Source organism: Amycolatopsis sp. NPDC003865, from assembly GCF_053605345.1.
Genome location: NZ_JBSGJA010000003.1, coordinates 1 through 109,064, shown reverse-complemented (window position 1 = coordinate 109,064; position 109,064 = coordinate 1). Strand labels below are relative to the sequence as shown.

117 protein-coding genes, 3 tRNA genes and 1 pseudogene (1 of these 121 running past the window's edge) are annotated in these 109,064 nt (G+C 71.2%); 62 read left to right on the top strand and 59 right to left on the bottom strand.

Features of this window, described 5'->3' with window-relative positions; genetic code table 11:
- Both ACWEVP_RS09045 and ACWEVP_RS09040 read left to right on the top strand, forming a co-directional pair.
- On the top strand, nt 1–930 hold the end of the coding sequence (locus ACWEVP_RS09045; RefSeq protein ID WP_452062064.1) for an FAD-dependent oxidoreductase. The gene continues 1,074 nt to the left of window position 1, outside the view; 930 of the gene's 2,004 nt are visible here — the last part of the coding sequence; its start codon lies beyond the left edge, outside the window; it ends in the stop codon at nt 928–930.
- A 50-nt stretch (nt 931–980) separates the two neighbouring features.
- Nucleotides 981–1,934 (top strand): prephenate dehydrogenase, encoded by a 954-nt coding sequence (locus ACWEVP_RS09040; protein ID WP_452062471.1) that lies wholly within the window; start codon nt 981–983, stop codon nt 1,932–1,934.
- Here the strand turns inward: ACWEVP_RS09040 and ACWEVP_RS09035 are convergent, their stop codons facing one another.
- Entirely contained in the window at nt 1,935–2,138 is a 204-nt protein-coding gene (locus ACWEVP_RS09035) for an antitoxin (protein WP_452062063.1), read from the bottom strand.
- A 23-nt stretch (nt 2,139–2,161) separates the two neighbouring features.
- Complete coding sequence (locus ACWEVP_RS09030; protein WP_452062062.1) at nt 2,162–4,129, bottom strand: FUSC family protein; 1,968 nt, start codon at nt 4,127–4,129, stop codon at nt 2,162–2,164.
- Nucleotides 4,130–4,197: 68 nt separating this feature from the next.
- Here ACWEVP_RS09030 and ACWEVP_RS09025 point away from each other — a divergent pair, with 68 nt between their 5' ends.
- Nucleotides 4,198–4,635 (top strand): SRPBCC family protein, encoded by a 438-nt coding sequence (locus tag ACWEVP_RS09025; RefSeq protein ID WP_452062061.1) that lies wholly within the window; start codon nt 4,198–4,200, stop codon nt 4,633–4,635.
- 119 nt (nt 4,636–4,754) lie between these two features.
- Complete coding sequence (locus tag ACWEVP_RS09020; protein ID WP_452062470.1) at nt 4,755–5,501, top strand: polysaccharide deacetylase family protein; 747 nt, start codon at nt 4,755–4,757, stop codon at nt 5,499–5,501.
- On the opposite strand, the gene ACWEVP_RS09015 is transcribed toward ACWEVP_RS09020, so the two are convergent.
- From ACWEVP_RS09015 to ACWEVP_RS09000, 4 genes are all read right to left on the bottom strand, one after another.
- On the bottom strand, nt 5,498–5,971 hold the full coding sequence (locus ACWEVP_RS09015) for a carboxypeptidase regulatory-like domain-containing protein (RefSeq protein WP_452062060.1): 474 nt from the start codon (nt 5,969–5,971) through the stop codon (nt 5,498–5,500). The genes ACWEVP_RS09020 and ACWEVP_RS09015 overlap by 4 nt on opposite strands.
- Nucleotides 5,968–6,573, bottom strand: a complete 606-nt coding sequence (locus tag ACWEVP_RS09010) for an RNA polymerase sigma factor (protein WP_452062059.1) — start codon at nt 6,571–6,573, stop codon at nt 5,968–5,970. Before ACWEVP_RS09010 ends, ACWEVP_RS09015 begins: the two co-directional genes overlap by 4 nt.
- 392 nt (nt 6,574–6,965) lie before the next feature.
- Nucleotides 6,966–7,661, bottom strand: coding sequence for an SGNH/GDSL hydrolase family protein (locus ACWEVP_RS09005; RefSeq protein ID WP_452062058.1), 696 nt, complete (start codon nt 7,659–7,661; stop codon nt 6,966–6,968).
- A gap of 63 nt (nt 7,662–7,724) precedes the next feature.
- On the bottom strand, nt 7,725–8,333 hold the full coding sequence (locus ACWEVP_RS09000) for an NAD(P)-dependent oxidoreductase (RefSeq protein ID WP_452062057.1): 609 nt from the start codon (nt 8,331–8,333) through the stop codon (nt 7,725–7,727).
- 82 nt (nt 8,334–8,415) lie between these two features.
- Here ACWEVP_RS09000 and ACWEVP_RS08995 point away from each other — a divergent pair, with 82 nt between their 5' ends.
- Nucleotides 8,416–8,979, top strand: a complete 564-nt coding sequence (locus tag ACWEVP_RS08995) for a TetR/AcrR family transcriptional regulator (protein ID WP_452062056.1) — start codon at nt 8,416–8,418, stop codon at nt 8,977–8,979.
- On the opposite strand, the gene ACWEVP_RS08990 is transcribed toward ACWEVP_RS08995, so the two are convergent.
- On the bottom strand, nt 8,976–9,464 hold the full coding sequence (locus tag ACWEVP_RS08990) for a GbsR/MarR family transcriptional regulator (protein WP_452062055.1): 489 nt from the start codon (nt 9,462–9,464) through the stop codon (nt 8,976–8,978). The genes ACWEVP_RS08995 and ACWEVP_RS08990 overlap by 4 nt on opposite strands.
- Nucleotides 9,465–9,557: 93 nt before the next feature.
- Here ACWEVP_RS08990 and ACWEVP_RS08985 point away from each other — a divergent pair, with 93 nt between their 5' ends.
- Nucleotides 9,558–10,454, top strand: a complete 897-nt coding sequence (locus tag ACWEVP_RS08985) for an ATP-binding cassette domain-containing protein (RefSeq protein WP_452062054.1) — start codon at nt 9,558–9,560, stop codon at nt 10,452–10,454.
- A complete protein-coding gene (locus ACWEVP_RS08980) occupies nt 10,451–12,088 on the top strand; it encodes an ABC transporter permease (RefSeq protein ID WP_452062053.1) in 1,638 nt (545 codons plus the stop codon). Before ACWEVP_RS08985 ends, ACWEVP_RS08980 begins: the two co-directional genes overlap by 4 nt.
- Here the strand turns inward: ACWEVP_RS08980 and ACWEVP_RS08975 are convergent.
- Together ACWEVP_RS08975 and ACWEVP_RS08970 are read right to left on the bottom strand one after the other, a co-directional pair.
- Complete coding sequence (locus ACWEVP_RS08975) at nt 12,085–12,555, bottom strand: hypothetical protein (RefSeq protein ID WP_452062052.1); 471 nt, start codon at nt 12,553–12,555, stop codon at nt 12,085–12,087. The two genes, ACWEVP_RS08980 and ACWEVP_RS08975, sit on opposite strands and share 4 nt — an antisense overlap.
- 39 nt (nt 12,556–12,594) lie before the next feature.
- Entirely contained in the window at nt 12,595–12,921 is a 327-nt protein-coding gene (locus ACWEVP_RS08970) for a hypothetical protein (protein ID WP_452062051.1), read from the bottom strand.
- Nucleotides 12,922–13,047: 126 nt separating this feature from the next.
- On the opposite strand from ACWEVP_RS08970, the gene ACWEVP_RS08965 reads away from it, so the two are divergent.
- Together ACWEVP_RS08965 and ACWEVP_RS08960 are read left to right on the top strand one after the other, a co-directional pair.
- Complete coding sequence (locus ACWEVP_RS08965; RefSeq protein ID WP_452062050.1) at nt 13,048–14,280, top strand: MFS transporter; 1,233 nt, start codon at nt 13,048–13,050, stop codon at nt 14,278–14,280.
- 9 nt (nt 14,281–14,289) lie between these two features.
- On the top strand, nt 14,290–15,606 hold the full coding sequence (locus tag ACWEVP_RS08960) for a LuxR C-terminal-related transcriptional regulator (protein WP_452062049.1): 1,317 nt from the start codon (nt 14,290–14,292) through the stop codon (nt 15,604–15,606).
- Here ACWEVP_RS08960 and ACWEVP_RS08955 read toward each other — a convergent pair.
- Nucleotides 15,580–16,140, bottom strand: coding sequence for a TetR/AcrR family transcriptional regulator (locus tag ACWEVP_RS08955; protein ID WP_452062048.1), 561 nt, complete (start codon nt 16,138–16,140; stop codon nt 15,580–15,582). The genes ACWEVP_RS08960 and ACWEVP_RS08955 overlap by 27 nt on opposite strands.
- 96 nt (nt 16,141–16,236) lie before the next feature.
- Between ACWEVP_RS08955 and ACWEVP_RS08950 the strand changes: the two genes are divergently transcribed.
- The gene (locus ACWEVP_RS08950) at nt 16,237–16,668 is read left to right on the top strand and encodes a nuclear transport factor 2 family protein (RefSeq protein ID WP_452062047.1); all 432 of its coding nucleotides are present in this window, start codon (nt 16,237–16,239) and stop codon (nt 16,666–16,668) included.
- Here ACWEVP_RS08950 and ACWEVP_RS08945 read toward each other — a convergent pair.
- From ACWEVP_RS08945 to ACWEVP_RS08935, 3 genes are all read right to left on the bottom strand, one after another.
- Nucleotides 16,631–17,419 (bottom strand): metal-dependent hydrolase, encoded by a 789-nt coding sequence (locus tag ACWEVP_RS08945; protein ID WP_452062469.1) that lies wholly within the window; start codon nt 17,417–17,419, stop codon nt 16,631–16,633. The two genes, ACWEVP_RS08950 and ACWEVP_RS08945, sit on opposite strands and share 38 nt — an antisense overlap.
- A 58-nt stretch (nt 17,420–17,477) precedes the next feature.
- The gene (locus ACWEVP_RS08940) at nt 17,478–17,831 is read right to left on the bottom strand and encodes an STAS domain-containing protein (RefSeq protein ID WP_086862300.1); all 354 of its coding nucleotides are present in this window, start codon (nt 17,829–17,831) and stop codon (nt 17,478–17,480) included.
- A gap of 206 nt (nt 17,832–18,037) precedes the next feature.
- The gene (locus ACWEVP_RS08935; RefSeq protein WP_400901330.1) at nt 18,038–18,346 is read right to left on the bottom strand and encodes a WhiB family transcriptional regulator; all 309 of its coding nucleotides are present in this window, start codon (nt 18,344–18,346) and stop codon (nt 18,038–18,040) included.
- A gap of 162 nt (nt 18,347–18,508) precedes the next feature.
- Here ACWEVP_RS08935 and ACWEVP_RS08930 point away from each other — a divergent pair, with 162 nt between their 5' ends.
- From ACWEVP_RS08930 to ACWEVP_RS08920, 3 genes are all read left to right on the top strand, one after another.
- A complete protein-coding gene (locus ACWEVP_RS08930) occupies nt 18,509–18,925 on the top strand; it encodes an anti-sigma factor (protein WP_452062046.1) in 417 nt (138 codons plus the stop codon).
- A complete protein-coding gene (locus ACWEVP_RS08925) occupies nt 18,922–19,695 on the top strand; it encodes a SigB/SigF/SigG family RNA polymerase sigma factor (RefSeq protein ID WP_452062045.1) in 774 nt (257 codons plus the stop codon). The genes ACWEVP_RS08930 and ACWEVP_RS08925 overlap by 4 nt, the downstream gene beginning before the upstream one ends.
- Before the next feature lie 62 nt (nt 19,696–19,757).
- Nucleotides 19,758–20,177, top strand: a complete 420-nt coding sequence (locus ACWEVP_RS08920) for an ATP-binding protein (protein WP_452062044.1) — start codon at nt 19,758–19,760, stop codon at nt 20,175–20,177.
- Here ACWEVP_RS08920 and ACWEVP_RS08915 read toward each other — a convergent pair whose 3' ends face one another.
- On the bottom strand, nt 20,178–20,669 hold the full coding sequence (locus ACWEVP_RS08915) for a MarR family winged helix-turn-helix transcriptional regulator (protein ID WP_452062043.1): 492 nt from the start codon (nt 20,667–20,669) through the stop codon (nt 20,178–20,180). It lies immediately after the preceding gene.
- 33 nt (nt 20,670–20,702) lie between these two features.
- Between ACWEVP_RS08915 and ACWEVP_RS08910 the strand changes: the two genes are divergently transcribed.
- The 3 genes from ACWEVP_RS08910 to ACWEVP_RS08900 are packed head-to-tail and all read left to right on the top strand — an operon-like array spanning nt 20,703 to nt 22,882.
- On the top strand, nt 20,703–21,680 hold the full coding sequence (locus ACWEVP_RS08910) for an aldo/keto reductase (RefSeq protein ID WP_452062042.1): 978 nt from the start codon (nt 20,703–20,705) through the stop codon (nt 21,678–21,680).
- An 18-nt stretch (nt 21,681–21,698) separates the two neighbouring features.
- Nucleotides 21,699–22,337, top strand: a complete 639-nt coding sequence (locus ACWEVP_RS08905) for a nitroreductase family protein (protein WP_452062041.1) — start codon at nt 21,699–21,701, stop codon at nt 22,335–22,337.
- Entirely contained in the window at nt 22,334–22,882 is a 549-nt protein-coding gene (locus ACWEVP_RS08900; RefSeq protein WP_452062040.1) for an SMI1/KNR4 family protein, read from the top strand. Before ACWEVP_RS08905 ends, ACWEVP_RS08900 begins: the two co-directional genes overlap by 4 nt.
- Before the next feature lie 69 nt (nt 22,883–22,951).
- Here ACWEVP_RS08900 and ACWEVP_RS08895 read toward each other — a convergent pair whose 3' ends face one another.
- The 3 genes from ACWEVP_RS08895 to ACWEVP_RS08885 form a co-directional block, all read right to left on the bottom strand.
- Complete coding sequence (locus tag ACWEVP_RS08895; RefSeq protein ID WP_452062039.1) at nt 22,952–23,695, bottom strand: 3D domain-containing protein; 744 nt, start codon at nt 23,693–23,695, stop codon at nt 22,952–22,954.
- Between the two features lie 141 nt (nt 23,696–23,836).
- Nucleotides 23,837–24,478: an alpha/beta fold hydrolase gene (locus tag ACWEVP_RS08890; protein ID WP_452062038.1), complete on the bottom strand. Its 642-nt coding sequence runs from the start codon at nt 24,476–24,478 to the stop codon at nt 23,837–23,839.
- 10 nt (nt 24,479–24,488) lie between these two features.
- Nucleotides 24,489–25,169: an HNH endonuclease family protein gene (locus tag ACWEVP_RS08885; protein WP_452062037.1), complete on the bottom strand. Its 681-nt coding sequence runs from the start codon at nt 25,167–25,169 to the stop codon at nt 24,489–24,491.
- Nucleotides 25,170–25,347: 178 nt separating this feature from the next.
- Between ACWEVP_RS08885 and ACWEVP_RS08880 the strand changes: the two genes are divergently transcribed.
- The 17 genes from ACWEVP_RS08880 to hypB all read left to right on the top strand — a co-directional run bounded on the left by ACWEVP_RS08880 (nt 25,348) and on the right by hypB (nt 37,823).
- Nucleotides 25,348–26,391, top strand: a complete 1,044-nt coding sequence (locus tag ACWEVP_RS08880; RefSeq protein ID WP_452062036.1) for an SEL1-like repeat protein — start codon at nt 25,348–25,350, stop codon at nt 26,389–26,391.
- Nucleotides 26,392–26,469: 78 nt separating this feature from the next.
- Nucleotides 26,470–27,090, top strand: a complete 621-nt coding sequence (locus ACWEVP_RS08875; protein ID WP_452062035.1) for a D-sedoheptulose-7-phosphate isomerase — start codon at nt 26,470–26,472, stop codon at nt 27,088–27,090.
- A gap of 47 nt (nt 27,091–27,137) precedes the next feature.
- Nucleotides 27,138–27,323 (top strand): HypC/HybG/HupF family hydrogenase formation chaperone, encoded by a 186-nt coding sequence (locus ACWEVP_RS08870; RefSeq protein WP_452062468.1) that lies wholly within the window; start codon nt 27,138–27,140, stop codon nt 27,321–27,323.
- A gap of 17 nt (nt 27,324–27,340) precedes the next feature.
- The gene (locus ACWEVP_RS08865; protein ID WP_452062034.1) at nt 27,341–28,027 is read left to right on the top strand and encodes a D-sedoheptulose-7-phosphate isomerase; all 687 of its coding nucleotides are present in this window, start codon (nt 27,341–27,343) and stop codon (nt 28,025–28,027) included.
- Nucleotides 28,024–29,079: an NADH-quinone oxidoreductase subunit B family protein gene (locus ACWEVP_RS08860; protein WP_452062033.1), complete on the top strand. Its 1,056-nt coding sequence runs from the start codon at nt 28,024–28,026 to the stop codon at nt 29,077–29,079. The genes ACWEVP_RS08865 and ACWEVP_RS08860 overlap by 4 nt, the downstream gene beginning before the upstream one ends.
- Nucleotides 29,076–30,848 (top strand): nickel-dependent hydrogenase large subunit, encoded by a 1,773-nt coding sequence (locus ACWEVP_RS08855; protein WP_452062032.1) that lies wholly within the window; start codon nt 29,076–29,078, stop codon nt 30,846–30,848. Before ACWEVP_RS08860 ends, ACWEVP_RS08855 begins: the two co-directional genes overlap by 4 nt.
- On the top strand, nt 30,845–31,360 hold the full coding sequence (locus ACWEVP_RS08850) for a NifU family protein (RefSeq protein WP_452062031.1): 516 nt from the start codon (nt 30,845–30,847) through the stop codon (nt 31,358–31,360). Before ACWEVP_RS08855 ends, ACWEVP_RS08850 begins: the two co-directional genes overlap by 4 nt.
- A complete protein-coding gene (locus ACWEVP_RS08845; protein WP_452062030.1) occupies nt 31,357–31,962 on the top strand; it encodes a DUF5947 family protein in 606 nt (201 codons plus the stop codon). Before ACWEVP_RS08850 ends, ACWEVP_RS08845 begins: the two co-directional genes overlap by 4 nt.
- On the top strand, nt 31,955–32,584 hold the full coding sequence (locus ACWEVP_RS08840; RefSeq protein WP_452062029.1) for a DUF6084 family protein: 630 nt from the start codon (nt 31,955–31,957) through the stop codon (nt 32,582–32,584). Before ACWEVP_RS08845 ends, ACWEVP_RS08840 begins: the two co-directional genes overlap by 8 nt.
- Nucleotides 32,581–33,714, top strand: a complete 1,134-nt coding sequence (locus ACWEVP_RS08835) for a hypothetical protein (protein ID WP_452062028.1) — start codon at nt 32,581–32,583, stop codon at nt 33,712–33,714. The genes ACWEVP_RS08840 and ACWEVP_RS08835 overlap by 4 nt, the downstream gene beginning before the upstream one ends.
- The gene (locus tag ACWEVP_RS08830; protein WP_452062027.1) at nt 33,711–34,208 is read left to right on the top strand and encodes a hydrogenase maturation protease; all 498 of its coding nucleotides are present in this window, start codon (nt 33,711–33,713) and stop codon (nt 34,206–34,208) included. Before ACWEVP_RS08835 ends, ACWEVP_RS08830 begins: the two co-directional genes overlap by 4 nt.
- A 1-nt stretch (nt 34,209) precedes the next feature.
- Nucleotides 34,210–34,314: a DUF6893 family small protein gene (locus tag ACWEVP_RS08825; protein ID WP_452062026.1), complete on the top strand. Its 105-nt coding sequence runs from the start codon at nt 34,210–34,212 to the stop codon at nt 34,312–34,314.
- 4 nt (nt 34,315–34,318) lie between these two features.
- Complete coding sequence (locus ACWEVP_RS08820; RefSeq protein WP_452062025.1) at nt 34,319–34,591, top strand: HypC/HybG/HupF family hydrogenase formation chaperone; 273 nt, start codon at nt 34,319–34,321, stop codon at nt 34,589–34,591.
- Nucleotides 34,592–34,599: 8 nt separating this feature from the next.
- On the top strand, nt 34,600–35,727 hold the full coding sequence (gene hypD, locus ACWEVP_RS08815) for a hydrogenase formation protein HypD (protein WP_452062024.1): 1,128 nt from the start codon (nt 34,600–34,602) through the stop codon (nt 35,725–35,727).
- Nucleotides 35,724–36,800, top strand: coding sequence for a hydrogenase expression/formation protein HypE (gene hypE, locus ACWEVP_RS08810; RefSeq protein ID WP_452062023.1), 1,077 nt, complete (start codon nt 35,724–35,726; stop codon nt 36,798–36,800). Before hypD ends, hypE begins: the two co-directional genes overlap by 4 nt.
- Nucleotides 36,800–37,135 carry a hydrogenase maturation nickel metallochaperone HypA/HybF gene (locus ACWEVP_RS08805; RefSeq protein WP_452062022.1) on the top strand — a complete coding sequence of 112 codons (336 nt, stop codon included), beginning with the start codon at nt 36,800–36,802 and terminating at the stop codon, nt 37,133–37,135. Before hypE ends, ACWEVP_RS08805 begins: the two co-directional genes overlap by 1 nt.
- Nucleotides 37,128–37,823, top strand: a complete 696-nt coding sequence (gene hypB / locus ACWEVP_RS08800; protein ID WP_452062021.1) for a hydrogenase nickel incorporation protein HypB — start codon at nt 37,128–37,130, stop codon at nt 37,821–37,823. Before ACWEVP_RS08805 ends, hypB begins: the two co-directional genes overlap by 8 nt.
- On the opposite strand, the gene hypF is transcribed toward hypB, so the two are convergent.
- Nucleotides 37,780–39,933 (bottom strand): carbamoyltransferase HypF, encoded by a 2,154-nt coding sequence (hypF, locus tag ACWEVP_RS08795; RefSeq protein WP_452062467.1) that lies wholly within the window; start codon nt 39,931–39,933, stop codon nt 37,780–37,782. The genes hypB and hypF overlap by 44 nt on opposite strands.
- 155 nt (nt 39,934–40,088) lie before the next feature.
- Here hypF and ACWEVP_RS08790 point away from each other — a divergent pair, with 155 nt between their 5' ends.
- The 3 genes from ACWEVP_RS08790 to ACWEVP_RS08780 are packed head-to-tail and all read left to right on the top strand — an operon-like array spanning nt 40,089 to nt 46,638.
- On the top strand, nt 40,089–41,993 hold the full coding sequence (locus ACWEVP_RS08790) for a hypothetical protein (RefSeq protein ID WP_452062020.1): 1,905 nt from the start codon (nt 40,089–40,091) through the stop codon (nt 41,991–41,993).
- On the top strand, nt 41,993–44,806 hold the full coding sequence (locus ACWEVP_RS08785) for an ATP-binding protein (protein WP_452062019.1): 2,814 nt from the start codon (nt 41,993–41,995) through the stop codon (nt 44,804–44,806). The genes ACWEVP_RS08790 and ACWEVP_RS08785 overlap by 1 nt, the downstream gene beginning before the upstream one ends.
- The gene (locus ACWEVP_RS08780; protein WP_452062018.1) at nt 44,803–46,638 is read left to right on the top strand and encodes a hypothetical protein; all 1,836 of its coding nucleotides are present in this window, start codon (nt 44,803–44,805) and stop codon (nt 46,636–46,638) included. The genes ACWEVP_RS08785 and ACWEVP_RS08780 overlap by 4 nt, the downstream gene beginning before the upstream one ends.
- Here ACWEVP_RS08780 and ACWEVP_RS08775 read toward each other — a convergent pair.
- A complete protein-coding gene (locus ACWEVP_RS08775) occupies nt 46,635–47,552 on the bottom strand; it encodes a LysR family transcriptional regulator (protein WP_452062017.1) in 918 nt (305 codons plus the stop codon). The two genes, ACWEVP_RS08780 and ACWEVP_RS08775, sit on opposite strands and share 4 nt — an antisense overlap.
- An 87-nt stretch (nt 47,553–47,639) precedes the next feature.
- Here ACWEVP_RS08775 and ACWEVP_RS08770 point away from each other — a divergent pair, with 87 nt between their 5' ends.
- From ACWEVP_RS08770 to ACWEVP_RS08760, 3 genes are all read left to right on the top strand, one after another.
- Nucleotides 47,640–48,941 (top strand): aspartate aminotransferase family protein, encoded by a 1,302-nt coding sequence (locus tag ACWEVP_RS08770; RefSeq protein ID WP_452062016.1) that lies wholly within the window; start codon nt 47,640–47,642, stop codon nt 48,939–48,941.
- A 73-nt stretch (nt 48,942–49,014) separates the two neighbouring features.
- Nucleotides 49,015–49,584, top strand: a complete 570-nt coding sequence (locus tag ACWEVP_RS08765) for a hypothetical protein (RefSeq protein ID WP_452062015.1) — start codon at nt 49,015–49,017, stop codon at nt 49,582–49,584.
- Nucleotides 49,581–49,784 (top strand): DUF6186 family protein, encoded by a 204-nt coding sequence (locus tag ACWEVP_RS08760; RefSeq protein WP_452062014.1) that lies wholly within the window; start codon nt 49,581–49,583, stop codon nt 49,782–49,784. The genes ACWEVP_RS08765 and ACWEVP_RS08760 overlap by 4 nt, the downstream gene beginning before the upstream one ends.
- A gap of 57 nt (nt 49,785–49,841) precedes the next feature.
- Here the strand turns inward: ACWEVP_RS08760 and ACWEVP_RS08755 are convergent, their stop codons facing one another.
- The 8 genes from ACWEVP_RS08755 to ACWEVP_RS08720 all read right to left on the bottom strand — a co-directional run bounded on the left by ACWEVP_RS08755 (nt 49,842) and on the right by ACWEVP_RS08720 (nt 59,318).
- On the bottom strand, nt 49,842–51,191 hold the full coding sequence (locus ACWEVP_RS08755; RefSeq protein WP_452062013.1) for a cellulose binding domain-containing protein: 1,350 nt from the start codon (nt 51,189–51,191) through the stop codon (nt 49,842–49,844).
- Complete coding sequence (locus ACWEVP_RS08750; protein ID WP_452062012.1) at nt 51,188–52,816, bottom strand: glycosyl hydrolase family 18 protein; 1,629 nt, start codon at nt 52,814–52,816, stop codon at nt 51,188–51,190. The genes ACWEVP_RS08755 and ACWEVP_RS08750 overlap by 4 nt, the downstream gene beginning before the upstream one ends.
- 204 nt (nt 52,817–53,020) lie before the next feature.
- On the bottom strand, nt 53,021–54,460 hold the full coding sequence (locus ACWEVP_RS08745; RefSeq protein ID WP_452062011.1) for a T3SS effector HopA1 family protein: 1,440 nt from the start codon (nt 54,458–54,460) through the stop codon (nt 53,021–53,023).
- 201 nt (nt 54,461–54,661) lie between these two features.
- A tRNA-Arg gene (locus ACWEVP_RS08740) sits at nt 54,662–54,735 on the bottom strand.
- Between the two features lie 46 nt (nt 54,736–54,781).
- Nucleotides 54,782–54,871, bottom strand: a tRNA-Ser gene (locus tag ACWEVP_RS08735).
- Nucleotides 54,872–54,936: 65 nt separating this feature from the next.
- On the bottom strand, nt 54,937–56,652 hold the full coding sequence (locus tag ACWEVP_RS08730; RefSeq protein ID WP_452062010.1) for a phosphatidylglycerol lysyltransferase domain-containing protein: 1,716 nt from the start codon (nt 56,650–56,652) through the stop codon (nt 54,937–54,939).
- Nucleotides 56,653–56,689: 37 nt separating this feature from the next.
- On the bottom strand, nt 56,690–58,669 hold the full coding sequence (locus tag ACWEVP_RS08725) for an acetoacetate--CoA ligase (RefSeq protein WP_452062009.1): 1,980 nt from the start codon (nt 58,667–58,669) through the stop codon (nt 56,690–56,692).
- A 19-nt stretch (nt 58,670–58,688) separates the two neighbouring features.
- Entirely contained in the window at nt 58,689–59,318 is a 630-nt protein-coding gene (locus ACWEVP_RS08720) for a dienelactone hydrolase family protein (RefSeq protein WP_452062008.1), read from the bottom strand.
- 146 nt (nt 59,319–59,464) lie between these two features.
- Here ACWEVP_RS08720 and hisC point away from each other — a divergent pair, with 146 nt between their 5' ends.
- Nucleotides 59,465–60,520 (top strand): histidinol-phosphate transaminase, encoded by a 1,056-nt coding sequence (hisC, locus tag ACWEVP_RS08715; protein ID WP_452062007.1) that lies wholly within the window; start codon nt 59,465–59,467, stop codon nt 60,518–60,520.
- Here the strand turns inward: hisC and ACWEVP_RS08710 are convergent.
- The 3 genes from ACWEVP_RS08710 to ACWEVP_RS08700 form a co-directional block, all read right to left on the bottom strand.
- Complete coding sequence (locus ACWEVP_RS08710) at nt 60,510–61,283, bottom strand: sulfite exporter TauE/SafE family protein (RefSeq protein WP_452062006.1); 774 nt, start codon at nt 61,281–61,283, stop codon at nt 60,510–60,512. The genes hisC and ACWEVP_RS08710 overlap by 11 nt on opposite strands.
- A 69-nt stretch (nt 61,284–61,352) precedes the next feature.
- Nucleotides 61,353–61,538: a VOC family protein gene (locus tag ACWEVP_RS08705; RefSeq protein ID WP_452062466.1), complete on the bottom strand. Its 186-nt coding sequence runs from the start codon at nt 61,536–61,538 to the stop codon at nt 61,353–61,355.
- The gene (locus ACWEVP_RS08700; protein ID WP_452062465.1) at nt 61,538–62,182 is read right to left on the bottom strand and encodes a GNAT family N-acetyltransferase; all 645 of its coding nucleotides are present in this window, start codon (nt 62,180–62,182) and stop codon (nt 61,538–61,540) included. Before ACWEVP_RS08700 ends, ACWEVP_RS08705 begins: the two co-directional genes overlap by 1 nt.
- Nucleotides 62,183–62,226: 44 nt before the next feature.
- On the opposite strand from ACWEVP_RS08700, the gene ACWEVP_RS08695 reads away from it, so the two are divergent.
- Entirely contained in the window at nt 62,227–62,910 is a 684-nt protein-coding gene (locus ACWEVP_RS08695; protein ID WP_452062005.1) for a FadR/GntR family transcriptional regulator, read from the top strand.
- A gap of 60 nt (nt 62,911–62,970) precedes the next feature.
- Nucleotides 62,971–64,470, top strand: coding sequence for an adenylate/guanylate cyclase domain-containing protein (locus ACWEVP_RS08690; RefSeq protein WP_452062004.1), 1,500 nt, complete (start codon nt 62,971–62,973; stop codon nt 64,468–64,470).
- Here the strand turns inward: ACWEVP_RS08690 and ACWEVP_RS08685 are convergent.
- Nucleotides 64,458–65,447 (bottom strand): beta-ketoacyl-ACP synthase III, encoded by a 990-nt coding sequence (locus tag ACWEVP_RS08685; RefSeq protein WP_452062003.1) that lies wholly within the window; start codon nt 65,445–65,447, stop codon nt 64,458–64,460. The two genes, ACWEVP_RS08690 and ACWEVP_RS08685, sit on opposite strands and share 13 nt — an antisense overlap.
- Nucleotides 65,448–65,660: 213 nt before the next feature.
- Between ACWEVP_RS08685 and ACWEVP_RS08680 the strand changes: the two genes are divergently transcribed.
- Both ACWEVP_RS08680 and ACWEVP_RS08675 read left to right on the top strand, forming a co-directional pair.
- Entirely contained in the window at nt 65,661–66,134 is a 474-nt protein-coding gene (locus ACWEVP_RS08680) for an Lrp/AsnC family transcriptional regulator (protein ID WP_452062002.1), read from the top strand.
- Between the two features lie 486 nt (nt 66,135–66,620).
- Nucleotides 66,621–67,025 (top strand): SsgA family sporulation/cell division regulator, encoded by a 405-nt coding sequence (locus ACWEVP_RS08675; RefSeq protein WP_400901415.1) that lies wholly within the window; start codon nt 66,621–66,623, stop codon nt 67,023–67,025.
- Nucleotides 67,026–67,120: 95 nt separating this feature from the next.
- On the opposite strand, the gene ACWEVP_RS08670 is transcribed toward ACWEVP_RS08675, so the two are convergent.
- Nucleotides 67,121–68,224 (bottom strand): S1 family peptidase, encoded by a 1,104-nt coding sequence (locus tag ACWEVP_RS08670; RefSeq protein ID WP_452062001.1) that lies wholly within the window; start codon nt 68,222–68,224, stop codon nt 67,121–67,123.
- A 446-nt stretch (nt 68,225–68,670) separates the two neighbouring features.
- On the opposite strand from ACWEVP_RS08670, the gene ACWEVP_RS08665 reads away from it, so the two are divergent.
- Nucleotides 68,671–71,580 carry an ATP-binding protein gene (locus tag ACWEVP_RS08665; RefSeq protein WP_452062000.1) on the top strand — a complete coding sequence of 970 codons (2,910 nt, stop codon included), beginning with the start codon at nt 68,671–68,673 and terminating at the stop codon, nt 71,578–71,580.
- 91 nt (nt 71,581–71,671) lie between these two features.
- Nucleotides 71,672–72,280: a hypothetical protein gene (locus ACWEVP_RS08660; RefSeq protein ID WP_452062464.1), complete on the top strand. Its 609-nt coding sequence runs from the start codon at nt 71,672–71,674 to the stop codon at nt 72,278–72,280.
- 1 nt (nt 72,281) lies between these two features.
- On the opposite strand, the gene ACWEVP_RS08655 is transcribed toward ACWEVP_RS08660, so the two are convergent.
- The 4 genes from ACWEVP_RS08655 to ACWEVP_RS08640 form a co-directional block, all read right to left on the bottom strand.
- Complete coding sequence (locus tag ACWEVP_RS08655) at nt 72,282–72,992, bottom strand: G1 family glutamic endopeptidase (RefSeq protein ID WP_452061999.1); 711 nt, start codon at nt 72,990–72,992, stop codon at nt 72,282–72,284.
- 192 nt (nt 72,993–73,184) lie between these two features.
- Nucleotides 73,185–74,234 (bottom strand): ABC transporter substrate-binding protein, encoded by a 1,050-nt coding sequence (locus tag ACWEVP_RS08650; protein WP_452061998.1) that lies wholly within the window; start codon nt 74,232–74,234, stop codon nt 73,185–73,187.
- A gap of 13 nt (nt 74,235–74,247) precedes the next feature.
- Nucleotides 74,248–75,135 (bottom strand): ABC transporter permease, encoded by an 888-nt coding sequence (locus tag ACWEVP_RS08645; RefSeq protein WP_452061997.1) that lies wholly within the window; start codon nt 75,133–75,135, stop codon nt 74,248–74,250.
- Nucleotides 75,125–75,931 carry an ABC transporter ATP-binding protein gene (locus ACWEVP_RS08640; RefSeq protein ID WP_125305920.1) on the bottom strand — a complete coding sequence of 269 codons (807 nt, stop codon included), beginning with the start codon at nt 75,929–75,931 and terminating at the stop codon, nt 75,125–75,127. Before ACWEVP_RS08640 ends, ACWEVP_RS08645 begins: the two co-directional genes overlap by 11 nt.
- A gap of 192 nt (nt 75,932–76,123) precedes the next feature.
- Between ACWEVP_RS08640 and ACWEVP_RS08635 the strand changes: the two genes are divergently transcribed.
- Both ACWEVP_RS08635 and ACWEVP_RS08630 read left to right on the top strand, forming a co-directional pair.
- Nucleotides 76,124–77,707: an ATP-binding protein gene (locus ACWEVP_RS08635; protein WP_452062463.1), complete on the top strand. Its 1,584-nt coding sequence runs from the start codon at nt 76,124–76,126 to the stop codon at nt 77,705–77,707.
- Nucleotides 77,704–78,363 carry a response regulator gene (locus ACWEVP_RS08630; RefSeq protein ID WP_400901429.1) on the top strand — a complete coding sequence of 220 codons (660 nt, stop codon included), beginning with the start codon at nt 77,704–77,706 and terminating at the stop codon, nt 78,361–78,363. Before ACWEVP_RS08635 ends, ACWEVP_RS08630 begins: the two co-directional genes overlap by 4 nt.
- A 2-nt stretch (nt 78,364–78,365) precedes the next feature.
- On the opposite strand, the gene ACWEVP_RS08625 is transcribed toward ACWEVP_RS08630, so the two are convergent.
- The gene (locus ACWEVP_RS08625) at nt 78,366–78,995 is read right to left on the bottom strand and encodes a hypothetical protein (RefSeq protein WP_452061996.1); all 630 of its coding nucleotides are present in this window, start codon (nt 78,993–78,995) and stop codon (nt 78,366–78,368) included.
- 90 nt (nt 78,996–79,085) lie between these two features.
- Nucleotides 79,086–79,904 (bottom strand): SDR family oxidoreductase, encoded by an 819-nt coding sequence (locus tag ACWEVP_RS08620; protein WP_452061995.1) that lies wholly within the window; start codon nt 79,902–79,904, stop codon nt 79,086–79,088.
- A 133-nt stretch (nt 79,905–80,037) separates the two neighbouring features.
- Between ACWEVP_RS08620 and ACWEVP_RS08615 the strand changes: the two genes are divergently transcribed.
- Together ACWEVP_RS08615 and ACWEVP_RS08610 are read left to right on the top strand one after the other, a co-directional pair.
- Nucleotides 80,038–80,841, top strand: coding sequence for a trypsin-like serine peptidase (locus ACWEVP_RS08615; RefSeq protein WP_452061994.1), 804 nt, complete (start codon nt 80,038–80,040; stop codon nt 80,839–80,841).
- 7 nt (nt 80,842–80,848) lie between these two features.
- Nucleotides 80,849–81,073 (top strand): RNA-binding S4 domain-containing protein, encoded by a 225-nt coding sequence (locus tag ACWEVP_RS08610; protein WP_400865349.1) that lies wholly within the window; start codon nt 80,849–80,851, stop codon nt 81,071–81,073.
- Here the strand turns inward: ACWEVP_RS08610 and ACWEVP_RS08605 are convergent.
- Nucleotides 81,070–82,011, bottom strand: a complete 942-nt coding sequence (locus tag ACWEVP_RS08605) for an Ldh family oxidoreductase (protein ID WP_452061993.1) — start codon at nt 82,009–82,011, stop codon at nt 81,070–81,072. The genes ACWEVP_RS08610 and ACWEVP_RS08605 overlap by 4 nt on opposite strands.
- A gap of 102 nt (nt 82,012–82,113) precedes the next feature.
- Here ACWEVP_RS08605 and ACWEVP_RS08600 point away from each other — a divergent pair, with 102 nt between their 5' ends.
- The 3 genes from ACWEVP_RS08600 to ACWEVP_RS08590 all read left to right on the top strand — a co-directional run bounded on the left by ACWEVP_RS08600 (nt 82,114) and on the right by ACWEVP_RS08590 (nt 83,562).
- Nucleotides 82,114–82,395: a DUF2277 domain-containing protein gene (locus tag ACWEVP_RS08600; protein ID WP_452061992.1), complete on the top strand. Its 282-nt coding sequence runs from the start codon at nt 82,114–82,116 to the stop codon at nt 82,393–82,395.
- A gap of 30 nt (nt 82,396–82,425) precedes the next feature.
- The gene (locus ACWEVP_RS08595; RefSeq protein WP_452061991.1) at nt 82,426–83,265 is read left to right on the top strand and encodes a patatin-like phospholipase family protein; all 840 of its coding nucleotides are present in this window, start codon (nt 82,426–82,428) and stop codon (nt 83,263–83,265) included.
- A gap of 210 nt (nt 83,266–83,475) precedes the next feature.
- Nucleotides 83,476–83,562: transfer RNA gene (locus ACWEVP_RS08590), tRNA-Ser, on the top strand.
- 36 nt (nt 83,563–83,598) lie between these two features.
- Here the strand turns inward: ACWEVP_RS08590 and ACWEVP_RS08585 are convergent.
- Nucleotides 83,599–84,072: a MarR family winged helix-turn-helix transcriptional regulator gene (locus ACWEVP_RS08585; RefSeq protein WP_452061990.1), complete on the bottom strand. Its 474-nt coding sequence runs from the start codon at nt 84,070–84,072 to the stop codon at nt 83,599–83,601.
- Between the two features lie 509 nt (nt 84,073–84,581).
- On the opposite strand from ACWEVP_RS08585, the gene ypfJ reads away from it, so the two are divergent.
- Nucleotides 84,582–85,511 (top strand): KPN_02809 family neutral zinc metallopeptidase, encoded by a 930-nt coding sequence (gene ypfJ / locus ACWEVP_RS08580; protein WP_452061989.1) that lies wholly within the window; start codon nt 84,582–84,584, stop codon nt 85,509–85,511.
- 49 nt (nt 85,512–85,560) lie between these two features.
- On the opposite strand, the gene ACWEVP_RS08575 is transcribed toward ypfJ, so the two are convergent.
- A complete protein-coding gene (locus ACWEVP_RS08575; RefSeq protein WP_452061988.1) occupies nt 85,561–87,099 on the bottom strand; it encodes a M28 family metallopeptidase in 1,539 nt (512 codons plus the stop codon).
- An 82-nt stretch (nt 87,100–87,181) separates the two neighbouring features.
- Here ACWEVP_RS08575 and ACWEVP_RS08570 point away from each other — a divergent pair, with 82 nt between their 5' ends.
- Nucleotides 87,182–88,159, top strand: coding sequence for an NAD(P)H-quinone oxidoreductase (locus tag ACWEVP_RS08570; RefSeq protein WP_452061987.1), 978 nt, complete (start codon nt 87,182–87,184; stop codon nt 88,157–88,159).
- On the opposite strand, the gene ACWEVP_RS08565 is transcribed toward ACWEVP_RS08570, so the two are convergent.
- Complete coding sequence (locus ACWEVP_RS08565; protein WP_452061986.1) at nt 88,156–89,355, bottom strand: cysteine desulfurase-like protein; 1,200 nt, start codon at nt 89,353–89,355, stop codon at nt 88,156–88,158. The two genes, ACWEVP_RS08570 and ACWEVP_RS08565, sit on opposite strands and share 4 nt — an antisense overlap.
- Before the next feature lie 134 nt (nt 89,356–89,489).
- On the opposite strand from ACWEVP_RS08565, the gene ACWEVP_RS08560 reads away from it, so the two are divergent.
- The gene (locus tag ACWEVP_RS08560) at nt 89,490–90,062 is read left to right on the top strand and encodes a bacterial proteasome activator family protein (RefSeq protein ID WP_452061985.1); all 573 of its coding nucleotides are present in this window, start codon (nt 89,490–89,492) and stop codon (nt 90,060–90,062) included.
- 48 nt (nt 90,063–90,110) lie between these two features.
- On the opposite strand, the gene ACWEVP_RS08555 is transcribed toward ACWEVP_RS08560, so the two are convergent.
- Genes ACWEVP_RS08555 through ACWEVP_RS08545 form a run of 3 tightly spaced genes read right to left on the bottom strand, consistent with a single transcriptional unit; the run spans nt 90,111 to nt 92,972 of the window.
- On the bottom strand, nt 90,111–91,253 hold the full coding sequence (locus ACWEVP_RS08555; RefSeq protein ID WP_452061984.1) for an epoxide hydrolase family protein: 1,143 nt from the start codon (nt 91,251–91,253) through the stop codon (nt 90,111–90,113).
- Nucleotides 91,254–91,269: 16 nt separating this feature from the next.
- The gene (locus ACWEVP_RS08550; RefSeq protein WP_452061983.1) at nt 91,270–92,229 is read right to left on the bottom strand and encodes a PseG/SpsG family protein; all 960 of its coding nucleotides are present in this window, start codon (nt 92,227–92,229) and stop codon (nt 91,270–91,272) included.
- Complete coding sequence (locus ACWEVP_RS08545) at nt 92,226–92,972, bottom strand: cytidylyltransferase domain-containing protein (RefSeq protein WP_452061982.1); 747 nt, start codon at nt 92,970–92,972, stop codon at nt 92,226–92,228. The genes ACWEVP_RS08550 and ACWEVP_RS08545 overlap by 4 nt, the downstream gene beginning before the upstream one ends.
- A gap of 41 nt (nt 92,973–93,013) precedes the next feature.
- On the opposite strand from ACWEVP_RS08545, the gene pseB reads away from it, so the two are divergent.
- Nucleotides 93,014–93,997, top strand: coding sequence for a UDP-N-acetylglucosamine 4,6-dehydratase (inverting) (gene pseB / locus ACWEVP_RS08540; RefSeq protein ID WP_086682183.1), 984 nt, complete (start codon nt 93,014–93,016; stop codon nt 93,995–93,997).
- Nucleotides 93,990–95,120: a DegT/DnrJ/EryC1/StrS family aminotransferase gene (locus tag ACWEVP_RS08535; protein ID WP_452061981.1), complete on the top strand. Its 1,131-nt coding sequence runs from the start codon at nt 93,990–93,992 to the stop codon at nt 95,118–95,120. Before pseB ends, ACWEVP_RS08535 begins: the two co-directional genes overlap by 8 nt.
- Here the strand turns inward: ACWEVP_RS08535 and pseI are convergent.
- From pseI to ACWEVP_RS08515, 4 genes are read right to left on the bottom strand one after another with little or no spacing between them, the layout of a single operon-like run.
- A complete protein-coding gene (pseI, locus tag ACWEVP_RS08530) occupies nt 95,117–96,166 on the bottom strand; it encodes a pseudaminic acid synthase (protein ID WP_452061980.1) in 1,050 nt (349 codons plus the stop codon). The genes ACWEVP_RS08535 and pseI overlap by 4 nt on opposite strands.
- Nucleotides 96,167–96,192: 26 nt before the next feature.
- Complete coding sequence (locus ACWEVP_RS08525; RefSeq protein ID WP_452061979.1) at nt 96,193–96,645, bottom strand: N-acetyltransferase family protein; 453 nt, start codon at nt 96,643–96,645, stop codon at nt 96,193–96,195.
- Between the two features lies 1 nt (nt 96,646).
- Nucleotides 96,647–97,081, bottom strand: coding sequence for a hypothetical protein (locus ACWEVP_RS08520; RefSeq protein ID WP_452061978.1), 435 nt, complete (start codon nt 97,079–97,081; stop codon nt 96,647–96,649).
- Between the two features lie 32 nt (nt 97,082–97,113).
- Entirely contained in the window at nt 97,114–97,740 is a 627-nt protein-coding gene (locus ACWEVP_RS08515; RefSeq protein WP_086864295.1) for a glycosyltransferase family 29 protein, read from the bottom strand.
- A 144-nt stretch (nt 97,741–97,884) separates the two neighbouring features.
- Here ACWEVP_RS08515 and wzm point away from each other — a divergent pair, with 144 nt between their 5' ends.
- Genes wzm through glfT1 form a run of 3 tightly spaced genes read left to right on the top strand, consistent with a single transcriptional unit; the run spans nt 97,885 to nt 100,568 of the window.
- On the top strand, nt 97,885–98,838 hold the full coding sequence (gene wzm / locus ACWEVP_RS08510) for a galactan export ABC transporter permease subunit Wzm/RfbD (protein ID WP_452061977.1): 954 nt from the start codon (nt 97,885–97,887) through the stop codon (nt 98,836–98,838).
- Nucleotides 98,839–98,844: 6 nt separating this feature from the next.
- The gene (wzt, locus tag ACWEVP_RS08505; RefSeq protein ID WP_452061976.1) at nt 98,845–99,660 is read left to right on the top strand and encodes a galactan export ABC transporter ATP-binding subunit Wzt/RfbE; all 816 of its coding nucleotides are present in this window, start codon (nt 98,845–98,847) and stop codon (nt 99,658–99,660) included.
- Nucleotides 99,660–100,568: a galactofuranosyltransferase GlfT1 gene (gene glfT1, locus ACWEVP_RS08500; protein ID WP_452061975.1), complete on the top strand. Its 909-nt coding sequence runs from the start codon at nt 99,660–99,662 to the stop codon at nt 100,566–100,568. Before wzt ends, glfT1 begins: the two co-directional genes overlap by 1 nt.
- Here the strand turns inward: glfT1 and ACWEVP_RS08495 are convergent.
- The 9 genes from ACWEVP_RS08495 to ACWEVP_RS08455 all read right to left on the bottom strand — a co-directional run bounded on the left by ACWEVP_RS08495 (nt 100,562) and on the right by ACWEVP_RS08455 (nt 108,095).
- A complete protein-coding gene (locus tag ACWEVP_RS08495; RefSeq protein ID WP_452061974.1) occupies nt 100,562–101,530 on the bottom strand; it encodes a hypothetical protein in 969 nt (322 codons plus the stop codon). The genes glfT1 and ACWEVP_RS08495 overlap by 7 nt on opposite strands.
- Nucleotides 101,527–101,898 carry a hypothetical protein gene (locus ACWEVP_RS08490; protein WP_452061973.1) on the bottom strand — a complete coding sequence of 124 codons (372 nt, stop codon included), beginning with the start codon at nt 101,896–101,898 and terminating at the stop codon, nt 101,527–101,529. The genes ACWEVP_RS08495 and ACWEVP_RS08490 overlap by 4 nt, the downstream gene beginning before the upstream one ends.
- Before the next feature lie 22 nt (nt 101,899–101,920).
- Nucleotides 101,921–103,261, bottom strand: a complete 1,341-nt coding sequence (locus tag ACWEVP_RS08485; protein WP_452061972.1) for a hypothetical protein — start codon at nt 103,259–103,261, stop codon at nt 101,921–101,923.
- Between the two features lies 1 nt (nt 103,262).
- Nucleotides 103,263–104,069, bottom strand: coding sequence for a WXG100 family type VII secretion target (locus tag ACWEVP_RS08480; RefSeq protein WP_452061971.1), 807 nt, complete (start codon nt 104,067–104,069; stop codon nt 103,263–103,265).
- An 8-nt stretch (nt 104,070–104,077) separates the two neighbouring features.
- Nucleotides 104,078–104,587 carry a YbaB/EbfC family nucleoid-associated protein gene (locus tag ACWEVP_RS08475; protein ID WP_452061970.1) on the bottom strand — a complete coding sequence of 170 codons (510 nt, stop codon included), beginning with the start codon at nt 104,585–104,587 and terminating at the stop codon, nt 104,078–104,080.
- 105 nt (nt 104,588–104,692) lie between these two features.
- Nucleotides 104,693–106,171, bottom strand: coding sequence for a hypothetical protein (locus tag ACWEVP_RS08470; RefSeq protein WP_452061969.1), 1,479 nt, complete (start codon nt 106,169–106,171; stop codon nt 104,693–104,695).
- Between the two features lie 10 nt (nt 106,172–106,181).
- Complete coding sequence (locus ACWEVP_RS08465) at nt 106,182–106,763, bottom strand: DUF3558 family protein (RefSeq protein ID WP_452061968.1); 582 nt, start codon at nt 106,761–106,763, stop codon at nt 106,182–106,184.
- 4 nt (nt 106,764–106,767) lie between these two features.
- Nucleotides 106,768–107,196, bottom strand: coding sequence for a hypothetical protein (locus tag ACWEVP_RS08460; protein WP_452061967.1), 429 nt, complete (start codon nt 107,194–107,196; stop codon nt 106,768–106,770).
- A 131-nt stretch (nt 107,197–107,327) separates the two neighbouring features.
- Nucleotides 107,328–108,095 carry an ESX secretion-associated protein EspG gene (locus tag ACWEVP_RS08455; protein ID WP_452061966.1) on the bottom strand — a complete coding sequence of 256 codons (768 nt, stop codon included), beginning with the start codon at nt 108,093–108,095 and terminating at the stop codon, nt 107,328–107,330.
- A 99-nt stretch (nt 108,096–108,194) separates the two neighbouring features.
- Here ACWEVP_RS08455 and ACWEVP_RS08450 point away from each other — a divergent pair, with 99 nt between their 5' ends.
- Nucleotides 108,195–108,440 carry a hypothetical protein gene (locus tag ACWEVP_RS08450; RefSeq protein WP_372667765.1) on the top strand — a complete coding sequence of 82 codons (246 nt, stop codon included), beginning with the start codon at nt 108,195–108,197 and terminating at the stop codon, nt 108,438–108,440.
- Nucleotides 108,441–108,492: 52 nt separating this feature from the next.
- Here ACWEVP_RS08450 and ACWEVP_RS08445 read toward each other — a convergent pair.
- Nucleotides 108,493–109,064, bottom strand: a pseudogene (locus ACWEVP_RS08445) (glycosyltransferase); the annotation flags it as partial.

The following is a 109,064-nucleotide window of genomic DNA, read 5'->3' as shown; positions in this document are numbered from 1 at the left end:
CCGCGCGCGGGCCACGAAACCACGCTGACGCTGGCGCCGACGCGGCGGGCGAAGCACGTCGCCGTCGTCGGCGCGGGTCCCGCCGGGCTGTCCGCGGCGACCGCGCTCGCCGAACGCGGGCACGAGGTCGAGCTGTTCGAAGCCGACGACGAGATCGGCGGCCAGTTCGGCATCGCGCGGAAGATCCCCGGCAAGGAGGAGTTCGCCGAAACGATCCGCTACTACCAGCGGCGCCTCGAAGTCACCGGCGTGAAACTGCACCTCGGGACGCGGGCGAAGGCCGAAGACCTCACCGGCTTCGACGAGGTCGTGCTCGCCACCGGCGTCGCGCCGCGCGTGCTGTCGCTGCTCGGCATCGACCACCCCAAGGTGCTGTCCTACGTCGACGTCGTGAAGCACGGCAAGCCGGTCGGCGAGCGGGTCGCCGTCATCGGGGCGGGCGGGATCGGCGTCGACGTCAGCGAGTTCCTGACGCACACCGGTTCGCCGGCCCTCGACGCGTGGATGGCCGAGTGGGGCGTAACCGATCCGGAGCGGGCGGCGGGCGGGCTCACCGAGCGGAAGCCCGAGCCGTCGCCGCGGCAGGTCTACCTGCTGCAGCGCAAGAAGTCCGGGATCGGTTCCGGGCTCGGCAAGACGTCGGGCTGGGTGCACCGGGCCGCGCTCAAGGCGAAGAAGGTCGAGCAGCTCACCGGCGTGACCTACGAGAAGATCGACGACGCCGGCTTGCACATCACCGTCGACGGCGCGCCGCGGCTCCTCGAGGTCGACACGGTCGTCGTCTGCGCCGGTCAGGAACCCGTGCGCGACCTCGTCGGCGCGCTGCCCGACGGCCTGCCGGTGCACCTGGTCGGCGGGGCCGACATCGCCGCGGAACTCGACGCGAAACGCGCCATCGACCAGGGAACGAGGCTCGCCGCCGCGCTGTAGCCCTTAATGCGTCCGGCCCTGGCAGGATGGGCCCCGTGCGAGACGTATGCGTGATCGGGCTCGGGCTGATCGGCGGGTCGCTGCTGCGCGCGGCGGCCGCCAGCGGCCGCACGGCGTTCGGCGCCGCAGTCTCCGAAGTGGACGCCGACGCGGCCAGCAGAGCGGGTTACGACGTCACGACGGACGTCGAAGCCGCGCTGCACCGGGCCGCCGCCGACGACGCGATGGTCGTGCTGGCCGTGCCGCTGCCCGCCGTCGAAGACCTGCTGCGCCTGGTCTCCCAGCACGCGTCGCACTGCCTGCTCACCGACGTGACCAGCGTGAAAGCGCCGGTACTGGACGCGGTCCGCCGCCGCGTGCCGTACACGCGGTACGTCGGCGGGCACCCGATGGCCGGGACGTCGAGCTCGGGCTGGCTGGCCGGGGACGCCGCGCTGTTCCAGGGCGCGGCCTGGGTCGTCGCCGTCGAGGAGGACACCGACCTCGAAGCGTGGGCCGAGGTCGCCGGGTTCGTGCTGGACGTCGGGGCGCACGTCGTCCCGCTGCCCGCGGAGTCGCACGACGAAGCCGTCGCCCGGATCTCGCACCTGCCGCACCTGCTCGCGGCCATCCTCGCCACCATCGGCGCCGAGGGCGGGCCCCTGGCCATGTCGCTGGCCGCCGGGTCCTACCGCGACGGCACCCGGGTCGCGGGCTCGAACCCGCACCTCGTGCGCGCGATGACCGAAGGGAACCGGGACGCGCTGCTGCCGATCGTCGACGAAGCCCTCGGCCGGCTCGGCGCCGCCCGCGGCTCGCTCGCGTCGACCGGCGGGCTGGCGGCCACGATCAACGCGGGGTACGAAGGCGCGCAAGCCCTGGCCGCCAGCCTCGACGTGGACCGCGCCGGCGTCCGGATCAGCCTTTCGGCACCGGACGCGCGGCAGGGCCTGATCGCGCTCGGCGAGCGCGGCGGCCGGATCACCGGCCTTTCGGACGGGATCGCGACCGGCGAGGTCCAGTAGCTACCGCGGCGTGTCCGGCGTGTCGTCGAACTTGTTGAGGAAGTCCTTGGCCTTCTCGACGCCGGTGTCGATCTGCGAGTCGTGGCCGGAGAACTTGGACTTGGCGAAGTCCGCCGCCTTGTCGAGGCCCTCCTCGATCTTGTCGTTGTGCTCGCGCAGGGCCTCTTCGGCCTTGCCCTTCAACGCGTCGAAGTCGATTCCCATGCGGCAATTGAACAGCACGAACCTCACGTGCGCCTGTGGTAGGGCAGGAACCGCCGGACCAGCCGCAACGGTGTGCGTTCCACCAGGTCGGGCCCGCGGACGGCGTCGAACGCCGACTCCAGCTGGTCGACCACCCCGGCCAGCTGCGGGCCGTCCGGCAGCGGCACCGACCGCGGCTCGCGCTGCTCGCGGATCGCCGACGCGAGTTCGTCCAGGGCCGCGGTCAGCAGCTCGACGTCACCCGGCGCGGGCGGCGGCGCACCGCGGCCGATCGTCACGCCGACTTCGGTGACCGCGTCGGCGACGCGCTCCTGCGCGGCGATGACCGGCCACCACGCCACCGCCTGCCGTCCGTTCGCGGACGGCTCGACGACGACCTGCTGGAACGCCGTCCGCAGGTCGGCCAGCGCCCGGTAGGCGCCGCGACGGGCCCGCGACCGCGCCAGCCGCGCCTCCCCGGAAGACGCCTCGACCAGCGCGCACGAGACGTACTTCGCGACCGCGTCCAGCCCGTCGGCCAGCCGGCCGCCGACCTGCGGGCGACGGCTCCCGGGCCAGAGCAGGTAGCCGAAGACGAGCACGATCACGCAGCCCAGCACCGTGTCGACCAGCCGCGCCACCACGACGTTCCAGCTGCCGGTGTTCGCCAGGTCCATCTGCAGGATGATCAACGGCGTCACGAACGCGCTGAGGATGCCGTAGTTGCGCACCTTCCCGACCGCGACGCCGCCGGCGAAGACGGCGATCAGCGCGACCAGCAGCCAGCCGTGCCCGCCGACACCGAGCACGACCGCACCCACCCCGACGCCGACGACCGTGCCGATCCCGCGCAGCACCGCGCGGCCGAACACCGACCCGAAGTCCGGCTTGAGCACGATCCCGACGGTCAGGGTGATCCAGTACGACCGCTCCAACGGCACGAGCAGCCCGACGACCTCGGCGATCGCGACGCACAGTGTCAGCCGCAGCGCGGCGATCCAGGTCAGCGGACCGGACGCGAGCGAGCCCGCCCACGTCCGCAGGCGCCGGTACCAGGGTGTCGGCTCGCGGCGCTTGCGGTCGTCGCCCTTGCCGATCCGGACCAGCCCGGCGTAGAGCGCGGCGAGCAGCGGATCGCCCTCGTCGGCGGGCATCGGCGGCGGTTCCGGCAGCGGCTGGCTGGCCAGCACCGACGCCGACAGCGCGACGAAGTGGTCGATGACGTCCTGGGGCGGGCGGCGGCCGGCGTTGACCATCGCCACCGACGCCTCGACCGCGGGTGTCGTCGCCGAGAGTAGGTTGAGCAGCTGGCGGTAGGCGGCGTCGCGGCCGGACAGCCACGAGCGCGCGGTGAGCAGCTGGTCGTAGGCGGTGTTCATGGCCGTGGTCAGCCGGTGCCGGGCGACGCGCGAGACGGCTTCGTCGTTCGCCGAGAGCATCGCGGCCAGCTCGACGTAGACGTGCGCGACGGCGGTGCGTTCGGGGCTGGTCGCCCGGAACGTCCAGCTGGCGAGCGCGACCAGGAAGCTCCACGTCGCGCCGAGGCAGAAGAAACCGAAGAGGACCTCGACGCGCACGCCGGTCGCGTGCTGGCCGGTGCCGAGGACGCAGAACACGAACATCTGCAGCCCGGCGACCGAGGCGTTGCTGCCGGCCGCGCTGATCAGCGCGGACACCGCCGCGACCAGGACCACCGCGGGCACGGACAGCGCGGGCGTGCCGCCGGTGAGCAGCCCGACGAGGTAGCCGGCGGTCGCAGCGAGCGTCGCACCGCCGAGCCGGCGCGCGCGGTAGCGGTACGGACCGGCCGATTCGGACAGCACGGCGGGCAACGCACCCGTCGAGATCAGCGCGCCGACGGCGATGTCCCCGGCCGCGTAGGCGACCGCGAGCGGCACGGCCAGCGCGACGACCGCGCGGGCGACCATGTTCCACGGCACCGGGACCGGCTTGCTGCGCAGGAGCTGGGTCAGCCAGTGCGGCGCGGCGAGGTCGGGACGCGGCGTGCTCACGCCCCCATCTTGACCTACGCTCCACGAGACGCTTAATTATCAATCTGTCAACAACGTGGGAGGTTCCGGTGGGCCGCAAGTTCTCCTTCGAGGTCAACCGCACGAGCACGGCTCCGCCGGAGGCGTTGTTCGCGCGCGAGGCGGAGGGTCCGCGCTGGGCGGAGTGGGGAAAGCCACTCATCGTCCAGGCGCGCTGGAAGCGGCCCGGCCCCGGCGTCGGCGCGGTCCGCGAGGTCGGCCTGTGGCCGGTGCTGATCCGCGAGGAGACGGTCGAGTACGAGCCCGGCCGCAAGCACGTCTACACGTTCTTCGGCGCCAACCCGATCAAGGACTACCGCGCCGAGGTGCTCCTGACGCCCGCCGCCGACGGCGGCACGCACCTGCGGTGGACCGGGTCGTTCACCGAGCCGGTCAAGGGCAGCGGCCCGATCGTGGCCGCCGGACTGCGCGCGGCGATCCGGTTGTTCTCGGGCAAGCTCGTCAAGGCGGCCGAAACCGGGCGCTGACCTGGGTGGCCCCGGCCACACAAGATCACCGGACACAACCTCGACCCCTGCTTCAACGTCACCCATTCGTGTAGTTGCACTACGCGGAAGGGGGACTTGGCATGAAGCGCGCCGCAGCCGTGGCCGTCGCCGCGGCACTGGCCTTGACGGCCTGCTCGACGAGCGAGCCGGACCGGAAGGAGTTCGGCACCAGCCAGCCGAACCCGGCCCCGGGCGGCGGCCCCGGGACGACGACGTCGGCGCCGTACCCGTTCGGCACGGTCCAGCAGAAGGCGCCGGCCGTCGAGAACGGCCAGGTCCCGGTGGTGCGCCGGATCACCACCGACAAGCCGTACGTCTTCCTCACCATGGACGACGGCGCGGTCAAGGACCCGGACGCGCTGAAGCTGATGCAGCAGAACGGGACGCACCCGGTGCTGTTCCTGAACCAGAAGTACGTGAAGGGTCACGAGGCCTACTTCAAGCAGATCCTCGACGCGACCGGCGCGACGCTCGGCGACCACACGGTCGACCACCCGAACCTCAAGGGCAAGCCGTTCGAGTTCCAGCGCAAGGAGATCTGCGACGACGCCGACGACTTCGCGACGGAGCTCGGCGTGCGGCCGTCGCTGTTCCGGCCGCCGTTCGGCAACTACGACCAGACCACGCTGCGCGCGGCGGCCGCGTGCGGGATGCGCGTCGCGGTGCTGTGGACGGCCGCGGTCAACGACGGGCACGTCCAGTTCCAGGCCGGCGACAAGCTCAAACCGGGCGACATCGTGCTGATGCACTTCCGCAAGACCTTCAAAGAGGACTACACGGCGTTCGTCGAGCAGGCGAAGAAGGACGGGCTGACCCCCGTCCCCCTGGCCGACTTCCTCGGTTAGAGCACCACCGTCGGCGTCACGACCGTCCGGCGGCACGACACGTCCCCGAGGTGCACGAGGATCTGCGTCGTCCCGCGCGGCACGTTGTCCAGCACGAACCGGCCGCCCTCGTCGGCGGTCGTGGACGTCGTGCCGTGCTCGGCGACGCGCACCTCGACGCCGTACTGGCCGGCGGGCACCAGCCAGCCGTCGATGCGGTGCAGCTTGCCCATCTTGGTCAGGTTGATCATCACCGTCAGGTCGCTGACGGTGAAGGTGATCGTCCCGGTGCCGCCGCCGCGCACGCCGGCGAGGTTGTCCAGCCGCTCCCACCGCGCGACCTCGACGTCGAGGTCTTCGAGGGCGAGCGCGAACTGGACCCGCTGCACCAGGTCACCCGGTGGCGGGTCCAGCTCGTCGAGGAAGCGGCCGATGTCGGCCAGGATCACGTCGTCGGAAAAGGCCTCGCCCGGCGCTCCGAGGTCGTTCATCGGCTTCCCCCTTCACTGGCGAGGAGATCGCGCATCTGATCGAGGCAGCGCCCCCTGGTCGGTCCGACGCTGCCGCGTGGCATGCGCAGCGCCTCGGCGACGAGCTGGTACTCCGCGCGACCCGCGAGGACGGTCAGCCGGAGCAGTTCCTGACAGCGTTGGGGCAGCCGGACGAAGGCGCGCCAGACCCGGCGGTCGCGGTCGGCGCGGACGGCTTCGTCTTCAGGTGCCGGTTGGGTGCTCGGCATGGCCTCGGCGACTTCGTCGCTCAAGGGCACCGGCTGCATGCGGCGGCCGAAGGGGTGGGTGGCTTCGCGCCGGGTGGTCGTGATGAGCCAGGCGGCGAGGGCCTTGGGGTCGCGGAGCTTGCCGAGCTGGCTGAACAGCGCCAGCCACACGGTCTGCACGACGTCCTCGGCGACCGAGCGGTCGAGGCCGTTGGCGCGGGCGACGTGCCAGACGAGCGGGGTCAGCTCGGCGACGAGGCGGTCCATCGCCCGCCGGTCACCGTCACGGGCCGCCCGCATGCACGCGGCGTGCAGCTCGGCACCGGTCAGGCCTTCCCACGGTGGGTCTACCTCTGTGGTCTGCACGTCGGTCACGGTATCTGCCCCTCTTCGGAAAAGTCTTCGAGTCGGCAACGGCAGTATCGCGGGTCCTTCGGGGGGAAGGAGCGTGCAGGTGGATCTCGGATACATCAAGTCACTTACTTCGTCGGTCGCGCGTCGGTCACATGACGATTGCGGGAGGTACCGGCCGACGCGAGCGGGTGAACCCGCGCCGACCGGTACTCCCCTCCCTCAAGGACCCGCTCCCCAACGGGCCCCGCCGGATGTCCCCTCCCCCGAAGGGCACCCGGCCTACGGTGTCCGGTAGCCCCCTCGGCTCCCGGTCACCGTGCATTTCCGAACTCGGCACCCCCTGCCTCGTTCCCATCTCCGTGCTTGGCTGCCCCACAGGACGCAGTGGCGGCACCGCCAGATACCGGAATTCCCTACTTTTTTCGAAGATCGACGCAATGCGGCCAACTGATCACAGTGAGTGCCAGATTCCGGGCCCAGCGCGCGTATCCGGCGGGTCCCGGGTGGAAGTCGTCGGAGGCGAAGGCGGCCGGGTCGAGCAGGGCGGGGTCCATCGGCGCGTGCCGGACGCCGGGGATCCGCGCCAGCGTCGCGGCCGCCCGGTCCAGCGCGGCCGAGCGGGCGGCGAGGACGTCCCGCAGCGGCCGCGGCAGCGCCGGGAAGCGGGACATCGGCGGCACCCCGGCCAGCAGGACGTCGACCGGGCCGAGCCGCCGTCGCAGGTCGACGACCAGTGCCAGAAGATCACGGCGGTAGGCGGGGCCCGTCCGGAGCTCGATGGTGTCGTTGACGCCGAGCGCGACCACGACCAGGTCGGCCGGGCGGAGCAGCGGGACCAGCTCGCTGCGGGCGACCCGGGCGTTGGCCCCGGTCCGCCCGGCCGCCTGCCAGCGGACCGCCCGCCCGCCGCGCGCGAGCTCCCGGGCGAGGCAGCCGGTGAGCGCTTCCTCGTGGTTCGCCGCGCCGACGCCGTCCACTGTGGACTCGCCGAGCACGGCCAGCCGGAACGGCTCGCCGTCGCCCGGCACGAGCCCCTCCGTCGGTCCCGCAGCGCCCGGGAGCCGCGGGGTCTTGCGCTTGACGTACAGGGCTTGGGCCAGGATCACCATCCCGGAATTAGAACAGCGGCGCGAAGCGCCTCCGTTGAGGGCGGCGGCGGGGAGGAAGGCGGATCAGCCGTGGGCGATCGAAACCTTCGCCCTGATCAGCGTGGGGTCCGCCACGGCGTCGAGCAGGTACGCGGCGACGTCGGCGCGCCGGATCGTGAAGGTGCGGACGTTGCCGTCCAGCCGGCTCGCGACCTTGCCCGTGCGGGAGCCGTTCAGCAGCATCGGCGGGCGGACCACCGTCCAGTCCACCCCGGACGCCGTGACGACGTCCTCCATCGCGAGCATGTCGGCCCAGCCGTGCTTGAGGAAGGTGTTGAGCAGCGGCTTCACCAGGGTGCGGGTGAAGAAGCCGTCCCCTTCGGTGTGCATGCCGCTCGCGCTGACGACCAGCAGGCGCTTCGCCCCGGCCTCGAGCGCCGCGCGGGCGCCGTCCACGCAGACGGTCGTCGGCCCGCGGTCGCGGGAGCCCACCGCCGAGATGACCGCGTCGCGCCCCTCGATCGCGGCCGCCAGCTTGTCGTGGTCGTGCAGGCCGGCGACGACGACGTGGGCCGGCTGGGTCAGCCGAGCGGGGTCGCGGACGACGGCCGTGACGTCCCAGCCGCGGTCCAGTGCCTGCTTGACGACCTCGGTGCCGACGCCGCCCGTGGCGCCGAGAACGGTGATCTTCATGGTGGTCCTCCTCGGTTAGTGAACACTCACCAGGTAGGGTGAGTGTTCACTAACCACGCTGAGAACGCACTCAGGAGCCGCCATGGGAAGCCGTGCGGAGATCGTCGCCGCGGCCGCGAAAGTGATGCGCGAGCAGGGCTACGCCCACGCGACCACCAAGGTCATCGCGCGGACCGCCGGCTACTCGGAGGCGATGCTCTACAAGCACTTCCGCGACAAGACCGACCTGTTCCTGAGCGTGCTCTCCGACGAGCTGCCCGCGCTCGGCAGCACGCTGGCCGAGCTGACCGCGGATCCCGGGCGGGCACCCCTGCGGGACAACCTCGTCCGCGTCGCGCGGCTCGGCCTGGCGTTCTACGCCGACAGCTTCCCGATCGCCATCTCGATGTTCTCGTCACGCGAGCTGCTGCGCTCGCACCGGGACCGCGTGGGCGGCGCCGGACCGCGCATCCCGTTGAAGGGTGTCGAGGACTACCTGCGCGCCGAGCGGGAACTGGGCCGGATCAAGGCGGAGACCGACGTCGAGGCGGCCGCGTCCCTGCTCCTCGGCGCGTGCTTCCAGCAGGCGTTCCTGGCGACCTTCGAGGAGAGCGAGCCGGCCGAGCTGGCCGGCCGGCTCGCGGACACCCTGCTCGCCGCGCTTTAGGCGTTCTTCTCCTCGCGCAGCTTGTGCCAGCGCTCGTACATGCCGTTCAGCTCGACCAGCATGAACGACAGGAAGTCCCGCATCTCGGCGAGCCGCTTCCCCGCCGGCGAGTCCTCGCCGAGCGCGTCGATGCCGTTCTCGGCCGCGTCGCGCCACATGATGATCATGCGGTCGCGCTTGAGGAACGTGGCGTACCAGAGGTCGTCGTAGAGGCGGTAGTGGTCGCGACGCTCGCCGGGCTCGCGTTCCTTGGCCACCAGGCCGATCTGCTCGAGGAAGCGGACGGCCCCTGAAATGGCGGCCGGGCTGACCGACAGCTGCGAGGCCAGGTCGGCGGCGGTCAGCCGGCCTTCGTCGGTGGTCATCAGCGCGGCGAACACCCGCGCGGCCATGCGCTGCATCCCGATCTGCGAAAGCACGAGCGCGAGGCTCTCGACGTACCGGCGGACGGCGTCTTCATCCCTCTTCGTGTCAGGCGTCGTCATCGGCCCATCCTTCCGTACCACCCCAGCAAGATCACTCCATCTAGACATTTTCTTAACTTCACAACTTTGTGAAACCAGTGTAGCTTCCGAAGCATGGAAAACGCCATCGCGATCTCCGGCCTCCACAAGTCTTTCGGCCGGACGAAGGCCCTGGACGGCCTTGATCTGCAGGTACCTACTGGGGAAGTACACGGGTTCCTCGGCCCGAACGGCGCCGGGAAGTCCACCACCGTCCGGGTCCTGCTCGGACTGCTCCACGCGGACTCCGGGAACGTCCGGCTGCTCGGCGGCGACCCCTGGAAGGACGCGGCGAGCCTGCACCGCCGCCTGGCCTACGTGCCCGGCGACGTCAACCTCTGGCCCAACCTCTCCGGCGGCGAGGTGATCGACCTGCTCGGCCGCCTGCGCGGCGGGCTCGACGAGAAGCGCCGCGCCGACCTCATCGAGCGGTTCGACCTCGACCCGAAGAAGAAGGGGCGGACGTACTCGAAGGGCAACCGGCAGAAGGTCGCCATCGTCGCGGCGCTCGCGTCGCGGGTCGACCTGCTGATCCTCGACGAGCCGACGTCCGGCCTCGACCCGCTGATGGAGGCGACGTTCCAGTACGCCATCCAGGAGGAGCGCGAACAGGGCCGGACCGTGCTGCTGTCCAGCCACATCCTCGCCGAGGTCGAGGCGCTGTGCGACAAGGTCAGCATCATCCGCAACGGCAAGACGGTCGAATCCGGCACCCTCGCCGAGCTGCGCCACCTCACCCGGACGTCGATCACCGCCGAGCTGGCCGGGCCGCCCAACGGGCTCACGAAGCTGGCGAACATCCACGACCTCAAGGTCGAGGGCAACCGCGTCCGCTTCGACGTCGAAACGCGCTCGCTCGACGAAGCCCTCCGCCGGCTCACCGAAGTCGGTGTCCGGAGCCTGGTCAGCCAGCCGCCGACGCTGGAAGAGCTCTTCCTGCGGCACTACACCACCGAGGCGAGCGCGAAATGACGGCGACGCTCTCCCGCGCCGAAGCCGAGGTCGCGCCCGCCCACGAACTGGCGGGCACCTGGCACCTCACCCGGCTCGCGCTGCGCCGCGACCGCGTGGTCCTGCCGATCTGGATCGTGCTGCTGAGCATCGTCCCGGCGAGCACGGTCAACACGTTCACGCAGTTCTACCCGACGGTCGCCGACCGGCTGGCCCTGCAGGCCGGCGCGAACACCAACCCGTCGTACGCCCTGCTGTACGGGCCACCGTTCGACCTGACCACCGCCGGCGGGTTCATCGCCTGGCGCATGTGCGGGTTCCTGGCCCTGCTCACCGGGCTCATGGTGGTCTTCACGGTCACCCGGCACACCCGCGCGGAGGAGGACACCGGCCGCGCGGAGCTGCTCGCGTCCGCGGTCGTCGGCCGGTACGCGGCGCTGACGTCGGCGCTGCTGGTGGCCGGCGGCGCGAGCGTGCTGATCGGGATCGTGCAGGCGGTCAGCATGGTCGGCGCCGGCCTGCCCGCCGCCGGTTCGGTCGCCTTCGGCGCGGCGGAAGCCCTGACCGGGCTGGTGTTCACCGCCGTCGCGGCGGTCGCCGTCCAGCTCGCCGAGTACTCCCGCACGGCCAACGGGATCGGCACCGCCGTCGTCGGCGCCGCGTTCCTGCTGCGCGGCGCCGGGGATTCCACTGTGGACGCTCGCTGGCTGTCGTGGCTGTCGCCGATCGGCTGGGTGCAGCAGGTCCGCGCGTTCGCCGGCGAACGCTGGTGGGTGCTCGCGCTGCCGGTGGTGTTCGCGCTGGTCGTCGGCGCGGCCGGGTACTGGCTGCTCCCCCGCCGTGACGTCGGCGTCGGCATCCTGCCGCCGCGGCCGGGACCGGCCCGGGCGGCGGCGAGCCTGCGGTCGCCGCTGGCGCTGGCCTGGCGGCTGCACCGCGGTCCGCTGCTCGGCTGGACGATCGGCACGGCCGTGGTCGGCGCGGTGTTCGGCTCGATCGCCAGCGGCATCGGCGACCTCGTCGGGTCGAGCCCGCAGGCGCAGCAGATCTTCGAACGGCTCGGCGGCAGCCACGCGCTGACGCAGGCGTTCCTGGCCGCGATGGCCGGGATGTTCGCCATGGTCGCGGCGCTGTACGGGGTCCAAGCCGTGCTGCGGATGCGCGGCGAGGAGACGGCGATCCGGCTCGAGCCGGTGCTGGCCACGAGCGTCGGCAAGCTGCGCTGGGCAGGCGGCCACCTGGTGTTCGCCTTCCTCGGGACGGCGTTGCTGCTGCTCGCCGGCGGGTTGTTCATGGGGCTGGCCAACGGGTTGCGCACCGGCGACGTCGGCGGCTCGGTCGGCGACGCGCTCGCCGGGATGCTCGTCCAGCTGCCGGCGGCCTGGGTGGTCGTGGCGCTGGCGGTGGCGATCTTCGGGCTGCTGCCGGGGTTCTCGGCCGCCGCGTGGGCGGTCGGCGCGCTGGCGCTGCTGCTGAGCCTGTTCGGCCCGGTCGTCAACCTGCCGCAGGCCGTGCTCGACGTGTCGCCGTTCCAGCACCCGCCGAAGATCCCCGGCCAGGAGTTCGTCGCGACACCACTGGTCTGGCTGCTGGCGATCGTGGTGGTGGCGCTGGTGGCAGGCCTGGTGGGCTGGCGCCGCCGGGACGTCGGCTAACGCGGTTTCAGCTCGTGGCCGGGACCGGCCACGAGCTGGGCCTGCGGCCCGCCCTGCCCGCAGGCGGGGCCGCCCGGGTGCAGGAAGCCGGGCGTGACGGTGACGGTGTGCGGGCGGCCGTCGTCGAACCGGACGGTCACCTTGACCGGCTCGGCGGGCAGGCCGGGGATGTCGGCGAAGCCCTGCAGCCCGCCGGTCGGGACCATCGAGGCGCCGCAGGCGGCGTCGGGGCCGGTCCCGGTGCAGGACGTGGCGCCGGCGGCCGTCTCCGGCTGGAGGTCGACGGGGCGCGTGACGCACTGGTCGCCCCAGCAGGCGTCGAGCGAGGCGCGCGTGACACCGGCGGGATCCGGGACGGTGAGACCGATCCCGACCCGGGTGCCGATGTCCGGGCAGGCCACCCCGCCGCCGCCAGCCTGGCCGCAGCCGGCGACGAGGAGCACCGCGATCCACGGAATCCTTCGCATGCGGTCTGGACGGAGTTCCGGGCGCGCGGGTTGCACGGGTCAGTCACGCCACCCGCTGGTCAGCGGCAGAGCGGGCGAGGTTTCCGTGGTGGAAGTGGCCGTGGCCGGCGGCGTCACGGTCACTTCGACGACGCTCGTGGTGGTGGTCGGCGGCGAAGTCTCCACCGAGGTGACGGTGGACGGCGGCACGGACGCGGTCACCGTGACGGGCACGGCGGAGACGGTGGTGGGCGGCGGGGTGGTCGGGAGATCGGCGGGCTTGGGCGCCGCCCGGCCGGCGATGAGCAGCGCGGCGACCAGCAGTCCGGCGGAGAACCCCGCCAGCCCGGTGACCGCGGCGGAGCCCCAGGTAGGTCGGCCGTTCATCCGGGCACCCCCTCGCCACAAAAGCGCAGGTACGAGGACTTACTCGCGTTGATCTTACTTGGTGTTACAGAACGTGCACCTTGAGTCTGCTTGACTCAACTTTGCTGAGCGTGCCAAGTTGGCTACATGGGGGCACTGGGGAACCGCGACTTCCGCCGGCTGTGGGCCGCCGACCTGGTGAGCCAGCTCGGGAGCCGGGTCGACGTGCTGGCGGTGCCGCTGCTCGCGGTCACCGCGCTCGGCGCGTCGGTCTTCGAGGTGTCGCTACTGCGGACCGCGGAGAGCCTGCCGTACCTGGTGCTCGGCCTGCAGGTCGGCGCGTGGTGCGACCGGATGCGCCACCGCCCGGTGCTGATCGCCGCCGACGTCGGCCGCGCGGTGCTGATCGCGTCCATCCCGGTCGCCGCGCTGTTCGGCGTGCTCGGGTTGGCCCACCTGCTGGTCGTGGTGCTCGGGGTCGGGCTGCTGGGCGTGTTCTTCGACATCGCGCACCAGACCTACGTCCCGCGGCTGGTCACGCGCGAAGAGCTGCCGGACGCGAACTCCCGGCTCCAGACGAACCTGTCGATGGCCGCGGTCGCCGGCCCCGGCCTGGCCGGGCTGGTCGTCCAGGCGCTCGGCAACGCCGCGGCGCTGGCCGTCGACGCCGTCAGCTACCTGTGGTCGGCGCTGTGGCTGCGCCGGATCGAAACCCCCGACGTCCGGCCCGAACCCCGGCCGCGGCGGCTGCTGCGCGAGATCGGCGACGGTCTCCGCGTCGTCCGCGCCGACCGGATCCTGCTCGCGATCAGCGTGCACGGTGCCGTGTCCAGCTTCTTCCAGTCGGTGCACCTGGCCATCGTCGTCGTGTTCCTGGCCCGTGACGTCGGCCTTTCGCCGTGGGCGATCGGGCTGCTCGGCACGGTGACGCTGACCGGCGCGCTCACCGCCGGGCTCACCGCGCGGCGGATCGGCGCGCGGCTCGGGGGCGCGCGGGCGCTCTGGGGCGCGGCGGTGCTGTACGGCCTGGCCTACCAGCTCTACCCGTTCACCGAGCCCGGCTGGGGGCTCGCCTGCTACGTCGTCGCCGGGTTCTTCACCAGCTTCGGCGTCATCGTGCTGAACGTCTTCGGCATGAGCTTCCAGCAGGCCGTCGCGCCGCCGGAGCTGCTGGGCCGGGTCAACTCGATCACGCACACGCTGGTCTTCGGCGCCGTTCCGCTCGGCAGCCTGCTCGGTGGCGCGCTGGCGAGCGCGTTCGGGATGCGGGTGACGCTGCACATCGCGGCGGCCGGGGTGCTGGCGTCGGCGGCGATCCTGCTCTGGTCGCCCCTGCGGCGGCTGCGGGACCTGAACGACGTCTCAGCCGGCCACCCCTAGCTTCGAGGCATGGACGAAACCGCGCGGGCCCACGGCCTCTGCGAAGCCGCCCATTCCGCGTGGAAGGCCGGTGATCCCGCGCGGGCCCGCCGGCTGCTCGAAGTCATGGCCGCGCAGGTGCGCGAGCCCGTCGCCCGGCCGTTCACCGGGCGGCTGCGCGGGCTCATCGAGCTCTACAGCGGCAACCTCGCCGCCGCGCAGGAGCACCTGGTCACCGTGGCCGGGCAGACCGATCCCAGTCACGCCGCCCGGGCGCTGTTCCTCGCCATCGACGCCGCGCACCACCGCGACCGCTGGGAGGACGTCGTCGCGCTGGCCCGGCGGATCACCGCGCTGCCGTGCGAACCCGGCTTCCACGTCCTGGCCGAGCTGCTCGTCGGCGACGGCGAGACGCCGGACCCGTGGCGGATCGTCGACGTCGTGCCGGACACGCTCACCGAGCGGCACGCGCACCGCTGGCTCGTCACGATGGCGATCAGCCGCCGCGGCCCGCACCGGCAGGCCACGCGGGAGTTCGGCCTCGTCGCCGCACAACGCCTGCGCGCCAACGGGATTCTCGCGCTCTACGCGGTCCTGCTGGTGTGGCTGGCCGAGCTCGAACTGGACCTCGGCCGCTGGGCCGACGCACGGGCGCACGCGGAGGAAGCGCTGCGGACCGCGGCCGAGCAGCGCGTGACGGTGGCCGACGCTCACGCGGTTCTGGCCCGGCTCGCGGCTCTGCGCGGCGACGGCCCCGAGTGTCGCCGGTACGCGGAACTCGCACTGCGGGAAGCGCCCGCCCAGGACAACGCGCTGGCGGCGGCCCACGCCCGGTGGGCGTTGGGCGCGCTGCACCTCTCGCGCGGCGAGCTCGCCGAAGCGGCGGAACGGCTTTCGTCGCTCGGGCACCGGGACGTGGACGCCGCGGCTGCGTTCGACCGCGCCGAAGCGCGGTCGGAGTGGGTCGCCGGACCCGGCCTGCCGTTCGAGCGGGCGCGGGGCCGGCTTCGGCTGGGCCAGCGGTTGCGGCGGGAGCGGCGGATCACCGAGGCCAAGGTCGAGCTGCGGGCCGCGTTGGAGACGTTCGAAAGCCTCGGCGCGGCGGAGTGGGCGGCCACGGCCGGCCGGGAACTGCGCGCGGCCGGGTCGTCCGCGCCGGGCCACGGGCAGCTGACCGCGCAGGAGCGTCAGGTCGCGGAGCTGGCGGCGGCCGGGCTGTCCAACCGCGAGATCGGCGCGCGGCTGTTCCTCAGCCCGCGGACCGTCGGGTACCACCTTTACAAGGTGTTCCCGAAGCTTGGTGTCGCCAGCCGGGCGCAGCTACGCGACGTCGCTCTCCCCGGCTGACGCCCGCAGCCCGTCGACGACGATCCGGACGAGGTGCGTGCTGCCCGGCGAGTACCGCTCGACGGCGAGGCAGCCGACGATGAGCGCCCGCAGGTCGTCGCCGTCGATGTCGCGGCGGACGGCACCGGCGTCCTGCGCCCGCTTCAGCAGTTCGCCGAGCGCGGAGCGGAAGTCGTCGCCCGCGCCGGCCTTGAAGGCGTGACCGCTGGTCTCGGCGAGGGCGTCGCAGATGGCCCGGTTGAGCGAGGCCTGCTTGATGACCCGGACGAAGTAGTCGAGGAAGACCTCACCGGGCTGGTCGGCCGCGGCGAGCCCGCGCGCCTCTTCGGCGAACTGCTCGATCCGCTCGAGGACGACGGCCTGGAAGAGCGCCTCCTTGCTGGGGAAGTGCCGGTAGACGGTGCCGGCGCCGACGCCGGCCAGCCGCGCGATGTCGTCGAGCGGCACGGCGAGCCCGTCGGCGGCGAACGCCTCCTCGGCGGCAGCCAGGACCTTGGCCCGGTTGCGCCGCGCGTCCGCGCGCATCTTCTCCATGTTCTTCTCCTCGTTGACAAACGGAACGCACGCTCCGTATCGTCGTAAGCGGGTGCACCGTTCCGATTCAACGCCCAGTCTTCCAGGAGAATTCCGATGCCCAGCACCGTGTCCCCGGCGCGTTCCGTCTTCGACCGCTTCCTGGCCGCTTCGGTCGAGAACCGCTGGGACGACCTCGCCGACTGCTACGCCGAAGACGTCACCCTCGAAATGCCGTTCACCCTGCCCGGCGCGCCGCGGGTGACCCACGGCCGCGAGGAGCTGCGCCGCCGGTTCCGCCGCGCCGGTGCGGCCCGGCGCATCACGAAGGCCGGCAACGTCGTCGTGCACGAAACGAAAGACCCGTCGGTGCTGGTCGCCGAGTTCGACCTCCACCAGGAAATGGGCGGCGAAAGCTTCGTCGCCACGTACGTGATGGTGATGACGATCAAGGACGGCCTGATCGCGCACACCCGCGACTACACCGACACCGCCGCGGCGGCGGAACGGGTCAAGGCGTGGTCGCCTGCTGGCTCGCCGGCGGGATGAACAGCCGCTCGAAAGTGTGCACCGACCAGTCCCACACGCCGGGCACCAGCAGCACGCCGAGCACCACGAACACCGGGAAGACCAGCCGCTTCTCGACCTTCTTGCCCGTCTTGAACCGGAGGGCCTTCGGCGGCCCCAGCTCGTACCAGGTCTCGCCCGCGATCGGGATCGGGAAGAGGAACGGGCAGCCGGACTCCGTCAGCGCGTCGCCGAGGCAGTGGGTCAGGCAGCCCGCCGCGACCGCGATGCCCAGCCAGCCCGAAATGGCTTCGAGCTCGCCGGCCCGGTCGGGCGGCGCGGTGAAGAACCACCAGGCCACCGCCGCGCCGCTCACCGGCAGCAGCCAGTCGCCCAAGGCGCCTTCGGCCAGCATCAACCCGAAGATCACGACACCGACGACCGCCCACGGGCCACCGGTTTCGGTGCCCCACGACGTCAGCGCGCCGAGGCCGGCCGCGAACAGGACCGTGTGGGACAGGTGACGGTGCTGGCCCGTCACCTTCTCGTCGCGGGGCCCCTTCGTCAGCGCGTAGAACGCCGCCGACACACGGCGTAGCAGCCACGACAACGCGCCCGTCAGCCAGCCGAGCAGCCGGGACGCGCTCGCGCCGGGGTGGTCGAGGTCGGGCAGCAGGGCGAACCCCGCCGTGGTGGCCGCGAAGACCACCGCCTGGTGCACCGAACCGGCCCCGACCGCGGGCGCCAGGGCCAAGCCCGCGCACCAGCCGGTCAGGGCGTGCGTCCGCCCCATCATCGTGCCGCCCCCAGGTCACCGCGGGAAAATCACTCCGCGGAACCGTAGCGGCCGGTCAGGCTTGGGGGTCTTCCGACACGCTCAGGTGTTCGGCAACGCCGGTGAGCTCGATCACGCGGCTCACGGCGGGACTGGGGACGACCTCGAGCTCGACATCCTGCTCGCCGGCCTGGCGTTGTGCGCGGAGCACCACGTTCAGCGCGGAGGAATCGAAGAAGGTCACCCCGGTCAGATCGGCCACGACCCGCTGCGCGCGCTTGTCCGCGATCAGCCCCGCCAGGGCCTCCTGCAGCTGCGGGCTGGTGAGCAGATCGAGCTCGCCGGTGACCACCACCCGGGGCTCCGTCGCGTCGGTGTCCAGCGTGATGCCGAACCCGGGCGGGGTGGCGTTCTGGTCGGCTGCGGGCATGCAGTTTCTCCTCGTCAGGCGCTGCTCCTGCGCCGGGTACGCGCCTGCTGTCTCAAGCGGCAACCGTGTCACCGTGCCTTCCTGAAGCTCACGCCGGCACGGTCAAAGGCAACTCCGGGGCCAACCCTAACCCAGGAAGCGACCGAGCCCGCCACGGCCGCCACCCATTCGCTCCGACTGTTCACGTGCGATCGGATCCTGCCTGGTCAGTGCGCGCTCACGGCCTTGCGCGCCGCCCTGCGCTGGCGCAGGAACAGCTGCCGCCGCTCGATCTCGCCGAGGCCGCCCCAGATGCCGTACGGCTCCTGCACGGTCATCGCGTGCTGCCGGCACTGCGCCAGCACCGGGCACGTCTGGCAGATGGCCTTGGCCCGGGACTCGCGCCGCTCGCGTGCCGAACCCCGCTCGTTGTCCGTGTGGAAGAACAGGCTGCTGTCCGCGCCGCGGCAAGAACCGCGCAGCTGCCATTCCCACTCTTCAGCAACCACGTTGGGCAGCCGGCTGACGTCAGCCATGTCGTCCCTGCCTTTCCCAGGATGAGCATCTCGACCGCTACATGCCCGCCGGTGGAGCGGATCAAACCCGGGTTTGGTTTGCTCACCCCACGGGCATCTCGCGACCGGGCGTGAAGAGGACACCGCCGACCCCTGGAGCGCGAGCCGGAGAAAGGAACAAACGTGGAGGACAACGCCCCCCTCGTCCCGGAAGGCGCGCAGGTCATCGAGGTGCGGACGGCAGCGATCCCGCACGTCGTGCCGACGCTGCGCACCATCGTGGCGGACATCGCCATGCGCCAGGACTTCGACCTCGACGCCGTCGAGGACCTCCGGATGGCGGTGGACGAAGCGTGCTCGCTGCTGCTCCCCGCCAGTTCGGACGGCAGGCTCACCTGCGTCTTCTCGTGGAACGGACCGCGCATCGAGGTCTCGGTGTCGGTGCTTTCGGACACGCCCGACCACGAAGACGACTCCGGGCTGTCGTGGCAGCTGCTGACCGCGCTCGCGACGTCGGCCGAGCGCACGGTGACCCCGGAGGACGGGCGCTACCTGTCCCGGGTCGACCTCGTCCGGGAGAGCCAGGCGGCGGACTCGTGACCGACCCCGCCGGGGGCAGCGGGGAGGACGTCGCCGCGCTGTTCACCCAACTCGCCGGGCTGCCGGCGGACTCGCCGGAGCGGGAGCGCATCCGCGACACGCTGGTGCGCACGCACCTGGAGCTCGCGCGCAACCTGGCCCGGAAGTTCCGCAACCGCGACGAGGCGATGGAGGACCTGGTCCAGATCGCCACGGTCGGGCTGATCCACGCCGTCGACCGGTTCGACCCCGAACAGGGGACGGACTTCCTGGCCTTCGCCGTCCCCACCATCTCCGGGGAGCTGCGCCACCACTTCCGCGACAACAGCTGGTCGGTGCGGGTGCCGCGGCGGCTCAAGGAGCTGAACGCGAACATCTCCGCCGCGCGCGAGGAGCTCACGGTGCAGCTCTCGCGCGCGCCGAAGCCCAGTGAGATCGCGTCGCGGCTCGGCGTGCCGATCGAGGACGTCTACGAGGGCCTTCGCGCCGGTCAGGGCCGCTACGGCGCGTCGCTGGACCACCTGCTGGAGAACGCCGCGCACACGCGGTTCGGGGCGCCGGACGCCGAGCTCGGCCAGGCCGAGCTGCGGGAGGCGCTGCGCCCGATGCTGGAGAGCCTGCCCGAGCGGGAGCGCAAGATCGTCGCGCTGCGGTTCGGGTCCGGGATGAGCCAGTCGGACATCGCGCGCCGCGTCGGGGTCTCCCAGATGCAGGTGTCGCGGTTGCTGGCCGCGACCTTGAAGAAGCTGCGTTCGGGCCTGGACGAATCCGAGCTCGCCGACGGCACCTGATTAGCCGCTCACCCGCTTGGGTACCAAGCGGACGGTACCGGAACTCACTGGGAGGGGGACCGATGACGACGTCGAGGATGCCGCAGCGCACGGCTGTCCAGGCCGCGCCGCTGGCGGTGCCCCTCCCGGACGACGTGACGGCCCCGGCCCGGGCGCGGCACGAAGTTCGCTCGGCGCTGCTCGCGGCCGGCCTGTGCGAGGCGCAGCTGGACGACGTCCTGCTGGCCACGTCCGAGCTGGTCACCAACGCCTTCGAGCACGGAGAACGCCCGCGGCGCCTCGAGCTGGCCTACGCCGACGGGCGGCTTACGCTGCGAGTGCACGACGCCGGGCAGCTGCTGCCGGAGCTGCGGGCGCCGTCGCCCGCCGAGGCCCGCAGCCGCGGGCTCGTCCTGGTCCAGGCCCTGTCCGAGGACTGGGGCTTCGAGCGCTGCCCCGGCGGCAAGTTCGTCTGGGCCGTCTTCCGCATCCCCGGCGCCTGATCAGGGCTCCAGGAGCTCCCGGGCGGCGGCGGTCTCCGCGATCCGCTGCCGGAACGGCTTGCGCTCCAGCGCCTCGACGATCGCCGCCAGCACCCCGCGCAACGGGTAGGGCAGCTCGGCTTCCAGCGCTTCCGACGCTTCGGTCGTCGCTGTCCACTCCGCCTCGATCAGCGGCAGCAGGCCGCGCGTCTTCTCGGTCAGGGACACGATGCGCCGACGCGCGTCCGCGCCCGGTTCGAGGCTGACGAGCCCGGCGCGGTTCATCTGCGCGACGGTCTGGCTGGCCGCCGAGTGCGTCACGCCGATTTCGGCGGCGAGGTCGCGGATGGCCAGCGGGCCGCGCGCGAGCAGCGCCCGCACCACCGGTGAGTACCGGGGGCGGTAGTCGGCGAGGCCGATGTCGGCGAGGAACAGCGCGACGTCGGACTCGAAGATCTCGAGCACGTGCCGCATCCGGGTCCCCAGCCCGTCCGGACCCGATGTCATGGCCATGACCGCCGATCATAGGTGTGCTTGGATCGCGGCATGGAGAACCGGAAGATCGCCCGGCTGGGCCGTGAGGTGTCCGTCGTCGGGCTCGGCTGCTGGCAGCTCGGCGCGGACTGGGGCGAAGTCGACGAAACCGACGCGCTGGCGGTGCTGAACGCGGCGGCCGACGCCGGCGTCACCTTCTTCGACACCGCGGACGTCTACGGCGACGGGCGCAGCGAACGGCTGGTGGGCCGGTTCGCCGCCGCGCGGGACGGGGTGTTCGTCGCGACGAAGATGGGCCGCCGGGTCGAGCAGGTGCCGGAGAACTACGTCGCCGCGAACTTCCGCGAGTGGAACGACCGCTCGCGCCGCAACCTCGGCGTGGACACGCTCGACCTGGTCCAGCTGCACTGCCCGCCGACGCCGGTGTACTCGTCCGACGCGGTGTACGACGCCCTGGACGAGATGGTCTCCGAGGGCCGGATCAAGGCGTACGGCGTGAGCGTCGAGACGTGTGACGAGGCGTTGACGGCGCTGGCCCGGCCGAATGTCGCTTCGGTGCAGATCATCCTCAACTGCCTGCGGCTCAAGCCCCTGGAGCGCGTGCTGCCCGTGGCGGCCGAGGCGGGCGCGGGGATCATCGCGCGCGTGCCGCTGGCGTCCGGCCTGCTGTCCGGGCGCTACACGGCGTCGACGACGTTCGCCGCCGACGACCACCGGAACTTCAACCGCCACGGCGAGGCGTTCGACGTCGGCGAGACCTTCTCGGGCGTGCCGTACGAGGTCGGGCTGGCGGCGGTCGAGCGGCTGCGCGGGCTGGTGCCCGAGGGGCAGGCGCTGGCGCAGTTCGCGCTGCGGTGGATCATCGACCAGCCGGGCGTCAGCACGGTGATCCCGGGCGCGCGCAACGCGGCGCAGGCCACGGCGAACACCGCGGCGGCCGCGTTGCCGCCGTTGTCCGAAGAGGCCTTGGCGGGCGTGCGCGAGACGTACGACGAGCTGGTCCGTCCGCTCGTGCACGACCGCTGGTAGTCCCGGCATGATGGGCCGATGATGACGCCCGAAGAGCTCCTGACGACCACCAGGACCGTCCGCAAGCGGCTCGACCTCGACCGGCCCGTGCCGCTCGACCTGGTGAAACACTGCGTGCAGGTGGCCCTGCAGGCGCCGAGCGGCTCGAACACCCAGCGCTGGCAGTGGCTGGTGGTCACCGACGCCGGCCAGCGGGCGGCGCTCGGGAGCATCTACAGCCGGGCGTGCCACGAGTACCTGGCCTCTTCGCGGGCGGCCGGGAAGCTGTTCGCGGACGACCCCGTGCGCGCCCCGGTGCAGCAGCGGGTCGGCAGCAGCGTCGAGTACCTGGCCGACCGGATGGGTGACGTGCCGGTGCTGGTGGTGCCGTGCCTGGAGACGCCGTCGGCGGAGCTGCCGTCGGGCAACCAGGCGGGGCTGTGGGCGTCGCTGCTGCCGGCGGTGTGGAGCTACATGCTGGCGGCCCGCTCGGTGACGCTGGGAACGGCGTGGACGACGCTGCACCTGGCGTACGAGCAGGAGGCGGCGGAGGTGCTGGGCCTGCCGAAGAACGTCCACCAGGCGGCCCTGATCCCGACGGCGTTCTACACGGGCGAGACGTTCAAGCCGGCCGCGCGGCAGCCCTTGGAAGAGGTCCTGCACCTCGACCGCTGGTGAGCTGGGACGGCGTCCGGGAGCGGCTGGCCGAACTGGCCGCCGCCGATCCGGGCCTCGAGCGGTTCGGCGCCGGCGAGCACGAGTACCGGCTCGGGCCTCCGGTACCGGAGGCGGATCTCGAGGAGTTCGAGACCCGGCACGGCGTGACGCTGCCGGCGGACTACCGGGACTTCCTGCTGACCGCCGGTGAGTACGGAGCCGGGCCGTACTACGGCCTCTTCAAGCTCAGCGCACCGGAGGACCGCTACGAGGACGAGTGGCGGCCCGGCTTCCTGTCGACGCCGTTCCCTCACACGAGCGCCTGGAACCGCGCCGAGCACCACCCCGTCGACAACGAAATCCCGGACGAGCTGTACGAGGACCAGCGCTGGATCACCGGTTCGCTGAAGCTGTGCCACTTCGGCTGCGGCGCGTACTTCCGGCTCGTGGTGACGGGGCCGGAGCGGGGACGGCTGTGGTTCGACGACCGGGGGTCCGACGGCGGCGTCTCCCCGGTCGGAACGGGCTTCCGCGAGTGGTACCTGGAGTGGCTGGACTCCCCGTGAAGGCCTCCTTGCCGGGGCGTTTGGGGACGTCGGCAAGGAGGCCGGCACGGCCTCGCGGCCGTCGGGGGGTCAGCGCACGGTCAGGGTGAGCCGCTGGATGCCCCAGGCGTCGGCCTGTGCGCCGGGCAGCCAGACGTCGACGATGTCGTCCTTTATCCAACTGCCGATGTCCGCCGCGTAGCACTCGCCGTAGCCGGGCACGGAGAACCGGGTGCCCCACGGGATGATCCGGGCGTCGACCGCGCAGAAACCCGGCCCGGCGTTGTAGCCCAGCGCCGTCTGCGCGACGTCGTTGTAGGACGTGACGCGGTAGTTCAGCGTGGTGCCCGCCGGGATGCGGTAGGCCGCGAGCCGGCTGGCGCCGTCGAGGCGGTACGCCGTGGAGATCTGGCCGAGCGAGCCGGGCGAGTTGTCCTCGGCCGTCATCGCGTAGAGCTGGTAGTTCGCGTTTTCGCACGGGCTCGCGTCGGTGACGGTGAGCGTCGGCTGGCCCCAGTCGCTGATCCACTGCAGGGCCTGGCCGTTGCGGAACGCGCGGTAGGCCTTCGCGCCGGTGACGCGGGCGAAGGTGAAGGTGACCTTGCCGTCCGCGCCGAGACCGCCGCTGACCGAGCCGGGCGCGGGCAGGCGGTCGGTGACGTCGACGGCGCCGACGAGCGTGCCGGGACCGTGGCCGCCGGTGACCGGGCGGTCCGGGATCGGGCCGGGGTAGAAGTGCTGGCAGGCGGGCAGCGTGGCCGCGGACGCGGCGGGGGCGACGAGCAGGCTGCCGGCGGCGAAGGCCGCCAGCGCGAGGACCCTGGCGAGACGCATGACGAGGAGACCTCCATGGTGGGGACCGGGGTGGAGGTGACGCGGTGGGAGGTGCGGGTTCGCCGCGAGACTGACGTTAAGTGGCCTGGACCACACAGTCAATAGGTCTAGACCTTTAAGTTCTCCGGTACCCCGATCGGCTCAGCCGAGGTAACTCACCAAGCGGTCGGCGATCTGCGCGGGGTGACTCAGCGGAGCGCAGTGCGGGCCGTCGACCTCGTCCGGCGTCAGGCCGAGGCGGTCCCGGGCCACCCGGCGCTGGAAGTCCGGCGTGAAGAACCGGTCGTCACGGCACAGCAGGACCCGCGTCGGAACGTCCGGGTGGGCCGGCAACGGCCACGGCTCGTCCCACTCCCCGCTCACCTGCTCGCGTCCGCGCGCCTGGCACTCCGCGGCCAGTTCCGGCGAGACGCCGTTGAAGAACTGCTCGGTCTCGCTCAGGCCCTCGGGGGCGGAAAAGCCCGTGTTGGACCACCACTGCCCCGGCGGCTCCCCCGGCGCCGGGATCATCCCGGCCAGGTAAACCAGCAGCCGCGCCCGCAGCTTCGACGCGACCAGCGGCGCCGTGAACCCGCCGTAGGAATGCCCGACGACGGCGACATCCGAAGCGTCACCCAGCTCCGCCAAGACGACGTCCACGAACGACGACAGCCCCGCCGACGGGTCGGTGATCGGCAGGTCCGGCGCGACGAAGCCGTGGCCGCGCGCCTGGAGTTCCGGGCCGAGCAGGTGGAAGTCCCACCCGCTGCCACCGCCGCCGTGGATCAGCGCGAACGTCGTCATGCCGGCCAGCTCAGCAGCGGCGCAGCATGTCCGTCAAGGCGGTCTTCTCGCCCTCGGTGATCGTCAGGCCGTAGTAGTGCTTCACCACGATCCAGTCGGTCGCGTAGGTGCACCAGAACGCCACGAGCGGCGGTTTCCACTGGTCCGGCGCCTTGTCGCTCTTCTGCTGGTTGAGGTTGTCGGTGACGGCGAACAGCTGCGGCCGGGTCAGGTCGTTGGCGAACTGCTCGCGCTTCTCGGTCGTCCACGTCTTCGCGCCGCTGGCCCAGGCCTGCCCGAGCGGGACCATGTGGTCGATGTCGAGGTCGGTCGCCTTGGTCCACGTCTCGTCGTCGTAGACACTGGTCCACGTCCCGGAGACCGCCTTGCAGTCCTTGTCGGTCTCGACGTCCTTGCCGGCCCGCTTGAGGACGACTTCGCGGGTGTCGCAGCCCGACCCCTGGCTGTCCCAGTGCGGGAACTTCTCCCGCGAGTAGCCGTCCATGCCCGTGCGGTCGGCGATCTTCAGCTCCGCGAGCTGCTTCTGCGCGTCGGCGGCGGTGGCCGGAACCGGTGCCGAGGACGTCGACGGCGGCGGGGTCGCACCGGAGCTTCTGCTCGTCGCCCAGTACCCGAAGAACGCGACCGCCAGGATCGCGACTACCAGCAGAGATCGTTGGGTCACGCTGAGCCGAAAGCCGCGGGCCGCCACGATTTTCTCCTCTCGAATTCACCTGAGCGCGGCGTAGTCTCACCCCTGCCGGCCTGGGAAAACCGCGCCGACACGACGAGCTGGCGCGAATGTGACCTCGCCCACCCACGGCTGGGGTGTCACACCGAGCCGATCATCTGCGACTACCGGAGCAGGACCCATCCGGAGGGAGCAGCCGATGCCCGGTCGGCTCAAGAAGTTCGACGAGTTCTTCCAGCGCAAAGCCGCGGAAGGCGGCAACGTCATCGCCATGGCCAGGATGGGCTCCGCCATGCGCGAGCAGGGGAACCTGGTCGAGGCCGAGTCGTGGTTCCGCAAGGCCGCGATGGGCGGCGACCGCGTCTCGATGACGTCGCTGGCGCACCTGCTCGCCGATCGCGGCGCGCAGGAAGAGGCCGAGCGCTGGTACCACGAGGCCGCGCTGGCCGGCGAGCCGCACGGGATGCTGAACCTCGCCCGCTCCTACGAGCGGCGTGGCAAGCGCGAGGACGCCCAGCACTGGTACGGCGAAGCCGCGCGCACCGGCGACCTGCCCTCCATCGCCGCGCTCGGGCACATGCTGCGCGAGCAGGGCCGGACCGAAGAGGCCGAGACGTGGCTGCGCCAGGCCGCCGACGCCGGGTTCACGACCGCGATGATCGACCTCGGCGTCGTGCTGCGCGACCGCGGTCAGGCCGCCGAAGCCTCCCGCTGGTGGCGCTCGGCCGTGCTGGCCGGCGACCTCGCCGCCACCTGCCAGCTGGGCAGGCAGGCCGAACGGCTCGGCAGGCCCGGCGACGCCGAGTCGTGGTACCGCCAGGGCGCGACCGGCGGGCACGTCGAGGCGATCGTCCGGCTCGGGCTGCTGCTGCACCGCCGCGGGGACCTCGAAGAAGCCGAGAACTGGTACCTCGACGCCGCCGAGCGCGGCGACCCGGCCGCGATGACCAACCTGGGCGTGCTGGCCCGCAACCGCGGCGACGAGGGCGAGGCCGCGGCCTGGTACCGCAAGGCCGCCGAGCACGGCAGCGTCCCGGCGCTCACCAACCTCGGGCACCTCGCCGAGCACCGCGACGACCTCGGCGAGGCCGAGCAGTGGTTCCGCCGCGCCGCCGACACCGGCGACGTCCAGGGCATGCTCAGCCTGGCGCGGATGCTGCGGTCGCGGGGAGCCGCCCATGAGGCGGAGCAGTGGCTCGCCCGTGCGGAGCACGTCCAAGACGACCGAGAGCACCATTTCTGACCGTTCGATCTATTGTGTGATCCAACTCACAGCTCTAGCCTGAATTCGGCTCACACCACTGAGCAGAGGAAGTGCCGCGTGCCGTGGTCACCGAATCACCCGGGCTCCGTCGACGCGCTGTTCGAGCGCCGCAGGGGGCCGGTGCTCGCCCTGGCCGATGACGCCAGGACGGTGGCCGAGGCGTGCCACGGCATGGCCCGGCGGTTCCACCGCGGCGGCAAGCTCGTCGTGTTCGGCAACGGCGGCCCCAGCACCGACGCCCAGCACGTGGCGGTCGAGTTCGTCCACCCGGTGATCGTCGGCAAGCGCGCGCTGCCGGCACTCTCGCTGACCGCCGACGTCGCGACGGTCACCGGCGTCGCCAGCCGCGCCGGCCTCGACGACGTCTTCGCCCACCAGCTGCGGATCATCGGCGACCCGGCCGACATCGCGCTCGGCATCTCCACCGACGGCGGGTGCGCGAACGTCCGCCGCGCCCTCGAGACCGCCCGCGACCTCGGCATGCTCACCGTCGCGCTGACCGGTGGCGACGGCGGCGCGATCGCGCGGACGCCCGGCCTCGACCACGTCCTGATCGCCCGGTCGACCGACCCGCGGGTCGTCAAGGAGGTCCACGTGACCACGTACCACGTGCTGTGGGAACTGGTGCACGTCTTCTTCGAGCAACCCGGCGTGCTGACCCCGGAGGTGGCGTCGTGAACGCCGATGGCGCCGACAGAGCGGCCGGCCCCGTCTGCCACGACGGGGTGTGCATCACCTGCTCCGACACCGCGGTCGAGGTGACCGTGGTCGAGCTCCTCGAAGACGAGCTCGCTGTCGTGGACACCGGGTCCACCCGGGAAGAGGTCAGTGTCGCGCTGGTCGAGGCCGGCGTCGGCGACCGGATCCTGGTGCACGCCGGAGAAGCCATCGCACGGTTGGCGAAGCCCTAGCCGCGGGAGAAGCCGGTATGACGCGGGAACGCCCCGTCACCGACGGTCTCGAAGCGCTGTACCCGTTCCTGTACTCGGGTGAAAGCGACCTCGACGCCGTCCTCCGCCAGGTCGAGCAGTCCACTGTGGACAAGGTGCGCGAGATCGTCGCCCTGCGCGGCGACGTCCTCGCGGCCGACCGCGACCGGCTGTTCGCGTGCGCGCAGGACATGGCGCGCGCGTTCCGCGGCGGCGGCAGGCTGCTCGCCTTCGGCAACGGCGGCAGCTCGACCGACGCCCAGGACCTCGCCAGCCTGTTCCTCAGCCCGGCGGGCGACGCGAAACCGTTGCCCGCCTTCGGGTTGACGAACGACATCGCGGTGGTGACCGCCCTGTCCAACGACATCGGGTTCGACGTCGTGTTCGCCCGGCAGATCGGCGCGTTCGGACGTCCCGGCGACATCGCCGTGGGCCTGTCCACCAGCGGGAACTCCGCGAACCTGCTGCGCGCCTTCGACGAAGCCGCCCGGCGCGGCATGGTGACCGTCGGCATCGCCGGCTACGACGGGGGCAAGATGGCCGAGCTGGACAGCATCGACCACCTCTTCGTCGTCCCGTCCCCGTCCGTGCACCGCATCCAGGAAGCCCAGACGACCCTCTACCACGCGCTGTGGGAGCTGACCCTCGGCGCGCTCGACGACCTCGCCAAGGGTGATCAGCCGTGACGCACGCTGAAGAGACCGAAGAGCAGCCCATCCACATCCTCTGGATCAACGCCGGCCTGTCCTGCGACGGCGACTCCGTCGCACTGACCGCCGCCACGCAACCGAGCATCGAGGAAATCGTCCTCGGCGCTTTGCCCGGCCTGCCCAAGATCGCGGTCCACTGGCCGCTGATCGACTTCGAATGCGGCCCCGACAAGGGGGCCGACACGTTCATCGAATGGTTCCACAAGGCCGACCGCGGCGAACTGGAGCCGTTCGTGCTGGTCGTCGAGGGCTCGATCCCGAACGAGGCGATCAAGGACGAGGGCTACTGGTGCGGGTTCGGCAACAACCCCGAGACCGGGCAGCCGATGACGACCAGCGAGTGGCTGGACCGGCTGGCGCCGAAGGCCCTCGCCGTCATGGCCGTCGGGACGTGCGCCACCTACGGCGGCATCCACGCGATGGAGGGCAACCCGACCGGCGCCATGGGCGTGCCCGACTACCTGGGCTGGGACTGGAAGTCCGGCGCCGGCATCCCGATCGTCTGCGTGCCCGGCTGCCCGACCCACCCGGACAACCTGTCCGAGACCATCACCTACCTGCTCTACCAGGCTGCCGGGCAGGCGCCGATGATCCCGCTCGACGACCACCTGCGGCCGCAGTGGCTCTTCGGCGCGACCGTGCACGAGGGCTGCGACCGCGGCGGCTACTACGAGCAGGGCGAGTTCGCGACCGAGTACGGCTCCCCGAAGTGCCTGGTGAAGCTGGGCTGCTGGGGGCCGGTCGTGAAGTGCAACGTGCCCAAGCGCGGCTGGATCAACGGCGTCGGCGGCTGCCCGAACGTCGGCGGGATCTGCATCGGCTGCACGATGCCGGGCTTCCCGGACAAGTTCATGCCGTTCATGGACGAACCACCGGGGGCGCACATGTCGTCGTTCGCCAGCAGCGCGTACGGCTCGGTGATCCGCCGGCTGCGGAAGATCACCGAGCGCAAGGCCGACACCGAACCGAAGTGGCGGCACAAGGGCGGAAAACTCGACACCGGCTACCAGGCGGGGGCGCGGTCATGACCGAGATGAAGGAGAAGACCGACCTCGTCGAGATGGCGTGGGACCCGATCACCCGGATCGTCGGCAGCCTCGGGATCTACACGAAGATCGACTGGGCGCAGAAGAAGGTCGTCGAGTGCCACAGCACGTCGTCGGTCTTCCGCGGCTACAGCATCTTCATGAAGGGCAAGGACCCGCGCGACGCGCACTTCATCACCAGCCGGATCTGCGGGATCTGCGGCGACAACCACGCGACGTGCTCGGTCTACAACCAGAACATGGCCTACGGCGTCCGACCGCCGCACCTCGGCGAGTGGATCATCAACCTGGGCGAGGCCGCCGAGTACATGTTCGACCACAACATCTTCCAGGAGAACCTGGTCGGGGTCGACTACTGCGAGAAGATGGTCGCCGAGACCAACCCCGGCGTCCTGGAGCAGGCGAACCGCACCGAGGCGCCGCACGCAGCCGACCACGGCTACCGCACCATCGGCGACATCATGCGCTCGCTGAACCCGCTGGAAGGCGAGTTCTACCGCGAAGCCCTGCAGGTGTCGCGCAGCACGCGCGAGATGTTCTGCCTGATGGAAGGCAGGCACGTCCATCCGTCCACTTTGTACCCCGGCGGCGTCGGCACGGTCGCGACCGTGCAGCTGTTCACCGACTACCTGACCCGGCTGATGCGCTACGTCGAGTTCATGAAGCGCTGCCTGCCGATGCACGACGACCTCTTCGACTTCTTCTACGAAGCCATCCCCGGCTACGAGGAGGTCGGGCGGCGGCGGATCCTGCTCGGCTGCTGGGGCAGCCTCAACGACCCCGAGCACTGCGACTTCACCTACGAGAACATGGAGGCCTGGGGCCGCAAGATGTTCGTGACGCCCGGCGTGGTCGTCGACGGCGAGCTCGTCACGACCAGCCTGCTCGACATCAACCTCGGCATCCGGATCCTGCTCGGCAGCTCGTTCTACGAGGACTGGGCCGACCAGCCGATGTTCGTCACCCACGACCCGCTGGGCAACCCGGTCGACCAGCGCCACCCGTGGAACCAGCACACCATCCCGCGCCCGGCCAAGCGCGACTTCGACGACAAGTACTCGTGGACGATGTCGCCGCGCTGGTTCGACGGCAAGGACCACCTCGCCCTCGACACCGGCGGCGGCCCGATCGCCCGCCTGTGGGTGACCGCGCTGGCCGGGCTCGTCGACACGCCGTACCTGAAGTCGACCGGCCACAGCGTCAAGATCACGCTGCCGCGCACGGCGACCAAGCCCGAGGTCGAGTTCGAGTGGAAGATCCCGCGGTGGAGCAACGCGCTGGAGCGCAACCGCGCGCGGACGTACTTCCAGGCGTACTCGGCGGCGCTCGCGCTGCACTTCGCCGACCAGGCCCTCGGCGAGGTCCGCAAGGGCAACACCAAGACGTGGGAGCCGTTCAAGGTGCCGGACGAGGGTGTGAGCTGCGGCTTCACCGAAGCGGTGCGCGGTGTGCTGTCGCACCACATGGTGATCAAGGGCGGCAAGATCGCGAACTACCACCCGTACCCGCCGACGCCGTGGAACGGCAGCGTCCGCGACAGCTTCGGCACGCCGGGGCCGTACGAGGACGCCGTGCAGAACACGCCGATCTTCGAGGAGAACAGCCAGGAGAACTTCAAGGGCATCGACATCATGCGCGCGGTCCGCAGCTTCGACCCGTGCCTGCCCTGCGGCGTCCACATGTACACCGGCAAGGGCAAGGTGCTGGAACGGCTGCACACCCCGCACGCGTTCGGCGGGGAGCTGGGATGACGGAGGTCGACCGGGTCGGCGAGCGCATCGAGCAGCTGCTGGGCGAGTTCTCCGGCGCGGACGCCGAGCTCGCCGAGGAGCTCGTCCACACGCTGCTCGAGTTCTACGGCGCCGGCCTGGCCCGGATCGTCGAGGCCGTCGACCGGCCGCTGCTCGACCGCCTCGCCGAGGACGACCACGTCCGCGGCCTGCTCGTGCTGCACGACCTGCACCCGCGGTCGACGCACGAGCGCGTCGCCGAGGCGCTCGACAAGGTCCGGCCGTACCTGGGTTCGCACGCCGGCGACGTCGAGTTCGTCGGCATCGACGACGGCGTCCTGCGGCTGCGGCTGCGGGGCAGCTGCGACGGCTGCCCGTCCTCGGCGGTCACCGCGAAGCACGCCATCGAGCGGGCGGTCCGGGAGGTGGCGCCGGAGATCTCCGACGTCGTCGTCGAGGGCGTGGCCGAAGACGCCGGCCCGGGCGGCCGTCCGCTGCTCCCGCTGGTCCCGTGTCCCGTGGAGGTCCCGTGACCGGCGGCCTGCGCAGGTTCCGCACTCCCGCACCGCGCGCCGCGCCGGGCGAGAAGTGCGAGATGTGCGCGGAACCCATCGGCCCGGAACACGGGCACGTCATCGACCTCGAATCGCGGACGATCCTGTGCACCTGCCGGGGCTGCTACCTGCTCTTCACCCACCAAGGGGCGGGCGGGAAGCGGCACCGGGCGGTGCCGCAGCGGTTCCGGCACATGCCCCGCTTCGGCCCGGGCCCGGCGCTGTGGGAGTCCGCGGGGATCCCGGTGAAGACGGCGTTCCTGTTCCGCAACTCCGTGCAGGACCGCGCCGTCGCGTTCTACCCGAGCCCGGCGGGCGCCACGGAGTCCCTGCTCCCGCTGGGCACCGGCGACGACCTGCTCGCCGCCGCCGGCGCCGCCGACGACGTCGAAGCGCTCCTGCTGAACCAGCTCGACCTCGGCTTCGAGTGCTTCCTGGTGCCGATCGACGTCTGCTACGAGCTGGTCGGGCTCGTCCGGACCACCTGGCGCGGCTTCGACGGCGGCACCGAGGCCCGCGAGGCCATCGACGGGTTCTTCACGCGCCTGCGCGAGCGCAGCGAGGTCGTGGCCGATGGCTGAGCTGAGCTTCGACTGCATCGACGTCCGGCCGCTGAAGTACGCCGCGTCCCCGACACTGGCGTTCCGGCTGCGGATCTCCGAGCTGACCGGGCAGCCCGTGCACGCGATGGTGCTGCGCGTCCAGATCCGCATCGAGCCGCAGCGCCGCCGCTACAGCGACGACGAGTCGGAACTGCTCACCCACCTCTTCGGCGAGCGCGCCCGGTGGGGCGAGACGCTCAAGCCGTTCCAGTTCACGACGGTGGCGGTGACCGTGCCCGGGTTCACCGGCGCCACCGAGGTCGACGCCGAGGTGCCGTGCACCTACGACCTCGAAGTCGCGGCGGGCAAGTACTTCCACGCCCTCGCCGAGGGCGTCGTGCCGATGGTGCTGCTGTTCAGCGGGACCGTGTTCGGCAAGGGCGGCCCGGGGTTCTGGGTCGAGCAGGTGCCGTGGCACACGCAGGCCGAGTGCCGGATGCCGGTGGCGGTCTGGGACGAGCTGATGGCCCGCTACTTCCCGGACGTCGCGTGGATCAAGCTGCCGCGGGAGTCGGTGGACGCGCTGCTCAAGTACAAGGCGCAGCACGCGATCCCGACGTGGGAAGCGGCGGTCGAGCGGCTGCTGGCGGGTGAGCCGTGAACGTCCTCGACCAGGCCCGCGCGGTCGGCGACGCCGTGCTCTACGAGGGCTACCTGCTCTACCCGTACCGCGCGTCGGCGCCGAAGAACCAGGTGCGCTGGCAGTGGGGCGTGCTGGTGCCGCCGTCGTACGCCTCCGCCGAAATCGGCGAGCACTCCTCCGCCCGCGTCGAGTGCGTCCTCGAGCCCCTCGAACGCACGATCCTGCGCGTCAAGCTGCGCTTCCTGGGGGCGCGGACGCGGCCCGGCACCGCGTGGGACGAAGGCGTCGAGCACGAGATCGACTTCGAACTGCCGCTCTCGGAACTCCCGGCCGAGAAGCCGTTCCGGCAGGCCGGGCTGTCCGGCGTCCTCACCGCCCGGGTCGACCCGCTCGACGGGCCGTTCGGCGGCGCCCGGCTGCGCGTGGAGGTGCACAACACGACGTCGTGGCCCTCCGACGGCGTCCGCGAGCACGCCCTGCGGCACGCGCTGCTCGCGGCCCACCTGGTGCTCAGCGTCGACACCGGGCACTTCCTGTCCATGCTCGACCCGCCGGAGTGGGCGAAACCGGCGGTCGAGGCGTGCCGCCAGGAACGGCTCTGGCCGGTGCTGATCGGCGACACCTCGCGCAGCACGGTGGTGCTCGCGTCGCCGATCATCCTCTACGACGACCCGGCGATCGCGCCGGAAAGTCCCGGCGACCTCTTCGACGGCACCGAGATCGACGAGATCCTGACGCTGCGCACGATGACGCTGACCGACGACGAGAAGCGCGAGGCCCGGGCCACCGACCCGCGCGCGGCGGCCATCGTCGACCGCGTCGACGCGATGCCGCCCGAACTGCTGGAGCGGCTGCACGGCGCGGTCCGGTCCGTCCGGCCGGTCCGGCCCTCGGTGGTCGTCGCCGGGATCCGCGTCGCGGAAGGGTCGCGCGTCCGGCTGCGGCCGAACCTGCGCGGGACCGACGCCCAGGACATGTTCCTCGTCGGCAAGACGGCCACCGTGCGGGTCGTGTTGTCCGATGTGGACGGTGTCTCGTACCTGGCGGTGACCCTCGACGACGACCCGGCCGCGGACCTGCAGCACGCGCACGGGCGGTACCGGTACTTCTCCCCCGACGAGATCGAGCCCTTGGAGGTGGCGGAATGAGGCCACGAGTCCTGGTCGCCGGCATCGGGAACATCTTCCTGAGCGACGACGGCTTCGGCGTGGAGGTCATCAAGGAACTGGAGCAAGCCGACCTGCCGCCCTGGGTGCAGATCGCCGACTACGGCATCGCCGGCATGCACCTCGCCTACGACCTGATGGGCGGTTACGACACGACGATCCTGCTCGACGCGACCCCGCACGGCCGGCCACCCGGCACGCTCTCGCTCATCGAGGCCGACACCGGGGACCTGGCCGCTTCGGCGGCGATCGACGCGCACGGGATGCAGCCGGACGCCGTGTTCCGCTTGCTTCGCCTGCTTGGCGGTGACGCCGGGCGGGTGTTGATCGTAGGGTGCGAACCCGCGTGTCTCGACGAAGGGATCGGACTGTCACCACGGGTCGAAGCCGCCGTTCCGGCCGCGGTGCGCGCCGTCACCGAACTGGCCTGGGGCACCAGCCCACGGCTGCCGCTGCGTGAGAAGACGGAGGTCTGAGATGAAGCGCCTGCTGTTCCTGGCCGTGCTGCTCGGCGGGGTGACCTGGCTCGCGAAGCAGCTGGAACCCGACATCCGGCGGTACCTCGAGATGAGCCGGATGTAGTGCCGTGTGCCTCGGCATCCCGGGCGAGGTCATCGAAATCAGCGAGGAGCGCCCGGACCTCGCGAAAGTCTCGGTCAGCGGCGTCAAGCGGACGATCAACATCGGCCTGCTCGAAGACGACCCGCCGGTGCCGGGCGAGTGGGTCCTCATCCACGTCGGCTTCGCACTGTCCAAAATAGACGAACAGGAGGCCGCGGCCGCCCTCGAGTTCCTCGAAAGCATCGGCAAGGCCTACGAGGACGAAATGGCCGCTCTCCTGGAATCCAGGATCGAGTAGGAGTCGTCATGCGTTTCGTCGACGAGTTCCGCGACGCCGAAAAGGCGCGGGCGCTGTCCGCCAAGATCACGGCGTTGTGCGAGCCGGGCCGCCACTACAAGTTCATGGAGGTCTGCGGCGGGCACACCCACACCATCTACAAGCACGGGCTCGAGGACTACCTGCCCGAGAGCATCACGCTGGTGCACGGGCCGGGCTGCCCGGTGTGCGTGATCCCGATGGGCCGCATCGACGACGCGATCCACATCGCCCGGCAGCCGGGCGTGCTGATGACGTCGTTCGGCGACATGATGCGCGTGCCCGGCTCCGGCGGGAACTTCTTCGACTCCAACGCCGAGGGCACCAACATCCGCATGGTCTACTCGCCGCTCGACTCGCTGAAGATCGCGCGGCAGAACCCGGACCTGCGCGTGGTGTTCATGGCCATCGGGTTCGAGACGACCACGCCGTCCACCGCGATGACGCTGCTGCGCGCGGCCGCCGAGGGCATCGGGAACTTCTCGGTGTTCGGCAACCACGTCACGATCATCCCGGCGATCAAAGCCATCCTCGACTCCCCCGACCTGCGGCTCGACGGCTTCATCGGGCCGGGGCACGTCTCGACGGTGATCGGCTGCCGGCCATACGAGTTCATCGCCCGCGACTACGGCAAGCCCGTCGTCGTCGCCGGTTTCGAGCCCCTCGACATCCTGCAGTCGATCTACATGCTGATGCTCCAGCTCTCCTCGGGGCGCTCCGAAGTGGAGAACCAGTACTCGCGGGTGGTGCCGTGGGACGGGAACATCGTCGCGTTGAAGGCCATCAACGAGGTCATGGAGCTGCGACCGTACTTCGAGTGGCGCGGCCTCGGGTTCATCACGCACTCGGCGATGGCGATCCGCGAGAAGTACGCCGCCTTCGACGCCGAGCGGCTGTTCGAAATCCCCGGCCTGCGCGTCGCCGACCCGAAGGCGTGCCAGTGCGGCGAGGTGCTCAAGGGCGTGCTGAAGCCCTGGGAGTGCAAGGTGTTCGGCACCGCGTGCACCCCGGAGACGCCGATCGGGACCTGCATGGTCTCGCCCGAAGGCGCCTGCGCGGCGTACTACAACTTCGGCCGGTTCACCCGTCAGCGCGTCCGGGAGGCGAGCCGCGCATGACCACCACCGAACGCGAGCAGCAGGTCCTGGACCGCATCGAACGGGCCCGGCGCCGGCGCGCGAAGGTGCGTGAAGAGCGCATCACGCTGTCGCACGGCGCGGGCGGCAAGTCGACGCACACGCTGATCGAGGCCGTCTTCCTCGACGCGTTCCGGAACCCGCTGCTCGAACCGCTCGAGGACTCGGCGTCGCTGGTGGTCGGCGACGCGCGCCTGGCCCTGACCACGGACTCCTACGTCGTCTCGCCGCTGTTCTTCCCCGGCGGGAACATCGGTGACCTGGCCGTGAACGGCACCGTCAACGACCTCGCCGTCTCCGGCGCGCGCCCGCTGTACCTGACCGCGGGGTTCATCCTCGAAGAAGGCTTCCCGGTCGAGGACCTGCTGAAGATCGTCGAGTCGATGAAGGACGCGGCGGTCGCGGCGGGCGTGCAGATCGTCACCGGCGACACGAAGGTCGTCCAGCGCGGCAAGGCCGACGGCGTGTACGTCAACACGGCCGGGGTCGGGGTGCTCACCCGCACGGGCCTCGGTGTGGCCACCGTGAAGCCCGGAGACGCCGTCCTCGTTTCCGGGCCGATCGGTGACCACGGCGTCACGATCATGCTGGCCCGCGGCGAGCTGGACATCGACGCCGACCTCGCTTCGGACACCGCGCCGGTGCACGACCTGGTGGCCGGGCTGCTGGCCGCGGTGCCCGGCGTGCGCGCGATGCGGGACGCGACCCGCGGCGGCGTCGCGACGATCCTCAACGAGATCGCGAAGGCCGCGGAGGTCGCCGTCGTCGTCGACGAGAAGGCCGTGCCGGTGCGCGACGAGGTCCGCGGCGCGTCCGAGCTGCTGGGCATCGACCCGCTGTACGTCGCCTGCGAAGGCCGGATCGTGGTCGTCGTGGACGGCGCTCAGGCCGCCGACGCGCTGGCCGCGTTGCGCGCGCACCCGCTCGGCGCGGACGCCGCGGTGATCGGGCGGATCACCGGCGACCCGCCCGGGATCGTGCTGCTGAACACCGCGTTCGGCGGCACCCGGATCGTGGACCTGCTGGTCGGGGACCCGTTGCCGAGGATCTGCTAGTGCACGAAATGGCGATCACGCAGTCGGTCGTCGACGCGATCGTCGCCCGGCTCGGCGAGGCGCCGGTCACCAGCGTGCAGCTGGAGATCGGGCGGTTGTCGGGCGTGGTGCCGGACAGCGTCCGGTTCTGCTTCGACGTCCTGTGCGCGGGGACGCCCTTGGCCGGCGCCCGGCTGGACATCGCCGAGCCGGCCGGCAGGGCCCGCTGCCACGACTGCGGCGCGGAGTTCGGCCTCGACGACTTCATCGTGCTGTGCCCCTGCGGCAGCGCCAACGCGGCGGTGCTGGCGGGGCGGGAACTGCGGATCACCTCGGTGGAGGTCAGCCATGTGTGACACCTGCGGCTGTTCGGACTCGGAAGTCCGGATCACCGACCACGCCCACACCGTGGTCATGGAGCAGGACATCCTCGCGAAGAACGACGAACTCGCGTCGCACAACCGTGCACACCTGCGTTCCGCCGGTGTGTTCGCGATCAACCTGATGAGCTCGCCGGGCGCGGGCAAGACGACGTTGCTGGAGCGGACGATCCGGGCCGTGGACACGCCGTGCGCGGTGATCGAGGGCGATCAGGAGACGCTGCTCGACGCCGAGCGGATCAAGGCCACAGGAGCCCCGGTCGTCCAGATCAACACCGGCGCCGGCTGCCACCTGGACGCGTCCATGCTGCACCGCGCCCTGCATTCGCTCGCGCCCGCCCCGGGTTCGACGCTGTTCATCGAGAACGTCGGCAACCTGGTCTGCCCGGCGCTGTTCGACCTCGGCGAAGCGGCGCGCGTGGTGATCCTGTCGGTGACCGAAGGGCCCGGCAAGCCGGTCAAGTACCCGCACATGTTCGCCGCGACGGACCTGGTGCTGCTGAACAAGGTCGACCTGCTGCCGTACGTGGACTTCGACGTCACCGAGTTCGAGCGGGACGTCCGGCGCGTCAACCCGTCGGCGGCCCTGCTGCGGGTCAGCGCCACCCGCGGGGACGGGCTCACCGAGTGGTACGACTGGCTACGGCGACCTGACCGAAGCTGATCCCGCCGTCGTTGGCGGGGATCCTCCGGTGGGTCAGTACGCGGAAGCCCTGGTGCTCGAGGCCTTCGACGGTCCGGTCGAGCAGCAGGACGTTCTGGAACACGCCGCCGGAGAGCGCCACCGTGCCACTGAGGTCCCGGTAGCGGTCGCAGGCCCGCACGATGGCGTCGGCCACGCCGTTGTGGAACCGGGCGGCCCGGACCGGCTTGCCGCTCGGGTCGTCGAGCAGCGCGGCGATGAGGTCCTCGCCGTGGATCTCCTCGTCGATCCGCGCGCGGTAGGCGGTCTTCTCCGCCGGGTCGGCCAGCTGTTCCAGTTCGATGGCGGCCTGGCCTTCGTAGGTGATGGTGTCCCGGACGCCGAGCAACGCGGCGGCGGCGTCGAAGAGCCGGCCGGCGCTGGACGTCAGCGGTGAGTTGAGGCCGCTGCGCTTGAGCTGCACGATGTCTTCGCGCGCCGGACGGCCCAGTTCGTCCACATAGGACGCCGCCATCCGCCACGGCTGGCGGATGGCGCTGGTGCCGCCCGGCATCGCGAGCTGTTTCAGGTGGGTGAGCCGCCGGTAGGCCGTGAGGTCGGCGAGGAGGAGCTCGCCGCCCCAGACGGTGCCGTCGGGCCCGAAACCGGTGCCGTCGAAGGCGACGCCGAGCACGGGCCCGTCCTCGCCGTTGTCGGCCAGGCAGGCGGCGATGTGGGCGTGGTGGTGCTGGACGCCGAGCACGGCGGCGTCCTGCTCGAGCGCGTACTTCGTCGAGAGGTACTCGGGGTGCAGGTCGTGCGCGACCAGCGTCGGCTCGACGGCGAAGAGGCGCTTGAAGTGCTCGATGCCCTCGGTGAACGCCGTGAACGTCTCGTAGTTCTCGAGGTCGCCGATGTGGTGGGAGACGAAGGCGTGCCGCCCTTTGGCCAGGCAGAAGGTGTTCTTGAGTTCGGCGCCGCAGCCCAGGAGGTGCTGTGCCGCGGGCTTGTGCAGCGTGACGGGCTCGGGCGCGTAGCCCCTCGAGCGCCGTTGGAGCTGCACTTCGCCGCGGGTCACGCGGACGACGGAGTCGTCGGTGCGGACGTGGATCGGCCGATCGTGGGTGAGGAAGGCGTCGGCGATGCCCTGAAGGCGGCCGAGGTCTTCGTCGCGGTACACGATGGGCTCGTCGGAGACGTTCGCGCTGGTCAGGACGATCGGCCCGGTGGTTTCCAGGAGCAGGTGGTGCACCGGCGCGTAGGGCAGCATGAGGCCGATGCGCCGGTTCCCGGGCGCGACGGCTTTGGCGAGCGCCCGGTTGGCGGGCAGCAGGACGATCGGCCGTTGCCTGCTGGTCAGCGCCCGTTCGGCGACGGCGTCGACCTCGGCGAGTTCCCGGGCCTGCGCCAAGTCCGCGACCATGACGGCGAAGGGCTTGTCCTCGCGGTGTTTCCTGGCCCGAAGCCGCTTCGCCGCTTCTTCGTGCCGCGCTCCCACGGCGAGGTGGTAGCCACCGAGGCCTTTGACCGCGACGATGGCGCCCCCTCCGAGGGCCTCGGCCGCGGCCCGGACCGGGTCGTCCGCGGACCCGAACCTCAAGGCGGGCCCGCAGGCGGGACAGCAGACGGGCTGGGCGTGGAACCGCCGGTCGGCCGGGTCCTCGTACTCCTGCTTGCAGTCCGCGCACATCGGGAAGGCCGCCATGGTGGTCTGCGGCCGGTCGTAGGGAACGCCGGTGACGATCGTGAACCGCGGGCCGCAGTTCGTGCAGTTGACGAAGGGGTACCGGAACCGCCGGTCGCCGGGGTCGCGCAGCTCCCGCAGGCAGTCGGCGCAGGTGGCGGAGTCGGCCGAGACGAGCGTGTCGGCGACACCGGGGCCCGCGCTGGCGACGATCGCGAACCCGGTGTCCCCGATCGGGGGAATTTCCCGGGTCTCGACGTGCTCGACGACGGCCAGCGGCGGCGCCTCGGCCGTCAGCGCGGCGACGAACTCCGCGACCCGCTCCGGCGGGCCTTCGGCCTCGGCGAACACACCGCGCACGTCGTTCCCGACGAACCCGGAGACGTCGATCCGCAGGCCCAGGCCGTGCACGAAGGGCCGGAACCCGACCCCCTGCACCACCCCGGCAACCCGGATCGCCACGCGCACGCGCCGGTTCACGCACCGAGTGTCCGCCCCCGGACAGGTGCCGTCCAGCGGACAGTGGCCGGATGTGGACGATCGGGGGAACAGTGTCACTTTTGTCGGCCCCCCGGGGCACAATCGTGCGGCAACCGGGCGTATGGCGGACTCCGGAGGGGCCAGTGCAGGGGCGGGACGTTGCGGTCGGCGGCACGACCGAGATGTGGGAGCGGCTGTTCGGCGCGCGCGAAACCTGGGGCTGGGAGTTCACCCCGCCCGCGCCGGTCTCCGTGAGCCCGGAGTCGGCCACCCCACCGGTCGCCGAGCAGGTGTACGCGCCACACGACTACCGGCTGCGGGAGAAGCGCAGCAAGCGCGCCTGGCTGGGGCTGCTCGGCTGGCTCGCGCTGACCGTCGTGGTGGTCGTGATGGTCGGCGGGATGATGGAGTCCGTCTCGAAGCAGGTCCCGCTGGCCGCCGAGATCACCACCAGCGTGGTGCTCGGCGTCGGCGTCCTCCTCGCGATCGTGCACTTCTTCCGGACACGGCGGCGGTTCACGGTGATGAAGCGCGGCTACGAGTCCCAGTACAACCGCGCGCTCGAGTCGTACACACAGGCGCACTTCGCGTGGCAGCAGCGGGTCGCCGAGCACGACCGGCGGGAACGCGACCGCTTCGGTTCGGCGATGCTGTGGCAGCCGGTGAAACTGGGCACCCGGCCCAACCGCGTCGACGTCTTCGGCGGGACCGAGGACGGCTGGGCGAGCCTGCTCGCCACCAGCGGCGCCGCCCAGCTGGCCGGCGGCGCGTCGATGCTGCTGCTGGACCTGACCGACATGGCCGTCGCCGACGACCTGGCGGTGGCCGCGGCCGGCAAGGGCTACGAGGTCGCCGTGCACGAGCTGCCGCGCGACCTCGGCGCGTTCGGCCTGCTCGCCGACCTCGACCCGCACGAGCTGGCCGAGGTCGTCGCCGAGGCGATGCACAACCTGAACCGCACGGCGATGGGCGCCGACCTGCGCGGCCTGCACGCCGACCTGCTCACCACCGTGGCCGAGCGGCTGACCGGTCCGGTCACGTTCAGCAAGCTCGTCGCCGGGCTGCAGGTGCTGCGCCGGGTGTACGACGCGGGCTCGGACGAAACGCTGTCGGCCGACGAGCTGCGCACGCTCAATTCCTATGTGGACACCGTCGGCAACACCGAGCAGGTGCGCAACGAGCTCATCGCGCTCGAAGGCGAGATCCGCGGGCTGGCGCGGGCCGAGCAGGCCACCGACGGCCCGCCCACCGGGTTCCGGGCGAGCTGGCCGTCGCGCGGCCTGTCCGTCGTCGCGACCCGGACCAAGATCGGACGGCACAAGCGGTTCCTCGACCACGTCGTGTTCCACCGCGCGCTGCAGGAGCTGCACTCCCGGGAGACGACCGGCCGCGAGGTGCTCGTCGTCGCGGGCGCCGACCAGATCGGGCTCGAAGCCCTGGAGTCCATGGCCCAGCAGGCCCGGCGCGCCGGCGTCCGGCTCGTCTTCCTGCTCCGGCACCTGCGCGACGACCTGCAGAAGCTGCTCGGCGGTTCCGGCAGCGTCAGCCTGCTGATGCAGCTGGGCAACGCGAACGAGGCGGCGAACGCGGCGGAGTTCATCGGCCGCGGCTTCAAGTTCGTCCTGTCGCAGCTGACCGCGGAGATGGGCAAGACGTTCACCGAAGGCAACTCGTCCAGCACCGGCGGCTCGACGGGGTCGTCCAGCAGCCGTGGTTACAGCTTCGGCGGCAGCAGCAGCTTCACCAGCGGTAGTGGCGGCAGCGGCGGCTCGTGGTCGTCCGGCTCGAACTGGAGCCGGAACTTCAGCTCGTCGACCTCGCGCGAGAGCAACTGGCAGGACACCGTCAACCAGTCGGAAGCCATTTCGCGCAGCGAAGGCGAGACGCGCGCCCGCGTGTACGAGTTCCAGGTCGAGCCGACGGCGTTGCAGTCGCTCGCGCCGACGGCGTTCGTCCTGGTCGAGGCGGGCCCGAGCGGGCGGCGGGTGGTCATGGGCGACTGCAACCCCGGCATCGTCCTGCTCGACCGGGTCGCGCTCCCCCGCTGATGTCCCCGCTCGACGGCTTCGGCTTCCACCGCCTGCTGTCGGTGCCCCGCGGCGACGACCTCGCCACGGACGCCGACCGGCCCGACGAGACCGGCGGCCGCGCCCCGGCCCAGCTGTTCGCCGCGCTCACCGCGGCCCATGCCGACCTGCGGTTCCGCGGCCCGGACGCGGCGTTCGCGGTCGCCTGGGAGCGCACGGGCGGGGCACGCGCGCTGCGTGTGCTGGTCGGCGGCCGCCCGCATTCGCCGGTCGCGCGGCCGGCCGCCGGGCCGGTGCCGATCCTGTACCCGCCGGGCAGCCTCGGCACACCGGTGCCGGCGCCGGACTGGGCCGCGCTGCCCGCGTGGACCCGGTGCACGGGCGATCACGATCCACTGTGGACACCGCAGTCCGGCTCGGACGCGCCGGGCCGCGGCGGCTTCGACGACTACGTCGCCCACCTGCCCGGCGAGTTCGTCTGGCTGGTCGTCGCCGAGCCGCTGGGCGCCGACGCCGTCGAACGCGAGCTCGTCGGCCTCGAGACGACGATCCCACGGCTGCGGCAGCGGGAGAACTCCGAGCCGGACCGGATCGCGCTGCTGCGGGCCGAAGGCCGGTACCGGGAGCTGTCGCGGGCAAAGTCCGCGGGACTGTGGACGGTGCACGTCCTGGTCGGCGGCCCGGACGAGCCGAGCACCCGCGCGGCCGCCGCGTTGCTGTGCAGCGCCAGCGACCTCGACGCGCTGCCGTACGTGCTGACGCCGGGCAGCGACTGCGTCCCGCTGGCGTCGGCGTGGAAGGGCGAGGGCGCGTTCGCGGCGACCGGCGAGTTCGTCGCGGCGATCGCACGCCCGCCGCGGCGCGAGCTGCCGGGGATCCGGCTGACCGAGCCGCCGCTGTTCGACGTCACCCCGGAGTCCGACGGCGAGATCCCGCTCGGCGCGGTCCTGGACGACGCGGACCAGCACGTGGGCGAGTTCCGCGTCGCGCTCGACACGCTCAACCGGCACACGTTCGTCGCGGGCGCCACGGGCTCGGGAAAGTCGCAGACCGTCCGGCACCTGCTGGAGGGGCTGCACACCGCGGGTGTCCCGTGGCTGGTCATCGAGCCGGCGAAGGCCGAGTACGCGGCGATGGCGGGCCGGCTCGGCCCGTCCGGCGGCGTCACGGTGATCCGGCCGGGCGACCCCGGCGCGTACCCGGCCGGGCTCAACCCCCTGGAACCGGCGGCGGGCTTCCCGCTGCAGACGCACCTGGACCTGACGCGCGCGCTGTTCATGGCGGCGTTCGACGCGGACGAGCCGTTCCCGCAGGTCCTCGCACAGGCGCTGACCCGGTGTTACACGGAGCAGGGCTGGGACCCGGTGACCGGCGAGGTCCGCGGCCGCGTCGGGCGGGTGAAGTACCCGAGCCTGGGCGACCTGCGGAAGACGGCGATCGAGGTGGTCGAGGGCATCGGCTACGGCAAGGAAGTCGCCGACAACGTCCGCGGCTTCGTCGACGTCCGCATCGGATCGTTGCGGCTGGGCACGCCCGGCCGCTTCTTCGAGGGCGGCCACCCGCTGGACGTCGCGGAGCTGCTGCGCGGCAACGTCGTGCTGGAGATCGAGGACATCGGCTCCGACATGGACAAGGCGTTCTTCATCGGCGCGGTGCTGATCCGGCTGTTCGAGCACCTGCGCGTCCACCACGTGGCCGGCTCGTCCGGGCTGAAGCACGTGCTGGTGCTGGAAGAGGCGCACCGGCTGCTGAAGCGGGCGGAGCCGGGTAGCCCGACCGAGCACGCGGTGGAGCTGTTCACGTCCCTGCTGGCGGAGATCCGCGCGTACGGCGAAGGGATCGTGGTGGCCGAGCAGATCCCGGGCAAGATCGTCCCGGACGTCATCAAGAACACGGCGTGCAAGATCCTCCACCGGCTGCCGGCCGCGGACGACCGCGAGGCGGTCGGGGCGACGATGAACCTGAGCGAGGCCCAGTCCCGCCACGTGGTGACGCTGCCACCGGGCCGGGCGGCGGTGTTCACGGACGGAATGGACCGCCCGCTGCGGCTTTCGATGCCGCTGGGTTCGGCTCGCGAGGACGCTTGTTCGGTCTCGTCGACACCGGCTCTGACGGCGCGCCGGAGTGTCGCGTGTGGACAGTCATGTCTGGCCCGGCCGTGCACTCTGCGAGAGCTGGGCGACGCGGTGTACCGCGCGGACGAGGACCCGAAGCTGGTGCTGTGGCTGGAGTTGCTGACGGTCGCGCACATCGCCGGCCGCTCGGCGCCTGCGCCGTCCGCCGACTGGATCGCGTCGCTGCACGCGAACTACGACCCACGCACGCTGGAATGCGCGGTGGCACACCGAATCCAGACCGCCGTGGACGCCCGCTACGCGGGGATCACGGAGTACAACGCGGCGGACGAGTTCATCTCCCACTTGGCCGACAGCGCCCGGCGGACGTTGGCGGGTGAGCGGGGTTGTGCGGGTCCGGAGGTCCGGTGGCAGGCGGGGAGCTACCGCTGGTACGACGTCCTGCTGGCGCTGAAGGCCGATGAACCGGACACCGGGCCGCACCCGTTGACGTCGTCGTGGGCGGACCGCGGATTGCTCCTCGAAGGTGCGACGCGCGCGGAGCAGCTGGCGGCCCTGCGCCGGCGCCCGGAGCAGTGGTCCGACGACGGGCCAACGGTCATCGGCACAACCCGGCCGACGTTGATCCTGAAGGCGGCGGCCCAGCTCAGCAACGCGAAGACGCAGACCGCCCGCGTCCAGGCGGCGACGAAGTTCCTGAACATCACGTTCCGCGCCGACCGCGTGCTGCGCTTGGACTCCGAGGGGGCCGGACGATGAACGAAACCAGCGAGGGAGCTCCGGAAGCACCGGAGCCCCCGCCGGAACCCGCGGACACGGAGTCGGACCGCCCCGAAGGCCCGGCGGAGGACGACTCGCCGGACACGGGCGACACCGCCGAGCCCGAGCCCGTGGAGAGCGACCCGCCGGACGACACCCCGGATCCGTCGTCCGACCAGGCCGACGAGGTTCCGGACGATCCCCCCGACGACGAGCCGGACCAACCGCGCGAAGACGACGCCGCGGTGGACGAGCCCGGCGCGGAGGAGCCACCGCCGCCCGAAGACCCGGACGACGTTCCGGACGATCCCCCGGACGACGAACCCGGCCCGGGCACGGAAGAAGCCCCCGACCCGGCCGAGGACCGGGCAGCCGACGACGACCCGCCGGACGACGAGCCGGACCGTCCCGACCCCGCGGACGAGCCGGATGCCGCCGAGCAGCCCGAACCGGAGCCGCCCGAGGACGACGTCGCCGACGAACGCGCCGAAGAAGCCGACCGCCGCAACGAAGACGACCTCCGCGACGACGAACAGCCGCCGGAGGACACCGACGACCGCACCGAACAGGCTGAAGACCCTGACCGCCCCGAAGACGATCGCGCCGAGGAACCCGGTCAAGCGAATCAGGAGGACACCAGCGGCGACGATCCGGACGACTTCGAGCGGGAGCGCGAACTCACCCTGCCCGGTCCGATGTGGGATGGCCCGTCGAGCACCACAGCGGCCGAATCGCGGACCGAACAGCCGGTCGTGTTCGAAGAGCCCGCGACGCTGGAGTCCGGTCCGGACACCGAGCCCGGCCGGTCACCGGAGCGAGCCGCCCGGCCCGAGGTCCCCGGTCCGCAGCAGGCTCCCCGCGAGGTGCCGGTGGTTCAGGCCCAAGAGCGGACTTCCGGCCCGTCCGAAAACGCGGACCGGGGCTCGGCGGGATCGCCCGAAGTCCGGGTCGCACCCGGCGCCGAGACGCGGACGGATTCCGGCACACGGGGTGGCGGCGACGACCCACCCGACGGCCCGGACGACCCCGGCGGACCCGGCGGACCGGAGTCACGGATCCCGGAGCTGGGGCCGAACGACTACGTGGCGGTCGTGAACGAGCGCGGAGAACTCGTGGAGAAGCAGCGCCCCGAGCCGAACGCCGCGAATTCGCCGGACAAGCCGGACCGCGACGAAACCGGCGTCGAGCGGAAAACGGAACCGGCCCTCGAACAGAAGCCGAAGGAACGGTCGTCCACGGAGCTGGCGAAGGGCGCCGAGAAGGCGGAGAAACTCACCAATGCGGTGACCGACGCCTACGGCACTCCCGGGCACACCGAGATCCACACCGGCCAGGAGGTCAGGGTCGACGCGGTGCCGGCGCCGGCGGACCACACGCTGGGCGCTTTGGCCGCCACGGCCTTCACGGCCGGCGCGATGTACGAAACCGGCCTCGACGGGCTCAAGGGCATGGTCAGTGCCTTGCGGGGAGACCAGCCTTCGATGATGCCCGAGGAACCGGCGGCACCCGAAACGGCCGAGGTTGGTTCCCCGCCCGATGACCCCGACGACCCGGACGGATCCGGCGAGTCTTCGGACGACCACGAAGCCAGGGACGAAGCCTCGGCCGAGGCCATCGAGAAGGTCGACACCGCCGCGCACGCCGCCGGGACGTTCGCCGAGTTGCTCGGCCGCGAAATGCCCCACGGTGCGGAAGCCTTCGGCGAGGTCATGCAGTCGTTCGGCGCGGCTCTCGCCGAGGCGTACAAGAACCGCGAGGGGATGCAGATCTACGTCGAGGCCAAGCTCCGGGAGGTGCGGGATCGCATCCGCGGTCAAGGGAAGAACGACTAGCTCGGCGACCGGGGACTCCACTCCGTCAGGGCCGGGAGGTCCGGCGGCTGCCGCAGCGCGTCGAGGACCACGTTCACTCCCGCCCGCAACGGTGTCCCCCGGCGCACCACCGCCGCTATCGTGCGCGTCACCGGGGAGGCCAGCTCGCGCGTCACCACCCGGTACCGGCGGTCCACCGCCAGCAGCGGCAGCAGCGCGATCGACAACCCGGCCTCGACGTGCTGCAACGTCATCAGGTAGTTGCTGAACCGGCACACCACCCGCGGCTCGAAGCCCGACTCGCGGCACAACCGCAGCGTCAGGTCCGCCATGTACGACTGCGGCATGTCCAGCGCCCACGGCGAATCCGCGTAGGCCGAGAGCGAGACGGGTCCGCGCGGCACGTCGCCGGAGGAAACCAGCACGATCGGGTCCGTCGCCAGCGGGACGATGTCGAGGTCGGGGCCCAGGGGCAGCTGGACGAAGTCGGTCGTCGTGATGATCACGTCCGCGTCGCCGCCGCGCAGGGCCGGGATGCTCTCGTGCGGCTCCAGCTCCAGCAGCTCGAGCTCCAGGTGCGGGTACGCGCCCGCCAGCCGGGTCACCGCCGGGACCGCCATCGTGTGGATCGCGCTCTGGAACGCGCCGAGCCGGACCTGGCCGACCGGCTCCTCGCCGAGGCTGCGCAGCTCCGCCTCGACCGTGTCCATGTGGTCGAGGATCGCCCGCGCGCGCCGCGCCAGCATCAGGCCCGCCGGCGTCAGCCGGACCCGGCGGCCGGTGCGTTCCAGCAGCTGGGTGCGGGTTTCCGCTTCGAGCACGGCCAGCTGCTGCGACACGCTCGACGCGCTCAAGTTCGCGTCCTGCGCCACCGCGCGGACCGTCCCCAGCGTGTCGAGCCGGCTCAGCAGCCGCAGGCGCCACGGGTTCAGCATCACCCCATTCTTGTGCGGGAGAACCGAACAAGAAAGCCGGAATCGTGAGATGGACGTGTCGCTCGGCGACGCCTTACCGTCGAACGCATGGCCGCAACCTTCTGGGACGACGCCGACCGGCACCTCGTGCGCTACGGCGGCGCCTTCACCCGCGAAATCATCGACCACGCCGAAGGCAGCTTCGTCTTCACCGAAGACGGCCGCCGCATCCTCGACTTCACCTCCGGCCAGATGAGCGCGATCCTCGGGCACTCGCACCCGGAGATCGTCGACACCGTCCGCAGGCAGGCCGCGAAGCTGGACCACCTGTTCAGCGGCATGCTGAGCCGCCCGGTCGTCGACCTCGCGCGGCGCCTCGCCGAGTCGCTGCCCGAACCGCTGGAGAAGGCACTGCTCCTGACCACCGGCGCCGAGTCCAACGAGGCGGCCATCCGGATGGCCAAGCTCGTCACCGGCAAGCACGAGATCGTCTCGTTCGCCCGGTCGTGGCACGGCATGACGCAGGCCGCGGCGAGCGCGACCTACAGCGCCGGCCGCAAGGGCTACGGGCCCGCCGCGCCCGGCAACTTCGCCATCCCCGCGCCCAACGCGTACCGCCCGGACTTCACCGACGCCGCCGGCGCGCTGGACTGGCGCCGCCAGCTCGACTTCGCGTTCGAGATGATCGACGCGCAGTCGGTCGGCAGCCTCGCCGCGTGCATCGTCGAGCCGATCTTGAGCTCCGGCGGCATCATCGAGCCGCCGCCCGGCTACTTCGCCGCGCTGCGGCAGAAGTGCCGTGAACGCGGCATGCTGCTGATCCTCGACGAGGCCCAGACCGGCCTCTGCCGCACCGGCACGTGGTACGCGTTCGAGCGCGACGGCGTCGTCCCGGACATCCTGACGCTGTCGAAGACCCTCGGCGCCGGGCTCCCCCTCGCGGCGGTGCTGACGAGCGCGGAGATCGAGCAGGCGGCCCACGACCGCGGTTTCCTGTTCTTCACCACGCACGTCTCGGACCCGCTGCCGGCGGCGGTCGGCAACACGGTCCTGGACGTCCTGCACCGCGACCGCCTCGACGAGCGCGCTCTGCAGCTCGGCTCGCTGCTGCGCCACGGCCTCGAGCAGATCGCCTACCGGCACGAAGTCGTCGGCGACATCCGCGGCCGCGGCCTGCTGGCCGGGCTGGAGCTGGTGGTGGACCGCGAAACCAAGCGCAGCTCGGACGAGCTGGGCGCCCGGGTCACCACCCGGTGCCTCGAGCTCGGGCTGCACATGAACATCGTCCAGTTGCCCGGGATGGGCGGGGTGTTCCGGATCGCGCCGCCGCTGACGGCGTCCGAAGAGGAGATCTCGCTGGGCGTTTCGATCCTCGACCAGGCGATCGGCGACGCGGTCAAGATGCTCTGAGCGCGGAATCCGCTGGCCGCGCGCCGGGTTTTTTGTTAGCAATGACAAGGACCTGTCGCGAAGGAGCTACGCCATGGCTCTCGGCTTCCGCAGTCACCCGCTCACCGTCGACCTCCCGGTCATCGCGCTCACCCTCGCGGCGATCGCGCACTGGATCCGCGGCGCACCGGCCGACGCGCTGATCTTCCTCGTCGTCACGCTGGTTCTCCTCGTCACCGAACGGCCGCACGCGGAGATCGCGGAACTCGGGGAGCCGTTCCGGGTGCCGGGGTTCGCGGTGGTCGCGGCCGGCTTGCTGGTGCTGGCCTTCGGCCGCGACAGCGTCCCGGTGGCGGTCGCGATCTCGGCGATCGGCCTGGTCGCGCTGGTCGCCGAATGGCGGGACCCGTCGCTGCCGGTGGACCGGCCGGTGCCACGCCGGGCGTGGCTGTGGTCGGCGGTCGCGCTGAGCTGGTGCGGCTGGGAACTGCTGTCGTTCGTCTACGAGCAGGCGGCGGGTGGCCTGTCGCAGACCCACCCGACGATGAGCGACCTGGTCGACCCGCTGCTGACCAGCCGGATCGTCCAGGCGCTGGCGATCACGGGCTGGCTGGCGGCGGGCCTGGCGATGCTCCGCGCGGCGGCCGCGGCGAGGCGGTCGTGAGCACGCGGGTCGTCACGGAGCTGGGGTTCGGCCTGATCGTCCTGGTCGCGATCGGGCTCGGGGTGGCGAGCCACGTGTGGCCGGAGAAGGTGCCGAAGCTGACGAGCGTCCTGGCGGTGGTGATGCGCCGGCGGAGCGCGCGGATCGCGTTCGTGCTGGCCTGGTGGTGGGTCGGCTGGCACTTCTTCGTGGGGCAGTGAGAAGGCCTCCTTGCCCACCCGGGGAGCGGGCAAGGAGGCCTTCGTTTCACGACGACGTCAGAAGCCCGCCGTCACCTTGGTGAAGTCCCAGTCGTTCTGGGCGATGCCGCTGCACGCCGACTGGACGCCGCCGCCGGGGCAGCCCCGGTCGCGGTTGACCGACCAGAACGCCAGGCGGGCGATCTTGTTCGACTTGGCCCAGTTCGTGATCTGGGTCCACGTCGACAGGTCCGTCAGCTCCTGCTGGTCGGACAGCCCGTTCATGCCCGAGATGCCCAGGTGCGCGTAGGCCGTGGCGTCGCTCCAGCCGAACGTCGACTTGAGCTTGTCCCGCAGGCCGTTCGCCGCGCTGACCGTGCTGTTGTACATGTTCGCGCCGCCGCCGAAGTCGAACGGCATGATCGTGTACACGTCCACGTTCGCGCCCAGGGCCTTCGACTGGTCGATGAGCCGGTTGCCGTAGTAGTTCGGGCCGGTCGTCGACGTGCCGAACGTCAGGATCGTCTGCACGCCCGGGTTGTTCTGCTTGACGATCTTCAGCGCGCCCAGGATGCGGTCCTGCACGGCCTCGTTCTCGAACTCGTCGGAGTTCTCGATGTCGATGTCGATCGCCTTCAGCCCGTACGCGTTGATCACCTGCTGGTAGGCACCGGCCAAGGCCGCCGACGTCGAGCAGTTCGGCCCGAGCTTGTTGCCGCTCCAGCCGCCGAACGACGGGACGACCTGGCCGCCCGCCGCCTTGATCTGCGAGATCGCGGTGGCGTCGGCGCTGCCCGACAGCGGACGGCTGCTGTCCCACGCCGGGTTGCAGCCACCGGAGGCGTTGATGAACGCCATGGTGAACCACTTGACCCCGGTCGCGTTCATCACCGTCTGCGGGTTCGGCGGGCTGCCCCAGCCCATGTACAGGTAGGGCGCGCCCCGGCCACCCGCCGGCGGCGGCGTGGTGGTCGTCGGCGGGGTCGTCGTCGTAGGAGGCGTCGTGGTCGTGGGGGGTGTGCCCCCGGCGGCGCACGAACCCCCGTTCAGCTTGCAGTTCGACGGCGCGACGTACGAGCCGGAGTACGCCACGTTGAACCCGAAGCTCGCGCTACCGCCGTTGGCGACGTTGCCGTTCCACGTGTTCTTCACCGTGACGTGCTGGCCGGACGCCGTGTAGCTGCCGTCCCACAGCGACGAGATCTTCGCGCCGCTCGGCAGGTCGAACTCGACGGTCCAGGTGGCGAGCGTCGAGCCCGAGCCGTTGGCGATCGTGTACTTGCCTTCGTACCCGGTGCCCCAGTCGGAGCCCTTGGAGAAGGTCGCGGACACCCCGCCCGCCGCGTTCGCGGGCGCGATCACGAACATCGCGCCGATCGTGGCGGCCGCGGCCGCCAGCCCGAGCGCGGGCAACCACCGGCGCCTCACGACAGGCCGTTCTTCATCGCGGTGATGAGCTCGCCGCCCGTGGTGTCACCGGTCAGCTCCCAGAAGAAGGCGCCGCCGAGACCCTGCTGCTTGGCGTAGGACATCTTGCCGCCGATGGTCGCCGGGGTGTCGTAGCTCCACCAGTTGCTGCCGCACTTGGCGTACGCGGTGCCGGCGAACGTGCCGGTCGACGGGCAGGTGTTCTTCAGGACCTTGTAGTCCTCGATGCCCTGCTCGTAGGTGCCCGGCGCGGGGCCGGTCGCGGTGCCACCCGGGGTCGACTGCGTGACGCCGGTCCAGCCGCGGCCGTAGAACCCGATGCCCAGCAACAGCTTGCTCGACGGGACGCCCTTGCTCTTCAGCTTCTGGATCGCCGCGTCGGAGTAGAAGCCCGGGGTCGGGATGCCGCTGAAGTTGGTGAGCGGCGAGTGCGGAGCCGTCGGGCCCTGCGCGGCCCACGCGCCGAAGTAGTCGTAGGTCATCACGTTGTACCAGTCGACGTACTGCGCGGCGCCACCGTAGTCGGCGACGTCGAGCTTGCCGCCGTTGCTGCCGTCCGCGGTGATGGCCGAGGTGATGAGGAACGACGAGCCGAACTTCGCCCGCAGCGCGCCCATCAGGTTCTTGTAGGCCGCGGCACCGCTGGTGTCACAGGAAAGGCCGCACGCGTTGGGGTACTCCCAGTCGATGTCGATGCCGTCCCAGATGTCCGCCCAGCGCGGGTCCTTCAGCAGGTTGTAGCAGGACTGCGCGAACGCGGCGGCGTTCTGCGAGGCCTGGCCGAAGCCACCGGAGTAGGTCCAGCCGCCGAACGACCAGATCACCTTGAGGCCCGGGTGCAGCTTCTTCAGCTTGCGCAGCTGGTTGAAGTTGCCCGCGACCGGCTGGTCCCAGGTGTCGGCGACACCGTCGACGCTGCCCGCGGCGTCGTAGGTCTTCTGGTAGTCGGCGTACGGGTCGTCGTTCGCGGTGCACTGCCCGTTCTTGACGTTGCCGAACGCGTAGTTGATGTGCGTCAGCTTGCTCGCCGAGCCGGACGTCTCGATGTTCTTGACGTGGTAGTTGCGGCCGTAGACGCCCCACTGCACGAAGTAGCCGACGTTCTTCAGCCCACCCGGCGGAGGCGGCGTGGTGGTGGTCGTCGTCGGCGGCGTGGTCGGGGTCGTGGGGGTGGTGGTCGGCTGCGTCGGGGTGGTCGGCGTGGTGGTCGGGGTGCCACCACCGGCGTCGCAGGAGCCGCCGTTCAGCTTGCAGTTCGCCGGTGCCGAGTAGGTGCCGGAGTAGGCGACGTTGAAGCCGAAGCTCGCGGTCGAGCCGTTGCCGACGTTGCCGTTCCAGGTGTTCTTGACGGTGACGTGCTGGCCGGACGCGGTGTAGCTGCCGTCCCAGAGGGACGAGATCTTCGCGCCGGACGGGAGGTCGAACTCGACCGTCCAGGCGGCCAGCGTCGAGCCGGAGCCGTTGTTGATCGTGTACTTGCCTTCGTAGCCGGTGCCCCAGTCGGAGCCCTTGGTGAAGCTGGCGCTGACGCCGCCGGCGGCGCTGGCCGGAACGGTCACGAGACCGATCGCAAGTGCGCCGACCGCGGTGAACAAACCGAGGAGGTGCCATCTCTTTCTGGACATCGCTCTCCCTTGAACCAGGTGCGGGGAACGGCGGAGCACCGCGGGGGACCGAGGCGGTGTTTTCGTACCGTTTGCGAAGACGTTACGTGGTCCAGACCAATTAGGGAAGCACAACCACGGAGAGTGGCGAACGGTGGGTGACCAGCCGAGACGTTCGCGTGTTCACTGGTCCAGTCCAGTTACGGAAAGCAGCGACCGCGCTCGTCAGGAGTGTTCCTTTTCCTTCTCTTCCCCGTCCTCGTCCCGGGTCTTCTCCCGGACCATGCCGAGCACCCGAAGGGCGCTCGGATCGGCCGGACCCTGCCGGGCCGGGTCGGCGAGGTCGATGCCCGCGCGGGCGAAGTACTCCGCGACGAGCGACTGGAACAGGTCCAGCCGGCCGCCCGCGTCCTGGATGGCCCGCACGACCAGCGTGGAGCGGTAGGTGGAGAACGAGAACGAGCCGAAGTCGATCTCGTGCCGATCCAGTTCCTCGCTGGTCATCGCCTGGGCTTGCTTCTCGGCCATGCCCACCAGGTCACTGTTGGGTGGTTCGTCGCCGACGCCGACACCGGGCAGCAGACAGCGCGTCAAGCGGGGCACCTCGTCGACGAAGTGGCCGGCGTGGCGGGACTGGTAGTCCCTGAGGGCGCCGACCACCGCCTGCTCGGCGCCGGGGTGCTCGGTCGAGAGGTAGATGACGATGACGTCCCGCACCGTCATGGCCCGCGCGTGGTCGGCGAGCTTGACCCAGATGACGCCGGGGATCGAGTCGATGTGGTCCTTGACGAACCGGTAGACGTCCGCGACGTGCCGCGGGTGCGGGTTGAGGTAGAGCCGGCTCCGCGGCGAGCCGCCCTTGTTGCCGAGCATGAGCGGGTAACCGTTGCGCGAATCGGCGGCTTGCTCCTTCGGCGTGGAACCGAGGAGGTCCTGCTCGGCGAGCGCGTCGACGTACTGGCCGGCGGACGGGACCCGCATCGCCCGCTTGGCGTCGGACTTCTTGTAGAAGTCGTCGTAGAAGTGCGCGGCGTCGATTTCCCCGCGCTGCCACTCGTGCCACATTTCCATCAGCTGACGCCGGGCGCCCTCGGGAAAACGGGCCCAGGTCGCCGGCTCTCGCTTCTTTTCCGGGGCGCGCTTGACGAGCTTTTCACGGGTCGCGTTGATGAGGTCGGCCGAAGGGGCGAAACCGCCACCCTTCGGCGGAGCAATCTCCTGCTTGCCGGGTTTCTCGGCCGGCGCCACGGTTTCGCCGTACTTCAGGTCCAGCCGCGTCCGGAGATCGGAGAGAACGTCGAGCGGCTTCCCCTCGCCGAGCGCGCGGTACAACGCCGCCAGGTACTCGTTCCGCTCCGGCAGCGGCACCTTCGAGCCGACCGGAAAGCCGCTCAGCAGGTTCCAGAGCCCGCCCTCGCTGGTGGAGAACGCCTTGATCCGCTTCTTGGCGGCGGCGGCCAGCTTCTTGTCCGCCGCCTTCAGGGCCTTGAGCCGGCTCTCGTCCCCGCCGGAAAGCCGAACCCGCTGCACGACGAGCGACGCCACGGCCGCGTTGCCGGCGAGGTGGTTGAGCCGCAGCAACCCCGCGACGTCAGGGTGGGGCGCGGGGGTGACCGGCGGCCGGCGGGACACCCGCTCGCGGTCGTCAGGCCGGTGGGCTTTCACGATGACCCGCCTCCCGTCGCCCCGGGTCCACGGTTTTCGCGTCGGCACCGAACCCGGTGATCGTTCAACGGTGGCACGGGACGAGCGAGCGGACCACCGGTGCGCGGGCAATCCCACGGGCAGCGTCGGCTGCCCTCGCACACGGGAACGAGAAAGGCCCCTCCGGCGAACCGGAGGGGCCTTTGCTGTCTCAACCAGACGTGCGCCCGAAGGGATTCGAACCCCTGACCTTCTGATCCGTAGTCAGATGCTCTATCCAGCTGAGCTACGGGCGCGTGTTCAGTTGTTCTCTAACCTAGCACCCGGCGAACCGGGTACCAGCGGAGGCTCCGGGATTTGAACCCGGGAGGGGGGGTTACCCCCAACCGCATTAGCAGTGCGGCGCCATAGACCAGACTAGGCGAAGCCTCCTGGGCCCAACGACCACTGCTCAGATAGGTTACACACCCCCGGATCACCCCCGAACGGCACCCCCCTCACGCCCGTTGCAGCAGCCTGAGCAGGCGCGGGGACCGGCCGCCGAGGCCCTCCGCCTCGAACGTCGCGATGCCCACCCGGGGTAGCTCGCGGACTCCCGGATAAACCAGGTACCGCGGCACCCAGCGGGGCTGGAACTTCGCGTTGAACTTGTACAGCGTCTCGATCTGGATCCACCGCGAAAAGAAGTGCAGGACCTTCGCCGACATGCGCGCCACCGGGCCCGCGCCGATGCGCTGGCCCTGTTCCATCAGCGCCCGGAACGCCGCGAAGTTCAGGGACACCTGCGCGACGCCGTGGCGGCGGGCCGCCAGCAGGAGCTCCGAGATCATCAGCTCGTTGACGCCGTTGTCGGCCGACCGGTCGCGGCGCATCACGTCCAGGGACAGGCCCGCCTCACCCCACGGGACGAACTGGAGCACGCCTCGCACGCGGCCGCCCTGCTCGGCCGTCACCAGGACCGAGCCCGGGTCGCCCATGCGGCCGAGCGCCATCGAGAAGCCGCGCTCGGTGTCCGTGCCGCGCCAGTTGGCCGCCAGGACCTCCAGCTCCTCCAGCTCGCCCGGGCGCAGGTCCTCCGTGCGGCGCACTAGCACCTTGTAGCCCGCACGCTTCGTGCGGGCCGCGGCCTGGCGGACGCCGCGCATGATGCGTCCGTCCAACGTGAACCCGTCGACGTCCACGACCGCCTCGTCACCGATCTCCAGGACCTCCAGGCCGAACCGGGCCCAGACCGTCGCGCCGAGCTCCGAGACGCCCATCGCCGCCGGGACCCAGCCGTTGCGCCGGCAGACCTCCAGGTACTCCTCGATCGCGCCCGGCCACGCCTCGTGGTCGCCCAGCGGATCCGCCGAGCACAGTGCCACCCCGGCGATCACGCGGTAGGTGACCGCGGCCTTGCCCGTCCGCGAGAACACCGCGAACTTGTCCCGCCGCAGCGCGAAGTAGCCGAGCGAGTCCCGCTCGCCGTGCTCGTCGAGCAGCTTGCGCAGGCGGGCGACCTCGTCGTCGGTCAGCCGCGGCGCCGGCTCGGCCGAGCGCAGCAGGAAGTACGCCGACACCAGGACCGCCGCGAGGCCGAACAGCAGCCCGACGGCCGCCGTCATGTCCTCCAGCCACATCTGGTGGAACACCGCCGGCCCGCTGGCGCCGACCAGTGCCAGCGCGGACTCCGCCAGGCGGTCCGGGAAGCTCATCGGCTCCAGCACCGCGCGCGAGGCCACCGACAGCAGGATGACGTTGATCACGAACCCGGCCAGCGCCAGCTGCAGGAACACCCGCACCGCGCGCCAGCGCCCGACCACCGGGTCCGGCTTCGCGACGAAGTAGCGCCGGCTCGCGATCAGGCCGACCAGCAGCACGACGGACACCATCCCGGCGCCGAAGACGTGCCGCAGCCCGATGTGCGACACCGTGAGCAGCACGGTCGCGCCGACCGCCAGCTGCCACGCCCGGCGCTTGCGGCGGCGCAGGCCGGCGGCCAGCAGGACCAGCAGCACGCCCGTGACCAGCGCGACCGTCGCCGCCGCGACCGTCGCCTCCTGCGGCAGCTCCAGCCACTCCGACAGGTGCCCGCGCAGGTTGCGGCGCCCGGCGGGCACCAGGACCGACACGAGCGTCATCAGTCCGGCCAGCCGGGTCACCCAGGTGATCACCGCCACGGTGGTGGCTCCCGCCACCCGCCAGGTGGTCTGCGCGCGGGTCCCCGTCACCACCCGTACAACCCGTTGTGGACGATCATGCTTCCCCCATCTACCCCCCGGCGAGCTCCACGAACGGCGTCAACGCCGCCGGGTTGGCCAGCGCGTCGCGGCTGACGGCCCGGTCGGGAGCCACACCGGCGAGGATCTTCTTCACCGGTACCTCACACTTCTTACCGTTCAAGGTACGAGGAATCTCTTGAACCACGACGAACCGATCGGGTACATGCCGCGGTGACAGCGCGCTACGGAGTTCCTTCTTCAGCCGGGGCTCGACGTCTTCGAGCGAAGCGCCGCCGGCGAGCACCACGAAGCAGATCAGCTGCCCGTCCTCGTTGCCGGCCGCCGAGGTGTCCACGACCAGGGAGTCCGCGATCTCGTCGTAGCCCTCGACGACCCGGTAGAACTCCGCCGTGCCCATCCGGACGCCGCCGCGGTTCAGCGTCGAGTCGCTGCGGCCGTAGATCACCGCCGAGCCGCGGTTGGTGACGCGGATCCAATCGCCGTGGCGCCACAAGCCCGGGTACATCTCGAAGTAGGCCTCACGCAGGCGCGAGCCGTCCGGGTCGTTCCAGAAGAACACCGGCATCGACGGCATCGGCTTCGTGATGACAAGCTCGCCGACCTCCTCGACGACGGCGTTGCCCGCCTCGTCGAACGCGTTGACCGCGGCGCCCAGCGCCGGGCAGGACAGCTCCCCCAGCCACACCGGGACGTCGGGCGCCGACGCGACGAACGCCGCGCAGAGGTCGGTGCCGCCGGAGACCGAGCAGATCTGGACGCCCTTGCCGATCTCGTTCACGATCCACCGGAAGCCTTCGACGCTCAGCGGCGCGCCGGTCGAGCCCAGGGCGCGCAACGCCGTGAGGTCGTAGCGCTCGGCGGGCTTGACGCCGGCCTTCAGGCAGCTCTGGATGAACGGCGCCGACGTCCCGAAGTACGTGACGCGGTGCTGCTCGGCCAGGTGCCAGAGCGCGTTGAGGTCGGGATGGCCGGGGCTGCCGTCGTAGAGCACGATCGTCGTGCCGACGAGCAGGCCGGAGATGAGGAAGTTCCACATCATCCAGCCGGTGGTGCTGAACCAGAAGAAGCGGTCGCCGGGCCCGAGGTCCGTCTGCAGCGCGAGGGCCTTGAGGTGTTCGAGGGTGATGCCGCCGTGGCCGTGGACGATGCCCTTCGGCAGGCCGGTGGTCCCCGACGAGTAGAGCACCCACAGCGGGTGCGCGAACTCGACCGGTTCGAACAGCAGGGGCGCGCCTTCGTGCTTCGCGAGCAGCTCGTCCCAGTCGAGGGCGCCGTCCAGCCGGCCTTCGCCGACGTAGGAGACGAGCACCGTCGCGGCCAGCGACGGCAGCTTCGCCTGCAGGTCGGTGACGGTCCCCCGGATGTCGAACTGGCGGCCGTTGTAGGCGTAGGCGTTGACCGCGAAGAGCACCTTCGGCTCGATCTGCACGAACCGGTCGGCGACCGCGCGGACGCCGAAGTCCGGCGAGCACGACGACCAGATCGCCCCGATGCTCGCCGTGGCGAGGAACGCGACCAGCGTCTGCGGGCAGTTCGGGGCCAGCGCGACGACGCGGTCGCCCTTGCCGACGCCCAGTTCGAGCAGCGCCGCCCGGGCCGCGCCGACCTGGGCGCGGAGCTCGCCGTATGTCAGGTGGTTCGCGAAGCCGTCCTCGCGGTGGAAGATCACCGCGAGCTCGTCGTCGCCCTTCGCCGCACCCGCGACGCCGGGGGTGAGCGCGTGCTCGGCGTAGTTCAGCGTGGCGCCGTCGAACCAGACCGCGTTCGGCATCTCGCCCGAGAGCACCTCGCCCGGCTGGTCGTGCCAGCGAACGCCGAGGAAGTCCGCGACCGCCGTCCAGAAGTCCGGGCCGCGCTCGACGGAGAACTCCCAGAGCGAGCGGTAGTCGTCCACCTCGACGCCGCGTTCGGCACGCAGCCACTGGCGGAAGGCTTCGATCTTGGTGTCGGCAACGTGGCTCGGCTCAGGGCGCCAGAGCACTTCGGGGGCGTCGGCGGTGTGCGTCACGTCACGACTGTAATCCCGCCTACCGTAGGTGGGCGTCGAACCAGTTCAGGGTGCGCTGCCACGCTTCGGCGGCCGCGCCGGGGTCGGCGTCGAAGCGGTGGTTCGCGCCCGGGTAGTGGACGACGTTGGTGGCGACCTTCGCCGACGCAGCCGCGTCACGCAGCCGCTCGACGTCGGCGCCGCCCGCCTCGTCGCCGGCGTCGCCGTACATGCCGAGCCACGGGCTGGTGAGCTTGCCGGCGATCTCGACCAGCGCGGGCAGTTCCGCGACCTGCTGCCCGCCGACGCTGACAGCGGCGCCCAGCCTCCGGTGCGAGGCGACGACGAGGGCCGCGGTGCCGCCCAGGTCGAAGCCCATCACGCCGAGCAGGTCGGCCTGGACGCCGCGGTCGACGAGCCAGGCGAGTGTGATGTCCGTCGCGTCGAGCAGGTCCTGCTGCGTCAGCTCCGCGTTCTCCAGGTGCGGGGTGACGGTCAGCCAGCCTTCGAGGGCGAGGCTGGCGAGCAGCAGCTTGACGCCGTCGGTGACGCCGTCCGCCTCGTGCAGGACCACCAAACCGCCGCGTAGCGACCCCTCCGGTTCCGAGAAGGTCAGGGTCAGGGCGCGGCCGTCGGTGCGCTGGTAGTCCACGGTGCTGGTCGACGTCATTGCGTCACTCAATCACTTGGAGGTGAACGGAAGGAACCCATCTAAGCAGCTCTCCCGGTCACATACCGCCTGAAGGGAGTCGCGGGGCGGCGGGCGGAAAAGATACGGTGACGGGGTTGTCCCGTTCAATCGGAGGAGCGCCGAAGATGTCGTCCGTGTCCCCTCGTGCCGACCTCGAATCGTTGCCGAAGTACATCCCCGGCCGGACGATCGAAGGCGCGATCAAGCTGGCGAGCAACGAGGTGCCCGGCGGCGCGCTGCCGAGCGTCGCGCAGGCGATCGCCGAGGCGGCGGCCGGGATCAACCGCTACCCCGACACCGGCTCGCAGGCGCTGCGCGAGCGGCTGGCGCGTGAGCTGGACGTCCCGGTGGAGAAGGTCGCCATCGGCTGCGGCTCGGTGTCGCTGTGCCAGCAGACCATCCAGGCCGCCTGCGCCCCCGGCGACGAGGTGCTCTTCGGCTGGCGGTCGTTCGAGGCCTACCCGATCGTGACGCAGGTGGCGCACGCGAAGCCGGTCATGGTCCCGATCACCGAGGGCCAGGAGCTCGACCTCGACGCGATGCTCGCGGCGATCACCGACCGGACGCGCGTGGTCTTCGTCTGCAACCCCAACAACCCGACCGGCACGGCGATCCGCCGCGCGGAGCTGGAACGGTTCCTCGACGCGGTCCCGGAGCGCGTGCTGGTGGTGCTCGACGAGGCGTACAAGGAGTTCGTCACCGACGCCGAGGTGCCCGACGGCGTCGAGTACACGCGGACGCGCTCGAACGTCATGGTGCTGCGCACGTTCTCGAAGGCGTACGGTCTCGCGGGCCTGCGCGTCGGTTACGCCGTCGCGCCGGAGCCGATCGCGGACGCGCTTCGCCAGGTGTACGTCGCCTTCTCGGTGAACATGCTGGCCCAGGTGGCCGCGCTGGCGTCGCTCGACGCCGCTGACGAGCTGCTGGCGCGCTGCCAGGAGATCGTCGCCGAACGCGGCCGGGTGCGGGACGCGCTGCTCGCGGCCGGTTACCAGGTGCCCGAGACGCAGGCGAACTTCGTGTGGCTGCCGCTGGGGGACAAGGCCGTGCCGTTCGCCGAGCACGCCCTGGACCGCAAGCTGGTGGTGCGCCCGTTCGCCGGCGACGGCGTGCGCGTGACGATCGGGACCCGCGAGGAGAACGACCTCTTCCTGGCCGCGGCGCGCGACTTCAGTCGCTGAACTGCTTGATCACCAGCTGGACGACGGCGGCGAGGCCGATCACGACGATCACGCCGCGCAGCACCGCCGGCGGCAGCTTCCGGCCGATCTTGGCGCCGAGGAAGCCGCCGGCGGTCGAGCCGACGGCCAGCCACAGCACGACGGGCCAGCTGATCGGCGCGACGAACGCGTAGATCACGCCGGCGACGACGTTCACCACGGCGGCGAGGACGTTCTTGACGCCGTTGAGCTTCTGCAGCGGTTCGGACAGCAGCATCCCCATGACCGCCATCAGCATCACGCCCTGCGCGGCGGTGAAGTAGCCGCCGTAGATGCCGATGAGGAAGATGAAGAACATCAGCAGCGGACCGGCTTTGTGCTCTTCGCCGTTCTCTTCGCGGCGCTTGGCGACCCACCGGGACACCTTGGGCTGCACGATCACGAGGATCACGGCGAGGCCGACGAGCACCGGGACGACGGCTTCGAAGGCGTCCTTCGGCAGCGACAGCAGCAGGATGGTGCCACCGATGGCGCCGAGGAACGACGCGACGGCGAACTTCGCGGTCTGCCGCCAGTAGCCGGTGAGCTCGTGCCGGTAACCCCAGGCCCCGCTGAGGGTGCCGGGCGCGAGGCCGATGGCGTTGGACGTCGTCGCGGTCACGGGCGAGTAGCCCAGCGCGACGAGGACGGGGAAGGTCACGAGGGTCCCCGACCCGACGACGGCGTTGATGGTGCCCGCCCAGATCCCGGCGACCACCACGATCACCGCGTGCCACCACGTCATGAAGCATTCACGTGCGGAGCCTAAGCATCGTGAGCCGGTCCCGCGACGCAGATGTGTCCGGTCGGACACTCACCGCGGGGTGAAGACGCAGAATTCGTTCCCTTCCGGGTCGGCCAGCACGTCCCATTCGATGTCGTCGTCCCGTTCCCGGACCACGGTCGCGCCCAACGCCAGCAGCTCGGCCTTGTCGCCGAGGACGTCCAGGTGCATGCGGTTCTTGCCGGTCTTGGGCTCCGGGACCGGGTTGAGCCAGATCAGCGGCCCGCCGCCGGCGGGATCGACGATCCTTCCGGTACGTGGGCGGGCACCACCTCGGAAGCCACCCGCCAGCCGAGCGCGTTGTAAAGACCGCGCCCGGCCTCCGAAGCCAGCAGTGCGTTCGTTCGCGCGCCGGCCGCGACACCCAGGCGGTGCATCACCACCCGGCCGAGCCCGCGCCGCCGGTGGGCGGGCTCGGTGACGATCCGGTCGAACACCGCCACCCCGCCGGCCACCGCGACCCAGCCGCGGGCCGCCGGCTCGCCCCCGGACGTCACCGACACCGACCACAGCGGCTCGGCACCGTTCACCGCCACCTCGTACGACGGCGGCACCTCGGCGGGCGGGATGCCGCCCTCGAACGTCATCAAGTACTCCGTCTCCCCCGCTTGCCACTCCGGTGTCAGGCCCGTGAGCACCGCCTCCCGTGCGCCGCACGTCTTCAGCCACGTGCCCGGCTCGGCGACCGTGCGCGACCGCGTGGCCACCGCCGACGGCGACCGCAGCAGGTAGCGGACGCGGTGGCCGGGCAGGCCGACGTCGACGCGGAAGCCGTCCGGCTCCGCGACCGGCTCCGGCACCGCCCGCGAGACCACCCAGCCCCGCACCCACGCCCCCAGGATGTCCATGCCCGCGATCATGACAGGCACCCCCGACAGTTTCCGCGAGCTGAGAGGATGGCGGCGTGGACACCGAGCAGGTCTGGAGCGCGACCGTCGACCGGCTGCGGGCGCGGATCGACTCCGGCGACCTGCCGCCCGGCAGCAGGCTGCCCGCCGAACGCGTGCTCTGCGAGGACCTCGGCATCAGCCGCGGGTCGCTGCGGCAGGCCCTGCGCGTCCTCGACTCCATCGGGTACGTCCGGATCCGCGCCGGCTCCGGCACCTACGTCCGCGAACAGCAGGAACAGCCCCTGCGGACCTGGTTCACCGAGCACGACCAGCTCGTCGAAAAGCTCTTCGACCTGCGCGCGACCGTCGAGCCGACCCTCGCCGAGCGGCTCGCCAGGCAGGCGAGCGCGAAGACCGTGAGCCGGCTCGAGGACAACGTCGCCGAGATGGCGCAGGCGGCCGAGGACGGCGACATGCTGCACGTCATCGCCGCCGACGCCGAGTTCCACCGCGTGATCGCGCAGAACGCGGGCAACGACGACGTAGCCGGGCTGCTGCGGTCGGTCCTCGCCCTGGTCGGCGAGGAGCGGCGGGCGGCGCTGCGGCTGCCGGGCCAGATCCGCAAGGCGGTCGACGACCACCGCGCGATCCTCGACGCGATCCGCCGGTCCGACCCGGCCGCGGCCCGCGAGCTGACGCTGAAGCACCTGGTCGACGCCAAGACGTACGCGCACGACTTCGCCGCGGAGGAACGCTGATCGAGAAGGTGCTCTTCACGGTACCGCTTCTGTCCAGCGCCGCGCCGTACGATCAACGCCGTGCGCAAGATCGCCGTGAAGAACTTCCGGGTCGTGTTGCGCACCAGCCTGGGCTTCGCCGGGCTCGGCGTCGGCTCCAGTGTCGCCGGTTCCGGCGTCGTCGCCCTGCTCCTGCTCCTCCAGGGCCTGCCCGGTGACGTCGGGGACCGCGGCTGGATCCTCGGCCTGACCGCCGCCGCCATCGTGGCCGGGTCGCTGCTCGCCGGGACGCTCTGGACCGCCTGGCTGCAGCGGCGCACCGCCATCTGGTTCGTGCTCGGCCGGCCGCCGTCGGAAAGCGAGGCGCGCCGGGCCCTGCGGCTGCCCGTCGACATGGCCGTCGTCAGCGGCACCCTCTGGCTCATCGGGACCGTCGTGCTCAGCGTGCTGGCCGGCGTGCTCGGCTCCGGCGAGGACGCCGTCGGCATGGCGACCGTCATCGGGCTCGGCGGCCTCACCACCGTCGGGCTCACCTACCTCGCCGCCGAATGGGTGGCGCGGCCGGTGATGACCATCGCCCTCGACGTCCTGCCGCCGCGCGGGTCGCTGCCCGTCACCGTGCTCACCCGGCTCGTCGTCACCTGGGCGCTGGCCAGCGGCGTGCCGTTCGTCGGCGTCCTGCTCGTCGCCGTCCCGCCCGACCTCGGCTCCGGCGACCACACCGCGAGCCTGATCATGCTGTCGGTCATCGGCCTCGCGGTCGGCGCCATCGGGACCGCGTTGCTGGCCAGGGCCGTCGCGGCTCCCCTGCACCGGCTGCGCGTGGCCCTCGACCGGATCGCCCGCGGCGACAACGAGGTCGCGGTCGACGTCGACGACTCCAGCGAGATCGGCCTGCTCCAGACGTCGGTCAACCAGCTCGCCGCCGGGCTGCGCGAGCAGGCGCGGATGCGCGACCTCTTCGGCAGGCACGTCGGCGCCGACGTCGCCCGGCACGCCCTCGAGTACGGCGCGTCCCTGTCCGGCGACGTCCGCGAGGTCACGGCGCTGTTCGTCGACGTCGTCGACTCGACCGCGCTCGCCTACCGCACCCCGCCGGAAGAGCTCGTGCGGAAGCTGAACCGGCTGTTCGCCGCCGTCGTCTCCGCGGTGAACGCCCGCGGCGGGCTCGTCAACAAGTTCCAGGGCGACGCCGCGCTGTGCATCTTCGGCGCTCCCACCCGGCTCTCGGACGCCCCGACCGCCGCGCTCGCCGCGGCCCGCGCGATCCGGGACGAGGTGTGCACGGACGGCGAGCTCGACCTGGGCATCGGCGTCTCCAGCGGCCCGGTGTTCGCCGGGCAGCTGGGCACCAGCAGCCGGCTCGAGTACACCGTGATCGGCGACGCCGTGAACGAGGCGGCGCGGCTGACCGAGCTGGCCAAGACCGTGCCGTCACGCATCCTCGCCAGCGACGCCGTCGTCTCGGCCGCGTTGCCGAGCGAAGGCGCCTACTGGGAGAAGCACGGCGAGCTGGAGCTGCGCGGCCGCCAAGAGGTGACACCGACCTGGACGGCCGGCCCGAAACCTCAGGACAGCTGACCCAGATCCGGCCAGCGCAGCACCGTCGAGCCCCACGTCAGGCCCGCGCCGAACGCGCTGAGCAGCACGCGGTGCCCGGGCTGGAGGGTGCCGTCGGCGCGGGCGTCGGCCAGGGCGAGCGGGATCGACGCGGCGCTGGTGTTGCCGACGCGGTCGATGTTGGCGACGACGGCGTCGGCCGGCATGCCCAGCTGCTTCGCCGTCGCCTGGAGGATCCGGATGTTCGCCTGGTGCCCGACGAAGCGGTCGACGTCGCCGACCATCCAGCCCGCGCGGTCCAGCACCGTCCGCGACGACTCGGCCATCCGCGCGCAGGCGTGCCGGAACACCGCGGTGCCCTGCATCGCGAGGAAGCGGTCGCTCGGCTGGTCGGACAGCCGTCGCCGGGCGCCGCCGGCCTCGACCCACAGCAGGTCGGCGTGCTCGCCCTCGCTGTGCAGGTCGAACGGGCCGAACGCACCGGGCTCGCCGGGCTCGCCCGCGCGCAGCAGGACCGCGCCCGCGCCGTCGCCGAAGATCGGGACGGTCGTGCGGTCCTCCGGGTCGATGAGCGTGGTGAAGGTGTCGGCGCCGATCACCAGGACGCGCTCGGCGAGGCCGCCGGCGATGAAGCCGGCCGCCGTGGCCAGCGCGTAGACGAAGCCGCTGCAGACGGCGTTGACGTCGAAGGCCGCGGCCGTGCCGAGCCCGAGCCGGGCGGCGACCTGCGGTGCGCTGGCGGGGCAGGGCTGGTCCGGGGTCGACGTCGCGAGGACGACGGCGTCGGCGGAGCCCCCGCCGAGCGCTTCGCGGCCCGCCCCGACCGCGAGGTCCACAGTGGACTCCGCCGGGCCGGCGACGCGGCGCTCCCGGATGCCGGTGCGGGTCCGGATCCACTCGTCCGTGGTGTCGAGCCGGGCGGCGATCTCGTGGTTGTCCAGGACTTTCGGCGGCAACCACGAGCCGAGGCCGGTCAGCACGGCGGCAGGTGCGGGCACGGGAGAGCCTCCCCACGCCGGCGGGTTGACGGAGCGTCCGGCTGGTCTCCCACTTCTATGGGCTACCCCCTGGTAGACCGGTCAGTTGTGTTCCAGGTCACGAAAAAAGTTGTTTCACTTTCGCCTCGGACGGAGTAGTGAGCACGGTCACGGTGGAGTGAGCCGGCAGCGAACTCGCGGCAAATCGTCGGGGGTCCCGGTTAGCCTGCTGGGGTGCAGACTCCCGACCTCGACCAGCTCGACATCGCCATCCTCGCCTGCCTCCAGGAGGACGCCCGCACGATCGCCGAGACGATCGGCGCGAAGGTCGGCCTCTCCGCCGCGGCGGTGCAACGGCGGATCAAGCGGCTGCGCGAGGCGGGCGTCATCGAGCGCGAGGTCGCGGTGCTGTCGCCGGAGGCGCTCGGGCTGAGCATGACGTTCGTGGTCATGGTCGAGCTGGAACGGGAGAACCTCACGGTCCTGGACGCGTTCCGCCGCCAGGTGCTGGCCGACGACTGCGTCCAGCAGTGCTACTACGTCACCGGCAACGCCGACTTCGTGCTCGTCGTGACGTGCCCGGACATGACGGGCTTCGAGGCGTTCACCCGGCGGATGTTCTTCGACAACCCGAACGTCCGGCACTTCACCACGAGCGTGGCGATGGACCGCGTGAAGGTCGGGCTCACCCTCCCGCTGGGGCCGTAGGCGGGGTCCAGGCTTCTCCGTCTGCTTGCGGACCACCGACGCGGGCGCGCGCATGCCGAGCCGGTTGAGCGCGTACCCCAACCGTGACGGTGTCAGTGCGATCGCGCCCTTGAGCCCGACGGCCGCCAGCGTCACCGCGTCTTCGATCGCCTGGCAGGCGCCTCCCCATCGTCGTGCCGGATCTGCTGCACGGTCCACAGTGGATCGCCGGGATCGCGATCGCCCTCGGCACCGCGACGGCCGCTCCCGCCGGCGTCCGGGCTGCTTAGCGTCAGCAAACGCGCTGACCTGGTCCGTACTGGCCCGGACCATCACCGGCAGTCGCCGGGTGAACGCAAGGGGTATGTGCCGGACGTTACACCACAATGGACGGATGCAACCGATCAAGTGAACGTGAGAGTTTCTTCGTCATGACCGTCGTGCCTGGTCATCTCCTCCTCGAACAGTTCGCGCCGCGCGAACCGCCACCGGACTCCAGGAGGGGCCATGCAGACCGACGCCGTTCACCAGAGCCAGTTCGTGGTGCTGAACGAGAGCACCACGCCCGTCCTGTCCCGCCTCTCCTACCACGCCGACGAGCCGTTCGCGGTCACCGTGGCGTTCCGGACCGAGCGCGGCCGGTGGATCGAGTGGACCTTCGCGCGGGACCTCCTGGTCGACGGCCTCGACGAGCCGGCCGGCCTCGGGGATGTCCGGATCCGCCCGGACCTGTCCGAGGACGAGGACTTCCTGACCCTGGAAATCGAGTCACCGGACGGCTATGCGTCGTTCGAGCTCGAGGTCGAGGACGTCCGCACGTTCCTCGACGCCTCCTACGAACTGGTGCCGCTCGGCGAGGAGAGCGCGCACTTCGACGTCGACGGGCTGATCGAGGAGATCAGCAACGTCTGACCCCCGACCTCCCAATCCCGCGGCGAGGACGAAGGGCGGGTTTCGAGTGCGCTGGAGGCACTCGAAACCCGCCCTTTCGCCTTCTCGAAAAGGGGTCAGCTGGTCTTCAGGGTGGTGCCGGTGCCCGACAGCGCGCCGGCGATCGGGTAGAAGTACGTCACGCTGGTGTTGCCGCCGGACAGGACGCCCTGCGCGTAGTTGCCGGCGATGAAGCCGCCGCCGGAGTCACCCGCGGCCGAGCGGACGTTGGTCGCGGTCATGCCGTTGACCGTGCCCTCCGCGTAGCGGACGCTCTGGTTCTTCGCGCCGATGGTGCCGCAGGTCCAGCCGGTGGTCGAGCCGGCCTTGCAGACCGACGAGCCGGTCGCCGCGTTCGACGAGCCGCGCACCGCGGTGCCGTTGTTCATCTGCGCGACCGGGGTCCAGTTGCTGTTGGTGCGGACCGCCGCGTAGTCGACGCCCGGGAAGCGGTAGGTGATCCAGCTGCCGAGCGACGCGCCGTTCGACCCGGTCAGCGAGCCGCCGCCGGTGAGCGCGCCGCAGTGGCCGGCGGTGACGAACCCGGTCGTGGTCGCGAAACCGACCGAGCAGCGCGACGAGCCGCCGATGTAGTAGGCGTCCCCACCGCGGATGTTGGCGTGCAGCGTCGGCTTGGAGGTCGCGTCGAGGATCGTCACCGACGACTTGTCCACACCGGACCGCGCGAGGAACGCGTCCGCGGCGGCGCGCTGGCCCTGCAGCACGGAAAGCGTGACGCGGTTGGTGGTGGAGTCCACGCCCCAGCCGGTGATCGCGTACGGCGCCGAGGCGTCGAGGGCCTTGAACCTGTCCACAGTGGAGTCGAGCTGGCGGGCGCTGAACTTCACGACCTCCGCCTCGGCCCCGGACGCCTGGATCTTGGCGACCGACGCGGCGTCCGTCGTCTGGATGTGCGCCTTGCCCGTGGCGGCGTTGTAGGTGGCGCCGCCGAAGGTGTCGCCGAGCGTCGCGGTGACGGCCTCGGTGACCTTGGTCGCGACGTCTTCGCTCTTCAGCCGCGACAGCACCTGGTCGTGGGTCAGGCCCAGGTCGCGCTGCATGGCGGGCACGATGTCCGGGTTCAGCAGGTCCTGGCCCGACGCGGGAACGGCGACCGCGACGAGCGCACTCGTCATCGTCACCGCGGCGGCAGCGGCACCGAAGAGTCTGGCGATCTTCATGCTTCTCCCTAGGTGGTTACGCGCGGCTCTGCACCGGCCACGCAGTGGTACTCCCCTGGGTGAGCGTCCCCGGAGTGGGCGTTACGGTGCAATCCGGGCGCCCGGCGAATGCGTATACGCATTCACTCCGGACGAATCCCCTGTTCCAAGCGGTCCGGACCCGGGATCGTCACCCGGTCGGACAGGTCCTTAAGTAGGGTTTCCGTGAACTACTTTCAGTAGCCAACACCCCGCCCGGAACGTGTTAAGCACCGCCGGAACGCGCGAAACGCCGAAGTTTCGCACGCGCAGTGACCCCAGACCGGCGGATCCCGCGGCAAACCGGTGACAGCGGGTAGGCGGACGTGTGACGGTGGTACCGACCACCTATTCGGTTAATGGTTTACGGAGCGTCGAGCGCTGCTTAGGCTCCGCGCACACCCCGGTAGGCGTCGAGGAGGTCGGTTATGTGGCTGACGGCTCCCCGCCCCACCACGGTGAGCGTCCGGTCCGGACCCGCCCGGCTGACCGGCCGCGACACCGAGCTCGACGCCATCGTCGACGTGCTCAAGCGGCGCCCGGCCGCCGTCCTGATCGAGGGCGAACCCGGGATGGGCCGCACCCGGCTGCTCGTGGAGATCGGGCGCCGCAAGGAGTTCGCGGGCGGCCGCGTGCTCACCGGCGCCTGCCAGCCGCTGCGGGAACCGTTTCCCTACGGGCCCGTCCTGGAAGCGCTTCGCGAGGTGGGCGACGCCCCGCTCGGGCCGCTCAGCCCGGTCGCCGGCGTGCTGCGGCCGTTGCTGCCGGAGCTCGCGGAAGCGCTTCCCCCGCGCCCCGAACCCCTGCCCGACCCGGTCGCCGAACGCCACCGCGTCTTCCGCGCGGTGCGGGAGCTCCTGCAGGCCTGCGGACCGACGCTCGTGCTGATCGACGACCTCCAGTGGGCCGACGAAGACACCCGTGACCTCATGCGGTTCCTCGCCGGCTCGATGCCGCCGGAGCTGGCGGTGGTGGCCACCTACCGGTCGGCGACGGACGTGCGGCCCGGCCCGCTCGGCGCCCCCTTCCGGACCGACCCGGCCGTCCACTCCGCGCGGGTCGCGCTCGGCGCGCTCGACGCCGCCGCCGTGCGCGCCCTCGCGGTCGAAATCCTCGAACTGCCCCGCGTCACCGACGAGTTCGCGGCGAAGCTGCACGAGTGCACCGCCGGGATCCCGTTCGTGGTCGAGGAAACCCTGCGGGCCCTGCGCGAAGCGGCCGAGCGGCTGCCGGTGGGCGAAGTCCTCTCCGACCGCATGCTGGAGAACCTCGAAGTGCCCGTGCTGCTGCGGGAAGCCGTCACCGAACGGCTGGCCGCGCTGCCCGGAGACGCCGTCCGGCTGGCGGGCGCGGCCGCGGTGCTCGGCGTCGGTGCCGAAGCCGAGGTGCTCGGCGAGCTCGCCGGCCTGTCCGGCGACGCACTCCGCACGGCGTTGCTCGCCGCGTTGTCCGGCGGCGTGCTCGGCGAAGTCGGCGACAGCAAGTACGGCTTCCGGCACCCGTTGGCGCGCAAGGCGGTCTACGACACGGTGAGCGGACCCGAACGCGCGTTGCTGCACGCGCAGGCGATCCGCGTACTCGCCGCGCAGCCGTCCCCGCCGCTGACCCTGCTGGCGCGGCACTCCCGCGCGGCCGGCCGCGTCGACCAGTGGCGGCACTACGCCGAAGCCGCCGCGGACGATGCCATCACCCGTGGCGAGACGTCCCGCGCGATCGACCTCCTGCAGTCGGTGCTCGCCGAGCCCGGCCCGGCGCAGTCCGACATCGGACGCGTCGCCGGGAAGCTGAGCCAGGTCGCGTTGCGGGGCTTCCGGCCCGACGTGATCGGCACGCTGCAGCGCGTCCTCGAAGAGGTGACGCTGCCGCCGTCGGTCCGCGGCTCGATCCGGCTGAGCCTCGGCATGCTGCAGGTCCGGACCATCGGCGGGCTCGGCCGCGGCCGGCTGGAGGTCGAGCGCGCGGTCGGCGAGCTGACCGACCGGCCCGACCTCGCCGCGCGCGGCATCACGCTGCTCGCCCAGCCGATCGACGGGCTGACGCCGTTGTCGTGGCACGAGTCCTGGCGCGCCCGCGCGGGCGAGGTGTACGAGCGGCTCGACGACCCCGAGCTGCGGCTCGCCCTGACCGCCGACCGCATCGCCGCGGCGTCGCACGTCGGCGACGGCTCCGCGTGGGCGGAGTTCGAGGCGCTGTCGGACACCGTCGGCACGGTCGCCGAGCGCGTCCAGCTGGCCCGGCTGTGGTGCAACCTCGCCGACGGCCAGTCGTGGGCGGGCCACCTCGACCGCGCGGAACGGCTGGTGACCGAGGGCGTCCGGCGCGCGACCGACGCGGGTGCGCTGTACGCGATCGGCCTGATCCAGGGCACCCGCGTCCGGCTGGACTGGGTGCGCGGGCGCTGGAGCGGGCTCGCCGAAGCCGCCGAGCAGCTGCGCGACAGCTATCCGGAACTCGGCCCGATCGTCATGGAGTCGTCGCTGGTGCTCGGCGGGCTCGCGGCCGTGCGCGGGGAGTTCGCCGCCGCGCAACGGCACTTGGCCGCGGCGAGCGTGCACGCGCCGGACCGCGGACCGATCCCGGTGGTGCTGTCGGCCGCCGGGGTGCTGATCTCGGTGCTGCTGGCGACCGACGACGTCGACGGCGCGTGCGCGGTGGCCGACACGGCGGTGGCCGCGGCCGGCCGCAAGGGCGTCTGGATCTGGGCGGCGGCGCTGGTCCCGGCGGCGGCGCAGGCGTACGCGCGGGCCGGGCGCTGGCCGGAGGCCGACAGCGTGGTCGAGGCGTTCGCGCGCGGGATTGAAGGCCGGGACGCCCCGGTCGCCGCGGCCGCGCTGGTGGCCGGCCGGGCGGTGCTGCTCGAGGCGCGCGGCAAGCACCTGGCCGCGGCGACGCTGTTCGACGAAGCAGCGTCGGGGTACGCGGCGCTGCCGATGCCCTACCCCGCGACGGCGATGCGCGAGCGAGCGGCGATGTGCCGTCTCGCGGCGGGCAACCGGGACGCGGTCGAAGAGCTGACCGCGGCGGCCGAGGCGTACGAGCAGCTCGGAGCCACCCGGGACGCCGGACGCTGCCGCCACCAGCTGCGCGAGCACGGCGCGTGGGCGCCTTCCCAACGCGGGCGGCGCGGCTACGGGAGCGAGTTGTCGCCGCGGGAACGCGAAGTCGCGCGGATGCTCGCGGAGGGACGGACGAACCGGGAGATCGCGGACGGGCTGTTCCTTTCGCCGCGCACGGTCGAACAGCACGTCGCGAAGGTGCTGCGAAAACTCGGCGCCCGCTCCCGGACGGACGTGGCGAGAAAGCTGCCCGGCGAAGTCACCACGGCACCGGCTGGCTAGCCGGACGGCGGCGTCCTACGTTGGGCGCGTGACAGAAGAGGCACTTCCCGCCTGGCGCCGGCGGACCTCCGGGGAGACGCGCTGGCCCGCGATGGGCGTCGTCGTCGCCACCCTCGTGCTGCAGGTCGTCCTGCCCGACGACATGGCGCTGCAGCCGTGGTGGCTGCTGCCCGCCGTCTCGGGGCTGCTCATCGTCGCGCTGCTGCTGGTCAACCCGGGCCGGATGTCGCACTTCAGCGCCGTCGAACGGGTCATCTCGCTGCTGCTCGTCGCCGCCGTGACCGCGGTGAACGCCGGGTCCGCCGTCACGCTCGTCTACCGCATCGCGGCCGGCACGATCGGCGACCACGCCGGCGCCGTGCTCGTCACCGGCGGGATCGTCTACTGGACGAACATCGTCGCCTTCTCGCTCTGGTACTGGGAGTTCGACCGCGGCGGCCCGGGCAGGCGGGCTGCAGGCCGGGCGGAGTTCCCCGACCTGCAGTTCCCGCAGATGGCCGACCCGGACCTGGCGCACCAGGACTGGGAACCGTCCTACCTGGACTACCTCTACTTCTCGTTCACCAACGCGGCCGCCTTCAGCCCCACCGACGTCATGCCGCTGCGGATCTGGGCGAAGATGACGATGATGCTGCAGGCCGTCGTGTCGCTGGTGCTGGCGGTGATGGTGGTCGCCTGGGCGATCAACAATCTCAAGTAGCTCAGTGCCGCGCGATGGTGAAGCTCTGGCCGTCCGAGCCGATGGCGCCCGGGATCCACGTGTAGCTGCCCCGGTCGTCGGCGTCGAGGGCGGACGGGTTCGTCGAGGCCAGGTTCGTCCCGTTGAACTTGACGCCGGTGAACTTCACGCCGCCCGAAATGCTCGGGTAGGAGTCCGTCGGCGACTCGATGATGGCTTCCGCCGACGCGTGCCTCGACGTCAGCGACTTCGTGGTGGACTTGGACCAGCCCTTGGTGGTGTCGGCCAGGTCCAGCCGGTAGGTGTTCGTGGCCGTGCGGGTCACCGTCGCGGTGATGTGGTCGCCCGCGCTGACCGACACGTTGTAGTAAACCGGCGCCGCCGGGTACATCTCGTACCAGGCCGAGTACACCGGACGACCGCTCGAGCAGTCCGTCTCGACGCCGGTCTGTTCCACTGTGGACGATCCGTCGCCGTCGATGCCGACCCACGGCGCGAACAGGTCGTTGCTGGAGTTGCAGGTCACCGAGGGTTCGGTCCAGCTCGCCGTCGCCGTGGTGAAGCTGCCGAAGCTGACGTAACCACCCCAGTTGCCACCGGCGAACTGGTGGCTGTGGAAGTGGCTGCCGTACTCGACGGCGGCGTGGGCGGTGCCGGAAACGGCGAGACCGGCGGCGGCAGCGGCAACCGCCGTGAGGACGCGGGCAGCACGCGACGAAAGGATTCTGGACATGCGGGGACTCCGTTCACCGATGGGGACCGGGAAAGCCGTGTCTCCAAGTGTTGGATCCGCGCCGAAAAGAAGGTAGCTACTTTCGCATGGTCTTGCCATTGTCCGAAAAGACCCGTAAAGGCCTCCGCGGGGGAAAGAGGCCTTTACGGGTCCATTTCGCTCACCAACCGCCCGGTCAGGTGAGCGGGGCTGCTAGCCCTGCTTCGCTGCCGCGTCGACGAATTCGGTCGTGTAGGTCTTCGACAGGTCGATCGAATCCTTCTTCGGCTGCACGTTCTTCGAGAAGCTGGAAAGCACTTCCAGGACGTTCTTCGCACCGGCGGGGTCCATCTTGCCGTCGCCGTTGAACATCCCGATGCTGTCCTTGACGGACTTGACGTACAGCGCCTTGTCGCCACCGCTGTAGGACGGCGGCATCTTCGCCGCGATCTCCTCCGGGCTGTGCTGGTCGATCCACTTCAGCGTGGCCACGAACGCGTTGGCCAGCTTCTGCACGGCGTCCTTGTTGCGGTCCACGAAGTCGCAGCTCATGTACAGCGACGACGCCGGGTACAGCCCGCCCAGCGCGGCCTTCGTGCCCTCTTCCGTCCGCAGGTCGTACAGCACCTTCGCCTTGCCGGTGTTGGTCAGCTGCGCGATCGTCGGGTCGGTCGTCATGCCGCCGTCGATGCCGCCGTTGTCCAGGCTGGCGATGAACGTCTGCCCGGCGCCGACCTTCACCGGCGTGTACTGGTCGGCCCCGACACCCGCCTTGGCCGCCAGCGCCTTCGTGAGGAAGTCGGTGGACGACCCGAGCGAGGTCACGCCCAGCTTCTTGCCCTTGAAGTCGGCCGAGCTCTTGATCGCGTCGACGTGCTTGGTGCCGACGACCTCGGCTTCACCCGGGATGTTGGCCAGCTGGACGACGCTCTTGATGCACTGGTCCTTGGCCTGCAGGTCGATCGTGTGGTCGTAGAACCCGACCACACCCTGCACCTGCCCGGCGACGAGCGCGGTCTCGGCGTTGGCGCCCGACTGCTCGCTCTGCAGTTCCACGTCGATGCCCTGCGCGGCGAAGTTGCCGAGCTGCTGGGTGAGCATGGCGGGCAGGTAGATGACCTTTTCCAGGCCACCGACCATGATCGTGACCTTGGGCTTGCCCCCCTCGCCCGTGGCAGCGACGCGGGAGTCCTGGCACGCGGTGGTCAGTCCCGCCACCACGGTCAGCGCGGTGACCGCGACGGCGATCCGGCGAATCCTCATCGATTCGGTCCTTTCAGATGACGGTCTTGTCGCTGGACGAGGACATCGAGGGCCGCCACCGCAGCAGCCGGTTCTCGAGGTTCCCGATGCCCCATTCGGCGACCAGTGCGACGACGGTGATGATGATCATGGCGGCGTAGATGCCCGCCGAGTCGAACGTGCCCTGCGCGTTCGAGATGAGGAAGCCGATGCCCGCCTTGGACCCGGCGTACTCGCCGACGACCGCGCCGATCAGCGCGAAGCCGAACGCGGTGTGCAGCGAAGAGAGGATCCAGGAGGTCGCGCTGGGCAGCACGATCGCCTTGATCACCTGCATCCGGCCGGCGCCGAGGATGCGCGCGTTGTCGATCAGGTTGCGGTCCACTTCGCGGGCACCGGTGAAGGCGTTGAAGAACACCACGAAGAACACCAGCACGACGACGGTGGCGACCTTCGACGCCAGCCCGAGGCCGAACCAGATCACGAACAGCGAGGCGAGCACGATGCGCGGAACCGCGTTGGCGGCCTTGATGAACGGCGCGAGGACATCGGCCAGGTACCGGCTGCGGCCCAGGACCACGCCGAAGATGACACCGGCGACCGCGCCGATGGCGAACCCGACCAGTGCCTCTTCGACGGTGACCCACAGCTGGTACCAGAGCGAGCCGAAGTCGGTGCCGCTGGTGACCCACTCGACCAGCCGCTGCCAGATGCGCGACGGCTTCGAGTAGAAGAACGGGTCGATCCAGAAGGTCGCGGTCAGCTCCCAGCTGCCGAGCCAGACGACCACCAGCGCCAGCCGCAGCAGCCAGGTGTTGCGCTTGCGGCGGGACGTGGCCCGCTTCGCCCTCGTCAGGATGTCCTGCTCGGTTTCCAGCACCGGCAGCGAAGTGGCCGGAGCGGCGGGGGTCTCAAGCGACATTGCTCGCTCCCTTCTCGCGGGCCTTGTCGACCTCGCTGCGCAGTGATTCCCAGATGTCCGCGTAGAGCTTGCGGAACTCCTCGGTCAGCCGGAGGTCCTCGACCTTCCGCGGCCGCTCCAGGGGGATCTCGAAGACGTCCTTCACGGTGGCCGGCGACGTGGTCAGCACGACGACCTTGTCCGCCAGGGCGATCGCCTCGTCGAGGTCGTGCGTCACGAAGATGACCGCCGCGCCCGAACCCGACCACAGCCGCAGCAGCTCGTCCTGCATCAGCGCCCGCGTCTGGACGTCCAGCGCCGAGAACGGCTCGTCCATCAGCATGATCTTCGGCTTGGTGACCAGGGTCTGGGCCAGCGCGACACGCTTGCGCATGCCGCCGGAAAGCTGGTGCGGGTAGTACTTCTCGAACCCGGCGAGCCCGACGCGGGCGATCCAGTCGACGGCCTGCGCGCGGGCTTCGGCCTTCGGGACGCCGCGGAAGCGCGGGCCGGACGCGACGTTGTCGAGCACCGAGCGCCACGGCATCACCGCGTCGGTCTGGAACATGTACCCGACACCGTCCGGAATGGACTTCACGTCCTCGCCGTTCACCCGCACCCGGCCGGCGGACGGCGGCTGCAGGCCGGAGACCAGCGAGAGCGTCGTCGACTTGCCGCACCCCGTGGGGCCGACGACGGCGACGAACTCGCCGGGCTGCACGGTCATGGTCAGATCGCGGACGGCCGTGTGCACGGAACCGGACCCGCTCGGGAACCGTTTGGTGGCTCCGGTGAGTTCGATCAGTGGGGGAACCATGGGGAGGTGACTCCTTCGTCACGTGGTGGGGCTCACGTTGGGAAGGGACGTTAAGTACGCGTGGCGCCCGCGTGAAGCTTGTCGACGTTCTCCGCGCGAGCTGTGCGTTCTGAATGTTTTGCTCATTTAGCGCACGGCGCTGACCAGGGGGTATGGTTCCGAGCCATGCCAAAGTGGGCGCTCTTCCCGCGCATGCGGTTCAGCAGGCAGGTGCTGCTGCTGCAGATCGGCGTGGTCGTGCTCGTGGTCGGGATCGGCGTCGCGCTGGTCAGCTTCCTTCTGCGCAGCACGCTCACCGAGCAGTACGGGCAACGCGCTCTGGCGATCGCGAAGTCGGTGGCGGCGGACCCGGTCGTCGTCGCGAACGCCGCCGCCAAGGTCCCCGGCGGACCGCTCGAGGAACGAGCGCTGGCCGTCACGAAAGCCAACGAAGCGCTCTTCGTCGTGATCACCGACGACCACGGCATCCGGCTCGCTCACCCGACGGAAAGCCTGATCGGGCAAAAGGTCAGCACGTCGGCGGAACGGGCGCTCGCCGGGTTCGACGAGGTCAGCGCCGTGCAAGGCGGCACCCTCGGGCTGTCGGTGCGCAGCAAGACACCGATCTGGACGGTGGACCACCGGCAGGTCGTCGGCGAGGTCAGCGTCGGCTTCGACGTGTCCGACCCGGCTGACGTGTTCACCCAGCTCCTGGTGACCACGCTGTGGTTCGCGGGCGGCGCGCTGCTGCTCGGCGCGGGCGCGTCGGCGCTGCTGAACCGGCGGCTCCGGCGCGTCACCCACGGCCTCGAACCGCACGAACTGACCGAGCTGCTCTACGAACGCGAAGCCGTGCTGCACGGGATCGGCGAAGGCGTGCTCGCCGTCGACGAGGCGAACCGCGTCTCGGTGCGCAACGACGAGGCCGAACGCCTGCTCGGCACCGAACTTCCGCTCGGCGCGGCGATGTCCGAGCTGGAACTCTCACCGCGGCTGCACAAGGCCGTCGCGGAAGGGCGGCCGGTCGACAACCTGCTCGCCGTGGCGGGAAACCGCGTGCTGGTGATCAATTCGCGCGCGGTCCGGCTGGACGACCGGGACATCGGCACCGTGCTGACCTTCCGCGACCGCACCGACCTCGACACGCTCACCCGCGAGCTCGACGGCATCCGCGCTCTTTCCGACGGCCTGCGCGCGCAGCGGCACGAGTTCGCCAACCGGCTGCACACGCTCTACGGGCTGCTCCAGCTCGGCCACCACACCGAGGCCGTCGAGTACCTGCAGACGCTGACGGACTCGCCGTCGGCACGGCCGAGCGAGCTGGGCGACGCCGTCGCCGACCCGTACCTGCAGGCGCTGCTCGTCGCGAAAACCGAGCAGGCGCAGGAAAAAGGGCTCACGCTCAAGCTCGCCGACGACACCTGGGTGCCGACGACCGTGACCGACCCGATCGCCGCGAACACCGTGATCGGCAACCTCGTCGACAACGCGCTGCACGCCGCCCGGATGGGCCCGCGGCGGCCGGCGACGGTCGAGATCAGCCTGCTGGCCGAAGGCGACACGCTGCACCTGTCCGTTGTGGACAGTGGTCCCGGCGTGCCGGAAGACCTGCGGGGGACGTTGTTCGACGAAGGCGTCTCGACGAAGATCGCGCCCGGCCACGGGCTCGGGCTGGCGCTGGCCCGCCAAGCCGCGCGCGCCCACGGTGGCGACGTCTGGCTGGCCGGTCCCGGCGACGGCGAGACGGGTGCCCTGTTCGTCGCGAAGCTGCCCGGAATGCTGACGGAGGACCGATGATCCGCACGCTCATCGTCGACGACGACTTCCGGGTCGCCGGGGTGCACGCCGGGTTCGTCGAGGAGGTCGAGGGGTTCGCGGTGGTCGGCACCGCGCACACCGCGGCCGAGGCGCGGGCGAGGGTGCGCGAGCTGGCGCCGGACCTGATCCTGCTCGACGTCTACCTGCCCGACGAGTCCGGCCTCGCGGTGCTCCCGGAGCTGCAGACCGACACCATCGTGCTGTCCGCGGCGACCGACAGCGCGTCGGTGGCCGCGGCGATCCGGGCCGGCGCGCTGAACTACCTGATCAAGCCGTTCACCACGCGCCAGCTCGCGGAACGGCTGACGTCGTACGCGCGCTTCCGCGGCCTGCTCGCCGAAGACCGCGCGCTCGGCCAGGACGACGTCGACCGCGCGTACCGGGTGCTGCACGACCAGGACCGCACGTCGGCGCCGAAGGGCCAGTCGACGGCGACGTCCCGGCTGGTCTCGGAGCAGCTGCGGCGGGCCGGGCGTCCGCTCTCGGCCGCGGAGGTCGCGGGCGAGCTGGGCATGGCGCGCGCTACGGCGCAGCGGTACCTGACGGCGCTCGCCGAGTCGGGGACGGTCCAGATGCGCCTGCGCTACGGCGCCACCGGGCGCCCGGAGCACGAGTACCGCTGGAGCGACGCCTGACGTCAGCGGCGCGTGGTCGCCGTCGTGTCCGCGCGGTACTGGTACTGCTGCATCATGCTTTCGGCCACGCCGACCCAGGACTGGACGAGGTTGGCCGACGTCGGCGCCGGCGAAGGCAGGTCGACGCGGGCTTCGTCGGTCTCCGCCTGCTTCTTCTTCGGCTGCGGTTTCGCCTGGGCCTGGACGTTCTTGGGTGCCGGTTTCGCGGGCACCGCCACGTACACGGTCGTCGGCGCGGGCGTCGCCACCGGCGCCTGCGGGGCTTGCGGCTGGGGCGCGGGTGCCTCGGCGACGGCGGGACGCGCGTCCAGCTGGGCGACGTCGGCCGGGGCCGAGCCGAACAGGCTGCCGGTGGCCAGACCGCCGGCGAGCCAGCCGGCCGCGACGAGCAGCACCGCCGCACCGCTGCCCAGCCACGTGCGGGCACGGCGCCGGATCACCACCGACTTCGGGCGCAGGTCCTGGTCGCACACCGGCGGCCGGGTGAAGATCGGCTCGGCGGCGGGCACGTCGTCGTCGGTGCGGCGGCGCCGGGGCAGGCTCGCCGCGACGATGCCGGTGCGATCCAGCAGTTCCACCGCGGTGCGGTCGCTGGACGAACGGGTCGCACTGCGCGGTGCGGTGCGAAGCATCGGGGACCTCCGGGACGGGACTGGCGGACCCCACGCATTCTGGACCATTTCGGACGACGTTGTCCGAAAGGCAACCTGAATGAGTGAAGGTCAACCGTCCATCTGTTTGAGTCCCATCCGCGCGAGGATGGCCAGCGGTCGCTGGTAGGCGGAGCCGAGCACGCGCGGAATCGCGTCGATGACGTAGGCGTCCGGGCCGATCAGGATGCGCGCGGACTTCCGTTCGATGCCGCGCAGGATCGTCTGCGCCGCCTTCTCCGGCGTCGTCTTCGCGATCCGCTCGAAGCCCTGCGCGGCCTTTTCCTGGTCGTCGGCGATGCTGCGCGCGTTGCGCACGATGTTCGTCTTGATCCCGCCGGGGTGCACGCAGCTGACCGCCACGGGGTGCCGCGCGATCAGCATTTCTTCGCGCAAGGCCTCGGTGAATCCGCGGACCGCGAACTTCGCCGCGTTGTAGGCGCTCTGCGTCGGCACGCCGACGAAGCCGAAGACGCTGGAAATGTTCACGACGTGCCCGTCGCCGGACGCGATGAGGTGCGGCAGGAACGCCTTCGTGCCGTTCACGACGCCGCCGAGGTTGATGCCCATCAGCCAGTCGAAGTCCTCGAAGGTCATCTCCTCGACGGTCGCGCCGAGCGCCACGCCCGCGTTGTTCACGACGACGTTGACGCGGCCGAACTCCTCGGCGACCTCGTCGGCGTGGGCGAGCACGGCGGCGCGGTCGGCGACGTCCAACGTGTACGCGCGGGCGTTGTCGCCGGCCAGTTTCGCGGTCTCCTCCGCGTTCGCGGCGTTGACGTCCGAGAGGGCGACCCGCGCCCCGCGGCGTGCGAACTCGAGCGAGAGCGCCCGCCCGATCCCCGAGCCCGCCCCGGTGATCACCACGACCTTGTCCGCGAACTGCTTCATCGGCCCTCCCTTGGGTGTTACTCCCGAGTTACGGATACTAGCGGCTGTGAGCTTGCTGTGGGTGTGCCGATCGTGTCGGTGCGGCGCCTTAAGGTGATGGGGTCGGTGCCCTGGCGAGTGCGACGAGGAGGCGATGCGCGTGCGGCGGCCCGCCGTCCTGCTCAGCTTCGCCGCGGTCCTGCTGCTCGGCGCGGCCTTCGTCGTGTTCGCGACCCGCCCGGCGCGGACCGCAAGCGCGACCCCGCCGGACACCGGGGTCGTCGAAGCGGCGCCGGTGTCGACGCCCGATCTGCCCGCGGGGTCCAGCCCGGCGGTCGGCGCGCTGTTCCTCGACGGCGCGCACTACTGCACCGCCAGCGTCGTCCACAGCGACCAGGGCGACGTGCTGCTGACCGCGGCCCACTGCATCCACGACGGCGAGGGCGGCGGCTACCTGACCGGCGTCACCTTCGCGCCCGGCTACCACGACGGCGTCGCGCCGTTCGGCTACTGGACGGTGTCCGACGAGCTCGTCGCGCCCGGCTGGAGCACGTCGTCGGACCCGGACCTCGACGTCGGCTTCGCCACCGCCCACCAGACCGGGGCCGCGAAGCCCCTGGAAAGCCTGGTCGGGGCGAACACCCTGGCCACGGGCACGGCGTTCGAGCAGGCCATCACGCTCACCGGCTACCCGGACGACTCCGAAGTGCCGGCCGTCTGCCAGAACACGACGAGCAAGCAGGACACCTACCAGCTGAAAGTCGACTGCGCGGGCTTCCCGACCGGGACCAGCGGCGGCCCGTGGGTCACCGCGGCGGACCCGAAGACCCACCTGGGCACGGTCGTCGGCGTCATCGGCGGCTTCGAGTACGGCGGCGACGACCCGGACACGTCGTATTCGAGCTACTTCGACACGGACGTCCAGGCCCTCTACCGGCAGACGACCGCACGGGCATGATGCGCGTATGAGCGATCCCGTCGACGTACCCATCACCGGCGAGCCCATCCGGCTCGGCCAGTTCCTCAAGCTGGCCGGCCTCGCCGAAGACGGCTCCCACGCGAAGGACCTGATCGACGCGGAGGAGGTCACGGTCAACGGCGAGGTGGAGACCCGCCGCGGCCGCCAGCTGACCGACGGCGACGTCGTGGCGGTGGGCGCGGACCGCGGCAAGGTCGTCCTGGTGTCCTAGCCGACGCTGGTCAGCGGCGGCAGGCCGATCGACGCGGCCAGCGCGTCCAGCTCGCGCCGCACCGGGCCGGGCAGCGGCACCCCCAGCGCCCGGCACTGCTCGAGGTGCTGGGCCTCCCGCCAGCCGGGGTAGCGGATCGGCGCGCCGCCCTCCCAGCCGAGCATGCTGCCGAACAGCGCGCTGGCCGCGCGGTAGAAGCCGTCGGCGCTGCGCAGCGTCGTCGGCGCGATCGCCAGCACCAGCAGGCCGGTGTCGTGTTCGTGGTCGGCGACGCCGGAGAGCACGCCGGCGAGCACCTCGACCAGCAGCGTCAGGCCGGCGGCTTCCTCGCCCGGCTTGTCCATATCGAAGACGAACTCGGGGTACGCGCCACCCGGCGCGGCCATGCCGAGCGGGTTCACCGGCTGCCCGGGTTCCCCGCCCGCGGCGAGCACCAGCCCGATCATCGCGTGCGGCAGCGCGCGGGCGGCGTGGTGCCCGGCCCGGCCGAACGGCCCGATCCCCCGCAGCGAAATCAGCCCGACGCCGAAGCGGCCGGCGCGCGCCACCGCCCGGTCCATCGCGTCGCCGACGGCCCAGAGCCCGGACGCGCGGCGGTAGTCGAGCAGCGCGGCGGCCCCCCGGTCGGCGATCATCAGCGGTTCGGCGTGCGGCACGACGAGCCCGGCTTCCAGCAGCGGCAGGTGGACGCGGGTCAGGTCGGCGACGCCGGTGTCCGGCGAGCCGGTCAGATCACCGTGGCAGAGCGCTTCCGCGGCGATGCGGGCGCGCGGTTCGGGGAAGCCGTGCGCGGCGAAGACGTGTGCCACGAGGGTGACCAGCTCGTCGGCGCGCACCCGCGGCCAGGCCTGTTCCGGGATCGGGGTTTCCGGCGCCTCTTCTTCGAGGGTGCGGGGTTCGGGGCGGGCGGAACGGAAGGGACGCGGTCTGAGAGGCACTTCCCCGACATTGCCCAAGCGCGGGTCAGGGCGTCAACGAGGTTCGCCCGGCCCTACCCGACCGTGTGATCGGGACCTCCGAAGCGTCGTACCCTGGGCGGCATGTGCCGAAACATCACCACTCTCCGGGGGCTCCAGCCCGCCGCGACGGGCGAGGAGATCGAGGCCGCCGCCCGCCAGTACGTCCGCAAGGTGACCGGCGTGCAGTCGCTGTCGGACGCGACCCGCGAGCCGTTCGAGGCGGCGGTCGCCGAGATCACGCGGATCACCGCGGAACTGCTGCAGCAGCTGCCCGAACGCCGTCAGCCACCGGCGACCGTGCCACCGCTGCGCCGTCCCGAGGTGCGGGCGCGGATCGCGGCCCAGGCGCTGAAGCGGCCGTAATTTGTCGGTCCCCGTCGCTAGGCTGCCCGCATGGGCGGACAGGCTTTGGTTTTGGGTGGCGGCGGGGTCGCCGGGATCGCGTGGACGACGGGGCTGCTCGCGGGGCTGGCCGAGCACGGCCAGGACCTGACGGGCGCGGACCTGCTCGTCGGGACGTCGGCGGGCTCGGTCGTCGCGGCGCAGGTGACGAGCGGTACCGCGCTGGACGAGCTGTACGCGCGGCAGGTGGATCCGGCGCGCCAGACCCCGGAGATCCCGGCGGAGATCGACTTCGAGAAGTTCGCGGCCGACTTCGGCGGCGCCGTCACGGGTTCGACGTCCCCGGCGGAGGTCCGCCGCGCGGTGGGCAAGCTCGCGCTGGCGGCCGAGACGGTGTCCGAAGCGGACCGTCGCGCGGTGATCGAGGCGCGCCTGCCGGTGCACGACTGGCCGGAGCAGCGCCTGGTGATCGTGGCGGTGGACGCGGAGACCGGCGAACCCCGCCGGTTCGACCGTTCGTCGGGGGTGTCGCTGGTGGACGCGGTGGCGGCGAGCTGCGCGGTGCCGGGGGTCTGGCCGGCGGTGACGATCGAGGGCAGGCGGTATGTGGACGGCGGGGTCCGGTCGGCGGAGAACGCGGACTACGCGTCGGGCCACACGCGCGTGACCGTGGTTTCGCCGTTGGGGGTGGACGCGCCGCTGCCGATGGAGAAGCCGCTGCTGGAGGTGCTGGACGACCTGCGCACGGCGGGCGCGGAGGTCACGCTGATCACCCCGGACGAGGCTTCGGTGGCGGCGATCGGCGAGAACCCGCTGGACCCGGCCAGCCGTACGCCGGCCGCGGAGGCGGGGCGAGCGCAAGGGGCGGCGTTGACGCTCAGCTGGACGTAGGCCGTCGGACCGAGGTGCTCCCGGGGGCCGGGGCTCGCGGCGGGCACGCCGGCTCCGAAGCCTGGTGGCGGCTGCGGCTTGCCGGTGGCCAATCGCTTGCTCGCCGGTTCTTCGAGCAGCCGCACCCGCCCTCTGCGAGCCCGACTGCTCCGGCGCCGGGAGCCTGCCCGGGCAGCTCCGCGAACCTCGTCGGCTACCCTCGTGGGGCGAGGTAGCGTGTCCGAGCGGCCGAAGGAACATGTCTTGAAAACATGCGAGGGGGCAACCTCTCCGTGGGTTCGAATCCCACCGCTACCGCTCCGGACCCCGGGCGCGGAGTAGCCGCGCCCGGGTTCAGCCCTCCACCTCGGACAAGTGGCCCAGCACCCGGTCGAAAGCGCCGGCGATCGTCGCTTGTTCCTCGGGGCTCAGCAGGTCGATCAGGTGCTCGCGCACCCCTTCGACGTGCGTCGGGGCCGCCTTCTCCAGCAAGGCTTTGCCCTCCTCCGTCAGCTCCGTGATGACGCCGCGCTTGTCCTCCGGGTCGCGCACGCGGCGGACCATGCCGGCTTCCTCGAGGCGGCCGACCTGGTGGGAGAGCCTGCTCTTCGTCGATCCCATCAGCACGGCCAGCTCCGACATCCGCATCCGGTAGCCGTCCTGCATCTCCAGGCAGACGAGCACCTCGTAGTCGGTCAGCGACACGTCGTGCCGCTCCGCCAGCTCGCGGTGCAGGCGCTGGCGCAGCCGCAGGGTCGCCACGATGTAGGAGCGCCACGCCGCCATCTCGGCTTCGTCCAACCAACGCACAGGCCGCTCCTCGCTCATAAGGCAGCCTAGAACGCTGATCAAGGGACCGCGCGGTCCGAGTCCGAACTGCGTGCCGGTGAAAATGTCGCCGCAACATCGCCCGAAGGTGGGGTTACGAAAAGGTTGAGACTCGGCCGGAAAAGGCGCATTCTGCTTGTCGGCGGATGGTCGGCCAGGGTAAGGCGCGGCGACGATGACGTGCCGGCCCGGCTCCCCGTCGGGAGAGGTCAGGTGGTTGCGTGGCGGGTGATCCTCGCGGTTGACCGCCGGCTGTGTCCCCGCGACCGGAACGGTTCAGAAACGGGCCGGGCGCGACTGTGAACAGCCCACTACGCGCGGGCTTCTGTGCGTTCACGCATACGGCGTCGATCGGGCCTGTATCGGGTCACGACCTCGGCAGTCGTGACGACAGCGCCTGAACGCCGGCCCCGACGCGGCCAACCGCTCGACCAAAGACAAACCTCGGTACAGGGCCTGGGTCCGGCCGTCAGCGCGACGGCCGGGCCCAGGCTCGTTAATATTCGCGGGTGAGATTCGACGACGACGCCGGCCTGGACGCCTCCGAGGTCCAGGACCTGCGCGGAAGCGGTGGAGGCGGCGGCGGGATCGGCGGCCGCGTTGCGCTCGGCGGCGGCGGGCTCGGCGTCGTCGGGCTGATCATCTACTTCGTGCTCTCCCAGCTCGGCGGCGTGAGCGTCGGCGGCGGGAACGGCCTGAGCGGCGGGCTCGGCAGCGTCGGCTCCGGCCAGCAGGTCGACAACTCCAAGCTCGCGAGCGAGTGCAAGACCGGCGCGGACGCCAACAAGAACCACGACTGCGCGATCGTCGCGATCGTCAACTCCGTCCAGGACTACTGGACGCAGCAGTTCTCCCGCTCCGGCTCGACCTACCGCAAGGCGCCGACGAACTTCTTCAACGGCGGCGTGCGCACCGGTTGCGGCAGCGCCACTTCCGACACCGGGCCGTTCTACTGCCCGGCCGACTCCGAGGTCTACATCGACCTCTCCTTCTTCGACGAGCTGAAGTCCCGCTTCGGCGCGCAGGGCGGCCTCTTCACCGAGGCCTACGTGCTCGCCCACGAGTACGGCCACCACGTCCAGAACCTGCTCGGGACGTCGAAGAAGGGCACCGGCACCGGCCCGACGTCCGGTTCGGTGCGCTTGGAACTGCAGGCCGACTGCTACGCCGGCGTCTGGGGCAACCACGCCTCGACGACGCCGACCGAAAGCGGCAAGCCGCTGATCACCGACGTCACGCAGGACGACATCAACTCGGCGCTGGACACCGCGTCCCGCATCGGCGACGACTACATCCAGCAGAACCTCGGCGGCGGCCAGGTCGACCGCTCGAAGTTCACCCACGGCACGTCCGCGCAGCGCAAGAAGTGGTTCACCACCGGCTTCCAGACCGGCGACCCGGCCCGCTGCGACACGTTCGGCACGAACAACCTGGGCTGAGACGTGAAGAAGGGGCCGTCCCGGCTGGGACGGCCCCTTCTTCACGTTCTCAGGAAGCGAGCGCGTGCGGGTCACCCGCGGCGTGCGCCGTGAGGGACCGCTGGGTCGAACGCTTCTGCGCCGTCAGCGACTTCGACTTCACCTTGCCGGGCTGGACGCCGTTGATGCTCTCGGTGCTCGTCGCGTAGACGCCGAGGGCCCAGGCGACGCCGTCCGCGTTGCGGTCCAGCGCGACCCGGTCGATGTTGCCCAGGTTGTCGCAGGCCTGGTGGTAGCACGGGTCGAACGCGATGCCCGCCGTGCCGCCCCACTTCGCCGCCTGCGCCGGCGTCTTCAGCACCTCGGCGCCGGTGTCCAGGCCGCCCGCCGGGATGCCGACGGCGATGAACTCGCCGTAGTCCGAGCGGCCGGTGAAGTCGGTGCCCTCGAGGGACACGCCCCGCGCGGCCTGCATGAAGTCGACGAACGTCTTCTCGATCTGCGCCGAGCCGTACGGGCCGGCGCCCGCGCCGACGCCGTCGGAGTTGTCGCCGTCGTAGGCGAAGTAGCCGGCGTTCGGCGAGCCGATCATGTCGAAGTTCAGGTACAGCGCGATGTCGAGCTGCTGCTCGAAGCTCAGCTGGTCGACGTAGTAGGTCGAGCCGATCAGGCCGAACTCCTCCGCGCTCCAGAAGCCGAAGCGGACGGCGTTGTTGACCTTCGGGCTGCTCCCCAGCTGCAGCGCGGTCTCGAGGAGGGTCGCCGAGCCGGTGCCGTTGTCGTTGATGCCCGGGCCCGCCGGGACGCTGTCGAGGTGCGACCCCAGCATCACGACGTTGTCCTTGCGGCCGGTCTTGGTCTCGGCGATGACGTTGTAGCTGGTCCGCGCCTCCTGGAAGGCACGCAGCTCCAGGGTCACGTTCTGGCCGCCGAGCGTGGCCAGCTGGGCCCCCGCGGCCGCCGTCACACCGCCCGTCGGGATCTTCGCGTTCTCCGGGCCCCCGAGCGTCCCGTTGAGCGCGCCGTCGGTGTTGTTGTAGACGATGGCGCCGACCGCCCCCGCGGCCGCGGCCGTCTGCTGCTTCTGCGCGAACGAGCAGCCGCCGCGCTTGATCAGCGCGATCTTGCCCGCGACGTCCGCGGTGTAGTCGGTGGCCTCGCAGCCGCTGGTGTCGTCGACCGCGACCACGGCGAGCGGCGCGGTGATGCCGCCGACGGGCGTCGAGACGGTGTACTCCATGGCGATGACCGGGACGCTCGCGCCGCCGGCGGTCAGCTTCTCGGCCAGGGTTTCGGAGTAGGTGAACGGGAACTCCTGCCGGGTCACCTGGAAGCCGGCCGCCTCGAGCTTGGTCGCGATGTATTCGGCGGACTTCTGGTGGCCCGGGGTGCTCGCCGCCCGGGTGCCGCCGTTGGTGTCGGCGATCCGCTGGAGCGCGATCAGGTGCCGGTTGACGCCGTTGACGTCGACCTTCTTGACCAGCTGCTTGGCCAGCGCGGGACCGTCGGGGACCGTCGTCGCGGCGGCGGCCGGGGTGAGGCCGAGCACCAGCGTCGCGCCGGCGGCGATGGCCACCGGCGGGAGGAATCTCTTTCGGAAGAGTGACATGGTTGCTCACCTTTGTTCCGAATGCGAGGTACGTCAATGCGTCATTCGGCGGGAGATTCCCCCACCGGGATACAGTCGACACATGTACGCGATCACCATCCGTGAACCAGGTGAACCGGAAGTTCTCGAGTGGGCGGAGGTCGCGGATCCGCGTCCGGGCCCCGGCGAGGTGCTGGTGGACGTCGCGGCCAGCGCGGTGAACCGGGCCGACCTCCTGCAGCGCCAGGGCCACTACCCGCCGCCGCCGGGCGCGAGCGAAACCCTCGGCCTCGAATGCTCCGGAACCATCGCGGAAGTCGGCGAAGGCGTCGAGGGCTGGAACGTGGGCGACGAGGTCTGCGCGCTGCTCGCGGGCGGCGGCTACGCGGAGAAGGCCGTCATCCCGGCCGGGCAGCTGCTGCCGGTGCCGGGCGAGGTCGACCTGATCGCCGCGGCCGGGCTGCCCGAGGTGGCGTGCACGGTGTGGGCGAACGTCGTGATGCACGCGAAGCTCGCCGACGGCGAGGTGCTGCTGGTGCACGGCGGCGCCGGCGGGATCGGCACGCACGCCATCCAGGTCGGCAAGGCGCTGGGCGCGACCGTCGCCGTCACCGCGGGTTCGGCCGAGCGCCTGGAAAGCTGCCGCCAGCTCGGCGCCGACCTCACGATCAACTACAAGGAAGAGGACTTCGTCGAGGTCCTCAAGAAGGAGACGGGCGGCGCGAACGTCATCCTCGACAACATGGGCGCGTCCTACCTCGGCCGCAACGTCGACGCGCTGGCCCAGGACGGGCGCCTGGTGATCATCGGCATGCAGGGCGGGGTGAAGGGCGAGCTGAACGTCGGCGCGCTGCTCGGCAAGCGCGCCGAGGTGTTCGCGGCGGGCCTGCGCTTCCGGCCGCTGGACCAGAAGGCGGCGATCGTCGCCGACGTCCGCGAGCGGCTGTGGCCGTTGGTCGCCGACGGGCTCGTCAAGCCGGTCGTGGGTCAGGTCGTGCCGATGGCCGAAGCCGCGACCGCGCACCGCATCCTGGAAGAGGGCTCGGTGTTCGGAAAGGTCCTGCTGGCCGCGAAGTCCTAACGCAGTTCCTCGAGAACCCGCACGAGCTGGTTGATTTCGAAGACGTTGGAGTAGTGGGCGAGCCCGATCCGCACGGCGCCGCCCACTTCTCCGACACCCAGCGACGCGAAGACGCCCGCCGTCCCGTCGTCGGCGAAGGCGCACAACCCCTGCGAAGCGAGGTACTCGGCGACTTCGGGCGCCTTCTTGCCGGCGACGGCGAAGGCGAGCGCGGGGATGCGGCGCATGGCGTTGCCGATGACCATGATGTGCCGCAGCGACAGCAGTTCCGTCGACAGCTGCGCGAGCAGGCCGGCGTGGTACGACTTCGCCGAGCCGAGCGAGGTGACCAGCCGCTCGCGGCGTGACCCGGTGGCGGCGTCGTCGAGGCCCGCGAGGTAGTCGATCGACGCGATCAGCCCGGCCAGCAGCGGATAGGCGTGCGGGCCGAGTTCGAGGCGGGCGGCGCCGCGCGCCATCGGGTCGAGCGAGACCGACGGGATCCGTTCGATCAGATCGGGGTCGCGGAAGACGAGCGCGCCCACCGACGGGCCGCCCCACGCCTGCGCGGACACGACCATGACGTCGGCGCCGAGCGCGTTGATGTCGAGGGGCAGGAACGGCGCGGCGTAGGTGGCGTCGACGACGACCAGCGCGCCCACGCGCTTGGCGAACTCGATGATCGTCGGCACGTCCGGCCGGGTGCCGACGGACCCGGAAGCGAGCGTGACGGCGACGGCCTTGGTGCGCGCCGACACGAGCTGCTCGTACTGCCACGCGGGCAGTTCGCACGTTTCAATGTCGATCTCGCCCCAGCGCACGACGGCCCCGACCCGCTTCGCGGCCCGCTGCCACGGCGCGAGGTTGGCCTGCTCGTCGAGCCTCGACACGACGACTTCGTCGCCGATCGTCCAGCGCTCGGCGAGGGCGTCGCAGAGCCGGCGCAGCATCACCGGCGCGCTGGGCCCGAGCACGACGGCGGCCGGGTCGGCCCCGACCAGGTCGGCCACGGCCCGGCGGGCCGCGGTCACGATGCTTTCCGCGCGCTGTGAGGCCGGAAACGCTCCGCCCGGCCCGGACACCGGGGCGCGCATCGCCGTGGAAACGGCCGAAGCGACCTGTTCCGGGACCAGCATTCCGGCGGCGCCGTCGAAGTGAATCCAGCCGTCACCCAGCGCGGGAAAGAGCCCACGGATACGAGCGACGTCGAACGCCATGGGGACACCGTACGGACGTGCGGTTTCGTCGCGCGCCCGGGGTTGGGTGGAGAGCCACCGGGAACCCCGTTTGCGGCTACGCTCGGAGACGGACACCCCCTGGGTGTCGCGGAGCGTGGCGAACGCAAGCCAGGATGGAGCACATGACCGAGCCGAACTTCACAGCCGGTGACGCTGGCCAGGAATCTTCACCCCACGTGGTGGTCGTGGGCCCGGACGGCACCCCGGTGGGCGCGGCGAAGCTGCCCGCCTCCGACGGGGAGCAGGAGTCGGTCGGGGACCTCGTCGAAGAACCGGCGAAGGTGATGCGCATCGGCACGATGATCAAGCAGCTGCTGGAGGAGGTCCGCGCGGCCCCGCTGGACGACGCGTCCCGGAACCGGGTGCGCGAGATCCACCAGACGTCGGTGAAGGAGCTGGCGGCGTCGCTGGCGCCGGAGCTCCAGGACGAGCTGGAGCGGCTGGTCCGCCCGTTCACGGACGACTCGACGCCGTCGGACGCCGAACTGCGCATCGCCCAGGCGCAGCTGGTGGGCTGGCTGGAGGGGTTGTTCAGCGGCATCCAGACGGCGCTGTTCGCCCAGCAGATGGCGGCCCGGGTCCAGCTCGAGCAGATGCGTCGGGGACTGCCGGCCGGGCCTTCGGCCGGTGGGCATGGACTCGAGGGTCACGGACCGGGGATCTCGGGCACGGGCCAGTACCTCTGACGAGGTTGTCCACAGACCGGAGGGCCTGTGGACAACCTCTGTGGACAACTAGAGGCCGCGGAAGAACTCCCGGACGTCGCCGATGAGCGCGTCCGGTTCTTCCAGCGCCGCGAAGTGGCCGCCCCTCGGGAACTCCGTCCAGCGGACGATCTTGTCCGTCCGCTCGGCCAAGGTCCGGATCGGCAGGCCGATGTCGTCCGGGAAGACCGCTACTCCCGTCGGGACCGCGTTCGACGCCGGCGGTGCTCCCCAGCCGCCCGTCAGTGCCGCGTAGAGCCGAGCCGACGAGTTCGCCGTCTCGGTGAACCAGTAGATCGACACGTCCGCCAGCAGGTCGTCGCGGTCGATGAGGTCGACTGTCGTGTTCGAGAACGACCGGAACTTCTCCGCGATCCAGGCCAGCTGCCCTGCCGGTGAGTCGTGCAGGCCGTACGCAAGCGTTTGCGGCTTGGTCGCCTGGATGATCGCGTAGCCCGTGCCCGACGCGGAGAAGGCTTGGCCTTTCTCCAGCGAGCGGCGCGCCTTCTCCAGTTCGTCGCCGGACAGGCCCTCCAGGTCCGACGGCGACCGCGGCACCGCCGAGGCCAGCATCGTCACGTGGATCCCCAGCAGCCGCTCCGGGAACTGGACCGCCAGCTCGCGCGAGATGATCGCACCCCAGTCGCCGCCGTGGGCGCCGAAGCGCTCGTAGCCCAGCATCGTCATCAGCGTGGCGAACGCGCGCGCGATCCGGTCCGGCCCCCAGTCCGGTGTCGGGGTCGGGCCGGAGAAGCCGTAGCCGGGGATCGACGGGACCACCACCGTCACCGCGTCCGCAGGATCACCGCCGTACGCGCGCGGGTCCGTGAGGGGCCCGATGACGTCCAGGAATTCGACGACCGAACCCGGCCAGCCGTGGGTCAGGAGCACCGGCGTCGCGCCCGGTTCCGGCGAGACCACGTGCAGGAAGTGCACGGTCGTCCCGTCGATCGAAGCGGTGAACTGCGGGAAGCCGTTGATCCGTTCCTCCTGCGCCCGCCAGTCGAAGCCGGTGCGCCAGTACTCGGCGAGCTCACGGACATAGTCGACGGGCGCCCCGAGCCGCCAGCCGGCGTCGGCGGGCTGGTCGGGCCAGCGCGTCTTCGCCAGGCGCTCGCGAAGATCGTCGAGGTCGGCCTGGGGAACGTCGATGCGGAACGGCGTGATCGTCATACCCCGACAGTAGGAGCTATCGCGGACAGATCCGGTCCTCGATGCGATCCAGTACCCGGTCGACCCCTCGACCGTCCACTGTGGACGAGGCCGTCGCCGACAACCGCTCCCGCAGGGCCGGGTCGGACAACAGCGAACGCAGGACCTCCGTCACCGCGGGCAGCCGGTCCGCCAGGGACTCCGCGGGGCCGAGACCGGCCGCCAGACCGAGGTCCACCGCCGCCCGGTAGCCCGGCTCCTGGTTGTCCACCAGCCGCACCGCGGCCGTCGGGACACCGAGGCAGCACAGCTCCACGAACGTCACCCCGGCCGCGCTCACCGCGACGTCCGTCGTCGCGAACAGCTCCAGCAGCGCGGGGCTCGGTGCCGCGACCCGGACCGACTGGCCCGGCCGCAAGGCGGGCAACGCAGGTTCACCGCGCACCAGCACGTCCGCCGAGAAGGGCAACTCCGTGTCGCGAAGCGCGCGAAGCAGCAACCCGACCGTCGGCGCCCACCGGTCGCCGCCGCCGAGGGCCACCGTGACGTGTGGTGGCGGCCCCGACGGCGTCCGGCGCGCAGTGCGCACGGCGTCCCGAAGCGGCGCGTACGCGATCCCCCGCAGCAGGACGTCCGAGCCGTCGTCAGGACGGGGAGAAGGCGCGAAGCCCGAGTCGACGACGATGTCCGCCGGCCGCCGCCCGAACACGTCGTCCTCGACCGAGACGAGCAGCGCGCCCAAAGCGTTGACCTCGGCCCGCAGGTCCCCGAGGCCGTAGTGGTCGACGACTACCGCGTCGAATCCCGAAGCGTCGAAGGCGACGCGCTTGACGCCCAGTTCGTCGAACCGCGAAGCGAGCCACTCCGCGTTCCCGACCTCGCCGGAGAACGCGACGGACCAGCCCCGCGCCACCGCCCGCTCGGCGTAGGCGACCATCCGCGCGACGTGCCCCGCGCCGATCGACGCCGAGGCGTCCGCGCGCAGCAGCAACCTCACGAACCGACCTTCTTCTGCTCGACGTGCGCGTTCAGCGCCACCAGGTCCGGCCGCGACCGCAGCAGCCCGACGACCGCGCGCCAGTCGCCGACGCCGTCCCCGAGTTCGGTCACCAGAGCGGACAGCAGCTCCCAGTCCTCGGCCGTGTCGAGCGTCACGCGCAGGTCGTCGGCGGCGGGGCTCACGACGACGCCGCTGCACGAATAGCGCGACGGCTGCGAGTAGATCCCCGAGGTCACGTGCTCGCGGTCCGCCCCGGTCGCGGACGAAACCTGCTCGAGGAGCACGTCGGCGCGCACCAGCTCGGCGTCGAAACCGCGCGGCAGCGTCCGGACGAGCGTCGTGCTCACGTAGTCCAGCGACGGCTGGGCCCGCCACAGCGCCGCGAGCTGGCCGATCAGCGCCGGGTCGAGCAGCGGGCAGTCGGCGGTGAGCCTGATCACGGCGTCGGCGGGGTACTCGCGCACCGCCACCGCGAACCGCTCCAGGACGTCGTCGAGCGGGCCGCGAACCACGAAAGCCCCGCAGCGGGCGGCTTCCGAAGCGACGTCGTCGTCCGAAGCGTCCGAAGAGGTCGCGACCACCACCTGGTCGACCCCGGGGGCGGCCATCGCGGCCCGGACCACCCAGCCCAGCACGCTGCGGCCGCCGAGCGGGCGCAGCACCTTGCCGGGCAGCCGGGTCGACGACGACCGGGCCTGGATGACGGCGTTGACCACGGGCGCTCCACGCATGGGTGACATGATGGCCGACGGCCACAGTCACCGAAACGCGGAGGTCAACGATGTCCGAGCTGGATGGCTCCAGCATCCTGCTCACCGGCGGGACCGGTTCCTTCGGCAAGGCGTTCATCGCGCACGCGCTCGCCGAGCTGAACCCGAGCCGGCTGGTCGTGCTCTCCCGCGACGAGCTGAAGCAGTACGAAGCCCGGCAGCTGTTCAACGACGACCCGCGCCTGCGCTGGTTCATCGGCGACATCCGCGACCGGCGCCGGCTCGAGCGCGCCATGCACGGCGTCGACTACGTCGTGCACGCCGCCGCGCTCAAGCAGGTCGACACCGGCGAGTACAACCCGTTCGAATTCGTCCAGACCAACGTCGTCGGCTCGCAGAACGTGATCGAGGCCGCGATCGACACCGGCGTCAAGAAGGTCGTCGCGCTGTCGACGGACAAGGCGTCCAGCCCGATCAACCTCTACGGCGCCACCAAGCTCTGCGCCGACCGGATGTTCATCAGCGGCAACCACTACGCGGCCGCGCACGTGACGCGGTTCTCCGTGGTCCGCTACGGCAACGTGATGGGCTCGCGCGGCAGTGTGATCCCGTTCTTCCGCAAGCTGGCCGAGCAGGGCGAGTCGCTGCCGATCACGCACAAGGACATGACCCGGTTCTGGATCACGCTCCCCCAGGCCGTGCGGTTCGTCGTCGACTCGTTCGACCAGATGCACGGCGGCGAGCTGTACGTGCCGCGGATCCCGAGCATGCGGCTGGTCGACCTCGCCCAGGCGATCGCGCCGGGCAGCGAGATGCACGAGGTCGGCATCCGCCCGGGCGAGAAGCTGCACGAGGAGATGATCGCGCCGGACGACGCGCGCCGGACGGTCCAGCTCAAGGACCGCTACGTCGTGCAGCCGCACCTCGCGGGCTGGGGCTTCCAGCCGCCGGCGGACGGCACGCCGATGCCGGAGGGCTTCGCCTACCGCTCGGACACCAACGACCTCTGGCTGAACGGCGAGGAGCTGCGCGAACTGGTCGAGCAGCATGCCTGACTTCCTCCCCTACGGGCGCCAGTCCATCAGCGACGAGGACATCCAGGCCGTCGTCGACGTGCTGCGCGGCGACTGGCTGACCACCGGACCCGCGGTCCAGCAGTTCGAGACGGACCTCGCGGCGCACACCGCCGGGACGCCCGCGGTCGCCGTCACCTCGGGCACGGCGGCGCTGCACGTCGCCTACGCGGCGGCCGGGATCAAGGCGGGTGACGAGGTCGTCGCGTCGCCGATGACGTTCGTCGCCACCGCCGCGACCGCCGCCCTGCACGGCGCGAAGGTGGTCTTCGCCGACGTCGAACCCGACACCGGCAACCTGGCCGTCGACGCAGCGGCCGCCGCGGTGACCGACCGCACGAAGGTCGTCGCCGCCGTCGACTACGCGGGCCACCCGGCCGAACTGGACGCACTCGCCAAGGTCGCCCACGACGCGGGCGCGCTGCTCCTCGAGGACGCGGCGCACTCCGTCGGCGGCTCGTGGCAGGGCCGTCCGGTGGGCTCGATCGCCGACCTGACGACGTTCTCGTTCTTCCCGACGAAGAACCTCACGACGGCCGAAGGCGGCGCCGTCGTCACCCCGGACGCGGGCCTGCTCGACCGGGCGCGCAAGTTCCGCAACCACGGCCTGGTCCGCGACCGCGCCGAGCAGCGCTACCCGGACGAGGGCGGCTGGCACCAGGAAGTGCACGAGTTCGGCCTGAACTACCGCCTGCCGGACGTCCTCTGCGCGCTGGGGTCCAGCCAGCTCACCCGGCTCGCGGAGTTCAAGAAGCGCCGCGCCGAGATCCACGCCCGCTACAACGCGGCGCTGGCCGACGTCGACGGCGTGGCGACGCCGCCGAGCCGCCCGGGCGCCGACCCCGTGTGGCACCTCTACCCGCTGCGGGTCCTCGAAGGCCGCCGGAAGGCGCTGTTCGAGCACCTGCGCGGCGTCGGCATCGGCGTCCAGGTCAACTACATCCCGGCCTACTGGCACCCGGTGTTCGAGGACCTCGGCTACCGGCGCGGCCTCTGCCCGAACGCCGAGGCGTACTACGAGCAGGAGCTGTCGCTGCCGCTGTTCCCGTCGCTGACGGACGCCGACGTCGACCGCGTGGTCGACGCCGTGCGCGCGTTCTTCTAGATCAGGTCCCAGGTCAGGGGCGTACCCTTCGCGGCGTCGACGCGGAAGGTGCGCCCCACGACCTTGGTGATCTCGGCCGGGGCCAGGCCGCCCGCGGGCCGGATCGACCGGACGTTGGCCGCGGTGACCTCGTCGCCGGCACGCACGTCCTCGACGACGTAGAGGGACCGGCGCAGGCGCAGGCCCTCCTTCTCGCTCTCGCGCGGGCCCAGCACCGGCTGCCCCAGCGCCTCCCAGGCCCGGTGCGTCTCGGTGACCAGGGCGGCCAGCTCGGCCGGCTCCAGCGAGAACTCCGAGTCGACGCCGCCGTCCGCCCGGGCGAGCGTGACGTGCTTCTCGATCGCCACCGCGCCCAGCGCGACGGCCGCGACCGGCGCCCCGATGCCCGGGGTGTGGTCGGACAGGCCCACCAGCGTCTGCGTCAGCCCCGCGAGCAGCGGCAGCCCGCGCAGGTTGCTCTCGGACGGCGACGCCGGGTAGCTAGCGGTGCAGCCGAGCACGATCAGCTGCTCGTTGCCCGCTTCGCGCGCGGTCCGCACGGCCGCGTCGATCTCGGCGACGTTCGCCATGCCGGTGGAGATGACCAGCGGCTTGCCCGTGCGAGCGCACAGCTCGACCAGCGGCAGGTCGACGATCTCCGACGACGCGATCTTGTACGCCGGCGCGCCGAGGGACTCCAGCAGCTCGACCGCGGTCGGGTCGAAGGGGCTGGAGAAGATCTCCAGACCCCGAGCGCGAGCGCGTTCGAAGAGCGGCGCGTGCCACTCCCAGGGCGTGTGCGCCTTTTCGTACAGTTTGTACAGGTTTTCCCCGCCCCACAGCTCATGCGAGGCGCCGATCCGGAACGCTGGGGTGTCGACGTCGATGGTGATCGTGTCGGGGCGGTAGGTCTGCAGCTTGACCGCCTGCGCGCCGGTCTCCGCGATGGCGTCGATGATCGACAGCGCGCGGTCGAGGTCGCCGTTGTGGTTGCCGGACATCTCGGCGATGACGAACGGCGCGTGGCCGGGGCCGATCGTGTGCGCGCCGAACCGGATGTCGTGCATGGTGCCTCCCCGGGGTGGACTGCGGGTCAGCTCAGAGTCTTGCGCAGCTGCCGGAAGCCGCTGACGGCAGGCGCGGCTTCGACGTAGCCGGCGCGTTCGAAGAGCTTCGCCGAAGCGGTGTTTTCCTGGTGCACGGCGGCCAGCACGACCCGGACGCCGAGGCGCTCCCTGGCCGCCCGTTCCCCCTCGGCGAGCACGGCGCCGGAGAGCCCGCGGCCGCGCTGCTCCGGCGCGAGGGTGATGCTGACCTCCCAGCCGTCACCGTCACGGCGGTCGAACCGGACGGTGCCGGCCGGGGCGTCGTCGTGGTCCACGACGAGCAGCAGCCGGCCGGGGTCCGCGAGCACCCCGCGCAGCCACGCGAGGTGCTCGTCCAGGGCGACCTCCGCCGTCGAGCGCGACGACTGCCGGGTCCTCGGGTCGTTGCGCCAGCCCAGCAGCAGCTCGGCGTCCGCTTCGGTGGCTTCCCTGGCGCGCAAGCTACTGGCTGACGGGCTCTTCGACCCGGTCCTCGAGGCGGCGCAGCCGGTCCTCGTAGCGGGAGATGCCCGCCAGCCGGACGCGGATCTGGGCGTGCTGGCGCTGGATCTCCTCGATCAGCGTGCGGGCCTCGGCCATCTCCGCCGAATCGGCCTTCGGCACCAGCGACATCGACTCGCGCAGCGTCTCCAGGCGGCCTTCCTGCGCGGCCACGTGCGGGATCAGCCGGTCCAGCTCCGCGCGCGTCCAGCGCAGGTCGCCGCGGGCCTGCTCGAGGCTGTGCTCGGCGTTGTCCAGCCGGCGCCGGTGGTCGGCGGTGGCGTGCTCCAGGTTGTTGACGCGCTCGGCCAGGCCGCGGGTGCGGTCGTCGACCCGGAAGTCGATGAGCCGGGCGATCCGGTCGATCAGGCCTCTGCCGAGCTTCTGCACTGCCATGGGTGGTCCTTTGCGTGGGTGGGGACGCGCGTCTAGCGCAGGAGGGTGGTGTCGCCGGTCTTGGTCCAGGAGTCCAGCAGCCGCCCCTCGGCGGCGATCTGGTGCTCCGGGCCGACGATGCAGGAGTCGCCGGCGGCGTGCTCCCACGAGGTCTGGTCCGGGTTGTCGATGAAGGAGAACCCGGTGAGCACGAGCTGCGCGGTTGGGAACGACGTCCGGGCGATCCAGGCGGCCAGCGTGCCGGTGGTCGACCACGTCGGCTCGTCGCGGGTCGGCAGGCCCAGCGCGTCCGACAGCGGCAGCACGACCTCGCGGTTCGACACCGGGACCGCGCCGAGGTCGGCGGGCCACCAGCCCGGCAGGTCCTCCGGCTCCCAGTGCATCCGGCCGGGCTCGACCAGCAGGTAGAGCCGCTTGCGGTAGTCCTGGAAGACGTACGGCGTGGCCCGGATCGCCCGGTTGAACACCACGACGTGCGTCCGCGAGCCGACGATCTCCTCACCCGGTTTGTCGACGACGAAGCCGTTGACGCGGATCACCAGGTCGCACGCGTCGATCGCCTTCGCCCGCTGGGGGTCGGGCGGGAGCGGCTGGTTTCCGACGACGGCCACCGAGCGGGGGTCGGGCCGGTCGGCGTACGCCGCGAGCAGGTTGACCATCAAGCTCGCCGCGCCGAGAGCAGCAGTCATAAGCCGAGAAAGTACCAGCACGCTGGACACACCCCGCCGCGTAGCGGGGCCTGACGTCTACCACAGGGGCGGGGTGGCCCGGCCGCCGCTCACCTCATCGGTACCCTCGTCCACGTGCATGCCACCAGCACGGTTCAGGCCGCGAACTCCCCCGTTGCCGCGTCGGCGCCGCCGACGTCGGACAGCAAGACGTTCGCGCGCGCCTTCGCCGACATCAAGGCCGGTTTCCGCGCCCGCGAGCTGTGGGGTCACCTCGGCTGGCAGGACATCAAGCAGCGCTACCGCCGCTCGGTGATCGGGCCCTTCTGGATCACCATCAGCCAGGCCGTCATCGCGCTCGGGCTCGGGCTGCTGTACTCACAGCTGTTCAACTCGCCGATCCAGGTGTTCCTGCCCTACCTGTCCACGGGTTTCATCCTGTGGGGCTTCATCAGCGGCTGCCTCGCCGAGGGCATGGAGACGTTCATCTCCAACGAGGGGCTGATCAAGCAGCTCCCGGCGCCGCTGAGCGTGTACATGCTGCGCACGGTGTGGCGGCAGTCGCTGCTGCTGGCGCACAACATGATCGTCTACGTGGCGATCCTGGCGATCTTCTTCACCGCGCTGGACAACCCGTACTCGCTGGGCGACCCGCACGGCGTCTGCCAGGCCAACCTGTTCTGCCACCCGGGTCTCAGCTGGAACATCTTCCTGGCCATCCCCGGCTTCTTCCTGCTGGCGCTGAACGCCGGCTGGGTGACGCTGCTGCTGGGCATCATCTCGACCCGCTTCCGCGACATCCCGCAGGTCATCAACTCGCTGATCCAGCTGCTGTTCTACGGCACGCCGATCGTCTGGCCGGTCGACCAGCTGCTCTCCGGCGGGACCCGCTCGGGCATCTCGTGGGTGCTGCCGATCATCCAGCTGAACCCGCTGTACCACTTCATGCAGGTGGTCCGGGCGCCGCTGATCGGGCAGTCGTTCACGCCCGGCAACTGGATCGTGGTCGGCTCCATCACCATCGTCGGCTGGGCGCTCGCGCTCGTCGCGATGCGCAACTACCGTGCCCGCGTCTCCTACTGGGTGTGACACAACATGGTCAGCATTGACGTCCAGAACGCCTTCGTCGACTTCCCGATCTTCGACGCGAAGACCCGGTCGATGAAGAAGCGGGTCCTCGGCAAGGTCGGCGGCAAGATCGGCACCGACACCAAGGTGCCGATCATCGAAGCCCTGCACGACGTGACCCTCAACCTCCGCGAAGGCGACCGGGTCGGGCTCGTCGGGCACAACGGCGCGGGCAAGTCCACGCTGCTGCGGCTGCTCGCCGGCATCTACGAGCCGACCCGGGGTTCCTCGCGGATCCAGGGGAAGATCGCGCCGGTCTTCGACCTCGGCATCGGCATGGACCCGGAGATCTCCGGCGAGGAGAACATCATCATCCGCGGCCTCTTCCTCGGCATGAGCGCCAAGGAGATGGAGAAGCGGGTCGACGACATCGCCGAGTTCACCGAGCTCGGCGACTACCTGCAGATGCCGCTGCGGACGTACTCGACGGGCATGCGCGTGCGGCTCGCGCTCGGCGTCGTCACCTCGATCGACCCCGAGATCCTGATCCTCGACGAGGGCATCGGCGCGGTCGACGCGGCGTTCCTCAACAAGGCGCGCGACCGGCTCAAGGACCTGGTCAAGCGCTCGGGCATCCTGGTGTTCGCCAGCCACGCCGACGAGTTCCTGTTCGAGCTGTGCGACTCGGCGCTGTGGATGGACGAAGGCCACATCAAGCAGCAGGGCTCGCTGCGGGACGTCCTCACCGGCTACAAGGGCCGCGACCCGTTCCAGGACATGAGCAAGGAAACGCTGCAGCGCCTGGGCATCGAACCGGTGGCGACGACGAACGGCGGGGAATGATGACCAGCGAGACCCGGCAGCTGCCCGACGGCGCGGTCGTCGGCGTGGTCGTCACGCGGCACCGGCGCGAGCTGCTCGCGGACTCGCTGAAGATCATCGCGGCCCAGACCCGGCCGGTCGACCACCTCGTCGTGGTCGACAACGGGCCGGACGACTCGGCCCGCGAAGTCGTCGAGAACTACCCGCTGCCGCACACGTACCTGCCGTCGCACCGCAACCTCGGCGGGGCGGGCGGGTTCGCGCTGGGCATGCTGCACGCGCTGTCGCTGGGCGCGGACTGGGTCTGGCTGGCCGACGACGACGGCCGCCCGGCCGACGAGAACGTGCTGGCGATCCTGCTGGAGGAAGCGGAAAAGCGGGGCCTGGCGGAGATTTCGCCGGTGGTGTCCAACATCGACGCCCCGGAGAAGCTGGCGTTCCCGCTGCGCCGCGGCCTGACGTGGAAGCGCTCGCAGTCCGAGCTGGGCGTGGACTTCCTGCCCGGCATCGCGTCCCTGATGAACGGCGCGCTCTTCCGCGCGTCCACTTTGGACGTCGTGGGCGTGCCGGACCTGCGCCTGTTCTTCCGCGGCGACGAGGTCGAGCTGCACCGCCGCCTGGCGCGGTCGGGCCTGCCGTTCGGCACGTCGCTGAAGACGAAGTACCTGCACCCGGACGGTTCGGACGAGTTCAAGCCGATGCTGGGCGGCAAGTTCCACGCGCAGGACCCGGAGAACGAGGTCAAGCGGTACTACACCTACCGCAACCGCGGCTACCTGCTGTCCCAGCCCGGGATGCGCAAGATCGGCGCGCTGGAGATCCTCCGGTTCGGGCTGTACTTCGTGGGCGTCAAGCGCGACCCGAAGGCGTTCCTGCAGTGGCTGAAGCTGGTCCGCCAGGGCCGCGCGGAGAAGTTCTACCGCTACTGAAACTGCCCTTCGAGCGGCACCGGCACGGACTCCGTCCGGACGTCGGTGAGCTCGTCGGCCGGCACGGTCTTCCGCCACACCCGGTAGTCCACTTCGGACAGTCCGAGGTCGCGCGCGGTGAGGTAGTCCTCGTCGGCCAGGTGCAGGTCGGCGGTGTCGCGCGTCCGGCCGAGGAGCTCGAAGGTGCCGCCGCGCCACCGGCACAGCGTCCGCACGAAGGTGAGTTCGTCGAGTTCGACCTGGTCGACGACCCGCATCCGGAAGCCGTAGGTCTCCCCGAAGTCGGCCGGCGCGGGGGCGCCGGGAAGCGGGTGCAGGACGACCCGCGCGGGCCCGGCGAACTCGGCGTCGAAGTCACCCCCGCGGTACCGGGCGGCGTAGCCCCGGCGGACGAGCGGCGGCAGCGGCACGGGCGGCGGGAAGAAGGCGGCCTCGCCGAAAACGTCCTTCTGGTCGGGGATCCACCCGACTTTCCGGCTGTGGTACTGCGCGAGCCGCTCTTCGGAGTTGTCGGCCCGGCGCACGAGCAGTTCGGCGCCGGCGGGGATTTCGACGAGCTGCAGGACGTATTCGGGCAGCGGGTGGTCGACACCGGGGAAGTACCCGGTCCCGAGGTACGGCGGCGGGTAGACGCGGGCTGTTCCCAGCTCGTTCGCGATTTCGCGGTCGGTCGAGCCGTAGGAGGTGCGGAACGGGAACGTGTGTCCGGCGGTGAACCGGAGGAGGTAGAGCTCGTCGAGCGGGCCCCAGCCGGGGATCTTCCCCAGGCCGTAGTTGCGGATCATCGCGGCGGTGTCGAGTTCGACGACGTCCTCGGCGCGACCGGCGAACCCCTGGATCCGGTGCGGTTCGAAGCGGCCGGGGACGATCACGTTGCCCAGGTAGAGGCCGGCCAGGCCGGGTTTGACCGGCAGCTGGACGACCGTGCTGCCGAGGAGACCGGCGGGCGCGTCAGGACTCATCGGTTTCCTTCGGTCTTGAGGTGATCGGTGCGCTCTTCACGCAGGTCGGTGACCATGTCCTTCGGCACCGTTGCCTCGAAGGTGAACTGGTCCATCCGCTGGAAGCTCACCTCTGGGTGCTCCTCCGGTTTGGCCCAGGTCTCGGCGAGCCAGTGCCCGTCGCCCCGCCCGATCACTCCGATGAAGTACGTGCCGTCTTCTTCGTTGTAGATCTCGAACTCGTGGCCGAGAAAGGTGCCGTAGGTGCGAACGGTGTACCACTCGTCGAGATCGGCGATCGGGACCAGCCGCCACGGCGTTCCATCCCGGTAAAGCTGCACGTCGGCCGGCACCCGCTCGGCAGCGGGGTGGACCTCGCCCTCGAACACCGCGTAATCGACGGGAGAAATCCTACGGAGTTGCGGCACTGGAGCCTCCTCGGCCACGTACGTCGAACCAACCCCGGCTCGGGAGGTACACCCCGGCCAAGGACTCCGTCCCGTCCGCGTGGACGAGGTACATCTCGGCCCGGCCACGGTAGTCCGCTCGCGTCTGGATCCACTCCGGCACCCCGCCGCCGGTGTAACCCGTGCCGAGGAAAGGCGGGTCCCACGGACGCGGCGCCGACTGGCCGGACAGCACTTGCATCTCATGCGCGGTCCTGGCGTCCGTTCCGCCGAAGCTGGTCTCCATCGACTTCGCGTCGCCGGGGTACCTGAGCTGATAGGCGTGCGGCGCGCCGTCTTCGATCGGTGTCCACCCGGCGCCCTTGTCGTCGAGCGCGAGCTTGTCGCGGAATTCGCCCGGGGTTCCGTACTGAGCGGTGTCGCTCCCGCGCGCGACGGAGCCGCCGACCTGCCCCGGATCAAACCTCTTGGTGTCGCCGCTGCTCAGCTCCACGTAGCTGGTCTTGTTCTGCAGCGTCGCTTCGCCCATTTCCGGCTTGACCACCTTCGTCATGATCTCGCCCGGGTTGGCCTTCAGCTCGTTGCGGACCGCCACGATCTCCGCTCGCTGGGCCGGGGTCAGGTCCGCCGTTGGCTTCAAGGTCATCGCCAGGTGCTGGTCCGGGTCGTAGCCCAGCCTGCTCGCCGCGTCGCGGATCTGGTTGTCCGTCGATGTCGGGCGCGTTTGCATCGACTCGCGCGTGTACTGGCCTCGCAGCTCGTCGTCGCTCGCGTGGTGGCCCTGGTTGTTGTGCATGCCGCCGCCGTCGTCCGGCGGGCGCGTCGGTGGCGGGTTCGAGCCTGGTGGGGGTGGGTTGCCGCTGCCGCCCGCGGTCTTTGTCGGTGGCGCGTCGACCGGCTTGCCCGCGGCCGCGATCGCGGCCGCGCTGTTCGCCTCCGTCGTCTGGTAGTGCTCGCGGACCGCCTTCGTGCGCGCTCCCGCGTCCTCGACCGCTTTGCCCGCCCGGGCCACGTGCTCCTTGGCCGCGGAGACCGTCGTGTTGAGCGTGCCGGTCATGCCCGCGCCCACCACGCCCATCGACTTCGCGCCGAAGTTCGCCCCGGCCACGGTCTGGCCGACCGCGTGGACCTTGTCCTTCGTGCGGCCGAGGTGGCCCTCCATCGTGCCGAGCGAGTCCGTGTGGACCCCGTACCCGCCGCCGTGACCGCTCGCCGGCGCGTGGGACTCGTGGGCCGGGCGCGGTTCGGTGGGGTGCGGGTTCGGCGTCTCGTGGTGCGTCGGCGACGTGTCGACGTGGTGGGGCGTGCTGGTGTGGTGCGGCGTACTCGTGTGGTGAGTAGCCATGTCACGCCTCCGTCTCGTACGGCTTCGCGGCCTGGTACGCGCCCATCGCGAGGCCGCCGACCGTGGAGAACCGGTCGAGGCCCTTCGTCAGCTTCTCCATCGCCTCCATCAGCTTGGCCAGCCGGCCGCCCTGCCGCGCGAAGCCCTCCAGGAGCTTGCTGATCTTGCCGGCGATCTTCGACGCGGTCGCCGCGGCGCGGGCCGACGCGACCCCGCAGAACGCCGCGATCGAACCGCCGAACGTGACCACCGCCGAGGCCGCCGCGATCAGCGCGTCGCGGATGAGCTCGGCGATCACCGACGAGATCAGCCCGAAGACGATGCCGCGCAGCGTGCAGACGAGCATGCCGGAGATCCCCGCGACGGCCGCGGTCCCGTCGAGCGTCTTGCCGAGCGACTCCAGCTCCTCGGCCATCTTCGTGAGGCTGTCGCGGTAGGCGTCGGCGCCCTGGCCGGTCCACTCGGCGACGCTGCGGAGGTCGTCGCGGTGCTCCTGGGCGAGGGTGTGCATCTCGGCCGCGGCGGACTTGAGCTGATCGACGTTCGCGTTGATCTCGTCGGGGTTGCCCAGGAGCGCGTCGAGCGGCTCACGCAGGAAGCTGACGTGCTCGAGCAGCCAGCCGACGCCGGCGTTGAGGATGGCCCCGAGCGGGTCGATCGCGGCGCCGACGGTGTCGACGACCGCCCCGGCCGCGCTGACGGCGACGCCGAGGACGTGTTCGCCTTCGGACTCGGAGTCCGACTTGATCGAGTCGACGAGCCCGGCGTAGGTGTCGAAGATGCCGGCACCCGAAGTCGCGGTGGTCATGGTCCCCCTCAGTCCCGGCGCATGAACGTGTTGTCCCCGAAGTCGTCATCGTCGTCACGCGGCGGCCGCGGCGGACGGCGGACCGGCGGCGGCGGCGGGGGTGCCGGGGTTTCCGGCTCGTCGTGCTGCCAGAGCCGGCGTTCCCGGACCGGCTCGGGCGCGGGCGGCTCTTCGGGCTCCTCCGGCGGCACGTAGCCGGTGACCATGTGCATCGCCTCGGAATCGCCGCCCAGCGGCGCGAACGCGGCGGCGACGTTGACCGCGGCGCCGCGCTGGGCCTTGCGCGCGAGCTTCAGGATCTCCTCCGCGAGCTTGGCGCCGGACTTGCCGGCGAGCGCGGAGTCGGTGAGCTGGAGGTCGGTCAGCGAGCCGTTCGGGGCGACGCCGACGCGAATGGAACCGTCGGGCGAGGCGACGGTCGTCCCGGCGGCCTCCAGCCCAACCCGGAACTGTTCGGCCTTCGCCTGGACGTCCGCGATCTTCGCTTCGAAGCCCGCCAGCCATTCCTCAGGTGTCATCGCTCGCCCTCCGCGGTGTCCGACGCGAGGCGAAGGCTACTGGTTCCCCGACCAGCGCAAACGAAGAACGGCCCCGGTTCCCCGGGGCCGTTTCCGTTATGTCCGTTATTCGCCGATGACGGGCGGCGCGGTGCGCATGTCGGTTCCGAAGACCTCGTCGGGGTCGCCCTCGACGAGGTAGGTCGGCCGCGAGTGCTCGGTGTCCTCGTCGCCCTCGCCCTTCTGGCCGCGGCCCATGCCGCCCGCGCCCATGCCGCCGCGCCCGGCGGCGCTGCCCGAGCCGAGACCGCCCATCCCGCGCCCGGCGGCCGCCTCGGCGGCCCCGATGCCACCCGGCCGCGCCGCCCCCGACGCGGCACCCGCACCGGTGGCGTTGCCGGCGCCCGAGCCGCCGGGACCGAAGCCGGCACCCCGGCCGGCGCCCCCGCCGACCTTGGAGTTGTAGGCCTCGTCCCCGCCGAAGTTCATCCCGCCCATCGGCATCGGGCTCATCGGCGGCATGCCGCCGAGCGACTGGTTCGGGTTCGACGCCGACCCACCGGGAACCGCGCCCGGCGTGAAGCTGGACGGCGTGGTGGTGCCGGCCGGCAACAGGCCGGCACCGGTCGTCGAGCCGGGACCGGAGATGTGGGCGGCGGGGCCGCCGAGGTTGCCGGGGATGTTGCCGGTGGTGAAGTTGTTGCTGCCGCTCGGCGTGTTCACCGAGCCGGCCCCCGGCATGTCGACGCGGCCGGGGTTGTCGATGCCGTTCTTGTCCCCGGTGCCGTTGGGATCACCGGAACCGCCCCCGGTGCTGAAGCTGGGCGGCGGCGCGAAGGCCGGCTGCTTCGACGCGGCTTCGTAGAGGTTCTTGTCGTAGGTCGACATGACGCTGGCGGCCTGGTCGTGCGCCGCCTGGCTGTCTTTTTGCTTCTGGATGGACTTGTCGACGTTGTCGGGCAGGCTGAAGGGGTTGGAGGTCGCCCAGGACTTGAACTCGTCGCCCCAAGAGAAGGGGATGGGGGCGGGCATGGAGTTCTTGGCCGTCGCGGCGGCTTGGCCCTGGTCGTAGATGGTTTCCGAGGCGAGCTTCGCGTTTTGGGAGTTGGCGTCGGACCACTTGCCGAGGCTGGTGAAGTACTGCTGCGCGTTGGTCGCCGCGCTGCCTTCCCACGTGCCCTTGGAGGCGTTGACCGCCGTGTTCATCGACGTGGCGAACTTGTCGAAGACCTGGTGGACCTTGTGGTAGGCCGTCGAGACCTCGGAAACCTGCTCGACATCGAGGTTGCTCTCGAGGAACGCCTGGAGCTGCGTGTGGTCGGTGCCCTTGTAGTCCGCGTTCGGCGCGTTCAGACCCTGGACGTATTCGACGTCGCGGCCCTTCGTGGCGTCCGCGACGTTCTTGTCGCCGAGTTCCTGGGACTGGTTCTTGGCCTTCTGCTGGGCCATCCACTGCTGGAGCGGCCCGAAGAGCCAGTTGCCGGGGTCGACACCCTCGTCGGCCTTCTGCTGCAGGTAGGCATCGCGCTCGGCGGGCGCCATGTCCTGGACTTCTTGCGGCGTCTTGTCCGGGGTCTTCGGCGGCGGGCCCTGTCGCGTCGTCATCTGGGTTCCCCTATCCCTTCGGCAGCCGCGGTTCGACGGCGGCCTTGGCCACCGCTTCGGCGATCTGGCAAGCCTCATCCGCCGAGCCGACGCCGATCACCGCGACGTCGACCCGCGACGAATCGCCCACCGGCAGCGCGAGCGTGCACCCGTCGACCGAGCCGCCGCCGGGCGCCTCCTTCGCCTGCCGCCCGTTGATGTCCTTGTCGACGACTCCGCCGCCCGTGTCGTTCACCTGCGCGACCGACGCGGTGTCGCGGACGTTGGCGCCGATCACCATGGACTTGTCGCTCGCCGAGGTGATCTTCTTCTGGTACTTACAGCTGCGCGCGCCACTGATCGTCTGGCTCTGCGGCGGGTTGAACTCGCCGTAGCTGCTGAGGTCGCTCGTCTGGATGAGCGAGCAGGCATCGGTGATCGACTGCGTTCCACCGCCGGCCGGCGACGACGAAGAGGTCTCCGGCGCCCCGGATTCGCTGGCCGAGGGTGTCTGCGCTGGTGATGCCGTGCCGCCCTGGGTACTGGTGCACCCGGCCAGAAGGGCCCCGCCGGCGACGAGCGGCAGTACGACTCGGAGGAGAAGTTTGGTCATTACCTCAGGCCTGCTTGGTCTGGAGCGCGGCAAAAGCGTCGTTCTCGGTTCCCTTGTACAAGCCCGCGGCCCTGGCGAGGGCCTCGTCGGCCTGCTGGGCGACCTGCCTGAGCTTTGCCAGGACTTCGGTGGCCGAGCCTTCGGCCTGTGAAGCGCTCTTCTGGTCGTGCGACGCGACGGTGTGCCCGTACGGGTGGTTGCCGAGCTTCGGGGCCTGATCCAGCGCCATCGTGTCGAAGCTCAGGTTCGCGAGGTCGTTGACCAGCTCGGTCAGTGCGTCACGGATCGGCTTCACGCCCTCCGGGGTGATCTTGAAGCCGCCGCCCTTGGCGGCGTCGACCAGCTTCTGGGTCTCCGCCGTGACGCCCTGGATGGCGCCGAGGTTCATGACGTCCGCGAACGAGCCGCCGCCCCCACCGTCCGCTATCAACATCGCAGCTCCACCCCGAATCACTCAGCCCGTGCGTGTGCACCCGGAAGTCTACTAGCCGGGTACTCCGCGCAACGGCTGTTCACCGATCTTCACTTTTGGACGTCGGAAGCCCACCACCGGTTCCCGGCGGCTCAGAACTGCCCCTCGAGCTGCGCGTACAGCTGCTGGGCCAGCCGGGCGTTGTCGGCCGGGGCGTACGTGATCCAGCGCTGGCCGTCCGCCGCTGCCCGGGACGACATCAGCCAGCGGCCCGAGTCCGTGTCGAACCAGGCCAGCGGGGGGAACGTCCCTCCGCGGGTCTGGGCCGTGAACTGGCCCACGCGCTTCTTCGGCTCCTGGAACACCCGCTCGATCATGCGGAGCTGGGGGCCGCCGCTGCCGCCGCCCGAGGAACGGGGGCCGCTCACCCCCGCGAACGGGTCGTACGCGTCGTCGCGGCGCTGGTGGCGGGGCTGCTGCGCCGGGCGGGAGATCGTCACCGACTGGCCGGGGGCCGCCGGGGTCAGCGGGAGGAGGTCGACGATCGCCGGGACGATGCCCGTCGGGCGGACCTCCTCGAAGACGATCAGGTTCTCCTCCTGCTTGGCGAGCACCGCGAACTGGCCGTCGGAGGCGACGCGGGCGAACAGGTGGCGGTCACCCAGCTCGGCGGCCGCGTTGATCGCCACGCTGCCGCGGACGAACGTCGCCAGCGCCAGCTCCGCGTCCGCGTCGAGGCGGCCGCGGCTCCACAGCCCGCGGCCGTTCAGGTCGCGGACGACGGCATCGCGGATCATCGCGCGCTGCTCGACCGTCGTGCCCACGTGCGGGACCTCGAACGGCGTCGGCGCGCGGCCGAGGCCGAGCTGCTCCAGCAGGATGTCCACCGCTGCCAGTGACAGCGAGAACGAGTGCGGCATCGTTTGCGTCCCCCGTTTCGTCGGCCCCACGGTAGACCACGGCTCCGCCCTCAGCGAACCCGCTTGCCCAGGCAAGATCGCCGCTGGTCCGATGGACGCATGGCCGATCCGAAACCCGCACTCGTGCTGCACCTCGCCACCGGCGGGGAGCCGCTGCTGTTCGCTCTGACGACCGAAGAATCCGGCAAGCTGGCGGGGAAACTCGCCCAGCTCGTGCAGGCCGGCGCGGTCGAAACCGTCACCACCAAGGACCACTCGGCGGTCGCGATCAACTTCGCCCACGTCGCCGCCGCGTACGTCGACGACCTCACCCGGAAGAGCACCGTGTTCGGCATGCACGGCTGACACGGCGAAGGCCGCCTCACGACTCGGCGTGAGACGGCCTTCGACCGGGAGCTCAGAGCTTGTACAGGCGCTTCCAGTTCTCGCGCGAGGTCAGCTCCGGCATGGCGCGCTTGTACTGCTCCTGCACCGCCGCGCCTTCCTTGCGCAGCCGCTGGACCACCTTCGCGCCGCGCTTGGCCAGGTCGAACATCTTGACCTTGTCGTACGACCGGACGCGGACGCCTTCCTGGTTCGCGTCCGTCACGACCGCCGTGTCGAACAGCGCGATGTGCCACCAGTTCGCCTCGTCGATCGGCACCGCGCCGAGGCCGAAGCGGCTGCGGCCGAGCACGCGGTCGAGGATCCGCTTGATCAGCACCAGGCGCTGCATGCTGGGCCGCGGCGCGCTGTTGATGATGCCGATGTCGTTGGAGGCGATGCCGGGGACGTCGGTGGCCTTGTGGCGCTTGGTTTCGGGGTAGGCGTCGCGGATGCGGCGGATCTCCTGCATCGCCTCGACACCGCCGTCACGCAGGATCTCCGGGCCCTCGAGGAAGTCTTCGACGGCTTTGATCAGCGTGGCGGACAGGCCGTACTGCATGCCCAGCAGGTAGCGCACCAGCTGCGCGAGCAGGACCCGGGAGA

Coding starts and splice junctions, on each gene's coding strand:
- ACWEVP_RS09035 (WP_452062063.1), bottom strand. CDS start 2,138: ATGGGAATCGACTTCGACGCGTTGAAGGGCAAGGCCGAAGAGGCCCTG.
- ACWEVP_RS09015 (WP_452062060.1), bottom strand. CDS start 5,971: ATGAACGACCTCGGAGCGCCGGGCGAGGCCTTTTCCGACGACGTGATC.
- ACWEVP_RS09005 (WP_452062058.1), bottom strand. CDS start 7,661: ATGGTGATCCTGGCCCAAGCCCTGTACGTCAAGCGCAAGACCCCGCGG.
- ACWEVP_RS09000 (WP_452062057.1), bottom strand. CDS start 8,333: ATGAAGATCACCGTTCTCGGCGCCACGGGCGGCGTCGGCACCGAGGTC.
- ACWEVP_RS08995 (WP_452062056.1), top strand. CDS start 8,416: ATGGGAAGCCGTGCGGAGATCGTCGCCGCGGCCGCGAAAGTGATGCGC.
- ACWEVP_RS08990 (WP_452062055.1), bottom strand. CDS start 9,464: ATGACGACGCCTGACACGAAGAGGGATGAAGACGCCGTCCGCCGGTAC.
- ACWEVP_RS08985 (WP_452062054.1), top strand. CDS start 9,558: ATGGAAAACGCCATCGCGATCTCCGGCCTCCACAAGTCTTTCGGCCGG.
- ACWEVP_RS08980 (WP_452062053.1), top strand. CDS start 10,451: ATGACGGCGACGCTCTCCCGCGCCGAAGCCGAGGTCGCGCCCGCCCAC.
- ACWEVP_RS08975 (WP_452062052.1), bottom strand. CDS start 12,555: ATGCGAAGGATTCCGTGGATCGCGGTGCTCCTCGTCGCCGGCTGCGGC.
- ACWEVP_RS08970 (WP_452062051.1), bottom strand. CDS start 12,921: ATGAACGGCCGACCTACCTGGGGCTCCGCCGCGGTCACCGGGCTGGCG.
- ACWEVP_RS08965 (WP_452062050.1), top strand. CDS start 13,048: ATGGGGGCACTGGGGAACCGCGACTTCCGCCGGCTGTGGGCCGCCGAC.
- ACWEVP_RS08960 (WP_452062049.1), top strand. CDS start 14,290: ATGGACGAAACCGCGCGGGCCCACGGCCTCTGCGAAGCCGCCCATTCC.
- ACWEVP_RS08955 (WP_452062048.1), bottom strand. CDS start 16,140: ATGGAGAAGATGCGCGCGGACGCGCGGCGCAACCGGGCCAAGGTCCTG.
- ACWEVP_RS08950 (WP_452062047.1), top strand. CDS start 16,237: ATGCCCAGCACCGTGTCCCCGGCGCGTTCCGTCTTCGACCGCTTCCTG.
- ACWEVP_RS08945 (WP_452062469.1), bottom strand. CDS start 17,419: ATGGGGCGGACGCACGCCCTGACCGGCTGGTGCGCGGGCTTGGCCCTG.
- ACWEVP_RS08940 (WP_086862300.1), bottom strand. CDS start 17,831: ATGCCCGCAGCCGACCAGAACGCCACCCCGCCCGGGTTCGGCATCACG.
- ACWEVP_RS08935 (WP_400901330.1), bottom strand. CDS start 18,346: ATGGCTGACGTCAGCCGGCTGCCCAACGTGGTTGCTGAAGAGTGGGAA.
- ACWEVP_RS08920 (WP_452062044.1), top strand. CDS start 19,758: ATGACGACGTCGAGGATGCCGCAGCGCACGGCTGTCCAGGCCGCGCCG.
- ACWEVP_RS08915 (WP_452062043.1), bottom strand. CDS start 20,669: ATGGCCATGACATCGGGTCCGGACGGGCTGGGGACCCGGATGCGGCAC.
- ACWEVP_RS08910 (WP_452062042.1), top strand. CDS start 20,703: ATGGAGAACCGGAAGATCGCCCGGCTGGGCCGTGAGGTGTCCGTCGTC.
- ACWEVP_RS08905 (WP_452062041.1), top strand. CDS start 21,699: ATGATGACGCCCGAAGAGCTCCTGACGACCACCAGGACCGTCCGCAAG.
- ACWEVP_RS08895 (WP_452062039.1), bottom strand. CDS start 23,695: ATGCGTCTCGCCAGGGTCCTCGCGCTGGCGGCCTTCGCCGCCGGCAGC.
- ACWEVP_RS08890 (WP_452062038.1), bottom strand. CDS start 24,478: ATGACGACGTTCGCGCTGATCCACGGCGGCGGTGGCAGCGGGTGGGAC.
- ACWEVP_RS08880 (WP_452062036.1), top strand. CDS start 25,348: ATGCCCGGTCGGCTCAAGAAGTTCGACGAGTTCTTCCAGCGCAAAGCC.
- ACWEVP_RS08865 (WP_452062034.1), top strand. CDS start 27,341: ATGACGCGGGAACGCCCCGTCACCGACGGTCTCGAAGCGCTGTACCCG.
- ACWEVP_RS08855 (WP_452062032.1), top strand. CDS start 29,076: ATGACCGAGATGAAGGAGAAGACCGACCTCGTCGAGATGGCGTGGGAC.
- ACWEVP_RS08850 (WP_452062031.1), top strand. CDS start 30,845: ATGACGGAGGTCGACCGGGTCGGCGAGCGCATCGAGCAGCTGCTGGGC.
- ACWEVP_RS08840 (WP_452062029.1), top strand. CDS start 31,955: ATGGCTGAGCTGAGCTTCGACTGCATCGACGTCCGGCCGCTGAAGTAC.
- ACWEVP_RS08830 (WP_452062027.1), top strand. CDS start 33,711: ATGAGGCCACGAGTCCTGGTCGCCGGCATCGGGAACATCTTCCTGAGC.
- ACWEVP_RS08825 (WP_452062026.1), top strand. CDS start 34,210: ATGAAGCGCCTGCTGTTCCTGGCCGTGCTGCTCGGCGGGGTGACCTGG.
- hypD (WP_452062024.1), top strand. CDS start 34,600: ATGCGTTTCGTCGACGAGTTCCGCGACGCCGAAAAGGCGCGGGCGCTG.
- hypE (WP_452062023.1), top strand. CDS start 35,724: ATGACCACCACCGAACGCGAGCAGCAGGTCCTGGACCGCATCGAACGG.
- hypB (WP_452062021.1), top strand. CDS start 37,128: ATGTGTGACACCTGCGGCTGTTCGGACTCGGAAGTCCGGATCACCGAC.
- ACWEVP_RS08785 (WP_452062019.1), top strand. CDS start 41,993: ATGTCCCCGCTCGACGGCTTCGGCTTCCACCGCCTGCTGTCGGTGCCC.
- ACWEVP_RS08780 (WP_452062018.1), top strand. CDS start 44,803: ATGAACGAAACCAGCGAGGGAGCTCCGGAAGCACCGGAGCCCCCGCCG.
- ACWEVP_RS08775 (WP_452062017.1), bottom strand. CDS start 47,552: ATGCTGAACCCGTGGCGCCTGCGGCTGCTGAGCCGGCTCGACACGCTG.
- ACWEVP_RS08770 (WP_452062016.1), top strand. CDS start 47,640: ATGGCCGCAACCTTCTGGGACGACGCCGACCGGCACCTCGTGCGCTAC.
- ACWEVP_RS08765 (WP_452062015.1), top strand. CDS start 49,015: ATGGCTCTCGGCTTCCGCAGTCACCCGCTCACCGTCGACCTCCCGGTC.
- ACWEVP_RS08750 (WP_452062012.1), bottom strand. CDS start 52,816: ATGTCCAGAAAGAGATGGCACCTCCTCGGTTTGTTCACCGCGGTCGGC.
- ACWEVP_RS08720 (WP_452062008.1), bottom strand. CDS start 59,318: ATGACGTCGACCAGCACCGTGGACTACCAGCGCACCGACGGCCGCGCC.
- hisC (WP_452062007.1), top strand. CDS start 59,465: ATGTCGTCCGTGTCCCCTCGTGCCGACCTCGAATCGTTGCCGAAGTAC.
- ACWEVP_RS08710 (WP_452062006.1), bottom strand. CDS start 61,283: ATGACGTGGTGGCACGCGGTGATCGTGGTGGTCGCCGGGATCTGGGCG.
- ACWEVP_RS08700 (WP_452062465.1), bottom strand. CDS start 62,182: ATGATCGCGGGCATGGACATCCTGGGGGCGTGGGTGCGGGGCTGGGTG.
- ACWEVP_RS08675 (WP_400901415.1), top strand. CDS start 66,621: ATGCAGACCGACGCCGTTCACCAGAGCCAGTTCGTGGTGCTGAACGAG.
- ACWEVP_RS08670 (WP_452062001.1), bottom strand. CDS start 68,224: ATGAAGATCGCCAGACTCTTCGGTGCCGCTGCCGCCGCGGTGACGATG.
- ACWEVP_RS08665 (WP_452062000.1), top strand. CDS start 68,671: ATGTGGCTGACGGCTCCCCGCCCCACCACGGTGAGCGTCCGGTCCGGA.
- ACWEVP_RS08660 (WP_452062464.1), top strand. CDS start 71,672: ATGGGCGTCGTCGTCGCCACCCTCGTGCTGCAGGTCGTCCTGCCCGAC.
- ACWEVP_RS08655 (WP_452061999.1), bottom strand. CDS start 72,992: ATGTCCAGAATCCTTTCGTCGCGTGCTGCCCGCGTCCTCACGGCGGTT.
- ACWEVP_RS08650 (WP_452061998.1), bottom strand. CDS start 74,234: ATGAGGATTCGCCGGATCGCCGTCGCGGTCACCGCGCTGACCGTGGTG.
- ACWEVP_RS08645 (WP_452061997.1), bottom strand. CDS start 75,135: ATGTCGCTTGAGACCCCCGCCGCTCCGGCCACTTCGCTGCCGGTGCTG.
- ACWEVP_RS08640 (WP_125305920.1), bottom strand. CDS start 75,931: ATGGTTCCCCCACTGATCGAACTCACCGGAGCCACCAAACGGTTCCCG.
- ACWEVP_RS08635 (WP_452062463.1), top strand. CDS start 76,124: ATGCGGTTCAGCAGGCAGGTGCTGCTGCTGCAGATCGGCGTGGTCGTG.
- ACWEVP_RS08630 (WP_400901429.1), top strand. CDS start 77,704: ATGATCCGCACGCTCATCGTCGACGACGACTTCCGGGTCGCCGGGGTG.
- ACWEVP_RS08625 (WP_452061996.1), bottom strand. CDS start 78,995: ATGCTTCGCACCGCACCGCGCAGTGCGACCCGTTCGTCCAGCGACCGC.
- ACWEVP_RS08620 (WP_452061995.1), bottom strand. CDS start 79,904: ATGAAGCAGTTCGCGGACAAGGTCGTGGTGATCACCGGGGCGGGCTCG.
- ACWEVP_RS08615 (WP_452061994.1), top strand. CDS start 80,038: ATGCGCGTGCGGCGGCCCGCCGTCCTGCTCAGCTTCGCCGCGGTCCTG.
- ACWEVP_RS08610 (WP_400865349.1), top strand. CDS start 80,849: ATGAGCGATCCCGTCGACGTACCCATCACCGGCGAGCCCATCCGGCTC.
- ACWEVP_RS08600 (WP_452061992.1), top strand. CDS start 82,114: ATGTGCCGAAACATCACCACTCTCCGGGGGCTCCAGCCCGCCGCGACG.
- ACWEVP_RS08595 (WP_452061991.1), top strand. CDS start 82,426: ATGGGCGGACAGGCTTTGGTTTTGGGTGGCGGCGGGGTCGCCGGGATC.
- ACWEVP_RS08585 (WP_452061990.1), bottom strand. CDS start 84,072: ATGAGCGAGGAGCGGCCTGTGCGTTGGTTGGACGAAGCCGAGATGGCG.
- ACWEVP_RS08575 (WP_452061988.1), bottom strand. CDS start 87,099: ATGTCACTCTTCCGAAAGAGATTCCTCCCGCCGGTGGCCATCGCCGCC.
- ACWEVP_RS08570 (WP_452061987.1), top strand. CDS start 87,182: ATGTACGCGATCACCATCCGTGAACCAGGTGAACCGGAAGTTCTCGAG.
- ACWEVP_RS08565 (WP_452061986.1), bottom strand. CDS start 89,355: ATGGCGTTCGACGTCGCTCGTATCCGTGGGCTCTTTCCCGCGCTGGGT.
- ACWEVP_RS08560 (WP_452061985.1), top strand. CDS start 89,490: ATGGAGCACATGACCGAGCCGAACTTCACAGCCGGTGACGCTGGCCAG.
- ACWEVP_RS08555 (WP_452061984.1), bottom strand. CDS start 91,253: ATGACGATCACGCCGTTCCGCATCGACGTTCCCCAGGCCGACCTCGAC.
- ACWEVP_RS08545 (WP_452061982.1), bottom strand. CDS start 92,972: ATGTCACCCATGCGTGGAGCGCCCGTGGTCAACGCCGTCATCCAGGCC.
- pseB (WP_086682183.1), top strand. CDS start 93,014: ATGTCCGAGCTGGATGGCTCCAGCATCCTGCTCACCGGCGGGACCGGT.
- ACWEVP_RS08535 (WP_452061981.1), top strand. CDS start 93,990: ATGCCTGACTTCCTCCCCTACGGGCGCCAGTCCATCAGCGACGAGGAC.
- pseI (WP_452061980.1), bottom strand. CDS start 96,166: ATGCACGACATCCGGTTCGGCGCGCACACGATCGGCCCCGGCCACGCG.
- ACWEVP_RS08520 (WP_452061978.1), bottom strand. CDS start 97,081: ATGGCAGTGCAGAAGCTCGGCAGAGGCCTGATCGACCGGATCGCCCGG.
- ACWEVP_RS08515 (WP_086864295.1), bottom strand. CDS start 97,740: ATGGTCAACCTGCTCGCGGCGTACGCCGACCGGCCCGACCCCCGCTCG.
- wzt (WP_452061976.1), top strand. CDS start 98,845: ATGGTCAGCATTGACGTCCAGAACGCCTTCGTCGACTTCCCGATCTTC.
- glfT1 (WP_452061975.1), top strand. CDS start 99,660: ATGACCAGCGAGACCCGGCAGCTGCCCGACGGCGCGGTCGTCGGCGTG.
- ACWEVP_RS08495 (WP_452061974.1), bottom strand. CDS start 101,530: ATGAGTCCTGACGCGCCCGCCGGTCTCCTCGGCAGCACGGTCGTCCAG.
- ACWEVP_RS08485 (WP_452061972.1), bottom strand. CDS start 103,261: ATGGCTACTCACCACACGAGTACGCCGCACCACACCAGCACGCCCCAC.
- ACWEVP_RS08480 (WP_452061971.1), bottom strand. CDS start 104,069: ATGACCACCGCGACTTCGGGTGCCGGCATCTTCGACACCTACGCCGGG.
- ACWEVP_RS08475 (WP_452061970.1), bottom strand. CDS start 104,587: ATGACACCTGAGGAATGGCTGGCGGGCTTCGAAGCGAAGATCGCGGAC.
- ACWEVP_RS08470 (WP_452061969.1), bottom strand. CDS start 106,171: ATGACGACGCGACAGGGCCCGCCGCCGAAGACCCCGGACAAGACGCCG.
- ACWEVP_RS08465 (WP_452061968.1), bottom strand. CDS start 106,763: ATGACCAAACTTCTCCTCCGAGTCGTACTGCCGCTCGTCGCCGGCGGG.
- ACWEVP_RS08460 (WP_452061967.1), bottom strand. CDS start 107,196: ATGTTGATAGCGGACGGTGGGGGCGGCGGCTCGTTCGCGGACGTCATG.
- ACWEVP_RS08455 (WP_452061966.1), bottom strand. CDS start 108,095: ATGCCGCACTCGTTCTCGCTGTCACTGGCAGCGGTGGACATCCTGCTG.
- ACWEVP_RS08450 (WP_372667765.1), top strand. CDS start 108,195: ATGGCCGATCCGAAACCCGCACTCGTGCTGCACCTCGCCACCGGCGGG.